The 115,343-nt window shown below is 49.7% G+C and carries 92 protein-coding genes (1 of these 92 running past the window's edge); 51 read left to right on the top strand and 41 right to left on the bottom strand.

The window, feature by feature from the left end; genetic code table 11:
• Positions 1 to 34, bottom strand: the beginning of a protein-coding gene (locus Q1B04_RS15235) for an AtpZ/AtpI family protein (protein ID WP_299760293.1). Its footprint begins 209 nt before the window's first position; 34 of the gene's 243 nt are visible here — the first part of the coding sequence; the start codon lies at positions 32 to 34; its stop codon lies beyond the left edge, outside the window.
• A 307-nt stretch (positions 35 to 341) separates the two neighbouring features.
• On the opposite strand from Q1B04_RS15235, the gene Q1B04_RS15230 reads away from it, so the two are divergent.
• Genes Q1B04_RS15230 through uvrC form a run of 3 tightly spaced genes read left to right on the top strand, consistent with a single transcriptional unit; the run spans position 342 to position 7,328 of the window.
• A complete protein-coding gene (locus Q1B04_RS15230; protein ID WP_299760291.1) occupies positions 342 to 3,185 on the top strand; it encodes a tetratricopeptide repeat protein in 2,844 nt (947 codons plus the stop codon).
• A 4-nt stretch (positions 3,186 to 3,189) separates the two neighbouring features.
• Positions 3,190 to 5,505 (top strand): transglycosylase domain-containing protein, encoded by a 2,316-nt coding sequence (locus tag Q1B04_RS15225; RefSeq protein WP_299760289.1) that lies wholly within the window; start codon positions 3,190 to 3,192, stop codon positions 5,503 to 5,505.
• A gap of 11 nt (positions 5,506 to 5,516) precedes the next feature.
• Complete coding sequence (uvrC, locus tag Q1B04_RS15220; RefSeq protein WP_299760287.1) at positions 5,517 to 7,328, top strand: excinuclease ABC subunit UvrC; 1,812 nt, start codon at positions 5,517 to 5,519, stop codon at positions 7,326 to 7,328.
• Between the two features lie 98 nt (positions 7,329 to 7,426).
• Here the strand turns inward: uvrC and gldN are convergent, their stop codons facing one another.
• From gldN to Q1B04_RS15170, 10 genes are all read right to left on the bottom strand, one after another.
• Entirely contained in the window at positions 7,427 to 8,287 is an 861-nt protein-coding gene (gene gldN, locus Q1B04_RS15215; protein ID WP_299760285.1) for a gliding motility protein GldN, read from the bottom strand.
• 22 nt (positions 8,288 to 8,309) lie between these two features.
• A complete protein-coding gene (gldM, locus tag Q1B04_RS15210) occupies positions 8,310 to 9,908 on the bottom strand; it encodes a gliding motility protein GldM (protein ID WP_299760283.1) in 1,599 nt (532 codons plus the stop codon).
• 51 nt (positions 9,909 to 9,959) lie between these two features.
• Complete coding sequence (gene gldL / locus Q1B04_RS15205) at positions 9,960 to 10,760, bottom strand: gliding motility protein GldL (RefSeq protein WP_299760281.1); 801 nt, start codon at positions 10,758 to 10,760, stop codon at positions 9,960 to 9,962.
• Between the two features lie 78 nt (positions 10,761 to 10,838).
• Positions 10,839 to 11,855, bottom strand: a complete 1,017-nt coding sequence (locus Q1B04_RS15200; RefSeq protein WP_299760279.1) for an SUMF1/EgtB/PvdO family nonheme iron enzyme — start codon at positions 11,853 to 11,855, stop codon at positions 10,839 to 10,841.
• Between the two features lie 230 nt (positions 11,856 to 12,085).
• Positions 12,086 to 13,048 carry a type IX secretion system membrane protein PorP/SprF gene (locus tag Q1B04_RS15195; protein ID WP_299760277.1) on the bottom strand — a complete coding sequence of 321 codons (963 nt, stop codon included), beginning with the start codon at positions 13,046 to 13,048 and terminating at the stop codon, positions 12,086 to 12,088.
• A 162-nt stretch (positions 13,049 to 13,210) separates the two neighbouring features.
• Positions 13,211 to 14,014, bottom strand: coding sequence for a uroporphyrinogen-III synthase (locus Q1B04_RS15190; RefSeq protein WP_299760275.1), 804 nt, complete (start codon positions 14,012 to 14,014; stop codon positions 13,211 to 13,213).
• Positions 14,015 to 14,067: 53 nt separating this feature from the next.
• Positions 14,068 to 15,246, bottom strand: a complete 1,179-nt coding sequence (locus Q1B04_RS15185; RefSeq protein ID WP_299760273.1) for a DUF4271 domain-containing protein — start codon at positions 15,244 to 15,246, stop codon at positions 14,068 to 14,070.
• Between the two features lie 98 nt (positions 15,247 to 15,344).
• Positions 15,345 to 15,752 carry a hypothetical protein gene (locus Q1B04_RS15180; protein ID WP_299760271.1) on the bottom strand — a complete coding sequence of 136 codons (408 nt, stop codon included), beginning with the start codon at positions 15,750 to 15,752 and terminating at the stop codon, positions 15,345 to 15,347.
• Positions 15,736 to 16,470, bottom strand: coding sequence for a lipoyl(octanoyl) transferase LipB (lipB, locus tag Q1B04_RS15175; RefSeq protein ID WP_299760269.1), 735 nt, complete (start codon positions 16,468 to 16,470; stop codon positions 15,736 to 15,738). Before lipB ends, Q1B04_RS15180 begins: the two co-directional genes overlap by 17 nt.
• Position 16,471: 1 nt before the next feature.
• Positions 16,472 to 17,467, bottom strand: coding sequence for a bifunctional phosphoglucose/phosphomannose isomerase (locus tag Q1B04_RS15170; protein WP_299760267.1), 996 nt, complete (start codon positions 17,465 to 17,467; stop codon positions 16,472 to 16,474).
• Positions 17,468 to 17,519: 52 nt separating this feature from the next.
• Between Q1B04_RS15170 and Q1B04_RS15165 the strand changes: the two genes are divergently transcribed.
• A complete protein-coding gene (locus tag Q1B04_RS15165) occupies positions 17,520 to 17,882 on the top strand; it encodes a YraN family protein (protein ID WP_299760265.1) in 363 nt (120 codons plus the stop codon).
• A 423-nt stretch (positions 17,883 to 18,305) separates the two neighbouring features.
• On the opposite strand, the gene Q1B04_RS15160 is transcribed toward Q1B04_RS15165, so the two are convergent.
• From Q1B04_RS15160 to Q1B04_RS15150, 3 genes are all read right to left on the bottom strand, one after another.
• On the bottom strand, positions 18,306 to 19,202 hold the full coding sequence (locus tag Q1B04_RS15160) for a hypothetical protein (RefSeq protein WP_299760263.1): 897 nt from the start codon (positions 19,200 to 19,202) through the stop codon (positions 18,306 to 18,308).
• A gap of 284 nt (positions 19,203 to 19,486) precedes the next feature.
• Complete coding sequence (htpG, locus tag Q1B04_RS15155; RefSeq protein ID WP_299760261.1) at positions 19,487 to 21,307, bottom strand: molecular chaperone HtpG; 1,821 nt, start codon at positions 21,305 to 21,307, stop codon at positions 19,487 to 19,489.
• Between the two features lie 322 nt (positions 21,308 to 21,629).
• Positions 21,630 to 21,758 (bottom strand): hypothetical protein, encoded by a 129-nt coding sequence (locus Q1B04_RS15150; protein ID WP_299760259.1) that lies wholly within the window; start codon positions 21,756 to 21,758, stop codon positions 21,630 to 21,632.
• Here Q1B04_RS15150 and Q1B04_RS15145 point away from each other — a divergent pair.
• The 3 genes from Q1B04_RS15145 (at position 21,750) to Q1B04_RS15135 (ending at position 25,091) form a co-directional block, all read left to right on the top strand.
• A complete protein-coding gene (locus tag Q1B04_RS15145; protein ID WP_299760257.1) occupies positions 21,750 to 21,926 on the top strand; it encodes a hypothetical protein in 177 nt (58 codons plus the stop codon). The two genes, Q1B04_RS15150 and Q1B04_RS15145, sit on opposite strands and share 9 nt — an antisense overlap.
• Positions 21,927 to 22,115: 189 nt before the next feature.
• A complete protein-coding gene (locus Q1B04_RS15140) occupies positions 22,116 to 24,497 on the top strand; it encodes a TonB-dependent receptor (RefSeq protein ID WP_299760255.1) in 2,382 nt (793 codons plus the stop codon).
• A gap of 60 nt (positions 24,498 to 24,557) precedes the next feature.
• Positions 24,558 to 25,091 carry a hypothetical protein gene (locus Q1B04_RS15135; RefSeq protein ID WP_299760253.1) on the top strand — a complete coding sequence of 178 codons (534 nt, stop codon included), beginning with the start codon at positions 24,558 to 24,560 and terminating at the stop codon, positions 25,089 to 25,091.
• Positions 25,092 to 25,177: 86 nt separating this feature from the next.
• On the opposite strand, the gene Q1B04_RS15130 is transcribed toward Q1B04_RS15135, so the two are convergent.
• A complete protein-coding gene (locus tag Q1B04_RS15130; protein WP_299760251.1) occupies positions 25,178 to 25,801 on the bottom strand; it encodes a YdeI/OmpD-associated family protein in 624 nt (207 codons plus the stop codon).
• A 260-nt stretch (positions 25,802 to 26,061) separates the two neighbouring features.
• Here Q1B04_RS15130 and Q1B04_RS15125 point away from each other — a divergent pair, with 260 nt between their 5' ends.
• Both Q1B04_RS15125 and Q1B04_RS15120 read left to right on the top strand, forming a co-directional pair.
• On the top strand, positions 26,062 to 26,628 hold the full coding sequence (locus tag Q1B04_RS15125; protein ID WP_299760249.1) for a hypothetical protein: 567 nt from the start codon (positions 26,062 to 26,064) through the stop codon (positions 26,626 to 26,628).
• Positions 26,629 to 26,729: 101 nt separating this feature from the next.
• The gene (locus Q1B04_RS15120; protein WP_299760247.1) at positions 26,730 to 27,062 is read left to right on the top strand and encodes a DUF4286 family protein; all 333 of its coding nucleotides are present in this window, start codon (positions 26,730 to 26,732) and stop codon (positions 27,060 to 27,062) included.
• A gap of 67 nt (positions 27,063 to 27,129) precedes the next feature.
• Here the strand turns inward: Q1B04_RS15120 and Q1B04_RS15115 are convergent, their stop codons facing one another.
• From Q1B04_RS15115 to Q1B04_RS15090, 6 genes are all read right to left on the bottom strand, one after another.
• Positions 27,130 to 27,597: a GNAT family N-acetyltransferase gene (locus Q1B04_RS15115; protein WP_299760245.1), complete on the bottom strand. Its 468-nt coding sequence runs from the start codon at positions 27,595 to 27,597 to the stop codon at positions 27,130 to 27,132.
• A gap of 145 nt (positions 27,598 to 27,742) precedes the next feature.
• The gene (locus Q1B04_RS15110; RefSeq protein ID WP_299760243.1) at positions 27,743 to 28,498 is read right to left on the bottom strand and encodes an acyl-ACP thioesterase domain-containing protein; all 756 of its coding nucleotides are present in this window, start codon (positions 28,496 to 28,498) and stop codon (positions 27,743 to 27,745) included.
• Positions 28,499 to 28,633: 135 nt separating this feature from the next.
• The gene (locus Q1B04_RS15105) at positions 28,634 to 29,224 is read right to left on the bottom strand and encodes a hypothetical protein (RefSeq protein ID WP_299760241.1); all 591 of its coding nucleotides are present in this window, start codon (positions 29,222 to 29,224) and stop codon (positions 28,634 to 28,636) included.
• An 18-nt stretch (positions 29,225 to 29,242) separates the two neighbouring features.
• Positions 29,243 to 29,719 carry a DUF5362 family protein gene (locus Q1B04_RS15100; RefSeq protein WP_299760239.1) on the bottom strand — a complete coding sequence of 159 codons (477 nt, stop codon included), beginning with the start codon at positions 29,717 to 29,719 and terminating at the stop codon, positions 29,243 to 29,245.
• Between the two features lie 74 nt (positions 29,720 to 29,793).
• Entirely contained in the window at positions 29,794 to 30,243 is a 450-nt protein-coding gene (locus tag Q1B04_RS15095) for a hypothetical protein (RefSeq protein WP_299760237.1), read from the bottom strand.
• A 163-nt stretch (positions 30,244 to 30,406) separates the two neighbouring features.
• The gene (locus tag Q1B04_RS15090; protein WP_299760235.1) at positions 30,407 to 32,596 is read right to left on the bottom strand and encodes a prolyl oligopeptidase family serine peptidase; all 2,190 of its coding nucleotides are present in this window, start codon (positions 32,594 to 32,596) and stop codon (positions 30,407 to 30,409) included.
• Positions 32,597 to 32,829: 233 nt separating this feature from the next.
• Between Q1B04_RS15090 and Q1B04_RS15085 the strand changes: the two genes are divergently transcribed.
• Complete coding sequence (locus tag Q1B04_RS15085; protein ID WP_299760233.1) at positions 32,830 to 33,486, top strand: 2OG-Fe(II) oxygenase; 657 nt, start codon at positions 32,830 to 32,832, stop codon at positions 33,484 to 33,486.
• Positions 33,487 to 33,796: 310 nt separating this feature from the next.
• On the opposite strand, the gene Q1B04_RS15080 is transcribed toward Q1B04_RS15085, so the two are convergent.
• From Q1B04_RS15080 to Q1B04_RS15070, 3 genes are all read right to left on the bottom strand, one after another.
• A complete protein-coding gene (locus Q1B04_RS15080; RefSeq protein WP_299760231.1) occupies positions 33,797 to 35,116 on the bottom strand; it encodes a hypothetical protein in 1,320 nt (439 codons plus the stop codon).
• Positions 35,117 to 35,251: 135 nt separating this feature from the next.
• Positions 35,252 to 36,094: a LytTR family DNA-binding domain-containing protein gene (locus tag Q1B04_RS15075; RefSeq protein WP_299760229.1), complete on the bottom strand. Its 843-nt coding sequence runs from the start codon at positions 36,092 to 36,094 to the stop codon at positions 35,252 to 35,254.
• A 15-nt stretch (positions 36,095 to 36,109) separates the two neighbouring features.
• On the bottom strand, positions 36,110 to 37,111 hold the full coding sequence (locus Q1B04_RS15070) for a sugar phosphate nucleotidyltransferase (protein ID WP_299760227.1): 1,002 nt from the start codon (positions 37,109 to 37,111) through the stop codon (positions 36,110 to 36,112).
• A 220-nt stretch (positions 37,112 to 37,331) separates the two neighbouring features.
• Between Q1B04_RS15070 and Q1B04_RS15065 the strand changes: the two genes are divergently transcribed.
• The 6 genes from Q1B04_RS15065 to Q1B04_RS15040 all read left to right on the top strand — a co-directional run bounded on the left by Q1B04_RS15065 (position 37,332) and on the right by Q1B04_RS15040 (position 44,657).
• On the top strand, positions 37,332 to 37,910 hold the full coding sequence (locus Q1B04_RS15065; RefSeq protein ID WP_299760225.1) for a LemA family protein: 579 nt from the start codon (positions 37,332 to 37,334) through the stop codon (positions 37,908 to 37,910).
• Positions 37,911 to 37,985: 75 nt separating this feature from the next.
• Positions 37,986 to 38,423 (top strand): TPM domain-containing protein, encoded by a 438-nt coding sequence (locus tag Q1B04_RS15060; RefSeq protein WP_299760223.1) that lies wholly within the window; start codon positions 37,986 to 37,988, stop codon positions 38,421 to 38,423.
• Positions 38,424 to 38,431: 8 nt separating this feature from the next.
• Entirely contained in the window at positions 38,432 to 39,208 is a 777-nt protein-coding gene (locus Q1B04_RS15055; RefSeq protein ID WP_299760221.1) for a YgcG family protein, read from the top strand.
• Between the two features lie 730 nt (positions 39,209 to 39,938).
• The gene (locus Q1B04_RS15050; RefSeq protein ID WP_299760219.1) at positions 39,939 to 40,328 is read left to right on the top strand and encodes a BlaI/MecI/CopY family transcriptional regulator; all 390 of its coding nucleotides are present in this window, start codon (positions 39,939 to 39,941) and stop codon (positions 40,326 to 40,328) included.
• Positions 40,325 to 42,313, top strand: a complete 1,989-nt coding sequence (locus Q1B04_RS15045; protein ID WP_299760217.1) for a M56 family metallopeptidase — start codon at positions 40,325 to 40,327, stop codon at positions 42,311 to 42,313. Before Q1B04_RS15050 ends, Q1B04_RS15045 begins: the two co-directional genes overlap by 4 nt.
• Positions 42,314 to 42,527: 214 nt before the next feature.
• Positions 42,528 to 44,657: a T9SS type A sorting domain-containing protein gene (locus Q1B04_RS15040; RefSeq protein ID WP_299760215.1), complete on the top strand. Its 2,130-nt coding sequence runs from the start codon at positions 42,528 to 42,530 to the stop codon at positions 44,655 to 44,657.
• A 64-nt stretch (positions 44,658 to 44,721) separates the two neighbouring features.
• Here the strand turns inward: Q1B04_RS15040 and Q1B04_RS15035 are convergent, their stop codons facing one another.
• Entirely contained in the window at positions 44,722 to 45,192 is a 471-nt protein-coding gene (locus Q1B04_RS15035; RefSeq protein ID WP_299760213.1) for an Hsp20/alpha crystallin family protein, read from the bottom strand.
• A gap of 878 nt (positions 45,193 to 46,070) precedes the next feature.
• Here Q1B04_RS15035 and dgt point away from each other — a divergent pair.
• From dgt to Q1B04_RS15000, 7 genes are all read left to right on the top strand, one after another.
• The gene (gene dgt, locus Q1B04_RS15030; protein WP_299760211.1) at positions 46,071 to 47,459 is read left to right on the top strand and encodes a dGTP triphosphohydrolase; all 1,389 of its coding nucleotides are present in this window, start codon (positions 46,071 to 46,073) and stop codon (positions 47,457 to 47,459) included.
• 4 nt (positions 47,460 to 47,463) lie between these two features.
• On the top strand, positions 47,464 to 48,678 hold the full coding sequence (locus tag Q1B04_RS15025; protein ID WP_299760209.1) for a hypothetical protein: 1,215 nt from the start codon (positions 47,464 to 47,466) through the stop codon (positions 48,676 to 48,678).
• 15 nt (positions 48,679 to 48,693) lie between these two features.
• A complete protein-coding gene (locus Q1B04_RS15020) occupies positions 48,694 to 49,908 on the top strand; it encodes a hypothetical protein (protein ID WP_299760207.1) in 1,215 nt (404 codons plus the stop codon).
• Positions 49,909 to 50,188: 280 nt separating this feature from the next.
• Entirely contained in the window at positions 50,189 to 51,523 is a 1,335-nt protein-coding gene (locus tag Q1B04_RS15015; protein ID WP_299760205.1) for a pitrilysin family protein, read from the top strand.
• 121 nt (positions 51,524 to 51,644) lie between these two features.
• Positions 51,645 to 53,732, top strand: a complete 2,088-nt coding sequence (locus Q1B04_RS15010; RefSeq protein WP_299760203.1) for a pitrilysin family protein — start codon at positions 51,645 to 51,647, stop codon at positions 53,730 to 53,732.
• A gap of 219 nt (positions 53,733 to 53,951) precedes the next feature.
• Positions 53,952 to 54,527: a sigma-70 family RNA polymerase sigma factor gene (locus Q1B04_RS15005; RefSeq protein ID WP_299760201.1), complete on the top strand. Its 576-nt coding sequence runs from the start codon at positions 53,952 to 53,954 to the stop codon at positions 54,525 to 54,527.
• A gap of 2 nt (positions 54,528 to 54,529) precedes the next feature.
• Entirely contained in the window at positions 54,530 to 55,192 is a 663-nt protein-coding gene (locus tag Q1B04_RS15000; RefSeq protein ID WP_299760199.1) for a hypothetical protein, read from the top strand.
• 109 nt (positions 55,193 to 55,301) lie between these two features.
• Here the strand turns inward: Q1B04_RS15000 and Q1B04_RS14995 are convergent, their stop codons facing one another.
• Positions 55,302 to 56,210, bottom strand: coding sequence for a DUF72 domain-containing protein (locus Q1B04_RS14995; protein WP_299760196.1), 909 nt, complete (start codon positions 56,208 to 56,210; stop codon positions 55,302 to 55,304).
• A gap of 371 nt (positions 56,211 to 56,581) precedes the next feature.
• Between Q1B04_RS14995 and Q1B04_RS14990 the strand changes: the two genes are divergently transcribed.
• The 13 genes from Q1B04_RS14990 to Q1B04_RS14930 all read left to right on the top strand — a co-directional run bounded on the left by Q1B04_RS14990 (position 56,582) and on the right by Q1B04_RS14930 (position 71,186).
• Positions 56,582 to 57,046, top strand: coding sequence for a septal ring lytic transglycosylase RlpA family protein (locus Q1B04_RS14990; RefSeq protein WP_299760194.1), 465 nt, complete (start codon positions 56,582 to 56,584; stop codon positions 57,044 to 57,046).
• A 248-nt stretch (positions 57,047 to 57,294) separates the two neighbouring features.
• On the top strand, positions 57,295 to 58,941 hold the full coding sequence (locus tag Q1B04_RS14985; protein WP_299760192.1) for a TldD/PmbA family protein: 1,647 nt from the start codon (positions 57,295 to 57,297) through the stop codon (positions 58,939 to 58,941).
• A 128-nt stretch (positions 58,942 to 59,069) separates the two neighbouring features.
• Entirely contained in the window at positions 59,070 to 60,386 is a 1,317-nt protein-coding gene (locus tag Q1B04_RS14980) for a TldD/PmbA family protein (protein WP_299760190.1), read from the top strand.
• Positions 60,387 to 60,462: 76 nt separating this feature from the next.
• Positions 60,463 to 60,666 (top strand): DUF4926 domain-containing protein, encoded by a 204-nt coding sequence (locus Q1B04_RS14975; protein WP_299760188.1) that lies wholly within the window; start codon positions 60,463 to 60,465, stop codon positions 60,664 to 60,666.
• A 38-nt stretch (positions 60,667 to 60,704) separates the two neighbouring features.
• A complete protein-coding gene (locus Q1B04_RS14970; RefSeq protein ID WP_299760186.1) occupies positions 60,705 to 61,322 on the top strand; it encodes a DUF4159 domain-containing protein in 618 nt (205 codons plus the stop codon).
• Positions 61,323 to 61,695: 373 nt separating this feature from the next.
• Positions 61,696 to 62,691: a MoxR family ATPase gene (locus tag Q1B04_RS14965; protein WP_299760184.1), complete on the top strand. Its 996-nt coding sequence runs from the start codon at positions 61,696 to 61,698 to the stop codon at positions 62,689 to 62,691.
• Between the two features lie 72 nt (positions 62,692 to 62,763).
• Positions 62,764 to 63,369 (top strand): hypothetical protein, encoded by a 606-nt coding sequence (locus Q1B04_RS14960; RefSeq protein ID WP_299760182.1) that lies wholly within the window; start codon positions 62,764 to 62,766, stop codon positions 63,367 to 63,369.
• A gap of 150 nt (positions 63,370 to 63,519) precedes the next feature.
• Positions 63,520 to 63,834 carry a hypothetical protein gene (locus tag Q1B04_RS14955; protein ID WP_299760180.1) on the top strand — a complete coding sequence of 105 codons (315 nt, stop codon included), beginning with the start codon at positions 63,520 to 63,522 and terminating at the stop codon, positions 63,832 to 63,834.
• 18 nt (positions 63,835 to 63,852) lie between these two features.
• Positions 63,853 to 64,743, top strand: a complete 891-nt coding sequence (locus Q1B04_RS14950; RefSeq protein ID WP_299760178.1) for a DUF58 domain-containing protein — start codon at positions 63,853 to 63,855, stop codon at positions 64,741 to 64,743.
• A 286-nt stretch (positions 64,744 to 65,029) separates the two neighbouring features.
• Positions 65,030 to 66,421, top strand: coding sequence for a BatA domain-containing protein (locus Q1B04_RS14945; protein ID WP_299760176.1), 1,392 nt, complete (start codon positions 65,030 to 65,032; stop codon positions 66,419 to 66,421).
• A 2-nt stretch (positions 66,422 to 66,423) separates the two neighbouring features.
• Complete coding sequence (locus Q1B04_RS14940; RefSeq protein WP_299760174.1) at positions 66,424 to 68,601, top strand: DUF4175 family protein; 2,178 nt, start codon at positions 66,424 to 66,426, stop codon at positions 68,599 to 68,601.
• A 278-nt stretch (positions 68,602 to 68,879) separates the two neighbouring features.
• Entirely contained in the window at positions 68,880 to 69,380 is a 501-nt protein-coding gene (locus tag Q1B04_RS14935) for a DUF1905 domain-containing protein (RefSeq protein ID WP_299760172.1), read from the top strand.
• A 12-nt stretch (positions 69,381 to 69,392) separates the two neighbouring features.
• Positions 69,393 to 71,186: a hypothetical protein gene (locus tag Q1B04_RS14930; protein ID WP_299760170.1), complete on the top strand. Its 1,794-nt coding sequence runs from the start codon at positions 69,393 to 69,395 to the stop codon at positions 71,184 to 71,186.
• A gap of 594 nt (positions 71,187 to 71,780) precedes the next feature.
• Here the strand turns inward: Q1B04_RS14930 and Q1B04_RS14925 are convergent.
• The 3 genes from Q1B04_RS14925 to Q1B04_RS14915 form a co-directional block, all read right to left on the bottom strand.
• Entirely contained in the window at positions 71,781 to 72,596 is an 816-nt protein-coding gene (locus tag Q1B04_RS14925; protein WP_299760168.1) for an alpha/beta hydrolase, read from the bottom strand.
• A 117-nt stretch (positions 72,597 to 72,713) separates the two neighbouring features.
• The gene (locus tag Q1B04_RS14920) at positions 72,714 to 73,793 is read right to left on the bottom strand and encodes a site-2 protease family protein (protein ID WP_299760166.1); all 1,080 of its coding nucleotides are present in this window, start codon (positions 73,791 to 73,793) and stop codon (positions 72,714 to 72,716) included.
• Positions 73,794 to 73,920: 127 nt separating this feature from the next.
• The gene (locus Q1B04_RS14915; RefSeq protein ID WP_299760164.1) at positions 73,921 to 74,832 is read right to left on the bottom strand and encodes an alpha/beta hydrolase; all 912 of its coding nucleotides are present in this window, start codon (positions 74,830 to 74,832) and stop codon (positions 73,921 to 73,923) included.
• Between the two features lie 106 nt (positions 74,833 to 74,938).
• Between Q1B04_RS14915 and arfB the strand changes: the two genes are divergently transcribed.
• On the top strand, positions 74,939 to 75,352 hold the full coding sequence (arfB, locus tag Q1B04_RS14910) for an alternative ribosome rescue aminoacyl-tRNA hydrolase ArfB (protein WP_299760162.1): 414 nt from the start codon (positions 74,939 to 74,941) through the stop codon (positions 75,350 to 75,352).
• 85 nt (positions 75,353 to 75,437) lie between these two features.
• The gene (locus Q1B04_RS14905; RefSeq protein WP_299760160.1) at positions 75,438 to 76,016 is read left to right on the top strand and encodes a hypothetical protein; all 579 of its coding nucleotides are present in this window, start codon (positions 75,438 to 75,440) and stop codon (positions 76,014 to 76,016) included.
• 91 nt (positions 76,017 to 76,107) lie between these two features.
• Here Q1B04_RS14905 and Q1B04_RS14900 read toward each other — a convergent pair whose 3' ends face one another.
• From Q1B04_RS14900 to Q1B04_RS14890, 3 genes are read right to left on the bottom strand one after another with little or no spacing between them, the layout of a single operon-like run.
• A complete protein-coding gene (locus Q1B04_RS14900) occupies positions 76,108 to 76,281 on the bottom strand; it encodes a hypothetical protein (protein WP_299760158.1) in 174 nt (57 codons plus the stop codon).
• 30 nt (positions 76,282 to 76,311) lie between these two features.
• Positions 76,312 to 76,476 (bottom strand): hypothetical protein, encoded by a 165-nt coding sequence (locus tag Q1B04_RS14895; protein ID WP_299760157.1) that lies wholly within the window; start codon positions 76,474 to 76,476, stop codon positions 76,312 to 76,314.
• A 57-nt stretch (positions 76,477 to 76,533) separates the two neighbouring features.
• Positions 76,534 to 76,701 carry a hypothetical protein gene (locus tag Q1B04_RS14890; protein WP_299760155.1) on the bottom strand — a complete coding sequence of 56 codons (168 nt, stop codon included), beginning with the start codon at positions 76,699 to 76,701 and terminating at the stop codon, positions 76,534 to 76,536.
• A gap of 554 nt (positions 76,702 to 77,255) precedes the next feature.
• On the opposite strand from Q1B04_RS14890, the gene Q1B04_RS14885 reads away from it, so the two are divergent.
• A complete protein-coding gene (locus tag Q1B04_RS14885) occupies positions 77,256 to 78,077 on the top strand; it encodes a cyanophycinase (protein WP_299760153.1) in 822 nt (273 codons plus the stop codon).
• Positions 78,078 to 78,138: 61 nt separating this feature from the next.
• Here Q1B04_RS14885 and Q1B04_RS14880 read toward each other — a convergent pair whose 3' ends face one another.
• Positions 78,139 to 79,032, bottom strand: a complete 894-nt coding sequence (locus tag Q1B04_RS14880; RefSeq protein WP_299760151.1) for an NAD(P)/FAD-dependent oxidoreductase — start codon at positions 79,030 to 79,032, stop codon at positions 78,139 to 78,141.
• A 337-nt stretch (positions 79,033 to 79,369) separates the two neighbouring features.
• Here Q1B04_RS14880 and Q1B04_RS14875 point away from each other — a divergent pair, with 337 nt between their 5' ends.
• Together Q1B04_RS14875 and Q1B04_RS14870 are read left to right on the top strand one after the other, a co-directional pair.
• A complete protein-coding gene (locus Q1B04_RS14875) occupies positions 79,370 to 80,608 on the top strand; it encodes an OmpP1/FadL family transporter (protein ID WP_299760149.1) in 1,239 nt (412 codons plus the stop codon).
• A gap of 15 nt (positions 80,609 to 80,623) precedes the next feature.
• Positions 80,624 to 82,039 carry an SGNH/GDSL hydrolase family protein gene (locus Q1B04_RS14870; RefSeq protein WP_299760147.1) on the top strand — a complete coding sequence of 472 codons (1,416 nt, stop codon included), beginning with the start codon at positions 80,624 to 80,626 and terminating at the stop codon, positions 82,037 to 82,039.
• A gap of 151 nt (positions 82,040 to 82,190) precedes the next feature.
• Here Q1B04_RS14870 and polA read toward each other — a convergent pair whose 3' ends face one another.
• Positions 82,191 to 85,034 (bottom strand): DNA polymerase I, encoded by a 2,844-nt coding sequence (polA, locus tag Q1B04_RS14865; RefSeq protein WP_299760145.1) that lies wholly within the window; start codon positions 85,032 to 85,034, stop codon positions 82,191 to 82,193.
• 297 nt (positions 85,035 to 85,331) lie between these two features.
• Between polA and Q1B04_RS14860 the strand changes: the two genes are divergently transcribed.
• From Q1B04_RS14860 to Q1B04_RS14850, 3 genes are all read left to right on the top strand, one after another.
• Entirely contained in the window at positions 85,332 to 85,709 is a 378-nt protein-coding gene (locus Q1B04_RS14860; protein WP_299760143.1) for a hypothetical protein, read from the top strand.
• A gap of 48 nt (positions 85,710 to 85,757) precedes the next feature.
• Positions 85,758 to 86,087, top strand: coding sequence for a hypothetical protein (locus Q1B04_RS14855; RefSeq protein WP_299760141.1), 330 nt, complete (start codon positions 85,758 to 85,760; stop codon positions 86,085 to 86,087).
• Positions 86,088 to 86,280: 193 nt separating this feature from the next.
• The gene (locus Q1B04_RS14850) at positions 86,281 to 87,657 is read left to right on the top strand and encodes a sigma-54 dependent transcriptional regulator (RefSeq protein WP_299760139.1); all 1,377 of its coding nucleotides are present in this window, start codon (positions 86,281 to 86,283) and stop codon (positions 87,655 to 87,657) included.
• 13 nt (positions 87,658 to 87,670) lie between these two features.
• On the opposite strand, the gene Q1B04_RS14845 is transcribed toward Q1B04_RS14850, so the two are convergent.
• Both Q1B04_RS14845 and Q1B04_RS14840 read right to left on the bottom strand, forming a co-directional pair.
• On the bottom strand, positions 87,671 to 90,310 hold the full coding sequence (locus Q1B04_RS14845; protein WP_299760137.1) for an ATP-binding protein: 2,640 nt from the start codon (positions 90,308 to 90,310) through the stop codon (positions 87,671 to 87,673).
• A gap of 435 nt (positions 90,311 to 90,745) precedes the next feature.
• On the bottom strand, positions 90,746 to 92,914 hold the full coding sequence (locus Q1B04_RS14840; RefSeq protein WP_299760135.1) for a 7TM diverse intracellular signaling domain-containing protein: 2,169 nt from the start codon (positions 92,912 to 92,914) through the stop codon (positions 90,746 to 90,748).
• A 124-nt stretch (positions 92,915 to 93,038) separates the two neighbouring features.
• Here Q1B04_RS14840 and Q1B04_RS14835 point away from each other — a divergent pair, with 124 nt between their 5' ends.
• From Q1B04_RS14835 to Q1B04_RS14815, 5 genes are all read left to right on the top strand, one after another.
• Complete coding sequence (locus Q1B04_RS14835) at positions 93,039 to 93,800, top strand: response regulator (RefSeq protein ID WP_299760133.1); 762 nt, start codon at positions 93,039 to 93,041, stop codon at positions 93,798 to 93,800.
• Positions 93,801 to 94,534: 734 nt separating this feature from the next.
• The gene (locus Q1B04_RS14830) at positions 94,535 to 96,073 is read left to right on the top strand and encodes a sodium:solute symporter (RefSeq protein ID WP_299760131.1); all 1,539 of its coding nucleotides are present in this window, start codon (positions 94,535 to 94,537) and stop codon (positions 96,071 to 96,073) included.
• Positions 96,063 to 97,046, top strand: a complete 984-nt coding sequence (locus Q1B04_RS14825; RefSeq protein ID WP_299760129.1) for an alpha/beta fold hydrolase — start codon at positions 96,063 to 96,065, stop codon at positions 97,044 to 97,046. The genes Q1B04_RS14830 and Q1B04_RS14825 overlap by 11 nt, the downstream gene beginning before the upstream one ends.
• A gap of 64 nt (positions 97,047 to 97,110) precedes the next feature.
• Positions 97,111 to 99,627 carry a TonB-dependent receptor gene (locus Q1B04_RS14820; protein WP_299760127.1) on the top strand — a complete coding sequence of 839 codons (2,517 nt, stop codon included), beginning with the start codon at positions 97,111 to 97,113 and terminating at the stop codon, positions 99,625 to 99,627.
• A 100-nt stretch (positions 99,628 to 99,727) separates the two neighbouring features.
• On the top strand, positions 99,728 to 100,495 hold the full coding sequence (locus Q1B04_RS14815) for a 3-hydroxybutyrate dehydrogenase (protein ID WP_299760125.1): 768 nt from the start codon (positions 99,728 to 99,730) through the stop codon (positions 100,493 to 100,495).
• 116 nt (positions 100,496 to 100,611) lie between these two features.
• On the opposite strand, the gene Q1B04_RS14810 is transcribed toward Q1B04_RS14815, so the two are convergent.
• The 5 genes from Q1B04_RS14810 to Q1B04_RS14790 form a co-directional block, all read right to left on the bottom strand.
• The gene (locus Q1B04_RS14810) at positions 100,612 to 102,597 is read right to left on the bottom strand and encodes an OmpA family protein (protein WP_299760123.1); all 1,986 of its coding nucleotides are present in this window, start codon (positions 102,595 to 102,597) and stop codon (positions 100,612 to 100,614) included.
• Positions 102,598 to 102,613: 16 nt separating this feature from the next.
• Positions 102,614 to 103,570, bottom strand: coding sequence for a type IX secretion system membrane protein PorP/SprF (locus Q1B04_RS14805; RefSeq protein ID WP_299760121.1), 957 nt, complete (start codon positions 103,568 to 103,570; stop codon positions 102,614 to 102,616).
• Positions 103,571 to 103,586: 16 nt separating this feature from the next.
• Positions 103,587 to 108,557, bottom strand: coding sequence for an ice-binding family protein (locus Q1B04_RS14800; RefSeq protein WP_299760119.1), 4,971 nt, complete (start codon positions 108,555 to 108,557; stop codon positions 103,587 to 103,589).
• 526 nt (positions 108,558 to 109,083) lie between these two features.
• On the bottom strand, positions 109,084 to 110,043 hold the full coding sequence (locus Q1B04_RS14795) for a type IX secretion system membrane protein PorP/SprF (RefSeq protein ID WP_299760117.1): 960 nt from the start codon (positions 110,041 to 110,043) through the stop codon (positions 109,084 to 109,086).
• 3 nt (positions 110,044 to 110,046) lie between these two features.
• Positions 110,047 to 113,703, bottom strand: coding sequence for a gliding motility-associated C-terminal domain-containing protein (locus Q1B04_RS14790; RefSeq protein WP_299760115.1), 3,657 nt, complete (start codon positions 113,701 to 113,703; stop codon positions 110,047 to 110,049).
• A gap of 920 nt (positions 113,704 to 114,623) precedes the next feature.
• Between Q1B04_RS14790 and Q1B04_RS14785 the strand changes: the two genes are divergently transcribed.
• Together Q1B04_RS14785 and Q1B04_RS14780 are read left to right on the top strand one after the other, a co-directional pair.
• The gene (locus Q1B04_RS14785) at positions 114,624 to 114,914 is read left to right on the top strand and encodes a transposase (protein WP_299760113.1); all 291 of its coding nucleotides are present in this window, start codon (positions 114,624 to 114,626) and stop codon (positions 114,912 to 114,914) included.
• Positions 114,911 to 115,343: IS3 family transposase (locus Q1B04_RS14780; RefSeq protein ID WP_299760445.1), on the top strand; the 433-nt coding region annotated here is incomplete at its 3' end. The genes Q1B04_RS14785 and Q1B04_RS14780, both read left to right, overlap by 4 nt.

Here is a 115,343-nt window from a genome sequence, read left to right as displayed (position 1 = left end):
CAGGCTTCTGTTCTTTATCCGGCTTGTTTTTCATGAGCTTCAGAAGTTTGCAAAGATACTTTTTTTTACGAGCTTCTATGCCAAAGCTGTGCTCTGGCGTTAAAGTATGCCACGCCTGAAACCATTTAGTTTTTTGTATAGTTCAATAGCAGGCGCCAAATTAGCTATTTGCTTAATTATCCGATGATTATTGTATTTTTGTAGGTATCGCAGCGCTCTGTACCAATATTAAGCGACCGTGCTGTTCGTTATATCCGGCAAAGCTATACTTTTGGCTCTGAGCCTGACGTTTATACCTTATATATACTAGCACGTAAAAACCCGCTGCACACGCCATCGCCTTGAACAAGAAACTGCTTCACACATACTTTATACTTGCCGGGCTGCTGCTGGCGGCATGCTCTGCCGAACGCAACAACCCGCTCAGCAAGACTTATCATAATACCACTGCCCGCTATAATGGCTATTTCCTGGCGAAGGAGAAAATGCGTTTGCTGGAAGAGCAGCTACAGGAGCAAACCGCTTACGACTACAGCCAGATACTCCCTATCTTCCCGTCTTTAGATTCTGCTACAGCCAATGCCATGGCAGCTGACCTGGAAGACATCAAAAAGAAAGCATCTTTCCCGATACAATACCACCAGAACAGCAAATGGGTAGACAACAGCTATGTACTCATTGGCAAGGCTAACTTTTATGAGTTGAATTTTGAGGAGGCTGTGCGCACGTTTAAGTATGTTAATGCCAACGGCAAGGGCAAAGACGAACGGCACGAGGCACTGGTGTGGCTTATGCGTTCCTTTATCATACTTGGCGAGATGGAGAACGCGCAGCAGGTGTCGGAGTTTCTGCGCAAGGAACGCCTGAACAGAGAAAACGCACGGGAATTATACCTTACCAGAGCCCAATATCACCGCCTGCAGGGCGATACCGCACGGGTGATTGAGAATCTGGCGCTTTCGCTGCCTAACTTTGATGAGAAGGATAGGGAGTCGCGGGTACGTTATACTTTGGGGCAGCTCTACCAGCTAACCGGCCAGAGCAAAGAAGCCAATAAGCAGTACAGTAAGGTGCTGCGCAACAACCCGCCTTATGACCTGGGCTTCTTTAGCCGCTTAAACCTGGGGCAGGTAACTGAACTAGCCGACAATAATGACATTGAGCGGGTTGAAGGCTATTACCGAAAGATGCTCAAAGACGAAAAGAACAAGGAGTACCGCGACAAGATATATTATGAGATGGCGCAGTTTGAGCTCCGTCAGCAGCATCATGACAAAGCATTAGAGTACCTGGAGCAGTCGCTGCGCACGCAAGGTGCTCTGCCTAATCAGAAAGCATATAGCTACGTATCGGCCGCCGAAATTTACTTTGACAAGCTCAGCAAGTATGAACTTGCCGCTGCTTACTATGACAGTGCCGTGCAAGTATACCCGCAGCAAGCCGCCATGTATGAAGCTGTGGCAGAGCGAAGAGATATTCTGGCTGATTTTGCCCAGCAGTACACTATAATACAAACGCAGGACAGCCTGCAGCAGATAGCTAAAATGCCAGAAGCAGATCGGATGAACTTTCTGCAGCAACTGGTACAGAAAGAGGAGGAGGAACGGCTGACCGCCCTAGCGCAACAGCAGCAGCAGGAGCAGCGCCAGGTACAGGAAAGACGCCGCAACCCTGCCCGAAATAACAGCAGCGGAAATTTTGGCACCAGTAACGCAGGCGGCGTTTGGTATTTCGACAACCCATCGGCCATGGCTACAGCGCGCGCTGAGTTTACCCGCCGTTGGGGCGACCGCCCTAATCAGGATTTTTGGCGCACCCGTACCCGTGGCGAAACAGAGAACACGCCAGCAGTAGCGGCTCAAGCTCCCGAGCTCATTGACGAACCGCAAGCCGAGGCTGACCCCGAAGCGCGCATGCAGGCCCAGGTAGATGCTTACCTGCAAAACTTGCCGTTAACCACCGCCGCTCTTCAAAAATCCGAGAGAATGGTAGAGGAGGCGCTATTCCGCCTTGCCGTCATTTATGCCCAGAACCTGCAAGCTCCTCAAGAAGCCATCGCTACTTATGAGCAGTTGCTGCAGCGTTTTCCGCAGACATCGCATGCCGCCGAAACCTACTATAGTTTATACTTGCTGTATGGCCGCGGCGGCAACCAGGAGCAGCAGCAGGCATACTATAATAAAATAAAGCAGCAATTCCCGAATACCACTTATGCCCGCCTGCTCGACGATGAAGGCTTTATGGCCAAAACAGCTGCTGACAATATAAAGGTACACGCGCTTTACGATTCGGCATACGCTCATTATGAGAAACAGGAGTATAAATTAACTTTAGAGAAGCTGAACACTATTACGGCGCAATATCCATTTAACGATATCCAGGATAAAGTGATGTTTTTGGATGCTATGGTAGCCGCCAGAACCGAAAAGCCGGAAGTGCTGCGCGATAAGCTAACCAGATTCAAGAAAGAGCACCAACCCAGCCCTCTGGTAAAGCAGGCGGATAAACTGTTGGCTACTTACAAGGATCTGGAACAGAAGAACCAGCTTAGGGCCGAAGTCCCTGCCCCACCTGCTCCTAAAGAAAAAGCTTCTAACCTAACGCCGGAGCAGAAAGTTAGCACAGAAATTGCTCAGATTACAGCATCGGCCGCTAAGCCAACTCCTGCTTTGCCTCCAGTGCCTGCGCCCCAACTTGTGGAGCCGGCGCAGCAAACGGAGCCTGAGCCTGCTACAGCTGCGGCTGACATACAAACGCAGCAAACAGAAGAGCAGCCGACAACGGCCATAGATACGCTAGCAGACCCGGCAGCAGATCCGCTGGCTTATACTGCGGAGCAAGATTCAGCTTATTACTTTGTGCTTATTTACCCTACCGATGCCAAGGCCTTTGCCGATGTGTTGCAAAAGTATAATAAGTATAACAGCATGTATTATAAAAATGAGCAGCTGGCTCTGGAGCCTTTAGAGTTCGGAAATGGCAAATCGATGCTGGTAACGCGCTCTTTTCAGGATCCGCAATTGGCGCTCTCTTATAACATCAAACAAAAGGCCCCGCAAGCCCCGATAGGTAGAATAAGAGGCGTAGATTTCATTACCTTTGTTATCTCTTCTGCCAATTTTGAAAAACTTATGCAGAAAAAAGATCCTGAAGTATACTTGACCTTCTTCAAAGACAATTATTAATTACATGACTACGCGTCAAAAATCCCTTACTCCGAAAAAATCCTTCTACCCGAAAGTTATATCGGTCCTGTGGCTACTGTTTATCGGCGGCTTTACAGCTTTTGTTCTTTATATCTTCGCGGTTAGCATCAACTTCCTGAACCTGTTTGGCGAGTTGCCTGACCTGCGCACGCTGGAGAACCCTAAAAGCGCCCTATCTTCTGAGTTATACTCTGCTGATAATGTTGTTCTGGGTAAATATTTCAGAGAGAATAGAACACCTGTAGATTATGAGGATCTACCGGAAAACTTTATTCATGCTCTTATTGCAACAGAAGATATCCGCTTTGAGGAACACTCAGGCATTGACCCTGAGGCTATGGCACGTGTAGCCGGAGGTATTTTAATGGGCAGCTCCAAAGGAGGAGGTAGTACGCTTACACAGCAGCTTGCGAAAAATCTGTTTCAAACCAGAAGTGAGGAGCTGAATGATGGTTTACTCAATGATGTTGCTGGTTTAAGAACACTTATTCAGAAAACGAAAGAATGGATTATGGCTGTAAAGCTGGAGCGTTCTTATACTAAGAAAGAAATAATGCTCATGTATCTCAATATCTTTGAGTTCGGCAGCAACGCTTTTGGTATTGAATCAGCCGCCAAGACTTTTTTCAACAAGAAGCCTAAGGATTTACAGGTTTACGAGTCTGCAGTACTTGTAGGCCTTTTCAAAAACCCTAACTACTATAGCCCTAAATTTAAACCTGAAAACTCGAAGCACCGTCGTAATGTCGTAATGGCCCAGATGGTGAAGTATGGCTATATGTCAGAAGAAGAATTTCAGAGCCTCAAAGACAAAGACATTAAGTTAGATTACCGTGTAGAAAATCAGAACGTTGGGCTTGCGCCATACTTTAGAACAGAGGCAAGCAAGTTCCTGCAGCAGTGGTGCCGCGAAAACGGGTATGATTTGTATGCCGATGGCCTTCGAATATTTACCACCATCGACTCTCGTATGCAGAAGTATGCTGAGGAGGCTGTGGCAGAGCACATGAAAGACCGGCAGCAGGCTTTCTTTGAGCACTGGAAAGGCCGCAGCCCTTGGGTAGACGAGAATATGCGCGAAATCAAAAGCTTCCCTGAGCAGGCTATCAAGCGTACAGAACGCTACCGCCGCCTCAAGGCTCGCTTTGAAGACAACACCGACTCCATCAATTATTACCTCAACAAAAAAGTACCGATGACCATCTTTACCTGGAACGGTGAAAAAGAGGTAATGATGAGCCCTATGGATTCCCTGAAACACTACAAGCACTTCCTGCAGACTGGTTTTATGGCTATGGAGCCGCAAACCGGACATATAAAAGCTTGGGTGGGCGGCATCAACTATAAGCACTTTAAGTATGACCACGTGAAGCAGGGCTCCCGCCAGCCTGGCTCTACCTTTAAACCGTTCCTGTACACTACTGCTATCGAAAATGGCTACTACCCTTGCTATGAGGTACTGGACACGGAAACGTGTATCCCGCTGCCGGATGGCAAAATGTGGTGCCCTCAAAATGCCGATAATAAATTTAGCGGCGAGCGGTATACGTTGCGCAAAGCATTGGCCGAGTCTGTCAACTCTATCTCAGCTTTCTTAGTCAATAAATTAGGAGCACCGTCTGTAGCCCAAACCGCCAGACGCATGGGCATCAGCACCAGGCTGGACGAAACGCCGTCTCTCGTACTTGGCACCAGCGATGTGTCTTTATATGATATGGTTGGCGCTTATGGTACATTTGTAAACGGTGGCACTTGGGTTCAGCCAACTTATATCACACGCATAGAGGATAAGCACGGGAATGTGGTGGCTGAGTTTGTCCCTAAAACAGTGGAGGCTCTTAGCGAAGAAACTGCCTACATGATGGTGCATATGCTAAAAGCAGCGGCAGAACCAGGCGGAACGGCTTATTATGGCTTGCGCTTCCGGAATGGCTTGAAGAACGAAATTGGAGCTAAGACAGGTACAACCCAAAACTACTCTGACGCTTGGTTTATGGGTGTAACCCCTAACTTGGTTGCCGGTGCTTGGGTAGGCGGAGAAGATCGTTCTATCCACTTCCGTACCATAGCGCTTGGCCAAGGTGGTAAGTTAGCCATGCCAATTTATGGCGCATTTATGCAGAAAGTTTATAAAGATAAGTCCTTGGATGTATCTAAAGACCATTTCCCTAAACCTTCTATCCCTTTATCTGTAGAATTAGATTGTGAAAAGTATAACCAGGGTGTGCCGATTGATTCAACTCAGCAAGATGAGTTCCTCAATTTGCCAACTGAAATCAACCTGGATGCAGAGATCTAATTCTGATTTATATGCCAGCAAACGAAACGCTGAAGGATAAAATATCGCACCTGCCGCATAAGCCCGGCATCTATAAGTTTTTTGATGAGCAAGGTATAATTTATGTAGGCAAAGCGGTTGATATCAGGAAGCGTGTTAGCTCCTATTTCAACCGCTCTGCCCAGCATAATAAAAAAACGCTAAAGCTTGTCTCCCAGATTAAGGATATCGAGTTTACGATAGTAGACACTGAAGCCGACGCTTTCCTGCTCGAGAACAACCTTATTAAGCAGTACCAGCCTAAGTATAATATCCTGCTGAAGGACGGTAAAACCTATCCTTATATCTGCATCATCAATGAGCGCTTCCCGCGTGTTATCACAACGCGTAACAAGAAAAACGACGGCTCTCGCTACTTCGGCCCTTACCCAAGCGGCACGGCCATGTATGTGGTACTCGACCTGATCAGGACGCTGTATCCGTTGCGTACCTGCACTTATAACCTTACGCCGGAGAATGTAGCTGCCGGCAAGTTTAAAGTTTGCCTCGAATATCATATCGGTAACTGCAAAGGCCCTTGCGAAGCTTTAGTAGACGAGACAGAGTATAACGCTAGCATCGCGCAGATAAAGAGTATTTTGTCTGGCAACCTCACTGTAGCTAAATCATACTTTAAAGAGCATATGGCTGCTGCTGCTGCCGATTTTCAGTATGAACAGGCACATAAGTATAAGCAGAAACTGGACATGCTGGAAGATTTTCAGGCCAAGTCTACAATTGTCAGCAACACGCTTACTAACATTGATGTCTTCACGATCACCAGCAATGAGCAGTGCGCCTTCATCAACTATCTGAAAGTTATGAATGGTTCTATCATTCTGACTCAGTCTTTAGAGCTTGAGAAAAAGCTGGATGAAGAAGATGCCGATATTTTGGCATCGGTAGTGGTGCAGCTACGCCAGGAGTTTGAAAGTACCTCCCGCGAAGTGATTTCAAATATTGAGCTGCAGCTTCCGCTGGATAACATTACTATCACCTATCCGCAAATTGGCGATAAGAAAAAACTGCTGGGCCTGTCGTTGAAGAACGCTTTATACTTACGCAAAGAGCGCGAAGGGCGTCAGGAGAAGAATAAAGAGCTTTCTGATCAGCGGGAGCTGCGTGTGCTGGAGACCTTGAAAAAGGACCTTCGCCTTACAGAGTTGCCGCGCCAGATAGAGTGCTTCGACAACTCCAATTTTCAGGGCGATAACCCTGTTGCTTCTATGGTTTGCTTCAAGAATGGCAAGCCCAGCAAGAAAGATTACAGGCACTACAATATTAAAACCGTTGTCGGCTCCAATGACTTTGAGTCGATGTACGAGGTTGTGACCCGCCGCTACCGGCGTTTACTCAACGAGAACCAGCCGTTGCCGCAACTTATTATTATCGATGGTGGCAAAGGCCAGTTAAGTATGGCTGTGAAGGCTCTTCGAGATTTGGATATTTACGGCAAAATTGCTGTAGTGGGCATTGCTAAACGCCTGGAGGAGATTTTCTACCCAGGGGATACTTTGCCGCTTTACATTGATAAGAAATCTGAGTCTTTAAAACTGATACAGCGCCTGCGTAACGAAGCCCATCGCTTTGCCATTACCTTCCACCGCAGTAAGCGTGATGCAGGCACTCTAAAGACCGAACTTACAGACATCAAAGGTATAGGCCCATCTACTGCCGATGCGCTGCTGCAAAAGTATAGATCCGTTAAAAAGCTGCGTGAACTAACTTTAGCTGAAATAACTTCTGAGATAGGTAAAGCAAAAGCAGCCATACTTTACGATCACCTCCATCCATCCGATGCTTAGGAAGATATGTATTAATAAAGCGCTTAACTGCAATATTGTTAAATAAAAAAGGAGGCTCATGTGAACCTCCTTTTTTATTATTGAAAAGTCTATAGTGCTTAGTAGCTCCACAGACTATATTCATACTCTATTAGTGCTTCCAGTGCATCCTGTGAAGCCAGAAGACCTTTTTTCCCGCCACCATATATTGAAGCCAGGCTCTGATCGCCAGGATTCGATATTTTAGTGATGTATGAGCTGAACAGCCATAGGTCAAAAGCATCAGCTAAGTTTTTATGCTGAGCATCGTTCTGCGCGTTGTACCAGATTGCAGTTTCAGGGTTTGCACGGAATACACGGGCCAGATCGCTCATTTTAAAGCTTGCCACATTTTGCTCAAAGCCTAGTGGGTTAAGCGTAGCCGGCACCTTAATACTGATTGTCTGAATGTCGTGGTACATACGCGAACGCTTCTTATCAAAAACCACGTTCTCCTTTAACTCCAGCAGATACAGCTGCTTTGGAAAAAATTCGTTGCTTACAGGAGCAGCTTCAGTAGTACCAGTGCTCGAGCCCAGGGCAGCGCCCCATGCATCATCTTCCTCTTCCACCTCACCAAAACCAGCAGCAAGTTCTTCTTCACTCAAGCCACCTTGTTCCTGCTTAGGAGTCATGTTTTGGATGAACTCCTCGCGTGTGATAGGCGTGCTTACAGAGTCGCTTCTGTAGGCGGTAAGCTCTCCGCTTTTTACAGCTTCAATGATTACCTTCGTGATTTCCCTGTTTTCTGAAAACAATGGCTTGTTCTGCTTTTCACGCAGGTCAATTTTGCGCCAAACTGTTTTCTTGAAAAGAACATCAGACTCTGGAATAGGCCTCGCCGATGGATTGCTTGCCGTAGTATTAGATACCTGCTGTGCCATGGCACCTACAGATAACATTAAACCGGCTGCTACACCTATTGCTTTAACTAGTTTCATACTCCTTGTAAGCTTCTAAAATTTAATTTAAAGGAACGTTGAAGTTTGGCGTGCCAACATTTACGTCTACCGCATTGCCTTTGTAGTTCAGGCGCTTCACGTCCAGAATCTCGATCACAACACGGTCACCTTTGCTGGCTTTAGCGGCAAAGCTGGTTAAGTTTGCTGACGGGCCGTTAAATTCGCCCTGATCAACCGGCTGGTTTCCACGTACAAGGTACGCTCTCCATTTGGTTACTCTATAACGTGCTTCGTTAGGTAATAATTGCTTAAAGCCTTCGTCTGCTACAGCCTGAATTTCTACCGCTCTGAAAGATTGAGCAGGTACACCACGCTTTACGTCTATTGGTTTGCCGTTAACCAGTGCTACAATTTCTGGCTTAGGTATAGGGCGTACTTTAAACTTCTCAGAACCGATGGCATTACCGCCGCTGCTAACATTGATTGTAACTTCAGTACCGCTAGGGATAATGGTTACTTCACCTTTCTTAGCTCCTTTTACAGCAGTACCGCCTGATGCGCTAAAGCTTGGATCATACACAGCACCTAAAGCAGGTACTTGAATGTTCAGCTCGTTTGCACACTGGAAGTACAGCGCCTGCACAGATGCAGATTGTACTTGAATTACCGGCTTGGCTACAATGTACTCCTCTTCAACAGGGAATACTTTTTCTTCTCCATTCTGATTAATAACCACTTGCCCTTTCCAAGTTTGCTTTGAATTTCCATCAGCATCGTAGTTAGAGGCAGAAGCCACAAACTCTACTTTACCCAGGCCATTTTCAACTTTCACAGGCTTACCATTGAAGCTCATTTTAGGCGTAATGTTATCAGAAGAAGCAGCGATAAACATGTCAGCAGAGTATTTTGTACCTGCGGCTACCGTTTTAGACTCGGCACGCGCCATGGCAAAAATTTTCTCAAACTTGATGATGTCTGCACCAACCTGCTGTGCAAGCTTCTGCAATACATCCGCCTCATACTTTAACACCTCAGCTTCTTTTTGAGAAAGCACTGCCAAAGCAGCTACCATTGGTGTTTCCTCAAAGTTCAGCTGCGCAAAGTCTTTACGCTTTTGCGCCGGGTCCTTCTGTGCTACCGGATCTTCTTTCCCGCTTAGGGCAAGTTTTTGTGGAACCTGATCACTGTACTGGCGCAGGAACTTAGCATATTCATTCAGCTTTTGCTCTAATACATAGCCTTCGCCATTGTTCTTACTCGCAGCGCCAATCATTTTCATGGCTACAATATCATTACCTTCCGGTTGCTTGTATCCAGTGCCCTCTTCATTTTCTCCTCCTGTTTCAGAGATCAGCATCTGGCGCAGACCTTGAATATAGGAAACCATATCAGAAGTTTGTTGGCGTACGTCTTTCGCTGTTTTCAGCACACGCTGGTCATTAGCAGAAGGGGTTTTATTTTCTGCTATCGCAGCCTGTATATTCGATACGACCCCGGCGTTATCTGTCACTGTTTTTTTGTTCACTTCCTGCAATGATGCATCTAGGAACTGAAACTTTAACAGGATCGCCGAGCTCACGTTAAGGGCCAGAAGTGCGGTCAGTACTAAGTACATCATACCGATCATCTTCTGCCTTGGTGTCTCTTTTCCTCCAGCCATTTTATACTATATTAACTGTGTTTGTTTAGATAGAACTTATTTAACCAGGGTTTAGCCTTTCATAGCTGACAGCATGTTACCATACACCGTGTTCAGAGAGTGTAGGTTTTGCGTCAGGCGAGAAACTTCCTGCTTAAACTGTTCTGTATCTTTGCTGGCGTCAGTCAGGTTTTCCATGGCCATGCTCAGGTTGCCATAGAACTTGTTCATAGCCTTCAGGTGGTTGTTAGCATCCTGAAGTTCCATTTCGTAAACTGCGTTCAGGGCACCAAGATTACGGGTCATTCCCTGTACTTGGTTATGATATTCCTTTGCATCAGTTGCAGAAACAGCCATCTGTGAGATAGCGTCTGCTGTAGTTGCATAAGCAGTGTTAATTTTGTCTAACTGGCCGGCAGCAGCTCTTACACGTGTTGTGTATTCTTCTGTAGCGGCAGCTGCATTTGTCATGTCAGCCATGCTAGCAGCAGTTTCGCTCAGACGGTTAAGGCCCAGGCCAAGCTGGTTGATAGTTTCAGGCGTAATGTCAGCGTTACGCATCATTTCGTCCAGTTTACCTGTTACAGATGGTCCACCGGCTGTAGCACCTGCTGGCACAATACCTTGTCCGGTATAGTTCTCATCAAGTTGTGGGTATACTCTTGCCCAGTCTGGCTCGGCATGCTGTGGCTGAAACGCACTCAGGAAGAAGATAACTGCTTCCGTGCTTAGGCCAAGGATCAGCATCAAGTCGGCAAACGGCCAGTGCTGGATCTTGAACAACGCACCCACAATTACGACAGCAGCACCGATACCATAAATTTTTGGCATCAAAACGTCGAACAAGAAACTGCGACCTTTAGCTTTGCTCATTTTGTTTTCTAATTAAGTAGTGAACGATTGATTGAAAGGATTAATGGGGGATTGGTAATCTATTGGTTTATTTAATTATTAAAACTCGTTGCCTGATGAACGGCCCAGGTAAATCATAGCATTTCGGAAACCGATGTATGATCTGGCAGAGTCCTGAAATTCAAAGTTACGCGTTCCTGTCTCCAGGAAGTATGCGATATCTTTCCAAGAACCGCCTCTTACCACCTTGCGTGGTTCTGCGTCATCATTATATACTGGGTTCAAGTCCCAAGTAATTGGAACAGTAGCATCAGAGTAAGCATCTTCGCACCACTCTGAAACGTTACCGGCCATATCATAAAGGCCAAAGTCGTTCGGGAAGAATTGTGCAACAGGAGCTGTGTAAGTAAAGCCATCGCTGTAGTAATCGCCGCGGCCTGGCTTAAAGTTAGCTAACAAGCAGCCTTTTGCATTACGCAGGTATGGGCCACCCCAAGGGTAAACGGCCATATCACGGCCACCACGCGCTGCATACTCCCACTCAGCCTCAGAAGGCAGACGGAACTGCGGCATTGGTGCACGGCCATCTTCGGCGTTAGCCTGATTTTTGTGCTTGGTGCGCCACTCACTAAAATATTTGGCAGCAAACCAATCCACACCCACTACTGGGTAATCATCAAATGCCGGGTGAGAGAAATAGTACTCCATCAGCGGGTCGCCCATGTGGTACGTATAATCCTTAACCCAAACGGTTGTATCCGGATACAGCTGAGTCATCACGTACTCCTCACCCAAAACATCCAGCGAATCTTCTGTCATCACGTTGATGAACTGACGGTATTCGTTGTTGGTGATCTCGGTTTCATCCATATAGAAGCCACCGATTGTCACCTGTTTGTTCAAGTTTGCCATAGATGCTGCTATGTCCTGATCAGCTTGACCCATGTGGAATGTACCGCCTGGGCAGGCCACCATACCGTAAGGCACTTCCTGCGGATTGTACTCTGGTCTGTCTTCAGCGCCAACAAGATCACCTTGAGGCCCGCGTCTCATACCACAGCTTGCAAGCAGTACCACCGCCAATGCGAAGGAAGACAGCTTAAGTAGTTTATTCATGATGACTGTTAAAAAGTAAAATTTTCTGTAATAGATTTTAGCACACTTTTACGAGTGTAGCAAATATATGAGAATTAGGAATAAATAAAAAACAATTCAGTACAACACCTTTTTTAATTTTTTTAACGCGGTAAGGTGCTGATTATTATTGGGATGTATCACTATTTTTTTATGCACTTTTTAAAGAATCGCCCATAAAAGTAAAAAAGTAATTACAATTATGGAGCAAGTTACCTTGTAAAAAAGTAGCGGGGGGTTCTAACAGGAGGTTTAAACCTTATTACCGGCTCTGGCAAGCGGTAGTTGACCATAACCTCGTGCGAGGTGGCGGCCTTAGCTGATTTATTAAAGGTTGTTAAATCAAGTGAGTAGCCTACCCGCAGTGCATTGTCCTGAAAAAGAGACACTCCCACAAGTGCACTAACAGCTTCTTCATGACGATAATTCACTCCGGCCCAATATTTTTCTAAATACGTTACACGGCCACCGGCATCAAAGGAGAATGTTTCGGTATCGTGTTTCAGCAAAACTGTAGGGGTGAGGACAAGGTCTGACGAAAGCGGCAGGTGATATCCGGCTGTAACGTAAATATGATTTTCGCCTAATAGCGTACCGTTACCGGTTCTGGCAGAATCTGCAAACTCATACTCAGCTTTCAGCAGGTTTGTAACGCTGCCGCCGGCATAAAACGTCTCAGACTCGTACCACACGCCTGCACCCAGGTCATACTTGGTATCTTCGCTATTAAACGGCACATTCGGGTCGCCCTCATCAATGGCGCGGTAACGGCCTTTCTTATAGTTGTTAACATTACCTTGCACGCCCAGGCCCAGCTTGCCGGTTTCACCTATATTAATGTGAAAAGAGTAGGATAGAGCCGCTGTAAGTATAGTTGTGTTGGCAATTTTGTCCCGCATCAGGTTTAGGCCCACACCACCGTGCAGCAGCCTGACTGGCGTGTGCGCTGACAGGAATAGTGTCTGAGGCGAACCACCGTCATCAAAAGAGGCATCGTAGCCGAGCCATTGGTAGCGGTAGATAGACATAAACTCTGGCCGGTTGGTTATGCCAGCGTAGGCAGGGCTTAACTGCATGCCATTAAACCCATAATGGGTAAACTGAGGTTGTTGCTGCGCCATCACAAAAGGTGCCGCAAGGAGCACCAGCAACAGTACAGGTAAAAGCTTTTTCATAGGCTGCGGCAAGTAGGCAAGGTTAGGATAAGCTATTTTGCACAGAACGCTTTTCAAATATAGCTATTAAACACTAAAACGCAAATGCTGGTCTGCCTAATGCAGCATCAGCGTTTGCGTTTTAGTTAGTATGCAAAACAAGCTTAAATGTTACGTTGCCGCTTATTTTTTTGCCTCTTGCATTTGGTTCTGTATGTAAACTTCAATGGCTCCTGTCATGGATGGCGCGTTTGGCATTGGCGCCTCTATATCCAGCTCCAGGCCTGCATCGCGCACGGCTTTGGCTGTTGTGGGGCCAAAGGCAGCAATGCGCGTGTTGTTTTGCTTAAACTCAGGGAAGTTGATAAACAGCGAGTGAATGCCTGATGGGCTGAAGAAGGCCAAACAGTCATAAGTCACATCATCCAGGTCAGACAGGTCAGCGGCCACAGTCTTGTATATGATCGCCTCTGTATGCTTTATCTTGTTTGCTGTAAGGAACTCCGGAATATCATCTTTGCGGATGTTAGAGCAAGGGAACAGGAACTTCTCGTTTTTGTGCTTCTTGATTACCTCGAAAAGATCCTTGGCTGTTTTCTCGCCTACAAACAACTTGCGCTTGCGAAGCGTGATGTACTTCTGCAGGTAATAGGCTGTCTGGTCAGAAATACAGAAGTACTTCATATCGGCAGGCATTTCTATCTTGCTCTCCTGGCAGATGCGGAAGAAGTGATCAACGGCGTTGCGGCTCGTAAAAATAACGGCAGTATGGGCAAGTATATCCACTTTATCTTTGCGGAACTCCTTAAAAGGAACCGGCTCCACCTCAATAAACGCCCTAAAATCTACGTTTATGCCATACTTCTCCGCTATAGACAGGTACGGAGAGTTGTCTGTAGTAGGCTGTGGTTGTGTAACCAGAATACTCTTGATCGGAAACTTGTGTCTTTCAGGGTTCGCAGAGCCCTTTGCTTTGCTTTCAGCCATATTAAAAAATGATGCTTATAAGTTCGCCTGCTGCGATACCCGCTGCGCCATACCTAGAAATTGAAAACTATCAGCTCCAGCATAATGGCAAGCGGAATCACTTCTGTGGCGCAAAGGTACGAAAATAAATGCAAATTTATCACTGAGGCTTTCTTATTTACGGTGTAAAACACTCGCAGGATCGTGATAACCAGCACCAACGACACCGCCAGGCTCGATATAAGCAGGATTGCCTCCGGCATCATCATATTTAAAGAGAGGTAGAGCAGCATTACCAGCGGCAGAAACAGCCCCATAAACAGAAGCGACCTGAGAAACTCCCGGTACTGCACCTGCACCAGACTCTCCAGGCTAAACACAAACGACATCACCTTCAGGAAAACATACTTCAGCAACACAATACTGAAGATCAGCAAAGTATAGAAAAGTATTTTGGTGGTAATATCAGCCTCCGATACTGGGAATAAGCGGTTAAACAGCCGCACATGCTGCACATTAGTATGGATAGCGGCGATAAGAAGAGCCAGCGAAAGCGAAAAAGCCAGCACAAACAGCATGTTAGAGGCCGCGCCTATCGGTTTGCCTACCGCGTACATATCTTCCTGCGGGTTGGAACGGAGAAAGCGGTTCAGGTCAAACTGGCTCTTGAAATCGGCTGGGTAGCTCACGCGCAGCAAACCGTAGATCAGCCCTATCAGCAGCATAAACATAATAAAAGCGTTCTGGTTAACGTACTCCCGCACCTGCACCGAAAAAGGCCGCTGGCCTGCTTCCTGCTTTGAGCCGGCCACAAGCGGCACGTTACGAAACGTACTTATGTTTGGCTGCGCCGCCGGGTGCCACACTGTTAACAGGTATTTTCCTTCCACAGGATCGATATCGCTGCTAAATGCGGTTAGGTTTAAAGTATAGTTTGCGGCGGAATCGGCTTTAAATATAAGCTTATTGTTCAGGAAAAGGCATAAATCCTGGGGAGCGGCAAAAGCAATGTTAAAAGGCTGGGCCTGCGTAATCGGCACCCATTGGTGCAAAGCGTTATAGTTTGCGTGCTGGTTGGCCACATAGGGCATCAGTTGCGCTCCATCGCCGCGCTGCACCAGCCAGTTGCCTGTAATGGTGTTTTTCTGCTCCAGCGGCAACACCTGCCCCTGCACAGGCACCTGCCACGCGCCTAGCCATACTATAAAAAGTATAATTAAGGTGATGCTATACTTTGGGAGCGCTCTAAGCACGGCGTAATGATTTCTGAATGAAGCGAGCAGTTGATTGTTTAAAGAAGAAACCCGAAATAACTGATTCTTTATATTTTCTTTCCTTCTGCGGAGTATGATTAGGAGTGAAGCACACCCTCCATTTGCAGCATACTGATCTCGATCAGGTTTTCTTCTATGATAGAGTCGGGTACAAACACAAAGCGTTTGTCGTAGATTTGCCGATCAATGTAGTAGCTAACCCAGTACTCGTTGTTGATGTGGAAAATACCTGGATCTATGGGCTCTACCTGCACAAAGCTCTTCGCCTCCACGCGCTCAAACATGTGGCGCAGCACAGAAGTCTTTACCTCTTCTCCGCCTACCACACCGTAGCCCTTAGAAGCTACCAGCACGTTCTCGACAGGGAAATTATTATAGTTGATCAAGTATACATTCCAGGCGGGTTGTCCGGTGGCAACGTCTGTGTGCTTGGCGACAGCCACAGCAATCCCCTCTACCGTCCCGAAATCAATGTCCTTCTTCATGCGCAGCGGTTGTAATGGTAGCCCCAAATAAGGTGGCTATATGCTTTAATAGTTTATCTTCTACCTCAGCCAGCGGCACCTCATGCCCCAGCTCTTTGGCCAGCGAAGTTACAGCTTTATCAGAAATCCCGCACGGTACAATGTTGTTAAAGTAGTCGATATCTGTGTTAATGTTGAAGGCGAAGCCGTGCATAGTCACCCAGCGACTGCATTTTACACCCATGGCGCAAATTTTACGCGGGTTGCGCTGTTCCACGTGGTCGAGCCAAACGCCGGTAAGTCCCTGTATGCGGCCCGCCTCTACGCCATACTCCGCCAACGTAAGAATGATAGCCTCCTCCAAGAGGCGCAGGTACTTGTGAATATCAGTGAAGTAGTTTTCCAGGTCAAGGATAGGGTAACCCACAATTTGGCCGGGGCCATGGTAAGTAATATCGCCGCCGCGGTTAATTTTATAGTAAGTCGCACCTTTGGCCTCCAAGCCCTCCTTGTTCAGCAGCAGGTGCTCTTCGTGGCCGCTTTTACCGAGCGTGTACACGTGTGGGTGCTGGCAGAAAAGCAGGTAATTGGGCGTTGCCACCTGTGCATCCGGCTCTGCCGCACGGTTCTGCACTTTAATATCCAGCGTGGCAGTAAAAAGCTTGTCCTGGTAATCCCACGCTTCCTTGTAGTCAATCAGCCCCAGGTGCTCAAATTGGATTTTGGTATTTTTTTGCACGTTATACTTTAGAAATTTCCCCTTTCAGGTAGTCAATGTTTTTGTTACTATTCGGATCCATGCCATTAAGCTCGGCCAGGTACATCGATACCCAGTCGAAGAGATGCACCAGGTAGAACACCTGCTCCAAAAACGTAGCTCCCACGGCTTCAATCTCCAGCACCTCCTGCCCTTTGCGCGTAAAAACAGGCTTTGTAAGATCCATGCGCAGCCTCACCCGCTGATTATCGTAGGTGGTCTTGATGCATAAAACCACCAGCTGACCGAATAGTTTCTCCGGGTTTTGCCATCCTTCAATCTCGTTGTGGTTCATCTCCGGAATCTTGTTCACGTGCGCCAGCTGCTTAGCGTTTGCGTTTAACTGCTGCTGAAAGCGCACTGCCACGGCCTCAAAGGTATCACTGGCATAAATAACTGGCAACTTACCCTGAAAAGCGCTTGCCAGCGCACTTGCCTGTACTTTTATGCTTCCAACCTGCTCTTCCAGCAAGGTAATGCTCTGCCTTAGCTCTGTTTTAAAAGTATCATCCAGCAGGCCGGCATAATGCAACAGATATAGCTGCTGCACTAAAGTATAGCCTAGGCCCGCCCTCGGGTGTTTAACTGCGCCGGGCACCGCAATATGGGGTATGTTATTCTTCTGTGCAAGCCGAAGCATTTCGCCGCCAGAAGTAATAAAGCCAATATTTGCATCGGCTTCCATGGCCTCACGCACATTTGTGATCGTCTCCTCGGTGTTACCAGAGAAAGATGTTGCGATAAAAAGTGTGCTGTGGCTTACAAAATAGGGTAAATTGTAGGCTTTATGTACAATTACCGGCACTTCTAACTTATCAGACACGTAAGCCTGAACAATATTGCCAGCTATGCCGGAGCTACCCATTCCAGAAAAAACCACATTGCTGTATCTTGGCCCTGAGAAAGCAACAGTGGCACTTTCTCCGATTTCAACAGCGTGGCGTAACTGCTGGATAAAACCTTCAGTAAGTTCTTTCATAATATGCTAAAGTTGCGCATCAGCCTTAGCTGCTGCAAAGTACAAGTTTTATATGGCTTCTCAAATCAGTAAGCATCTCCATACCGGCCATCTTGGCGAAAACCACGCCGCTACTTATCTGCGGGAGCAGGGCTATACTATCCTGCGGCAAAACTATAGGTATAGACGCGCTGAGATAGACATCATTGCCCAAAAAGAAGATCTGCTCGTGTTTGTAGAAGTGAAAACAAGGTCTACTAATAGGTACGGGTATCCGGAGGAGGCGGTTAACAACAGGAAAGAAGCGATGCTACTAAGTGCCGCCGAGGAGTTTATACTGCAGGAGGAGTGGCAGTATGAGGTTAGGTTTGATATTATTTCGGTTACGTTGGGTTCTCCGCTAGCTATACATCATATTGAGGATGCTTTTCATTGAGGCTTACTTTCTGGTGCGGGTATCAGCTTGCCATTTATACTTTAGCCGCTGCTTCTGGCGATTTGAACCAAGCTATACTTGCTAGCTTCTGTTTATCCTTGGATTTATAACTTGCCCGTTTCATCTCTGGCCTTGGCTCCCTCCAGGCGGGGGTAGGGGCCCTCTTTAAAGGAGGCCTCGTCCTGGGGGAAGGGGCCCTCGATAAGGGCATCGCGCTGTCTACATTTCCTTTGCTCCTGCGTCGCAATTTCGCTGAAGCGAAACCAGAAATCTAGAAGGCGCTCAACCCAAGAACTGGGAATTATTTCAATAGCCGCTGCTGACGGAGCTTAAACAGAATTCCCCACCTTAGACTAGTGAGAACGGGAGTTCGAAACTAGCGAGCGTAGCTCTGAGGGGTTAGGGGTGGTTGGATTCGCCCCCTTACTTACTACTCGCCTGCGAGCGTTTGTCAAATTTGCCGCGCTCGAAGATTGGGGTGGCATGGCGGTCGTATTCCCTGATCAGGTAGGGCTCGTGCGGAGCATCGTAAGCGGTTTTAGGGTACTGGTACTCGTAATGGCGGCGATTGCGGAAGTCATAGTAGTTAATCCAAACGCCTATTTTACGGCCTTTCTCATACTGCCCGCTCCACTCCAACTGGCCGTTCTCATAGAAACGGTAGTAAGTGCCCTGCACCTCTCCGTATTCGTAAGGTATAACTTCTTTGATCTTCTTGGTATCGCCGTAGTAAGTCACCACTGCATCGCGCAGGAAGCCCTTTTCATAGTGCTCCTTATCTACCAAAGTATGGTCTTCGTTGTTGCGGTATTTCTCCCAACGCAGGTGTTTAGTGCCCACGTAAAAGTAGCCTTCTTCCACCACCTCACCGTTCAGGGTTTTCTTGTATGGGCCGTGCAGCACCTTATAGCGGTCTGTGTCTTCTACGTTAGCGCCTGAGCGGGCAAGCTTGCCTTTTTTGGTATCGTAGTAGTATTTGTAGGGAGCGTACTGATCCGGCTCCTGGTGCTCCGGGAGGTACCCGAAAGTTTCGAGCGTTTCTTTGGAGCGGCCGCCGGTTTTGGTGTAGCCGCGCTTAATCTTATAACCCAGAAACTCGCGCTTACTGCGCTTTACTTTACGCTTCTTCTTTTTCTCGGCGATCTCTTCCTCCAGCGGGTTCCTTGTTTCCACGGTAGGCAGTGTGGTGTCGGCAGAGGCCAGAGCATCAGATTTCACTTTGCTGCTTTCCTTCAGGCGCGCCATATCCAGATTATAATCGCTGTTCCACTGAGGCTGTCCGCAGCTGCCCAAGCTTAGCAATACAACGCCTATCAACAAAGTATAAACCGCGTTTCTCAATTTTGAATGAGTGATTTTTGAATGAGTGAATGCTTGGTAAGGACAGCTATACTTGCCCGCCTACACCGATAGCAGTCAACGACTAACAATCAGCAATTAAATAAACGTAAAGATGCACATTATAAGTATATGCACCAACATGCTATTAAGCCCTATAACTACGCCTGCCGCTGGTAAGTTTCATTTATACTTGCAGGGCGCGCGAAAGCAAAAAAGGCAGCACCCGGAGGGCACTGCCTTAAACTGTAAGTATAAAATAGGTATTATTCCTTTGTCATGATGTCGAAGCTGCGCTTCACGAAGTTGGTAAGGGCGGCACCCGACAGCATGTTCTGCGACAGCAGGGCAAGGTCGAAAGCCTGGCGGGCCAGCTTCGTTCTTTCCTCGGCCTTCAGCACACGCTGGTTTAGCGGGTGGTTTGCGTTAACAGTAACGTTGTAGGTATCCGGCATATCGCCCATAAACATCATGCCGCCACCGCCTGCACGGCTCATGTCCTTCATGCGGCGCATAAACTCGGGCAGCGTTATTACCACCGGGGCATCGTCCGGCGATAACGGTGCTACTTCCACCATCATGTTCTTGTTGTCGATGGCCTGCTCGTAAACGCCTTTCAGGTCTTCCTTCTCGGTGTCGTTCAGTACGCTTTCCTTCGCCTCGTCGCGCTCTATCAGCTTGTCCACTGTTTCAGAGTCTACGCGCTTCAGCGTGGTTTTCTCCAGCTTCTGCTCCAGCATACCTATAAAGTGGCTGTCAATTACGGTATCCAGTTTCAGCACATCGTAGCTGCGGTTCTGGGCCGCCTCCACGTAAGCGTGCTGCTTGTCGGCATCGGAAGTATACAGCAGCACCAGCTGCTCGTTTTTGTCCTGCTGGTTGGCCGCAACCTGCGCTTTGTACTCCTCTATAGTATAGTATTTGCCCTCGGTGCTCTGCAGCAGCACAAAGTCCTTCGCTTTTTCATAGAACTTGTCGTCGCTCAGCATACCATACTTCACAAACACGCTGATGTCATCCCAGTTGGTTTCAAAAGCGGTGCGGTCTTTTTTGAAGATCTCGTTCAGCTTATCCGCCACCTTTTTAGTGATATAGGTGTTGATTTTCTTCACGCTGGAATCGGCCTGCAGGAACGAGCGACTTACGTTCAGCGGAATATCCGGCGAGTCGATGATACCGTGCAGCAGCATCAGGAACTCCGGCACCACGTCCTTCACCTCATCAGTAATAAACACCTGGCGCGAGTACAGCTGAATCTTGTTGCGCTGGATCTCGAAATCGTTTTTAAGCTTAGGGAAGTATAAAATACCCGTCAGGTTAAACGGATAGTCCACATTGAGGTGAATCCAGAACAGCGGCGCCTCCGACATCGGGTAGAGCTCTTTGTAAAACGCCTTATAGTCCTCGTCTGTCAGGTCGGCAGGCTGTTTTGTCCAGATCGGGTTCGGGTTGTTGATGATCTCTCCCTCAAACTCCACCGGCACCGGCAAGAACTTGCAGTACTTATCAAGTATGGTTCGAATGCGCATCGGCTCCAGAAACTCCTCCGAATCCTGGGCTACGTTAAGTATAACATTAGTGCCGCGTGTCTCTTTGTGGGCAGGGGCAATGGCAAACTCGGTGCTGCCGTCGCAGGTCCAGTGGGCTGGCTCAGAGCCGTCTTTATGAGACTTTGTAACGATTTCCACGCGCTCCGCCACCATAAAGGCAGAGTAGAAGCCCAAACCGAACTGGCCGATAATCTGATCCTTCTCGCCGCCGGTTTCTTTGTAGCGCTCCACAAACTCAGTGGCACCCGAAAAAGCGATCTGGTTGATGTACTTCTTAATCTCCTCGGCTGTCATACCGATGCCGTTGTCGGAGATGGTGATGGTTCTGGCGTCTTTATCAACGGCCACTGTCACCTTCAGCTCGCCCAAATCGCCTTTATACTCGCCGATAGACGATAGCCGCTTGATCTTCTGTGTTGCGTCCACGGCGTTGCTTACCAGCTCGCGCAGGAAAATCTCGTGGTCTGAATACAGGAATTTCTTGATGATCGGAAAAATATTCTCGGTGTGGATGGAGATATTACCTCTTTCTTCCATTGTCTATACTTTATAGGTTAAGGTTGATCTTTTGCTGATTCTATACTTAGAGCACTTTCAAATCCTGTTCCAGAGGCTCCCACTGTGACAGGTTGTCAGAATGCAGCGAAAAAATCACCTGCTTCGGCAGATTTTTACTGTACCAGATTAAACCTTGGCCCGGCAAACGCATCTATGTAGGCAAGCGTAAGATGCATTTTATACTTGTCCGTGCAATAAAAGCATGAATAGAAGCAGTTTATAAATGCAACATTATGGAATTTAATATATCTTTGTTCTTGTTCCTGACCTAGGAGTGCACCGCCACATTCACTATATCGCCTTAGTTCTGCTTCTGCTGTTCTGCAGAGCGATGGTTCCGGATGCCCTTATCCAGGAGTTGCACCCGCACACGCATACTGTCCATACCGACCACGCCGACACGCATGAGGCGCAGATAGGTATGAAACACAAACACTGCCAGGTAGAGGATGTGTTTAACACGCCTTATCAGGGCACGGCGCTTTCCGTAGAATTTAAACCTGTTACCCATACTACTGTACATGCCGCTGCTTATACTTACAGCTGGCAAAGCAGCAACACTCACTTATACTTCCTCCGAGGCCCTCCCGTGGCCTGATTTTCAGCTAGTCCGCACATCGCCGCTAAATTTCAAAGTATGGCAACGGCCTGTGCACACTATTCCTTTCCACTTATTGATAACCTTTTGGGCACCTGCTGCTTCTGGCAAGGCGGCTGCCATAGTAAGGGTTTATGGCTATAGTATTTGTAGCTGCTATTTTTCTTATTGCTGAAATCCGAAGAAGTGTTGAAGAAAAAACAAATCCATAGAAGTATACTTCTCGCGCTTATGCTGCTAGTGGCACAGCCATCTCGGTTGCTGGCACAGTCGCTGCCGGCGCCGCTCCTGGAGGATGCCGAGCAGGATTGCGGCCTCACCATCTCAGGTAAGGTGCTGGACCACGACACCCGCGAGGCGTTGATTGGGGCTACCGTTTATATACCTGAGCTGGACCGAGCCGCCGTAACCGATGCGTACGGCAATTACCACCTCCACCAGCTGTGCCGCGGCACTTATACTTTACAAGTAACTTATATAGGCTACGAGACAGAGCGTTTTAGCGTAAAGCTCACCTCCTCCGCCACCCGTGACCTGCAGCTGCATTCAGATGCCCGTGTGTTGCGCACAGTGGAGGTAACCGGTGAGCACCTGCGGGAGCAGGCCCAGACGCAACAGACGCTGTCGGGGCGGGAGCTGGAGCAGACGCGCGGGCTTGCACTTGCTGAAACATTAAAAGGCATTGCAGGTGTAACTTCTTTGCAAACCGGCCCCACCATTTCTAAGCCTGTTATTCATGGTTTGCACAGCAACCGTGTACTTATACTTAACAACGGCGTGCGGCAGGAGGGACAGCAATGGGGCGCAGAGCATGCCCCGGAGATCGATCCTTTTGTGGCTTCTGAGGTAAAGGTAATCAAAGGAGCCGCTGGCGTACGCTACGGAGCCGATGCTATTGGAGGCGTAGTGCTGGTAGAGCCAAAACCCCTGCCTAAAACACCCGGCATCAGCGGAGACCTGCACCTGCTGGGCAGCACCAATAACCGGCAGTTGGCTACCTCTGCCACTGTAGAAGGCAACCTGAAACAGATACCACCGCTAAGCTGGCGCCTGCAAGGCACGCTGCGTAAAGCCGGAAATGCCAAAACCCCGGATTATTACTTAGAAAACACTGGGCTAGAGGAGAAGAACTTCTCTGCGGCAATAGGCTACAGCAAAGAGAAGTATGGAGCAGAATTATTTTTTAGCCACTTTGGCACCAAGCTGGGAGTTTTGCGGGAGTCGCATATCGGAAATGTGCAAGACCTGCTGTATGCCATTGAGCGCGGCAGGCCCAGCAATGCTGACAATGCGGAGTTCAGTTACAGCATAAACCGCCCGTACCAGGATGTGCAGCATGACTTGCTGAAAGCGAGAGGTTACTGGCAATTGGGCGAGGCGGGCAAGCTGGAGTTTGTATATGGCTGGCAGCGCAACCTACGCGAGGAGTATGACATGCGCAGGCGCGTAAGCCAACTGCCTACGCTACAGCTCACGCTTAACACGCATACCACAGAAGCTATATTTGAGCACGAGCCACTGGGTAATTTTACAGGCTCTGTGGGTGTAAGCACCATTTACCAGAAAAACACCTACCAGTACAGCGACTTTTTGCCATACTTTACTGGCACCACAGCAGGCATTTTTGCCACCGAAAAATGGCAGAAGGGCCGGCTGCAGCTAGAGGCGGGGCTTCGCTACGACTATAAGTACCTACAGGTAAAAAAACTGGAGAATAACCGCGACCTGATACAGCCGGAGTATGAGTTTAACAATATATCCGGTACATTTGGAGCTATGTATGATGTGGGCTACCATCTTACTTTTGGGCTGAGTGCCACCTCGGCCTGGCGCGCTCCCGGTGCCAACGAACTCTTTAGCGAGGGCGTGCATCATAGCGCCGCTACTTACGAGGAGGGCAACCCGGCGCTGAGGTCGGAGCAGGCGTATAACCTGGAGTTTTCAGTGGATTACTTTAGCAACCCGCGCCTCAACGGTTCGCTTAGCCTCTACCACAACTACATCCGCGATTATATCTACCTGGCTCCGCAGCCAGAACCAGTGCTCACAATACGCGGCGCTTTCCCTGCTTTTGCATATACTCAGGCCAATGCCACCCTTACCGGTGCAGACCTGAGCCTGGATTACAAGATTGCCACAGGGTTGATGCTGGAGTCGAAAACCTCACTGCTTTACGCCCGCAACCACAGCACCGACGACTACTTGATTTACATGCCTTCTAACCGCTTTGACAACAGCCTGCGCTATGAGTTTGGGCAGTCCGGCAACGGAGGCAAGTTTTCGGATGCTTATGTTTCAGTGGGTGGTTTGTATGTAGCAGAGCAGAAGCGGGTGCCTACAAAGTCGGAGCAGGACTTCGCGCCAGCGCCGGAGGGTTATTTCCTTTTACAGGCCGAGGCAGGCACAACTGTTCATTTTGGCAAGCAGCCCGTGGAGATTGGCATCACAGGCAACAACCTGCTAAATACCGTATACCGGGACTACCTCAACAAGCTGCGCTACTATGCAGATGAGCCTGGCCGCCTATTCATGCTCCGCATTCGGGTACCATTCAGTTTTAGTAAAAATTAATTTTTAGTATCATTTATCATAAAACATCGTATTGTTGTACATTCCTTAAACACCTATATCATGAAAAAACTATTTAAACCTTATCTTACAGCATTCTTACTAGGCGCTCTTATGATCTCTACCACTGCTTGCAGCGATGATGATGATCCTGCACCGATTGAAGAAGAGGAGAACATCACCTCGATGACGCTGACACTGGAGCCGGTTTCTACAAACAAAGGTGCTACCACAGCAAACGCTACGTTTACTGCCGGCAGCACTCCAACTTTGCAACTGGCCCCAAATACACAGTATAATGCTACGATCACATTCAATGATAATATTGAAGACGAGATCAGGGATGAGGCTGAAGACCATGAGGTATTTTTTAACACCGCTGAGAACTTGCTGGTGGTGCAGAAAATCATGCCGGATGACTTCGATTCCAATGGTCGCCCGGTAGGTTTGATGACCAGAATGATTACTGGCAACGCCGGTGAGTCTGGCACTCTTACTGTTACGCTGAAGCACCAGCCAGGCCTGAAAGACGCGAATAGCGATATTTCGGTAGGCGAAACTGACGTTGAGGCTACTTTCACTGTTTCGATACAGTAAGTAAAGTATACATAACCGCACATAAAAAAGGAGTCGTGGCTTAGTTGCCACGACTCCTTTTTTATGTGCGGTACTTAAGCTCGATACTATTTCTGAGCGACTTGCTCCACAACTTTGGCAATGCGGCGGGCACGGGTTTCGGGCTTCTTGGCATCCAGCACGGCCACTACATGCTCCTTCCGGTGGGTGAAGGCCATACGCTCAAAGGCCTCCAATGCCTCTGCCTGCGCTAAGGCCGCTTTTAAATCTTCTGGTATCACTACGGTTTTAGTTACTCTGTCTATTCCTGGCATGTCCACGCCAAACATAGAATCCTGTTTGCGCTCTGTTTTGTGCCTGAACCGCAGCGCCGACCATACCTCATCCACGGCTACCTGCCGCACCGCCTCATACTGCAGGTCCGCCATCAGTTGCCAACCCTTATCGCGGGTAAGGTCTGTTTTAATGCCCGATGATTTTTTTGGATAAGCGATCCAAAGTATACTTTCGGGTTGCGGCGGCGCAGTTTGCAGCTGCACCTGCTCTAACGCTGCGGCACTCTGCACAAAAATCAACACTGCCGTATAAGCCCTCAAATCCGCAAGTTTACCTGCTGCTTGTGTACATGCAAAACCTTCTTCTTGCAGCGCCTGCGCTACCTGCTCGGGTGCGTGCAACAGTAATAGGTGTTGTTCCGTTTTAAGCTGTAGTTTCTTTCCCAGTTTTGCCATGGCTTTTATCGTAAGTATGATAGGGCTAAGCTAACATTAAAATTACATTCCTGCACCTGCTACGGCGCTTTTGGCAACAGCACGCGTGTATTTTAGCAGCTCGGTATAGCTCCTGCTACGCAGCTTGCCCCTTTCACATACCCCCTTAGAAGCTCAGAAAGGGCGCTTAACTAATCTTTTCTCTCATAGCAGCAACATTAATCAGGTATGTATAGTATAAATTAATATATATAAAACCATATTCTTTAATATAAATGCGTATGAATAAAATATCTACTCCTGTAATTTCCGTGATAAACCGAATCGCCTTATTGTTACTCCCACTGACTTTTGTGGCGGCCTGTTCTGCGCACGTGGAACGTGAGCCGGAGCAAAAGCAGCCAGATGCTGCAGTGGCTGTGGTAGCTTCTAAAAAGGTACCTACTGTAACAGTAGCCTCTTTCCAGAATCAATCTGACGAGGTTTATTTCGACCTCATCGCCAAAACATCCAACTGCTTGGGCGAAGACCTGTGGTTTGGAGGAAAGCTTGAAAGCCATAGCAAAGCAGTATTGGCAAGTTCAGGAGCCTACTCACATCAAAAAGTGTATAAAGTAACCGAGCTTACTGCCACAGGCCTTAACAGCAACAGCAGCTACAAAGTTGACAACAATGCCAACACGCTGCACGCCGTGGTTGACAAAGACGGCGTGATTTTCCTGCAGCTAAGTCAGGGCCAGCTACAACTGGTGCCGCAGGCAAACGGAGAATCAGTGGTGTTAGCGTATCAGCCAAATGCTAACGAAGGTTACTTTGATGGCTCAATAGGCCGCTGGAGCTGCAAATAAGCTTGTAGCGCAAAGTATAAAAGAAGCGCCTGTGCCGAGAGGGCACAGGCGCTTCTTTTATACTTTCAACCATATTAGCCGGGTTTTTCGTAATTTTGGGTATGATATTGTATAACGAGACTATAAGTATAGATAACGTCGTAGCCGATGAATGGCTACAGTGGATGAAGGAAGTGCATATTCCGGCAGTGATGGGCACTGGTTTTTTTCTTGGCAACCAGATTAGCCGCCTCCTGCACGAGGTAGCCAACGACGGCACTACGTACGCTGTGCAGTATACCTGCCACAGCATGAACGACCTGGAAGAATATCAGCGTGACCATGCACCCAAACTCGACACGCGCCACCACGAGCGCTACCAAGGCAAATATGTAATTTTCCGCTCTATGCTAGAGGTTGTTGCCCGCGATGTGGAGCGCCAATCAGAGAAATAAAGTATAAATACCTAGCAGCACTAAGCCAGCGATTTTCTGTAGTCGCTGGCTTTGCTGCTTTTGCCAATCAGTCTACGTACTTCTGTATCTGCTCTTCGGTCATGTTGCAGTTAATCCACTCTGGGTCCAGGTTGGCCCCGATTTTTTTGTAGAAAGCAATGGCTGGCTCGTTCCACTCCAGCACCTGCCACTTAAAGCGTTTTGCTCCGGTTTCCTTTGCCTCACGCGCTACAGCGTTAAACAATTTTTTGCCAATACCCGTGCGCCGCAGCCGCTCTGTTACCACCAGGTCCTCCAGGAACAGCATTCTGCCTTTCCAGGTGGAGTAAGCAGTATAGTAAAGTGCTATGCCAACCACACCCTCTTCGTTTTCGGCCACAAAGAATTTATAGATTGCATTCTCGCCGAAGCCGTCGCGTTCCATTTCTAGCAATGATGTAGTAACCTCCTGCGGCGCCCGCTCATACTCGGCTAACTCCTTTATCAGGTTATATACCTGCGGCAGGTCGTCTATCGTTCCTTTTCTTATATTCATGATTAATTGTTGATTATTTATTGTTGATTGCTAAATAGGTGGATGGTTAGACTGTTGCTTGCTACGCGGCGTGTTATAACACCCTATTTCTAACTTTCTAACTTTCTAACTTTCTAACTTTCTAACTTTCTAACTTTCTAACTTTCTAACTTTCTAACTTTCTCCACGCTGTTTGGGCCTGCACCAGTTCTTTGCCGGTTGCCTGGCTGGTAAGTTGGTGCAGGTATAAATTCTCTTCCCCCGTGGCAGGTGCAGCGGCTGAAGTTACCGTATCGCCAAGTATACTTTCTGACTTAAAGATAATGTCGATTTGCTGCAGTTGGTTTTGCTCCAGTAACTCTATGGGCAAGGTGTCTAGGGTCCATTGCAGGTAGCGCGTGTTGGTTACGTGGCGGTTCAGGTCGATGTCGTGCCAGCGCACGGGGATCTGCTGCTCTTGCTGTGGTTCTTGCAGTTGCGGTAATTTCTCTTTGGCGAAGGGTAGCGGCTCGCTTTCCGGCACCACTTCCACGGCCATGATAAAATCAGGCACCGACACCAGTTGCCGCTTCACCACATCCATCACCAGCCACACGCTGGTTGCCTGCCCCAGCAGCTCTCGGGCTTCATTGTAAATCCTGAAATCGCGGTGCAGGAAAACGCGTTCCCGGCCCGAAGCCCAGGTTTCCACGGTTATATTATCGTTGTGCGCTGGGTACCGAAATATTTCCACGCGCATGCGCTGCAACACCCAGGTTAAGCCGCGCTCCAGCAAATCATACATGGATATGCCCAGGTTGGCGGTATTTTCCCAGGCGGCTTCCTGCATATAACCAACCAGTGCCGGCATGGTTGCCTGGCCACGGTAATCTATCTCGTTGGAGCGTACGGTAAATTTACTTTCGCCTGCCCTTGATTTCATCGCTTGTATACTTGGTTCTCTGCGAAGGTACGCAAGAATAGCTGCTGCCGCCATACTTTGGTCAGCCTAAAAAAGTACAAGACCTGCCGTTAAAGTGGCAGGTCTTGTACATATATCGAAATGCTTTCCTTTGCTTTAGCGCACTATGGCATTGATTTTCGGTTGCAAGATCCACACTCCGATTGGGTAAAACCAGATCATGAAAAACTCGCCGGCAAAGTCAGAGAAGTTCACTTCCCGCTGCAGCTCTACTGTTTTTATAGTTTTAGCAACGAAGTACAGCGTATAGAAAATACAGAACATAGACAGCAGGTGCAAGGGTACAATTATAGCAGCTATGCCTCCTATGAATCCACCGCTGGGCCCTTCGCTGCTAACAACAAACTGCATAAAGCCGCCAATAAACAGCGCCAGCAACAGCATGTACAGCATCGGGATCAGAAAAAGCACTTTAAACTTTTTCACTTTCATATGCACACTCTCTGGCACATGTTGTTGTAGACCAATAGCCACTGCCCAGAACCACCCAAAGTAAACGGCCATGAAAATAATCATCATTACCGGGAAAAGGCGAAAATAAGAGAACATAAACTGAGGGGCCGGGGAGCCTTCCCGCCCAATGCTTGTGAATACTATTCCCATCATTATCACCTGGAAAATAAGTGGAATCCCGAAGGTCAGCAGAAACAACTGCCAGTGTTTTGCTCTTAGAAATCTGTTAACCATACTCGTTGCTTTTTAGTATTACATCATAGAGCCAATGCCCATGCCTAAGAACACGAACAGCATAGCCGACACGTAAAAGCTCAGCATAATAATAGTGAGCACGCCCATAAACTTGAAAAGCGACTTCAGGTTAGCGAAGGAGGTAACAAGCAGCTCTTCGTTTTGCAGGCGCAGCGCTTCCTGCATTTTACCTGAGAAACGGTACAGGTATAGCACCGGAAAGAAGTATAACAGCGCGAAAAGCAGGTAAAAAAACATAAAGAAACCTCCGCCAATCATGCCGGCTGCGCTACCGCCAGACTCCTCTGGCAGAGACATAGATCCTATGGCAGTTCCGGCAAACAGCGCTATTATCACCATAAGTCCTATACCTATAAAGCCAACGATCGCTAAAAATTTACCCCATTTGGCTATTTCGCGCAGGTAAGCGGCGGAGGGCAGTGTAATGGTAAGCGATTGTGGCTCAGGCGTATTGTCATAAAAGTCTGTTTCCATTTTTAATGTATTAGTTGTTTAATGATATGATCAGAGCTGTTAAAGTATAAAATAATGGCTATACTTCAAAAAACCTATACTTTTGCGCCAGCCAGCAGCAACACAAGCGAGCCCGCAAACAGCACCAGGAAAAGAATCAGCATGATCACCAGGAATTTAAACAGGATTTTAAGCTTGCCGATGGCCTTGCCCACTTTTTGGCGGCTCCGCTCCTCAACTCCTTGCTGCATGCTTGAGGAGAAATTATAGAGGTACAACGACGGGAAAAAATATACCAGCGCCACGAAGGCATACACGACAATGGTGAAGCCGGAGAACCCCACATTAGCTGCGCTCTCTTGCAGAACAGGGCTTTCTACCATCTGCTGCATAAATAACCCGAATACAAGTATAAACCCTGCCAGTATGAACCCGAGCACGGCCAGCACTTTACCCCATTTAGCTGTACCAGAGAGGTTTTGCAGCAGCCTTACATCCAGGTACAGCTCATTTGGACTTTCGTTAGTATGTGTTTCAGATCTCATGCAACAGGTTTATACTTTATAAATTAGAATTACCTTAAATATATTAAAAAGCTTATCCAGAACCGGGTCTTTTATAGTTTCGTTTTGCTGATGAACAAAAAAGCCGCGCCACCTGAAACAGGAAGCGCGGCTAAAGTATAAATGGCAGATTTATACTTGGGTGTTACTGGTTTTGCTGGTACGGGTTTATGCCCATGTTTTTATAGATGAACGCATAGGTATCGGCGTATTCTTGGATTACGAGCGAGGTTGGCTTACCGGCACCGTGGCCTGCGCGCACATCCACTCTAATTAAGTATGGGTTGCCCGGTGCGCCTTTGTCCTGCAGCTCAGAGATGAACTTGAACGAGTGCGCCGGCACTACGCGGTCGTCGTGGTCGGCGGTTTTCACCAGCGTAGCTGGGTATTTTACACCTTCCTTGATGTTGTGCAGCGGCGAGAACGTATAGAGATTTTTAAACTGCGCCTCATCGTCCGAAGAGCCATACTCCGGCACCCAGGCCCAGCCAATAGTGAACTTGTGGAAGCGCAGCATGTCCATCACGCCCACGGCAGGAATGGCTACTTTGGCCAGTTCCGGGCGTTGCGTCATGAAGGCGCCTACCAGCAAACCACCGTTAGAACCACCGGCCACGGCCAGTTTCTCGGAGGAAGTATACTTCTGGTCGATCAGGTACTCGGCTGCCGCGATAAAATCATCGAATACGTTCTGCTTGTTTGGCGTCATGCCGGCTTTGTGCCAGTCTTCGCCGTACTCACCGCCGCCTCGCAGGTTTGGTAGCGCGTATACGCCTCCGTTCTCTAGCCACAGCATGTTGGCAATGCTAAAGCTTGGCGTCAGGGAGATGTTGAAGCCACCGTAGGCATACAGGTAAGTCGGGTTAGTGCCATCCAATTTCAGGCCTTTCTTGTGCACGATGAACATCGGCACTTTAGTGCCGTCCTTGGAAGTATAAAACACCTGCTTCGTTTCGAAGGCATCGGTATTTACGTTTACCTCGGTTTTGCGGAACTGCGTTACTTTGTTGTTCACCACATCGTAGCGGTAAATGGTTGGCGGGTAGGTAAAGGAGGTGAAGGTGAAGAATACCTCTTTGTCCTGCTGCTTGCCGCTAAAACCACTCACGGTGCCCAGCGTTGGCAGCTCCACGGTGTTCAGTTGCTTGCCGCTTTGGTCGTATACTACTACCTGGCTGGCTGCGTCTTTCATGTAGGTTACAACAATGCGCCCGCCCACAGCCGACACGCCCTGAATCACGTTCTGCGACTCCGGCACCACGGTTTTCCAGTTCGCTTCCTGCGGGTTTTTCGGGTCGATCATCACCAGGCGGTAACGCGGCGCGTTCTTGTTCGTCATCACCAGCAGCTTATCGCCGAAGTTATCCACCACGTTGTACTCGCTCTCGAAGTTATCCACCACAGGTTTGATGTTAGCCTTGGCGTCTTTCAGGTCTTTAAAGTATAAGGCATTGGCCCCGCTCGCGCCCTCCGACACGTTCAGGATCAGGAAGCGCTCATCGTCTGTAGTCTGGCCGTAGAAGTTGCGCAGCGCGTTTTTCTTGTCCTCATACACTAGTTGGTCCTGGCTCTGCGGCGTGCCAATCTTATGGTAGTATACTTTGTGGTACTCGTTCTTATTGGCCAACTTATTACCCTCGGTCGGGGCATCGTAGCGGCTGTAGAAGAAGCCGTTGCCGCTCCAGCTCGGGCTCGAGAACTTCACCCAATCCAGCTGGTCATCCAGCTTTTTACCGGTGGCGGTTTCCATTATGTGGTAGGTGTTCCAGTCGGAGCCTCCGCTTGATGTGCCGTAAGCTACATACTTGCCATCTTTAGAAAACTGCAGGGCAGTAAGCGCCACCGTGCCGTCAGAGCTCAGCTTGTTCGGGTCGAAGAACACCTTTGGCTCGGCCTCCAGGCTCTCCTGCACGTACAGTACGCTCTGGTTTTGCAAACCATCGTTCTTAAAGAAATAGTATTTGCCGCCCTCTTTAAAAGGAGCGCCATACTTCGGGTAGTTCCAGATTTCGGTCAAGCGATTTTTTATGTCGTCGCGGAACTCGATGCTGTTCAGGTAGCCCTGCGTTACCTCGTTCTCCTGGGCAATCCACTCGTCCAGCTGCTCGTCGTGGGTTTCCTGCCAGCGGTAAGGGTCAGCCACCTGGGTGCCGAAATAATCGTCTACGTGGTCTACTTTTTTTGTATTCGGGTAATCTAATGCTGTTGCCTCTGCCGAGGCCGTTGTTGTTGTTTCTGTGGTCATGCCAGTGGCAGTTGTATCGTTTTGTGTTGATTTGCAAGCCGACAAGGCCGAGAGGCCGCCAGCCAGCATAAATACGGTTGTCTTTTTCATAATGGCCAAGCCAGTAGTTTGTTTAAAGTTTATACTTGCGCATCTGCTCCAACAAGATACAAAAAATCAGCTAAAGTATGGTTTTGCTGCGCTTGTAGCATTAAAAATCATACTTCCGAAGCCTGAAAAAATTATTTATCCTGCCGGAGCGCCATAAGTATACAAGCGATGTGTTTAGCGGTTACTTTTGCACGCTTTTCTCCTGAACCTGAGCAAAGTATAGCGTTTTACAGATGATTGAAGAAGTTTTAGAGGACAGCCTGCTCCTGAAGTTTGAGCAGATCGCCGACCGCTTGTCCGATAAGGGCTATGCTATTATAGATAATTTCTTGGAGCCGCAAGAGGTGCGCGACCTGCTGGAAGTGCTTACGCACCACAAAGAGCAGGGCACGTTTAAGAAAGCCGGCATTGGCTCCTCGGACCAGTTTACTGTGGACAAGGAGGTGCGCGGCGACTTTATCCGTTGGATTGAGCCCTCGGAGGCGCTGCCACCCACGCAGGTGTTCCTGGACCGCATGCATGAGGTGATGCGCTACATTAACCGCACCTGCTTTTTGGGCCTTAAGGATTTTGAGTTTCACTTTACCGTATACCCTCCGGGCACAGTATACCAGCGCCACATCGACCAGTTCAAGGAAAACGACCACCGCCGCCTGTCCTTTATCTGTTACCTGAACGAGGACTGGCTGCCCGAGCACGGCGGCAACCTGCGTTTATACTTGCCCCAAGAGGACGGCTCTGAGGAAGAAGTAGACATTCTGCCAATAGCTGGCCGCTTGGCCTGTTTCCGCGCCGACCTCATCCCGCACGAGGTGCTGGTAGCCACCCGCAACCGCTACAGCCTCACCGGCTGGATGCTGGACCAGTTGAACGAGCTGACGTTTTTGTAGGACAACCATTGCCGATACAATTTAAAACTCCTGTGTTGCCCCATTTTAGGCAAGCACAGGAGTTTTTTATGCACGTGGATCCGGTATTAAAAGCCTGCAGTAGTACAGTGGTTTTTCCCATATTCTTCCCATCCGGCTTTAAGTTGTGTTTCGTGATAAGCTAAGGAATATTGAAAAGAACTATAGGTGGTGCGTTGTCATGGTATGCCACAAGTTCAGGATAGCCCGGGAGCCAGTTGGTAATAAGCGAAATTTCAACCACGAGGTACCAGTTCAGTAAAGTAGGCTGTATGTTTCAGCAATTTTATATTTACAGCAAGGTTTTGATAGGGGTTAAAGCTTTTGAGTTTCTAATCAGGACAACATACTGGCATGCCTGGGTAATGGTAGGGTTTTCGGCATCGGGTTTAATCCCTTGGTTCGGAATCAAAATAGTGGTCTCAGCTAAACGGGAAGATGTTCGGTAAGGAGAGTTTTCGGCATCTACTTTAAAAATTGTAATGGAGTTTTTCTTCGTCACTGCCTTCAGGTCTTTGATACCATCTACAAAAACAAGGGGGCCATCATTATTTACCCAGGTCGTGTTAACATAAGCATTCCCTTTATTAAGGGCCTCCGGCATCATTCGTGCAGGTATCATGTTCTCGCTGTCATTAGCCAGGATATTTATAGACACCACTTTCCCTTTAAACGGTGACTCGTTATACTTGAGTAAAGCAGCAAAAGGCCTGAAACCATTGTTTACCGAAGTCTGAAGCGTGTGAAATATGCCCCACATGCCATAAAACTGCTCATTTTGCAAGTTGTTTATAGTTGTTAGGCTGGCCATGTTCAGAAACATGACACTGTCTCTTTTTACTTGGTCGTGCCGATAAGCCAGGTTTTGCAAAATATGCTGCACTTCTGTTTGCCCTGATGCCATGTACTCTTTTAAGGGCTTTCCCATATCCGTTTCCTGCATCAGTCTGGATGCGAATGCCGGAAGCATTTCTGTTGTATCCGCATCATTTTGCACTAACTTAGTCAGAGAGTCCAGTACTATCCCTTCCTGCTTGTTTTGCAGTAATTCACCCAGGTGACGTTTTGTAACCGCTATGTCCTGTATCTTATCTACACCAAATATTCTGATCTTTCTATCGTCAGGTAGCGACTTATTCAGATCATATATTTTCTGCAGCTTCTGATAGAAATTCTGATTGCCCCATTGCGCGTTCTGTTCGACCCAGGTTTGGAATACATACCTTAGCAATGCTTCGTCTCCCGTGCGCAGGTACTCGTTCAAAAAGTGCGCCTGACTGTAGTCTACTTCTGCCAGGTAGTACTTAAGTCCTAGTGTTTGGTTCAGGTGCTTTAACAGCTCGAAGTCCAACTCCTGCGGCATTGCATATCCGTGCACTTCGCCTAGCAGGAAAACCTTATTCGCATAAAATGTTTCATCAAATATCCCAAAACGATTATCTGCCCCTAACCTTACTTCCTGCATGTTCTTTTTAAGGTAAGCCTGATGCTCTGCGCTTTCTCCGCCAACTGCATACAGGGCAAACGCTAAGTAACCTATTGTTGCAAGCAGCAACAACGCAAAAGGGAGGATCAAGATAAACAGCCCGATTTTTTTCAGTGTCTTTTTCATAACAGGTGTGTTTTAGATTTCCCGAAAGGTATAAACCCGTAAGACACCCGGTTACAGAAAGGGCTGACTAGCAAACATAAGGGACGTTTATCAAGCACCAGGGGCGAATGATAAGCTTTTGGGGCGAATGGCTTTTTAAGAAAGCTGGTTTAGAACAGAGGAATAGGAACGGGAAACCGGAACGGGCTCATTCAGCGCATCAAAATGCAGCTTATACCCTTGTGCATTGCCCGTTACTTTGCCTACCTGGTTCAGGTTGACAATATAAGAGCGGTGGCACCGGACGATTTCAGTTGCATTCAACTGACCTTCCAACCGACTTAGACTACTGCGCAGCAAAGTCTTCTGCAGCTCCTCATTTTCATGGTAAAATACAGTACAGTAGTTATCGCTGGCGGCAATGTAGAGCAAGCTACCGGCAGGTATTGTTAAGGTGTCTTTCTCGTTTTCTGCTACCAGCCTAAGTATAGCTTCATCAGCAACAACTATAGCTTGCGGTTTTGCCGGCTGAATGGGTGCGCCATACTTATGCAAAAGGTAAGCATAGTTCAGAAGTATAAGTATAACCGCCGGAAACGCACCAACCATAAAACATACCGCTACCATATAAGTGATCTGCATCAGCGAAAATGGCATGAGCCCGGCAAAGTATCCATACACCACACAGAAAAATCCGGCCAGTACAAAACCTGCCATATTGCGTAAAATTTCCTTCCAAATCGTCCAGCTGCGTTCGGTAAAGTATGTTTTATAAAGCCTTTGGGTAATTGCAAAATCAATCAAATTAACTGCTACAGCTACCACCCCATAACCTGCCAATATTACGTTTTTGTAAGGGTGGTGCCAATTGTAGCTGCCAAACGGCTGAAACACGATAAGGATAAACGAGATGAGGAAGCCTGAGAGCAATGCTTGTAAAAAAGCCCTGGAAAAACGCGGGTCGCGGGAAGGGTAAGGCTGGCTAAGTAACGAAAACATAAACGCTGCTAAAGTCTACTGCCCAAAATTGATCTCGGTGCTATCGCCAATATTCAGGCTGTGGCTGAAGCCTTTGAAGGAGGCATCGCTGCCGATGATGGAATCGTGCATGACGGCAAACCGCAGCTCCGAGTAAGAACCGATAATAGAGTTGCTCAGCACGCAGTTGGTTATGTTCGTATTATCGCCAATAGCCACGTTAGGCCCGATGATAGAATTTGTAATGATGCAGCCCTCGCCTATACTTACCGGCGGAATGATGATGCAACCCGGGCAGAGCCTGCTGTAGTCACGTTCCCGGAATTTAGGGCGGCTTAGCAAAGTAGCATTGGCTTCCAGCAGGGTTTCCTTACGGCCGCAGTCAAACCAATGGTCTACGCTCCAGGGCACCATTTTCTCGCCGTTCTTAATCATGTGCATCAGCGCATCGGTCAGGTGGTATTCGCCTTGCGTGCGGATATCCTCAGTAATGATGTGCTGCAGCGAGGCGATAAGCTTTTGCGGCTGCATAATTTTGTAAAGCCCCACCAGCGCAAAGTTAGACTTCGGAATTTTTGGCTTTTCCACCACCTTGGTCACAAATTCGTCGTTGCCCATTTCGGTCACGCCGAACAGCGAAGGTTTCGCCACCTTCTTTACACCCAGCACCGAATAAGGAGCCTCGATGATGGCTTTCAAATCCACATCCACAATCGCATCGCCCAATATAATCAGTATGCTTTCTTCCTGCTCAAACGTGTGGCGGGCTACCCAAAGGGCGTGCCCAAGACCTTCGCGCGGCTCCTGCACCACAAATTCGGTTCTTGCCTGCGGGTACTTTTGCCGCACGTAGCGCTCCACCTTCTCACCCAGGTACCCGATAATGAAAACAAAATCAATGACACCCGCATCCAAAAGCTTATCTATGATGTGGCCAAGTATAGTATTATCGGCCACAGGCACCAGCGATTTAGGCTGCGTGTGCGTGTGCGGCCGAAGTTTAGAACCAACGCCTGCTACAGGTATAATTGCTTTCATAAACTATACTTTTCCTGCAATATATTGATTTTACACTGTAAATTAAAGATTAATCAGTCTAAAAAGGATGTGGCTGCCGGCTCTATTACAGGTATCAAAGGATAGTGTTACATTAATTTTTAAACAATTACCGCCTTCTTCTAACATGAGTTTGCTAAATTCGTACTGATATGGCCTCAAAGGCCGAGTAAAGCGTATAGCAAATCATATACTTAAAACCATGAAAAGACTGTTTTTTTACCTTATTGGATTTGTAATTTTAGCTTCCCAATCATCTTGCGGCTACAACACGATGGTTGAGAAAGACGAAACTGTGGAATCGCAGTGGGCCAATGTGCAGAATGCCTACCAGCGCCGCGCCGACCTGGTGCCAAACCTGGTGAATACCGTAAAAGGAGCTGCCAACTTTGAGCGCGAAACCCTTACAGATGTGATTGAGGCCCGCGCCAAGGCTACCAGTGTCAACATCACCCCGGATAACCTTACCCCAGAGAACATACAGCGCTTTCAGCAGGCGCAGGGCGAGCTGAGTGGAGCTTTAAGCCGCTTGCTTGTTTCCGTAGAAAGATACCCGGAGCTAAAAGCCAACCAGAACTTCCTGGAGTTGCAGGCACAGCTGGAGGGCACCGAGAACCGCATTTCAGTAGAGCGCCGCAAGTTTAACGAGACGGTGCAGGACTATAATTCCTATATCCGTTCCTTCCCGCGCAACCTCATCGCCGGCATGTTCGATTTTGAGAAGAAAGGCTATTTCGAGGCAGATGCCGCAGCCCAACAGGCCCCAACGGTAGAGTTTTAAATTGCTGATTATTAATTGTTGATTGCTTTACGAGTATTTCAACAATTAATAATTACCTATCAACAATCAAGCTTTATGCCTAGAGACACAATCACCCCGGCCGATGAGCAGCATATAATTGCAGCCATAAAGGATGCCGAACAGAAAACCTCCGGTGAAATACGGGTGCACATAGAAAGCAACTGCGAAGGCGATGTACTGGACCGCGCCACAGAGGTTTTTGCCGAACTGCACATGCACCAGACGGAGCTCCGCAACGGTGTACTGTTTTATGTAGCCCTGGAAGACCATCAGTTTGCCGTACTTGGCGATGCGGGCATCAATGCCATTGTGCCAGATCATTTCTGGGAGGATATTACCGCAGAGGTGATAAAGCACTTCAAACAGAAAAAGTACGCCGATGGGCTGGCACGCGGCGTACGCATGGCCGGAGAGCAGCTGCAGGCGCATTTCCCTTATGACCGTCACGGCGACACAAACGAACTGAGCGACGATATCTCCTTTGGAGAATAAGCATACTTATGAAGCACCTATTCCTTTTCCTACACTTCTGTTTTCTGAGCCTTATAGCCTTTGCGCAAAGCAGTGATTTTCCGCCTAAGCCCAACCGCCTGGTAAATGACTATGCGGACATGCTTACCCCGCAGGAGGAGCAGGCGCTGGAGCAGAAGCTTGTCAACTATTCCGATACTACTTCCACACAAATTACGGTGGCCTTGCTAACCTCTATCGGTGGTTATGACCCTAACCAGTATGCCGCAGAGCTAGGCGAACTTTGGGGCGTAGGATCCGGAAAGTATGACAACGGCATAATGATACTTGTAGCGAAGGAGGAGCGAACAGTTACTATACAAACCGGCTACGGGCTGGAAGAGTACATTCCCGATGCCATTGCCAAACGCATTACAGAGCGTACCCTGAAACCAGCTTTCTCGCAGGGGCAGTTTTACCAAGGCATCGACCAAGCCACTACTCTGATTATCGAACTCGCCAGTGGGGCTTACCAAGCTGATCCTTCAGAGGTAGGAGAGCGAGGCGAAGGAGGCCCATCACTGATTTTCATCATCGTCATTGTTATACTGGTGGTATTTATACTTTCCAGAATGGGTGGCGGAGGCGGCGGTGGCCGTGGCGGCAGACGCTATGCCCGCACTTTCGGCGGACCTGTTATTGTGCCTGGCGGCTTCGGCACCTTCCGCTCTGGCGGCGGCATGTTTGGCGGTGGCGGTGGCGGAGGAGGCTTCGGCGGTTTTGGCGGAGGAGGCTTCGGCGGTGGCGGCGCCAGCAGCAGTTGGTAGTATGAAATCTAAAAGTGTGCTGGTGGCAGGAGTAAAGTATAAGCTTTGCTGCTGCCACTTTACTATTTGCCAAGTCTAACAACGCTTTCTTAGCTAAGGAAGTGAATTTGTATTTGCTTAGGCCAAGTACAAGTTTTGTAGTGGCTAGCAATAGCAGCAGATGCAAACCCACCCCTAGCCCCTCCCGAGAGGGGAATCTGGAAACGATTGTCATCCCCCTGCGCCTTCGAAAGGGGACTTTGGAAAGCTCCGTCAGCTTGTATCATCCAACCATCCCTAACCCCTCCTTGGCTAAGGCGGGGAACTCTGCTGAAGCTCCGTCAGCGGTGACTATCGAAAACTGATCCCAGCCTTTGGGTTGAGCGCCTTCTATATTTACTGTTTCGATTCAGCGAAATTGCGACGCAGGAGCAAAGGAAATGTAGGCAGCGCGACGCCCTTATCAAGGGCCCCTACCCCCAGAACGAGGCCTCCCGGCCCAGAGGGAGCCAAAGTATAAAATGAAACAAGCCGCTTGTAAAGCCGTGGATAAACAGCAGCTACAAAGTACACCTTGTTTCTAGTTGTATAAAGCAGCAGCGCAGAATGCCCATTAAAAATAATTCCCCAACTAAAACCTCTCTCTATCACCAGTAACTACGAAAAAAATCGTAAATACATTTCTTATTACGAAACTATTCGTATATACTTGCAGTACAACCTTGGAACAAAGCATAACTACATCAACCTTATGGCCTTACCGCAAATTCCGAAACCTACCGAATCAGAGCTGGAGATACTACAGGTGCTTTGGCAGCACGGCCCAAGCACAGTACGTTTCGTGCACGAGGAGTTGAGCAAATCCAAAGATGCCGGCTACACCACTACCCTCAAAATTATGCAGCTGATGACGGAGAAAGGCATGCTGGCGGCTGATAAATCGAGCCGATCACACATTTTTAAGCCACTGCTGCAGGAGGAGCATACACAGCAGCAGCTGTTAAACCGCTTCTTAGATACAGCCTTCCGGGGTTCGGCCAGCAAACTGGTCATGCAGGCGCTCGGCAACAGCCGCACATCCAAAGAAGAACTTGACGAAATCAGAAACTTGTTAGATAAACTGGAAGGAGGTACCAAATGAATTTAATTGAAAACCTGATGCCAGAGGCACTGGTAAGCGCGCTTGGCTGGACCTTACTGCACGCCCTGTGGCAAGGAGCTTTTGTGGCACTGCTCCTGAGCCTGTTGCTGGTGCTGATGCACCGCCAACCGGCCCGCGTGCGCTATGCTGTGGCCAGCTCGGCTATGCTGGTGCAACTGCTGCTCTCTATAGGTACTTTTGCCTACTATTTTAGCAAACCAGCGGCTGTTGCTGCGCCGCAACAAAGTATGGCTATAGCAGCTGTAGTGCCAGCTGGTATTATAAATGCATCATTTTGGGCTGATCCGTTGGGCATAGCGCAAGTATACTTTGAGCAGCACCTGCCGCTGCTGGTAACCGTGTGGCTGCTGGGCCTGTTGCTGATGGCCTTACGCTTTACAGGTGGCTTGGCTTATACACAGCGCCTGCGCCATTACAAAACCTCAGCCTTGAGTGAGCAGTGGCAACAAAAGCTGCACATGCTGCAAAGGCGTATGGGTATGCGGCAGGCAGTACGGCTGGCGGAGTCTGCGCTGGTGCAGGTGCCCATGGCCATAGGCGTTGCCAAGCCTGTGATTTTGCTGCCAGTCGGAGCGGTTACCGGCCTTACACAGGCACAAGTGGAGGCCATACTTGCCCATGAACTGGCGCATATCCTACGTAAAGATTACCTGCTAAACCTGCTGCAGTTGGTGGTTGATATGCTGTACTTTTATCATCCGGCTATGTGGTGGGTGTCTGGGGTGGTGCGTGCCGAGCGAGAGCACTGCTGCGATGACGTGGCCGTGGCCCTCTGCGGCGACTCCATCACCTATGCCCGTGCCCTTGCCGAATTGGAGGCGATGCGTATGCCAGCCGCACCAAGTATGGTCGTTGCTTTTTCGGGGCAGCGCGGCTCCTTGATGAATCGCATCAAACGCCTGGTGGGGCAGCCGCTGAAGCCAACCTTTACCGAAGGCTTTGCCGCTGGTCTGGTGCTGGTGGTAGGCTTGCTGGCCGTGTCAGTTGGGGCAATGGCGGAGCGTAAGCCTCTGGAGGCTCAGAAAAAAAACACACCTATAATAGAGGCAGCAGCTGATGCCGAGGCGATGGATGAAACCGCCACAGCAATAAGTTTTGTAGCGCAGGATACTACAGGCAATAGCCGCAATGTCGTGATTATCACCAACAAGAAAGGCAAAGTAAAGCAGCTGTACGTAGACGGTAAGCGCATTCCTAAAAAAGACATAGACAAGTATAAGACGCTGGTAGACCAGCGCCTGCAAATAGCGGATAATGCACCTAAAGCAAATCGTGAGGAGGTGGAAATGCTGCTGCAACAGGAGCGGGAGGCCCTAGCCCAAGCTAGGGAAAATGTAAGAGAAGAGCGGATCATTATAGAGCGTCATGCTGGAGATGGCGTTCCGCCGCTGCCACCTGCACCGGGTATGCCTCCACTGCCACCTTTGCCGCCTCAGCCTGCTGTACCAGCGCCGGGACTTGCCCCTCCTCCTCCGCCAGCCCCGCCTGCACCGCCGGTTGGCGCGAGCAAGAAAGAGCAGAAAGCATATGAGCGGGAAATGGAGCAGTACAAAGAGGAAATGGAGCGCTACGAGCAGGAGGAAGAGCAGGCCATGAACAGGTTTGAACGGGAAGTAATTGTTAAGCGTATAGCCCAAGACAGCCTGAGACACAAAGAGCATATGATCAGAAACCACCAAAGAGCCGCTGAAATGAAAGCCCGCCAAGAGGCGCGGCAGCAAGAAATGCAGGCCCGCAGAACCGAGATGGAAGTACGGAGAGCAGAAATGCAGGAGCGACGCCAGCAACATGCCGAAAACATGCGCCAGATGAAGGAGGAGCTCGTGAAAGACGGGATAATAGAGAGCGACAGCAGCAACCTGAACATCCAGATCAATAACGGGGAACTGTCCATCAACGGTAAAAAGCAGCCGAAGGAGGTGTATGAGAAGTATAAAAAGTGGATGGAGCCTAACAGGAGGTAATTAGCCCTGCAGTATCTTATATATGCATAATGCGTAATAAAGCCTACCTTTAAAGTTGATAAAGGTAGGCTTTATACTTTTAACTGCCTGTCGGGTTATACTTTATATATTATATTCACATCCCTGCATAGGTTAAATTGCGTAAATAAACGTGCCTGCTGCAAGGCTATCCTAAAAGATTATTTTGAAACCATCATCACCCATACATTTCTTTATGGCTAAAATGCTACCTCCACCCCAGCCATGGCTGCGTACTGCGCATACACTGCTGCTCCTCTTCCTGTTTTCTTCCCTCGCTTTTGCCTCTGATACCCAGCATATGTTGCCGCTAACGCTGCAGGAACGTGTGCAGCAGTCTGAGATGGTGATAGAAGGCGAAGTGGTGCGGCAGGAGTCTTTCTGGGACACTCGAAAAGAAAATATCTATACTTCCAGCATTATTAAAGTATACAAATCTTTTAAAGGCGAGGTACAGGCCGAGCAGATTGAAGTAATAACCGAAGGAGGCACCGTAGGCCTTAAGAAACATGTGTTCTCTACGGCGCTTAAACTAAAACCCGGGCAGCAGGGCATATTCTTCCTGAAACGCCAGCAGATGCTGCAGCGAACTCCCGGCAACACAGCCTTTAGCACCCGCGCCTACGGCAGCGAGCAGGGTTTTGTGCGGTACGATGTGGAAAACCGCACAGCCAATGGCGTTTTTGAAAACTACAGTAGCGTAAAGGAACTATACGATGCCGTAAGCAGCAAAACGGGCCAGCAGTTCCGGACTATCTCCGAAAATCAAAAGCTTAAGGCCGCATCTGTGCAGGATGCGCAAAAGCAGGAGCAAAGCACTATGGCACCGATTGTCACCACCTTCTCACCGACTGTGGCCAGTGCAGGCACAGGCACCATACTTACTATCAACGGGACTGGCTTTGGCAATAGCCGCGGCAACGGTTTTGTGGAGTTCAAAAACGCCGACGATGGCGGACAGACGTTCGTGAGACCGCTTCCTTCAGAGTATATTTCTTGGAGCAACACCCGCATCAGAATGTACATCCCGTCGGTAATGCAGGATGACGGAACAGCGGGCTCCGGCCCAATCCGGGTAACTACAAACGATGGAAGTTCTTTTACCTCTGCCATACCTATCAGGCTGGAGTTTGCCTACTCTAACATTGATTTCGACAACAAGTCTTTCCAACCCATACTTACCGACCAGAACGGTGCCGGCGGTTATACTATATTGTTTTCAGAAAGTATGGATAGCAGGCTGGCTGCCAAAGAGGGCTTTCGCCGGGCGGTGAATACGTGGGTATGCGTATCGGAGGTAAACTGGACGCTGGGCGGGCTTACTTCTATCAACTCAGCCTCTGACGATGGCTCTTCTGTGGTACGGTTTGCGTCGCAGTCTACAGTAGGTGAGTCGGTGCTGGCGCGTACCATTAGCCGTTACGAAGGCTGCCGCAGCCTCATAACCGACGACACGCTGTTTTGGGTATCAGAGTTTGATATGGAAATCAACAGCGAAATTAACTGGCAGTACGGTCCAGGAGGGCCAGGCGGGCAGCAATTCGACTTTGAGACTGTTATGCTACACGAGCTAGGGCACGCGCACCAACTGGGCCACGTGATTATACCGCAGGCTGTGATGTACTATGCTATCGAGTTTGCCCGTTTGGAGCGCGACCTGAGCCAGCTTGACATAAACGGTGCGGAATTGGTAATGGCCACGAGCACCGGCGAAAATGTTTGTGAGGTGCCGCCCATACAGCCTAACACGAACGGAGAGTGTAACCTGGCACCCGAAATCCTGACCGTAGAAGCAGATTTTACTACGTCTAATGCCGTGCAGGTAGAGTGGACTACCCGTGAGGAGCAGGATGTGGACCGCTTTATTGTACAGCGCAGCCCTGACGGCGTATCGTGGGTGGATGTGGGCACTGTAGACGCAGACGGGCCAAGCAACACAGACCTGTTTTATACTTTTACGGACCCAGACCCGCTGCGCGAGCAGTCATACTACCGGTTGGAGGTGGTATACACTAACAGGGAGAGCAGTTTCTCTCCGCGCGTGGTGGTGGTAAACCCCGCCGATATTCGTGTGCTGCGTTATTTCCCGAACCCAGTAGCCGGCGAAAACAGCCAGCTCACGCTACGGTACCTGGTAAGCAGCAGCGTAAAAATGGAAGTGCAATTGTACAGCGCCAAAGGGCAGGAGGTAAAAAACTACTTGCTTACCTTTAGCTCCGGCACCAACTCCTACACCATTGATCTGGATGGGCTGGCAGCTGGTATTTATTTCCTGCGGTGGCAGGAAGGCAGCAGAAGCGGCACAGAAAGGATTCTGAAACAGTAAAGCATAAAAAAGGCAGGGCCGGGAATTTACTTCCCGGCCCTGCCTTTTTTAACCTGTTGCTCTGTTACTCAATATTGATTTTGCGGCGAGGGCGCTCCTGCTCCTTGCCTTTTGGCACTGATACGTGCAGCACGCCATCCTTATAGCTTGCTTTTATATCCTCTTCTTTCACTGACTCAGGCAAGCGGAAAGAGCGGCTAAACGAGCTGTAGTTATACTCCCGGCGGGTATAGTTGTCCTGCTCATCTTCCTTTTCCTCCTCCTTCTCAGAGCTGATGGTCAACATCCCTTCGTTCACGTCTATGTTGAAGTGGTCTTTTTTCATACCAGGAGCAGCGACCTCAATATCATAGCCTTGCTCAGTTTCGCGGATATTGGTGGCCGGCACGTTAGACATCATTTGCTGGCCCATGCGCGAAGGCATACCCCAGAGGTTATTGTCGAAAAAACGATCTACATCGCTGAAGAAGTCAGAGAAAACAGAACGTGCCGGAGCCATACTTCCTCTGTTTCTTCTGGTTGTTAAGTTTGCCATGGTTATTCCTCCTTCTAATCTAAAATCATACAACAAAATGCCTTTAAGTGATAAGTTATTGGCTTTTATAATTTTTTACGCACCCAAATGGCATACGTTGTAGATTACGCAAACTGTTGACACATAGAATTTTGATACTCACTTAAAAAAACAGAAGCTTGATAATAGCAGGTGTTAGAGATGCTTAGCTCCGGCTGCACATCAATTACGCAGTGGGTTTTTAAAATAAAAAAGGCAGGCAACATGCAGTTGGGGGACTGTCTGTTGCTTGCCTTTGGGGGGGAAATGGCATTTGCAATACCGCAATGTACACATGGAAGATGTTATCTCAGTATGCTTGCCACAGTATAAGTTGTTTAGAGCGAAGGGTTTTCTAGCTTGGAAGACGTGTACGATGATGCAAAAATGCGCTGCCTATCTCTGTAACACAAGGTATTTATTGTTCGTTTTGTGACATGGTAAAATATATGCTTTGCTCAGGTCACTCATCTAAAACCGCTTTTCGTAGCTATAAAGCGGGTTTTATGCATTATGAAACCAGGCAGTTTGTTACATTCGACTTAGAAAAAAAATATGTTACGCCATTATTTTTTTGAGTACAGCTAGAGTTATGGAAACCTGTAGTGGGATTATCATAGGTATAAACTTATATTTGAAGTGGTTGATAAGCCTGTTTGCCAAAGTATAGTCTTGGATCAGAAGGCAAAACTTTCAATTGGTAGTTGCCACGAGGGTTATAATTATTTGGCTATCTGCAGGCTTATCCAAAAAATGCTGTTTAAGTTAATACCCGTTTTATACATTTATACTATCGCTTGGGCTTTGCTTTCTTCAGAAACGTGGTGGTGAGCCTTTAACCGAGCTGATTCATACTTCCTATGCCACATACCCTCCCCTCCTGGGATAAACTTATCTCCAAAAAAAGATTTGAGTCAATTGGTTCAAAGTATACTTCTGATGAATCGGTGCGGGGTGAGTTTCAGCGCGACTACGACCGCATTGTGTTTTCATCGGCTTTCAGGCGGCTTCAGAATAAAACGCAGGTAATGCCCATGCCCGAAAGTGATTTTGTGCACACCCGCCTCACGCACAGTTTGGAGGCATCGGTAGTGGGCAGGTCGTTGGGGCGCATTGTGGGCAAGAGCATTCTGGAGCGCCACCCTGAGCTGGCCGAGGACAAGAACATACAGGAAGCGGATTTTGGGGATGTTGTGGCGGCTGCCTGCCTGGCGCATGATATCGGCAATCCGCCTTTCGGCCACTCCGGCGAGGATGCCATTTCCTCATACTTCCTGAGCGAGGAAGCGCAGCCATACTTGCAAAACCTAACGGAAGCCGAAAAAGCCGATCTGCAACGCTACGAAGGCAATGCTGCGGGCTTCCGGGTGCTTACGTATACTTACCCTGCCCACTGCAAACTGCCTGACGACGTGAGTCACAGCGGTCTCAGCCTAACCTTTACTACGCTGGCCACCTTTACCAAATATCCCAAAGAGTCGCTGCCGGTGGTGGAGAACACCAAAAATACCAGCGAGAAGAAGTATGGGTTTTTCCAGACAGAGAAAGCCTGGTTTAACACCATCGCCAGCGAGCTCGGCTTGCTGCAAAAAGGAACTGCCGGAGAGGTGTTTTACCATCGCCACCCGCTGGCTTTTTTGGTAGAGGCCGCAGACGACATCTGCTACCGCATCATCGATTTTGAAGATGGCCTGAAACTGGGCCTTGTGCCGCAGGAGCAAGGTATAAGCCTGCTGCGCCAAATCCTGAACGATAATCCGGGGCGCAAATCAAGTCTGACGTTTTACGACTGGCGCGAGGAAATCGGGTACTTGCGGGCGCGCATCATTGGCAAACTGATCGAAGAAACCTCCGCGCTCTTTCTGCAGCACGAAGACGAAATCCTGGCCGGAATCTATGATAAGCCGCTAATTAACGAATTGGCCTGCAAGCCTATACTTGATCAGATAAAAGATCTCTCTATTAAGCTGATTTACCAGAACAGGCCGGTGCTCGAGATCGAGGCCGCAGGGTTTGAAGTGTTGGGTGGCTTGCTGGATGCGGGCATCAAAGCCGTATTTAAGCCAGAATCTAAGCACCACCGGAAGCTTGCGGCGCTTATCCCGCCACACTACCTGCAGCTCCCCCAAACTGCCACCGATTACGAGCGCATCATCCACATCACCGACTTCGTAACCAGCCTCACCGACCAGGCCGCACTGGGGCTTTACCGCAAAATTAAAGGCATTGAACTGCCTCGGATGTATTAAGGCGATGCTGAAAAATAAACTGATAAGAGCGGATTTATATCTGCTGGTGCTGTTTATTGCCTATTGCGTGGCTGTGGTCTTACGTGTAAGCATCGAAGGGACAGGCTATACCTCCCCCGATTCTGAATACTACATGGAAGCTGCCCGAAGTTTAAAGAGTGGAGAGGAGTTTATTATTCGGGATTTATACGGGCTGCATACGGGGCAAAAAAATGCTCGCGTTCTGTTTACCGCATGGCCAATAGGTTATCCAACTCTAATTGCAATTATAACGTGGGTGAGCGGCCTTAACTTGTTTTGGGCTTCCAAAGTTTTAAACCTAATTTTTGCAGGATTGGGCTTTCTGCTGCTGCGCCATATAAACCGAAGGTACTCTTTTGTACTTGCTTCTATCTACGGTGCATTTACAATTATAGAGATGTACTCCTACACATGGTCGGAGTGCGTTTTTATGTATGGATGCCTGCTTTTTACCTTCTTGATTTACAAAGTATATGTCAGCGGTAAACCTTCCCTGATTTATGCTTTATTGGCTGTAGCGGCTTTTATGTTTTTGGTCCGCTATATCGGGTTTTTCGCGGGTGGTGTAACTTTGCTTCTTGCTATAATAACCTGGTTTGAGCAACGAAGGCGCGTAAGCCGACATTTGTTCATCGTCTTTGTGCTGAATGTGATTTTCGTATGCGGCTATGTCATGCACAATCACTATGCAGCGGGATATAATACTGATGCGCAAAGACTGACGGAAGATATGGGAAGCCCGCTTAAAGTTCTTTGGATGGCTATAAAAGGGCTGATGATTGAGCTGTTCATCATCCGGAACTATTATTTGCGGGGCATCCCCGGAGGTCTTACCATTGCCACTGCCTTGCTTCAAGTCACAGTAATCGGTTATATCAGATCAATTTTGCGGCAGCAACGTGAGGCTGTAGCCGTAGCCGTAAAGGGAAATATACTTTCGCATACGGCTGTAGTAGTCGCTCTGGCGTATTTGGTAGTTCTTGTGTTTTTGAGAAGCATATCACAGTTTGACCCACCTAACTACAGGCTGCTTTCTCCTTTTACTATATTGATGCTTTTTGCATTGGTAAACTACATTGTCGCGCTTCCAGACCAAATAAAAGGTGCGGTTCGTGCCAAGTATGTTATTGCGGGCTTCTTTATTTTATCGCTGTTACTTAATTTGCCGAAGAAATTCCTGCTCTCACAGCTCCTGTAAGATCTCCTGCCACTTATGCCATACTTAGAAATCAAGAAGAGCTTTAAGCCTGATATTCTTTTGCTCCTGCTGTATATCACTATGGCAGCAATCATCATCTTCAGAGTAAACGTGCACGGCTCTGGCTACCTCAGCCCTGACTCAGAAGCTTACCTTGGTTTGGCCCAAAATTTAAAAGAGGGGCACGGGCTTTATACGATGAGCGCAGACGGAATAGGGAGATACTATTTTTCAACCTGGCCGGTAGGCTATCCTGTGCTCATTTACCTGTTCTCAGAAATAAGCACGTTGGATGTCTACTGGTCGTCAAAAGTGCTGAACCTTATTTTCCTGGGTTGTGGCTTTTTGATGCTACGGCACTTAAATAGGCCTTATGCATTTATACTTGCCTCCGTGTACGGGGCCTATACTTACATGGAAGTATACAGCTTTACCTGGTCAGAAGCACCCTTTCTGCTGGGTATACTTATACTTGCCTACCTCGCTAACCAGGTGTGGCTAAACGTAAAAGTGAACCGAAATATATTGCTTATCTGCCTTACATGTATATGCCTGTTTCTGATCCGTTATATAGGAGCTTTTTCTTTTGGCGTGCCGGCACTGCTGGGGCTGTATCTTGCATTCAAACACAAGTATAAACTTAGTATAAAACTCTTTCTGGCGGCTATTGTGCCCGCCCTGTTTGCTGGCGCATATCTGTATAATAACTATCTGCAAAGTGGCTTTAGCACCGGCTTCGACAGGCTGGATGGCGAAACAGAAAGTGCTGGCGTTTTTGTAGTGATGCTGCTGAAAGGCCTGCTAAACGAGTTCCTCATCATCCGCGAGTTCCGATTGCAGAACCAGCCAGATTACCTGTTTTACTTTACAACAGTAGTACAGCTGCTGCTGCTGGCTTTTATTACTATGAAACTTAAGAGGCATTACGCGTTCTGGCAAGACCTTAAGAAAAATAGCTTCCCGCTTATTTGCGTTGGTATTGGTATTTTATACTTTCTTGCTGTACTGGTGCTGCGCTCCGTCTCGCACTTCGATGACTTGGATTACCGACTGCTCTCCCCGCTGAGTTTTCCAGTTTTTATAGGTATAATCTATACTATAGTTACACTGCCGGATAACCATAAAGATGTAGTGCAGGCGAAGTATGCTGTTTTAGCTCTGTTCTTGATTTCCTTACTTCTAACGGTGCCTAAAAACTTTGTCGTTAGTCAGGTGCAGCAGCTGTTTTAATCACACTTTGTATGGCAGCTTAATCTAATGCGTAATCACTTTTTGGCGATACTGCAGTTATACTACTCAGCGTTGCCACACGCATATTTTCTGCTATTCTGTTCGTCTACAAAATCAATAGGTTTGTCCGGCACAGGGCTTGTTTGGCCGAAACATAAAGTATGCATGGCGCTAAAACTGGCAAATCCTCCAGATTAGAACTAAATTTATACTTTGTAGCATATCATCTGCAAACCGGCTATTGGCCATTTTATATTCTTATTTAAACAACTTAAAAAGCATGAATCGCAAGTTATTAATTTGCCTCTTGTGGTGTGCCGCCAGTCTTTCGGCGATGGCACAAAGCAAGGGAAACAAGATCGAGTTCACGGAGTACACGCTCCCGAACGGCCTGCACGTGATCCTGCACCAAGACAAGTCTACGCCCAACGTGGCAGTTTCGGTGCTGTACCATGTAGGTTCTAAAAACGAAGTACAAGGGCGCTCAGGCTTCGCACACTTTTTTGAGCACCTGATGTTTGAAGGCACCGAGAACATTGGCCGCGGCGAGTACAGCTCGCTGGTACAGAAAGCTGGTGGCGCACTTAATGCCAATACTTCCTTCGACCGCACCTATTATTATGAGCTGTTGCCATCTAACCAGGTGGCTTTGGGCCTGTGGCTGGAAGCGGAGCGTATGAAGCACGCTAAAGTAGATGAGGTTGGCGTGGAAACCCAGCGTAAAGTAGTGCAGGAGGAGAAGCGCGAGCGCATCGACAACCAGCCGTACGGCTCTATGGGAGAAAATGTGTTTGCCCTTGCCTATGAGAAACATCCATATAAAACCATGCCCATTGGCTCTTTTGAGGATCTGAATGCCGCGAGCATTGAGGAGTTCCGTGACTTCTACAAAACGTTTTACGTGCCGAACAACGCCACGCTTTCCGTAGCCGGCGACATTGATATCGAGGAAACCAAGAAAACCATTGAGAAGTATTTCGCGGGTATCCCGAAAGGAACAAAAGCTATTCCGCGCCCGGATGTGGTAGAGCCGAAGCAGACAGAGGAGCGCCGCAAAACAGTGTATGACAACATTCAGCTGCCAGCTGTTATTCAGGCATATCATATTCCGGCACAGGGCACGGATGATTACTACGCCCTTTCTTTGCTGACAACGCTGCTTTCTGGTGGCGAGAGTGCCCGCTTGCCAAAAGCACTGGTAGATAAGCAGCAGAAAGCCGTGGCAGCCGCCTCTATCCCCTTTCCTACCGAAGATCCAGGCCTTTTCATGACCTTTGCCATTGCCAACATGGGTGTGGAAGTAGACGACCTGGAGCAAGCCATGAACGCAGAGATTGAGCGCGTAAAAACAGAGCCGCTGACAGACCGTGAGTTTCAGAAGCTGCGCAACCAGGTAGAAAGCAGCTTTGTGCAGCAGAACAGCACAGTGGCCGGCCGCGCCGAGAGCCTCGCCAACTATGCCGTATACTTCGGCGATGCCAACCTGATCAACACGGAGTTGCAGCGCTACCTGAACGTGAAAAAAGAAGACATCCAGCGTGTGGCCAAGGAGTACCTCACCAAAAACAACCGTGTGGTGCTGCACTACCTGCCAAAGTCTGCTCAGCCAAAATAGATGTTAGATTATAGACACAAGATATTAGACGCTGGACTTACGCTTATGATGTAATAAACAGATTACATTACCTGAAGAATCTTATGTCTTGCTACTTGTGTCTTTTTAAAATAGAACAATCATGATAAAGAAAATATATAGTGCCGCATTTCTGGCCCTGGCCCTGATGTGTGTAATGCCAGCTCAGGCGCAGCAGTCTACACCGCCGCCGCCCGGCCCGGCCCCGAAAATAGAACTCGGCGATTACGAGCATTTTACCCTGAAAAACGGGCTGAAAGTATACGTGGTAGAGAACCACAAACAGCCGGTAGTGTCGATGTCTTTGGTGTTGGATAGAGATCCGATTTTGGAAGCCGATAAGGCCGGTTATGTGCAGGCCGCCGGACAGATGATGCGCACGGGCACCACCAACCGCACCAAAGACCAGTTCGATGAGCAGGTAGACTTTATCGGTGCGGACCTTGGTTTTTCTTCCACGGGCTTTAACGCCTCTGCCCTGAAGAAGCACCTGCCAACCCTGCTAGACCTGACCACCGATGCGCTGCTGAATCCGAAATTTACGCAGGAGGAGCTGGATAAGATTAAAAAGCAGATGAAGGCCAGCCTGGCCCAGTCTAAAGATAACCCGGACGCTATTGCCAGCCGCACCCGTAACCTCGTGCTCTACGGCAAAGACCACCCTTACGGAGAGCTGATGACCGAGGAAACAGTGGATAACATCACGCTGCAGGATATCCAGAACTACTATAGCACATACTTTAAGCCGAACATCGGTTACCTGGCCGTAGTAGGCGACGTAACGCCGAAGGAGATGAAAAAGCTGCTAAAGAAGCAGTTTAAAAACTGGGAGAAAGGCGATGTAAAAGAAGTAAACTATACGCTGCCAACCAAGCCAGAGCAAACGCAGGTGGTGATCGTGGATCGCCCGAGCGCGGTGCAAAGCTCATTGGTGCTAACCAACCCTGCCGACCTGAAGCCAGGCGCTGAGGATGCAGTGGCCGCCCAACTGATGAATAACATACTTGGCGGCGGCATGGATGCGCGCCTGTTCCAGAACCTGCGCGAAACCCACGGCTATACCTATGGCGCTTACTCCGCTATCAACAACGATGAGATTCTAGGCCGCTTTAATGCCACTGCCAACGTGCGCAATGCCGTTACCGATAGTGCCGTGGTCGAGTTTATGAATGAGTTGTCGAAAATCCGTGACCAGCGCGTTACCGAAGATGAACTTCGCGATGCGAAAGCCTATGTGATGGGCAGCTTTGGCCGCGGCCTGGAAAACCCGGCTACCGTGGCAGTTTACGCTATCAACACGGCCCGCTACGGCTTGCCAGAGGACTATTACCCGAACTACCTGAAAAAGGTGGAAGCGGTAACTGCCGATGACGTGCAGCGCGCGGCGCAAAAGTATATCAACCCGGACAAAATGTACGTGCTGGCCGTGGGCAATGCCTCCGAAATAGCCGATAAGCTAAAGAAGTTTGATAAAGACGACAGCCAGATAATGTACTACAACACTGCCGGCGAGAAAGTAGACCGCAAGGCAATGGGTGTTCCGGCGGGCTTAACGGCAGAAAAAGTTATTGCTGACTATGTTAAAGCTATCGGCGGCAAGGCGAACATCGAGAAGCTGAAGGACATCAGTATTACCAGTAACGCCACTATTCAGGGCATGACGCTGGTGTTTAAGCAGCAGCAAAAAGGCAACGATAAGTTTGCCGTGCAGGTGCTAATGAACAATAACCCGATGCAGCGTGTGATCATCAACGGCGGCAAAGGGAAAATGGAAGCGCCCATGCAGGGCGTTAACAAAGAGATGACTGCCGAAGAGTTGAAGACGCAAAAGCTGGAGGCAAACCTGTTCCCGGCGCTGCAGTACGATAAACTCGGCATCAAAACCAAGCTGACTGGTGTAGAGGATGTGGATGGCGCCGAGGCGTATGCCGTAGAGGTTACGCAGCCAAACGGCCAGAAAGCCACGCATTACTTTGCTAAAGACAGCGGCCTGCGCCTGAAAGAGGTGAACAGCCTGGAAACGCCGCAGGGCGTTATCACACAGACTAAAACCTACGGCAACTACAAAGAAGTAAGCGGCGTGAAATTCCCATACATGGTGGAAACCGTGGTTGGCCCGCAAACAATCAAAGCCGAGGTACAGACCATTGAAGTAAACAAAGGCCTCAGCGACGATACGTTTAAGCTGTAGTTTTCTTGAGGTAAAAGACGCAGGGTATAGCGTACAAAACTCATACTTGCTAATATAGAAGCGGCTGGCTCTTTTGGGTCAGCCGCTTTTTGTTTTATGGCTTATGGCAAGTATAAAGTATAGCACAGCAGCTCGTTTGGATTGTTTTTCTTCACACCGATAAAGTATTTACCGTTGGCTGTGAGATTATCAGCTTGCTTGCGAATAATAAGTTGAAGAATGATGCGGCCAGCGCGGGTGCTAGCAAAGTATAACTATAGCCTGGATCAGACATGCGTTTTTACGATGGTACAGAAAAGAAATAAGATAGCATTCGAAATGGTGATTGAGGAGAACCAGGGTATTATTTATAAAGTGGTAAATACCTACTGCCCCCGCCCCGACGAGCGCGAAGACCTGGCCCAGGAAATTATGCTGCAGCTCTGGAAAGCGTTTGATAAGTATGACACGAAGTACAAAATCTCGACGTGGATGTACCGTGTGGCGCTAAACGTGGCGATCTCTTTTTACCGCAAAAACCAGGCACGGCAACACCTGCGCATACCGATACAGGAAACCGTGACGCACCCTTCCGAAGAAAACCCGGAAAGCCACGAGCAGCAACTCGCCCTGCTGGACCAGTTTATACTAGAGCTGAAGGAGCTGGACAAAGCACTGATGCTGCTTTACCTGGAGCAAAAAGGGCAGCAAGAGATAGCGGATATTCTGGGTATTTCTGTATCCAACGTGTCTACCAAAATTGCCCGCATCAAAGACAAACTAAAGCAAAGATTTTTAACCCATAACGATTCATAAGTATGAAAAAGGACGAGTTACTGGAATTACTGAGCAGCTACGATCACAAGATCAGCCAGGCAAACGCTATCTCTCTGCAAGCAGTTGAAGGGCTGCAGGTTCATAAATCAAAATCAGTTTTAACAGGGCTTCTGTACCAAAGTGTGGCAGAATTGTTAATCGGGGTGGCTGTAACTGTTTTTCTGGCGCTGTTTATCTACTATAATCTAAGCAGCATGAGCCTTGTGGTTGCCGCTGCTATTATTATGGTTTTTATAGTCATAGCTATCTCAGGCTGTATCCGGCAAATCATACGTATCAACCAGTTCGACTATTCGCGGAGCGTTTCGGAAAACCAGCAAATGCTGGCCAGTTTGCAAGCCCATATCATCACGTATCTGCGTTTATCCGTGCTACAGCTGCCTTTATACTTTGCCTACATAATGATTGGGTTTAAAGTGATTTTTGGAGTGAATATCTGGCAGGTTGGAGATACTAGCTGGCTTATTAGCCAGGCGATTTTAAGTATACTTTTTGCGCCGCTTGCCTGGTGGCTGTACCGCAAAATCTCTTACAAGAACCTGCACATCAGTTGGGTTAAACGTGTGGTAGCTGCATCCGGCGGAAAACATGTAACCCAAGCGATGGCTTTTTTGCAGGAGATAGATAGTTTCCGGAAAGGCTAAACGGGCTTGAATGCACCGTTTAATGTGAAAGTGCATGATCGGAGCACCTATCCACCGAATCCATACTTGTTTTCCACATTTCTGTGGAAAACAAGTATGGATAAGTATGTTAAAACAGCTCCCCCTGCACAGGCTGTACAAACTTCATTGGCGGCTTCAGGTCAAAGCCGCATACTTTGTTCAGGCGCTCCACTAAGTATGTTTCCAGTTCCGGGGCCAGTGTATTGTCGGGCTCGTGCACAAAAAAGTATAGCTGGCGCAAACCGTTATCAAACCACTCTTTCAGGCGCTCTACCCAGGCATCTATTCTGGTATAATCGGTTGGGTGCAGGCCGTTGCCCACAAACCGGATCATGGCCGAGGGCGTGGTCAGTCGCATGTGCAGTACATCGCGGCGCCCGGCCACATCGGTTAGCACAGTGCCTGCCTTATACTTCTCCAGCACCGCAAAAAGCTCCTGGCTGGCATCCGCATCGGCAAACCAACCCTCGTGGCGTAGCTCAACGGTTATCGGTATACTTTCAGGGATAAATTGCAGAAACGCTTCCAGGTCGGGCAGTTGGCTTGGCGCAAAGTATGGCGGCAGCTGCAGAAAGGCTTCGCCCAGCTTATCCTCTAGCCCGGCAATGGCTTCGCAAAAGGCTGCGGTTACATCCTGGGTGCTGCGCAAAGCCGCCTCGTGGCTGATGAGCTGCGGAAACTTGGGGCAGAACTTAAAGCCGTGCGGCACGGTGTTTCGCCAGCGGTCGATGGTGTCGGGGCTGGGGATGTGGTAATGCGTGCTGTTGAGCTCAATGGTGCTGAACTGCTTGCCGTACCACAGCAGCGACTCCCGCTCCGGCATGCGGGCCGGGTAGTATTTGCCAACCCAGGCTTTGTTCACCCAAACCGGCAGGCCAATGTATACCTGCGGCTTCCCATCTGTTTTAAACTGCTGCAACAGCGGCAGTGTATCGGGGTGGTTTGGGGGCAGCGTAAAGTCTACGCGGCTGATGTCAGGTAGCTTTCCAAAATCCATACTTTATACTTTAAATTTACTGTACGTACATCGCACGGGCAGCGGCGCGCCTGCACGTGTCTTCGGCTCCGTCTTCTTCCAAATTAGATGAAATCAGGGCGAAAACCGCTTGGCCAGGAAATTTTTTTTAATTATTTTTTATAGGCTATAATCTATATCTGCCATGCATGAAAACATAGCCATACGTGCTTTAATAAGCCATTTCTGCATTACCTGACTTAAGGCAAGTCAAGGCGTTCTACCCATATCCCCCTACACGCTAGGCGCAATAATGGCGCAAATGGCTCCGTTTAAAAACAAATTCCGTAATTTTGCGGCTTCACCAACTATTAAATGATATGAGTCATAATAGAAAGTGCTTTATTTTTTCATTGATCATTTTTCTATTTGTAGGCGTTAGCCAACCAATTTTTGCACAGAACAACTCCGGCCAAACCAAAGTATTAAAAGGCGAGGCATCGTGGTACGGCAGCCGTTACCACGGCAGAAAAACCAGCAGCGGCGAGCGTTATAATAAAAACGACATGACTGCCGCCCACAAAACCCTTCCTTTCGGCACAAAAGTAAAAGTAACCAACCTCGACAACAACGAGTGGGTTATTGTGCGCATCAACGACAGAGGCCCGTTTGTAGGAGACCGTATTATTGATGTTTCGGAAGCGGCGGCACGTAAGCTTGAGTTTCATGGCCAGGGAATCGGCAACGTGAAAGTGGAGGTGCTGGAGTCGAAAGCCGATCTTGCTTCGGCAGTAGGGTTTTCGTTCAATGTGCCATCCTTTGCCAGCAACGAGCTTAGCGCTGACATAGATACCAGAGTTCTGCTGAGCAGAAACTAAGGAGCGGAGGCTGTTGCGGCCATCAAAATTTCTCGAAGTAATTTATCTTTTTAAAAGCGCGGTGCCTGTAGAGGCGCTGCGCTTTTTTGCTTTATAGCCCCTGCTTTGGTAGAAGTATAGTCTTGCTTCATCTATAAAATACTGTTTTTAAGCTGATAAGCCACACCTGTACTTTGAGATGAAAAATAGAATTGCTATACTTAAGATACCAAAACAAAACTCATTACACTTATCTAACCTTTCTGAACTTGAAAAGACGAAACTTCCTTGAACTATCGGCGCTGGGCTTTGGGGGCTTAATGTTGCCATCCATCCCCGTGTTCGGAGATATCATCTCTCCGGAGCGCGCGCTGGAGCAGGTCGATCCGGCACTGAAAAAGCGGCTGGCCGACGTAGCCCTGAACTCCGCTAAATCCAAAGGTGCCTCTTATGCCGATGTGCGCATTGGCCGCTATCTGCAGCAATACATCTTTACCCGCGAGAAGCAGGTGCAGAACATCGTGAACGCGGAGTCTTACGGCGTAGGCGTGCGTGTGCTGGCCAATGGCACCTGGGGCTTTGCTGCCACTTCTGATGTATCGGATAAAGGTATAGCCAAAGCCGCTGAGCAAGCTGTGGCTATTGCAAAGGCTAACGCGAAGCTGCAGAAAGAGCCGGTGCAGCTGGCTCCTGTGCAAGGTTATGGAGAGGTAAGCTGGCGCACTCCAATCGAGAAAAACGCTTTTGAAGTGCCCGTAGGCGAAAAAGCGGACCTGCTGTTAGCTGCCAACGCCGCCGCTATGGATAACGGCGCCAACTTCGTGAACTCAGCCTTGTTCCAGGTAAACGAGCAGAAATACTTTGCCTCTACCGAAGGCTCATATATAGACCAGGACATTCACCGCATCTGGCCAAACTTTACCGTTACGGCCGTAGATAAAGCCAGCGGCAAGTTCAGAACCCGCGAAGCACTGAGCGCTCCGATGGGCATGGGTTACGAGTACATGAACCCGAAGGCATCAGAAAAAATAAAAGGCCCGGAAGGCACTGGCCTGATGGGCTACCGCTACGCCTACGATATGCTGGAGGATGCAACCCTGGCAGCCAAGCAAGCCAGGGAGAAGCTTTCGGCTAAATCAGTAATGGCTGGCAAGTATGATCTTGTACTTGACCCGAACCACCTCGGCCTTACGATACACGAGTCTGTTGGCCACCCACTGGAGCTGGACCGCGTGCTGGGTTACGAGGCAAACTATGCAGGCACTTCTTTCGCCACGCTGGATAAGTGGAAAACCAAGAACTTTAAGTATGGCTCTGATAAGGTGAACATCTTTGCAGATAAAACACAACCGGGATCGCTGGGCTATGTAGGCTGGGACGACGAGGGTGTGAAGACAAAGAAATGGGACCTGATCAAAGACGGTACACTTGTAAATTACCAGGCCATCCGTGACCAGGCGCACATCATTAATGAGCCGGAATCGCATGGCTGCTGCTACGCCGACAGCTGGAGCTCGGTGCAGTTCCAGCGCATGCCAAACGTATCGCTGGCGCCGGGCAAGGAGAAGAAGAATGTGGATCAGTTGATAAGTGGTGTGGATAAAGGCATCTATATTGCGGGCCGCGGCTCCTACTCCATCGACCAGCAGCGCTACAACTTCCAGTTCGGGGGCACCACCTTCCACGAGATCAAGAACGGTAAAATTGTTGGTCCGCTTGAGGATGTGGCCTACCAGAGCAATACCCAGGAATTCTGGAACTCCTGCTCCGACATGTGCGACGAAAGCGACTACCGCCTGTTCGGTTCGTTCTTCGATGGCAAAGGCCAGCCTAGCCAGGTAAGCGCTGTATCGCATGGCTCTGCCCATACGCGCTTTAACGGTGTGAACGTGATAAACACAGCGCGTAAAATCTAGATTAGTTTAGAGTTAATAGTTAAAAGTGGATTAGCCAGAGAGCAGTCAAGCTTACAGCGACTGACTTTCTAACTTTTTAACCTTCTAACTTCCTTAACTCATAACTCTCAACTCTTAACTAAAAGAAGATGGCAATATTATCAAAAGAAGAAGCTCAGGCGATACTGAAGAAAGCGCTGGGTTTTTCGAAGGCTGACGAGTGCGAGATTACGCTCAGCGGCAACAACGGCGGCAACATCCGCTACGCCAGAAACGAGGTATCCACGAGCGGTGCAGAGGAGAACGTATCCATGGCCGTGGAATCTAGGTTTGGCAAGCGCTCCGGAGTGGCCACTATAAATGAGTTCGACGATAAATCGTTAGAGAAAGTAATTCGCCGCTCAGAGGAGATTGCGCGCCTGGCACCGGAAAGCCCGGAGTATGTGGAGTTGCTTGGGCCGCAAAAGTATATCACTACCAAAGAGCATTTCGACTCTACGGCTAAAATAGACCCGGCTTACAGAGCCGATGCAGCCGCTAAAAGTATAAAAGCAGCCGCCGATAAAGGACTTACAGCCGCGGGTTTTCTGGAGCACTACACCCGCTTCACGGCTAAAATGAATAACAAAGGCCTGTTTGCTTATCATCCGTCTACCGTAGTAGATTTTTCGGTAACCATGCGTACGGAAGACGGCACCGGCTCCGGCTACGTAACCCAGGATTTCTCGGACGTAAGTAAGCTGGACACGGGCAAAGCCTCGCAGATAGCCGCTGAAAAAGCCGCTAACTCCCGCAGTGCCAAAGCCCTGGAGCCAGGCAAGTATACAGTTATATTAGAACCAGCTGCTTCCATTGACCTGCTGCAAAACATGTTCTATAACATGGATCAGCGCAATGCCGAAGAAGGCCGCAGCTTTATGAGCAAGCCGGGCGGCAAAACCAAAGTAGGCGAAAAGCTGGTGGATGAGCGCATCACGGTGTACTCAGACCCAACCAATGCCGAGGTGCCTTCCGCTCCATTTTCTGGTGACGGCCGCCCGCAGCAGAAAGTTGTATGGGTAGATAAAGGTGTGGTGAAAAACCTGTACAATAGCCGATTCTGGGCTTCGAACAAAGGAGCCGTGTCAGTTCCGCCTCCAAGCAACATTATTATGGAAGGCGGCAACCAGTCGCTGGAAGATATGATCAAGAGCACTAAGCGCGGCATACTAGTTACGCGCCTCTGGTACATCCGCTCTGTAGATCCGCAGACGTTGCTGTACACCGGCCTCACCCGCGACGGTACTTTCTACATCGAGAATGGCAAGATCATGTACCCGGTGAAGAACTTCCGTTTCAACGAGAGCCCTATCATCATGCTCAACAACCTGGAAGCCCTGGGTAAGCCGCAACGCATCAGCGGCAGTCTTATTCCGCCAATGAAGATCCGTGACTTTACCTTCACGAGCCTTTCGGATGCAGTATAGAAACTGCTGATTTATACTTTGGATGCCGTATGCAGCAGTGCTGTGTGCGGCATTCATTTTCATACTATGAAACTTTATGCTTGCCCAATATCAAGTTATAATATTGTTAAAAGATATAAATCCTGGACTTAAAACTGGAATGGCAGGAGTTATATTTGAGGTTTGGGATAAAGAAACATTTGAAGTGGAGTTTCTAGATCAAGATGGTTTTAACTATACCTATAGTGGCCAAATAACTTTTACGTTGAAACAGAGTGATATCAAACCATTAGAAGTATAAAACTCAAGACTCAGAACTCTTAACTCAGAACTCCCATCGTGCAACCCTTCACCTTCGTGCGCCTGCAATACCGCTCCGGCAACTGGGATACCGACCCGCGTATGCCGAGCAACCTGCTGCACTCGCTTATCCAGTACACCACGGTGCCGGTAAACGAGCAGGAGAAGGTGGTGTCGCTAGAAAGCTCGGAGTTGTTTAAGTACCCTTTCAGCTACCTGAGCGGGCACAAGCTGGTGCAGTTTAACCAGAAGGAGCGGCAAAACTTTAAGACCTATGTGCAAAACGGCGGTTTCGTGTTTGTGGATGATTGCAACCACGACGTAGACGGGCTTTTTGCCAAGTCGTTTGAGGAGCAGATGCGGCAGCTGTTCGGAGCAAGTGCGCTCAAGAAAATCCCGAACAACCATAAGCTGTACCAATCTTTTTTCACCTTCGAGGAAGGCCCACCCACTACCAGCTTCGAGCTTAACGGCTGGGGCGATGACCTGGTGCACGATTACCTGAAAGCGATAGAGATAAACGGGCGCATTGCCGTGCTCTACAGCAACAAAGATTATGGTTGCGAATGGGACTATGACTTCCGGAACAAGCGCTGGCTGGCAGAGGATAATACCAAGTTCGGAGTGAATATAATAATGTATGCGCTGACGAGTTAATTTGTCAGAATCAGGATTTACAGGATTTTAGGATCAACAGGATTCTTATAGATGATGATTACATCTATGCATTTCTTAAGAGGGGGAATTTCCAGTTTTTAGATTCTTAAAGAATAAGTTCTGTAGTGAAATGCTGCTGAAAAGTATAGTAGATTCTTTTAGAAACGTAGCTATGCAAGTATAGCCTGAGCCCGGTGCACCAACAACAATTTTTTGTTTGAGCGTTTAGCGAGTTCAAAATTGTCTTGACTCTTTTGCTTACTTTTCTCATCAAGGAGAAAAGTAAGGCCCCGCCGGCAAGGCGAGCTATGAAACAAATAAAGTTGAGCATGAGAAAGCTTCAGCTATAACAAAATACTAGTCAAAGTATAACATGACTGAACCAGACATAACCCGCCTGCTGGCAAAGCTCCCACAGCTAAAGCAGGAGATACAGAAAGTAATCGTGGGCCAGGAGGAGGTGCTCGACGAGGTGCTGATTACCATGATGGCCGGTGGACACGGTTTGTTGGAAGGCGTACCAGGACTCGCCAAAACGTTGCTCGTGCGCACGCTCAGCAACGCTATGGATTTAGGCTTTAGAAGGATTCAATTTACTCCGGACCTGATGCCAACCGACATCCTCGGCACCGAAGTACTGGAAGAAGACCATGCCACCGGCAAGCGCTTTTTCAAGTTCAACGAGGGGCCGATCTTCTCGAACATCGTGCTGGCCGATGAGATAAACCGTACGCCACCCAAAACGCAGGCCGCCTTGCTGGAGGCCATGCAAGAGCACGAGGTAACCTACGCCGGAACAACATACTTCCTGCCCAAGCCCTTCTTCTTGCTGGCCACCCAAAACCCCATAGAGCAGGCCGGAACCTACCCGCTTCCCGAAGCGCAGCTAGACCGCTTCCTGCTTTTCATCAAAATAAAATACCCCACCGAGCAGGAGGAGCTAAACATACTGTCCAGCACCACCGGCACACGGAAGGCGCAGGTGCAACCCATACTTAGCGGGGAAGAGGTGATGCTGCTGCGCCAGCTGGTCCGCGAGGTAAGTATAAGCGACGAGCTTCTGGGCTTTGTAAACCAGATTGTACGCGCCACCCGCCCCGACAGCACAAGTATAGACTTTATAAAACAGTATTGCCGCTGGGGAGCCGGGCCACGCGCCGGGCAGGCACTTATACTTACTGCCAAAGCCAGAGCCTTGTTAAATGGCCGTTTCGCTGTAACCGTGGAGGATATTAAAACAATGGCCTACCCTGTGCTTCGCCACCGCGTGCTGGTCAACTTCGCTGCCGAAGCCGAGCGCGTAACGCCAGACAAGGTGGTAGATGAACTGCTGCAAAGTATAAAACTTCCGAAGGCGGTGCTGGTATAAAGTATCCAACCACCCCCAGCCCCTCCTTGTCTAAGGAGGGGAGTTAAAATGCCTGGCGCGGGTTTGCAACCCGTGACGTGGAATAAGTGCGAGTCTCCAGACTCGCTTATACTATTTGCAAAACAAAAGCAGAAACAGATGCACGAGACAGACATAGTAAAGCTGACGGAAACAGGAACTGACCTCCTGCGGAAAATGCTGGGCGCGCGCATCTGCTACTTCATCACGGATAGTATAAAAATTGAGGCCAGCGGCAGTAAGGTGCGGTATTGGGCGCTGGAGTTCGCGGTAGGCCTTACCACCAACAAGCGCGACCAGAGTTTCATCAACATCAGCGCCGATTACAAGCTCTCCTCCAGATCCTCGACCACCTACTACGGCTTCGAGATAGAGGAAAGCAAGGTGCCGTTGCGCAAAGAGAAGCTGCTGCAGTCTGGGCAATACTCGGAGATAAAGGTGCTGTCGGGGCAGGTGTTGATGATAGAAGTATACCAGGACTGGAACCAGGAGTTCGACGAGACCATCCATTACGACGCCGCCATCGTGCTTTACACCGACTCCCAAAAGTATATGCTAAAGGTCCGCGAAGAGCTAGTTGGTGGGGTGGATGTTATTTTGGATGAAGCCGCTATTGAGGCGGAGCTGGTGGATTTAAAGTTAAGGCAGAGTTTGGTGTAGGTAGATTATACTTATTGTCTAAAGATGATACCTGATTATATTAAGCTAAGTCGAGGTGGAATTAAATTTTTTCAACTGTTTATTCTACTGTTCTCTTCTCTACTGGCATTATTTAATGTGCTATTTGTATGGTCTGAACCTACAAAAAATATGATAGTAGTTACACTTATTAGTACTGCAGGACTTGTTACTTTAAATTTACTTTATGCAAAAATTTATGATGTAAAAATCGAGAATCATGAAATCATCATTGAGAACTTGTATGCTAAGGTTGAGTTCTGTGGAGAGGATCTTACAGCAATAAAAGGCGTGCATCCTATTCCATTCTTATATAAGGTGGTTATAGGCAAAAGAAACTATTTTTTCTTTGGGAACTTGGCACTCGCTCTTAAAGAATTTACAGCAAGTACAGCTGAAGCTCTAGAAGCTATTACGATTCAATTTAAAAAGCGTAAGCGTAAATAACATTCGAGACACTAGTCCTTGAGCACCCACAAATTCATCGACCCGAAGGTACTGGCTACCATAAAAGACCTGCCGCTGTTGGCTAAAACGGTGGTGGAGGGCTTTTTGGCGGGGCAGAACCAGAGTTTGCGGCGCGGCGCGGGGCTGGAGTTTAGCCAGTACCGCAGCTACCAGCCCGGCGACGACCTACGCCAACTCGACTGGAAGATGTTTGCCCGCTCCGACCGCTATTACATCCGCGAAGCCGAGGTAGACACCAATATCACGGTGCGGTTTATACTGGACGGCAGCGCCTCGATGGCACACGAAGATGAAAACGGCATCAGCAAGATGGATTATGCGCGGTTCTTGGTGGCCTCGCTGGCATACCTGGCCACCACGCAGGGCGATGCCGTGGGCCTTTATGTGCTGCACGAGAACCAGCTCATCAACCTAACGCCCCGCTCCGATAACATGCATTTGCAACGCTTCTGGCATCAACTGGCAGAAATTAAGCCGCAAGGTAAATTTCCGGGTATGGAGGTGGCCGCCAACCTGTTTGCCGACAGGCGGCAGAAGGAGCTTACCGTTTTTCTGTCGGATTTGTACGAGCATGAAAGCGAGATAAAAGATTTGCTGTTTAAGCTGGGCGCACAAGGCCACGAGCTACTACTGATGCACCTAATGAGCCGCAACGAACTGGACTTCAGCTATACCGGCACCCTCACCTTCGAGGACCTGGAAACCGGGCAAACCCTGCAGGTAAGCAGCGCCTCGCAACGGCAAGCATACTTGGCCAGGCAGCAGGAGTGGCTACAGGAAACCGAAAAGGCGCTGCGCAACCACCAGATCGCCTACAACCGCTTCGTAACCGACGAGCCGCTGGATAAGGCGCTGCGTACATTCCTGCAAAAGCGACTGCTTTATTGATTGTTGGTTGTTAAATGGTTGATTGTTGTTTTGAGTATTTAAAAGATATTTATGGCGCGAGAGTACTTGCGTGTAGCAGGCTATAGTTTGAGCCTCTGGCTCAGTTGAGTTACGAACTCAACATTATATTTAAGCACGGGTTGCAAACCCGCGCCAGTAAGAGAGTCATCAGTTTAAATAACTACAAGTATAAAATTAAAGAAATAGAAAAGTCCTCCTTTGAAGGGGGCGGGGGAATGAAATCGTTCCCAAAACGAATTCCTAATTCTTAACTCTAAATTCCTAATTGATACTAACAGCACCATACTGGCTACTTGCAGCATCGGCTATACTTATCCCGATCGCCATTCATCTGTGGAACAAGCGGCAGGGGAAGACGGTGAAAGTGGGTAGTTTGCGCTGGCTGGAGGCCTCGGCGAGTAACCGCTGGAGCAGTATAAAGCTGAACAATTTCTGGCTGCTGGTGCTGCGTAGCCTTATACTTATACTCTTGGCTGTGGCGCTCGCGCAGCCAGTTTGGGTACATGATGCTCAAAAAACCGAAGGCGCAAAAGCAGTTGTAGTTAGCGAGGAGCTGCTGTATACTTCGGCACTCAAGCCTATCAAACCAACCATCGATTCGCTGCTGCAGCGCGGCTATACCTTGCATGCTTATACTTCTGATTTTACGCAAATACCGCAGGAGACATGGCAGCAAATCACAAGCCGCACCCACAATAGTATAACAGCGAGCAGGTATAACTATTGGGGCCTTTCGCAGGCTTTGGCAGCAAGGTATAAAAACCCGCAGGATAGTGTGTGGCTCTTCACCTCCGATCAGCAACAGCATTTTGCCGGTGCACGCCCCGAAGCTTTGCCGCAGCACATCCGTTGGGTTCCGGTGGCTACGGAGGCGCGTGTAAATTGGCTGCAAGCAGCCATTCAAACCTCTCCCGATAGCCTCTTGCTTATACTTGGCCAAAGCTCCCGCGAGGGCACCAGTTACAGCAAACACAGCATTACGGCATCAACCCCAAGTATAAACCTCCCCAATAAACAGCAAGTGCAGCTTATACGGCAACAAGATTCGCTGCAAGCCACCATCTCCGGCAACAGCAGCAAAGTACTTGTGCAAACAAAGCCGCTGCAGGTAGCCATACTTTCCGGTGAGGCGCAGCAAGCGGAGGCGCGGTACATCAAAGCGGCCTTGCAATCCATCAGCAGCTATACGGGTTTGCCCATAGAGGTTAAGGCTGATACGGCAGAAGTGGATTGGCTTTTCTGGTTTCGAAGCGAGGACGTGCCCGCTAGCATAAACCAGCAGGTAAGGCAAGGCTTGCAAGTATGGGTGCAACGGCAGACGGATGATCAGGTGGAGCAGGTAAATTTTACAACAGCCGCGGCACCGCTGAAAGTGCGGCAGGTAGGCAAAGGTAGCATCTACCAGTATACTGGCACATTGGCACTAGACATGCAACTGCCCGAGCAGCTGTTGCCGCTACTTTTGCCAACTAACAAGGCCACCTATGACTACCGCGCCCTTGATGAGCAACAACTGCTGCCTGCAAACCGGGCACAGGCAGCAGCCGAAACTACCCCAAAATCAGCGCAGGCTAATTTACTGAAATGGATTGTTTTAGCGGCCTTTGTTTTATTTTTAATAGAGCGGGTAATCGCCGGCAGGCGCAGCAAAGTATAACTATGGCCTCAGCAGAAAGCATCTATATCCTCCAACATATCCGCAGGCAATACGTGCAGGCGAAACTGTGGCTGTATGCGCTGCAAACGCTGGCAGTTATACTTTTGGGCGTGGCCATACTTTGGCGCTGGAAAATGGAGGCTCCAATTTTAGCCGCAACAGCCATTGCCATACTTGCCAGCGCTATAGTATACTTTATACTTCGTTGGAGATCGGTTTCTAAAACGAGCCTGCACCAAGTGGCCCGCCACCTGAACCGCCAATACCCGCAACTGCAGGACAGTACCGAACTGCTGCTGCACGCGCCCGACAACTTGCTTCAAAAGCTACAGCAACAGCGCTTAACCATTACGCTAAACGAGCTGCACCCGGAGCAGCAGAAAACCTTTAGCCTACGCGGCACGGCTACCTATACCTTTCTGGGGCTGGCGCTGCTGCTTTCGGTAGGGATTTTATACTTGCCGGCGGCTCCGCTTGGCTCAGTTGCGCCTAAAAGTATAGAGTTAGAGTTTCCAGACGCACTTGTCGCCGCCGCCGATACAGCCGCCAAGATTGAAAAGATCGAGATCACCATTACACCGCCCGGCTATACCGGTAAAGCTACTTACCGCGCCGAAAGCCCTAATTTACGTGTAGAGGAGGGCGCTACCGTTACCTGGCAGATCAGAACAAATAAACCGGCGCAATTGCAATTTGGCCTGAACGAGCAGCAGCCTGCCAGCTTTAAGACGCAAAATGGCAACTATACTTTCTCCCGCCGCTTCAGCGAGTCAGGCTTGTACACCATCAACCTCAACGGGCAAAAATCGGCTTTTTATACTTTGGAAATTATCCCCGACGAGGCACCGGTCATCCAGATCAGCAAACCCAACGAGTACACCGAAATACGGCTAGGCGAGCCGCAGCGCGTAAGGCTGCAGGCGCAACTCACCGACGATTACGGCATCCGGGAGGCCAGCATGATCGCCACGGTGGCAAAAGGCTCTGGCGAGGCCGTAAAGTTTCGGGAAGAAAAAATTAAACTGAACCTGAGCGGCAGCAGCCGCAACTACACCATCAACCAAACCTTGAACCTGCAAAAGCTGGGCATGGGCTACGGCGACGAGCTATATTTTTACCTGCAGGCCTGGGACCGCCACCGCGGCTACACCCGCTCCGAAACATACTTTGTCCAGATCGAGGACACCGTAATTGTAGAGGCCAGCTTCGACATGACAGCCGGCGTAAACCCGGTGCCGGAGTATTTCCGGAGCCAGCGCCAAATTATCATCGACACCGAAAAGCTGATAAAAGAGCAGAAAAACATTAGCCGGGCAGTATTTGAGGAGCGCTCCAACAACATCGGGGTAGACCAAAAGCTGCTGCGCCTGCGCTACGGCAAGTTTCTGGGCGAGGAGTTTGAGAGCGGCATCGGGCCGGGCGGCGGCATACCCGAGGGCGCAGAGGGCCACGAAGAGGCGGAGCATTTTGAAGGCGATGGGCACGACCACCCTGAGTTTGCCGACCAGAACAGCCCCGAGGCCCTGCTCGACCCTTACCTGCACAAGCACGACCAGGAGGGCGAAGCCACGCTTTTTGAACCAGCTGTGAAAGCCAAACTGAAAGGCGCGCTGGCGCAGATGTGGGAAGCTGAACTGCGTTTGCGCACGCACAAACCCAAAGAGGCATTGCCTTACGAGTACAAAGCGCTTCGGATGTTGAAGGATGTGCAGCAATCGCAGCGGGCATACGTGGCAAAAACCGGATTTGAGGCGCCGCCCCTAAAAGAACCGGAACTGCGCCTGTCGGGTGAGTTGGATAAGATAACGCCCCTGAATGAGCAAAAAAATATAGATGAGAAGCAGGAGCTGCCACATACACGCGCCGCGCTAAACTGGCTGGCCAAGTATAAACAAACTCACAAGTATAAACCTGCTGATGCACAGGTACTGGAGCAGGCGGGGCAGGAACTGGCGGAGCACGCGCTGAGTAACTCGGGCAAAAACCTAAAAGCGCTGCAAGATGTGCAGCAGCTGATAACAGAAGTAAAAGCCGGCAAAGAGTTGTGCGCCTCCTGTCTGGCGGGTGCAGAGCAGGCCTGGACGGAGCTGCTGCCCTCGGTAAAACAAACACCGCAGCCAAAGCAGGCTGTAAGAAGCAAGCTGGCGCAGGAGTATATGGAGCGGTTGCGGGAGAGGTGAAAAAGTTAGAGGGTTAGAGAGTTTGGGAGTTAGAGAGTTGTACCCCGGCCCTCCCCTAAAAACAGGGGAGGGAGTCTGACTCAAGCTCCGTTAGCAGCGGCTATCGAACTGATCCCAATCCTTGGGTTGAGCCCTCCCGGGCTGGAGGGAGCCAAAGTAAGAAATGAAACGAGCAGGTAGTGGGGCCGTGGATGAACAAAAGCTAGACAGTATAGCTTGGCTCCAGTTACAGACAATAAACAGCAGCCAATGAGTATAGCAGAAACAAAAACTAAACTATGATCCAATTCAACACCCACATCGCCTTACTCCAGCACCTGCCCGGCATGCACTACCTGGAAGTGCCGCAGGAAGTGGTGCAGCAACTGGGCACGCTCAAAATACGCCTGCACTGCACGGTTAACCAAGCGCTGACTTTCCAGTGTGGGCTAATGGCCTTGGGCGAGGGCAAAGCCTATATCAGCATCAGTAACAAGCGCATGCAGCAGCTGGGGGTAAGGTTGCATGATACGGTGGCGGTAACTTTGGAGAAAGACAATAGCGCATACGGCACTGAAATGCCTGCCGAAATGGAAGAGTTGCTGGTGCAGGACGAGGAAGGCAACCGTCGTTTCCTGCTTCTAAAACCAGGCATACAGCGCTATATGCTCAATCATGTGTCGGCGGTAAAAAGCCCGCAGCTGCGCGTGGACCGTGCTATTACTTTAATCGAGAACCTGAAAACACTGCCGGAAGGCAAGGAGAATTTCCGGGCCATGCTGGGGCTGCCTCCGCGATAAGAAAAGATATCTATGATGTATTATACCTGGCTGATAGCAATACCGATCATACTTGTGCTGTTGTGGCTGGCCTGGCGTCGGCCAAACCGGCAGCGGCTGGGCTGGCGTTTGGCGGCAAGTATGGTGGCGGGCATTAGCTTGGTGCTACTGGTTTTTCCGCCGGTTACGCAGCAAGACATTAACCCCAGCGCTGCCATTCTGTTAACCGAAGGCTACAACCCCGACACCCTGGAAGCACTGCTGCAGCAGGAAGAGGCGAAGCCGCAAATCTATACTTACCACACCTCCAAAATAGCCGGCGGCACCTTACTTAATACCTTGCTACAACTGAGGCAGCATCAGCCCGGGCTGCAGACACTGCACCTGCTAGGCTATGGCTTGCCAACGCAAGAACTAGAGCAACTGGAAGGCCTGTACCTGCAGCCGCACCTTTCGGAGCCACCGGCTGGCATACAAACGCTTGATTGGCCGCAACGCGTAAAGCTAGGGCAGGCAGTGGAGGTAAACGGCAAGTATAACGGCGGGGCAAGCGATGCTATGCTATACATGCACGCAGCCGGCCAACTGCAGGATTCAGTTGCGTTGCCGCCCGATAGCACCCATTCAATCCGGATGCGTTATATCCCGAAAGTAAAAGGACGCGCAGTGTATACTTTGCTGCAGAAAACCGGAACGCAAACCGATACCTTGGGCCAACTGCCTGTGCACATAGAGGAGCCGCAACCGCTCGGCGTGCTGCTTTTGGCCGCCACACCCAACTTTGAGTTCAAATTCCTGAAAAACCATCTGGGCGAGCTGCAGCACCGGGTGGCCTATCGGTCCAACATCAGCAAAAACCTGAACCAAAGCGAGTGGCTGAACATGCCTAAAACAGATTTAGCCCGGATTACGCCACGGTTGCTACAGAATTTTGATGTGGTGGTAACGGAGCCGGAAGCCCTGCAAAACCTAAGCCCCGGCGAACGCACTGCTTTGCAACAGGCTGTTTCTTCGGATGGCTTAGGTGTACTGAGTATTGCCGCTGCGCCTGTTAAAAACCGCAGTATAGCTTTTTTTACCGCCTTTGATGCCCGGCGTGTTGCCCAGCAGGAGAGCCGTAGCGTGCGTGCCTCTTGGGCTGGTACTGATGCCGCTACGGCCACAGCCGCACCTTATACGTTGGTAAATGCGCCTGCAATTTCAGCTCTAATTTCAGAAACGGGAAACAATATGCTGGCTGGTGCCCGAAAGGCGGGTTGGGGTAACGTAGCGATGAGTTTGGTGCCGCAAACATTCCCGTGGCAGCTCGAGGGCAAGGAGGAAGTATACGCCAGCTATTGGGCCACACTGTTATCGGCGGTGGCAAAAGAGCAGGTGCAGGAGCAGTTCTGGCAGGTGGCGCAGCCGCAGTTCCCGCAGCCAAACCAACCGGTGCAGCTCACGTTCACGGATTATGCTTCCAGCAGCACGCCAGCTTCCGCCACAGTAACGCGCTTAGCCGACTCCACAAGTATAAACCTGCCGCTGGCGCAGCACATGCATCAGCCTGAAGAATTTAGCGGCGACTTCTGGCCGCGCCATAGTGGCTGGTACCAGGTGCAGGCAACAGGGGCACTGCCATACTTTTTCTTTGTGCAGGACTCCACAGGTTTTAGCTTTGAAGGTATAGCCTACCGCCACGCCGCCACAAAGGCTTTTGCCGCGCAGCAAAGTATAAATCTTGCCGAGGGAGCTATAGCTTATAATGAGGAGCCGGTGCCGTTGGTATGGTTCTTTGTGCTGTTTGTGCTGAGTAGCTCTTTTCTGTGGCTGGAGGAGAAGTTTTAAAGCTATCTGGCTTGTTTCCCTATACTCTGATTTCGGAATACCAATGTGTCACTAAATAAGCTGCGAGATGTAAAGGAAAGCAGGGTGTAATCTTGATTGTAAACGTACCTTTGTGGGAGTAACTTACTTCCTTTCCTGCTGTACACTTCTGTAACATACACCCTCTCATTTGGGAATATGTTTACGTACCGATCTAAATGCGTCATCATAAGGAATGACGTTGTAGACATCTCTTTGTATGTATCAAATACATAGCTTGTGTCTCTCATTGTTGACAGCATCAGTAAGTCAATTGAGTCTCTCACACCTGTTTTTTCATTCGTGAAGAACACCCGTTCGTATAGCTTCCCATTTAGCTTCGGGAAAAACTTGGAAAATTTCAGTGAACTATCACGTAACAGATAGCTTCTCATCACTATCATGCTGCTGTCGTCTGTTACCTCGATAAAGATATCATTGGGTCGCTCCACATCTAATTTTAGAAGGTACCGGTTTTTGCCTTCAGCAGGTGTTTCCTGCTGCTCATTGCAGCTATTCAGGCCGAACAAGGGTAAGAACAATAAGATTAGTGCATACTTCATCTTGCTTGAAGGTTTACACCCCCACCCTCAGCTTCGCGGCAAAAGTATCCAGTAGTTGGATCAGGTCAGGGATGCTCTCCAGGTTTAACGTATGGCCAACGTTTGGCAGCACCTCCAGTTCTGCGTTTGGCAGCGCCTGGTACATGGCCTGGCCCATCTCCACGGTACACAGCGGGTCCTCCTCACCCTGCACCACCAGTACAGGCACCTGTACCTTCTTCAGTTCCTCCAGGTAATTGCCGCTTTCCTTGGTGGCTTGTGTCAGTTTTAGGATATTCTCCGGCGCAGGGCTTTGATTTGATTTGGCATTTTTCAGGTTCTCAATGCTGATGATCGGGTTCAGGAAATAGCTTCGGCCGAGCACCGTCGGCAGCATCACGTCCAGCATCAGCGGGTAACCTCCGGCTTTCAGGGCCACCTCCCAACTGGTGCCGATAGCATCAAAATAAGCATCCTTGTACGGGAAGGTAGACAGCAGCGCCCCCGCCTGCGCCAGCTCCGGGTGGTTCACCAGAAAACGTTGCGCCACGGCTCCGCCATACGAGATGCCCACTACCATCGTATTGGGCAGGTTCAGCGTTTTCAGCAGGTCAGCCAGGTCGGCGGCGTGACCCTCGAAGCTGCGGTGCTCCGGAGCCGCATCGCTCTGCCCCTGAAACAGCAGGTCCACCAGTACCAGCCTGTACTTTTTGCCCAAGGCATGCACCAGCCCCGCCCAGGCTGCTGTAGACTGCGACAGTCCGTTCAGGAAAACCATGGCCTGCGCAGCTTCAGGGTTGCCGTGCAGTTCGTAGTACAGCTGTAGTCTGTCGGGTAAAGTATGCTTCATGTGCTTTTCTTTTTTGATGATATCCTTATTAACGAATATAGCGAAATATGTGGAAAAGCGAAAGGTGCAGGCGCAACTGCAAACCTGCAGATTAACATTACCAACAATAAATAACCATTAATGCATCAGGGCGGATTTCACCATGATAAACTCGTTGATGTTATCAGTGTTAATAACGCCGGCCAGGCGGCCATTTTCGAGCACAGGGTAAAGCGGAACGCGCGTCTTCTGAAGCTCGGTGTAAGCGTCGGAGAGCTTGTCCTGCACGTTAAAAGTCTTCACTTCAGCCGACATCACTTTGGCTACTGTCGTCTCCATTTGTTCCTCTTTCACCGCCTGTATGAGCTGCGAGCGGGTAAGCGTGCCTACCACCGTACCTTCCTCCTCCACAATAAACTCATGCTCTGAGCCTGTGAGCAGCTTGTTGAGTGCATCGCGCACGGTATTAGTGGGAGCAAGGGAGACAAAGCTCGTCATCATACCCTCGCGTACGCTGTGGCCGCGCAGAAAGTCGAGGTGCTGGACTACCAGGTTCTCAGAATAAGCCCCAAAGAAAACGAAAGCACCGATCAGGATCAGGAACGGGTTATAGAAGAATCCGATGAAAATGAAGAAAATGGCCAGCAGCTGACCCAGGTTGGCGGCTATTTGCGTGGCACGCACACGGCCCAATTTAAAGGCCAGCAGCGCCCGCAGCACGCGCCCGCCATCCATCGGGAAGGCAGGTATGGCATTAAACAGCACCAGCACCACATTTACAAAAAGCAGCAGGTAAAGAAAGTTAGAGGGCGTAATGCGTACAAAAAACTCTTCGGCAGGCATGTTTTGAAGCGAGGGGAGTATCAGCCAAAGTATAAGCGCAATTACTACGTTTACGGCTGGCCCGGCCAAAGCTACCAACAGTTCCTGTTTCGGCTTCTCCGGCATCTTCTCCAGGCTGGCCACCCCGCCAATGGGCAGCAGCGTGATCATTTTGGTGTTGATGCCATAATGTTTTGCCGTTAGAGCGTGCCCCAGCTCATGCAGCACCACACATAAGAAAACAGTAAGTATAAATCCTATGGCCAGCAAAATAGTGGGTAAGTTGCTGCCGCGTTGCGCTTCGGTAAAAGCCACCCATCCCAACAGGAGCACGAATGTCCAGTGCACCAGTATTTTTATACCTGCCACTCTGCCTAAGTTCAGCGACCATTTCATCGGCTTTCTCCGTTAGTGTTCAGTAAATTAACGCATTGGTCAAGGCTAATGTTTACAGTGCCTTAAAATGCGCAGGGCCGGCTACTTTTAAGGTAACCGGCCCCGCCAGATGTTTCGTCTTTCTTGCCTAATCAAGCTTGGCCACAAAAGCCTTTACGTGCTTCCGGAACTGCTCCGGCTGCTCCTGGTACGGGCAGTGGCCGGTGTCCATCACGCGGTAAGTAGCTTTAGGGAATTTGAATGTCTTGTAATGCTCCGGGCCAATGGAGTAGTCATACTTGCCTGCGAACACCAGCACCGGCATTTTCATACTTGCTGTCTTGGTGGTGAAGTCCTGGCCGTACTCCTCGTAGCCCCATACCTTGGAGCCGAACTGCCAGTTCAGGGTCGTGTCCATCACGGCGTTCATGGCATCGAACATGGCTTTGTCGCGGTACATCATTTTATACATAAGCCCCTTCTCGTTGAGTTTTTGCACCACGCCGCCCAGCGCCTGCCCCACCGGCTCGCCCGGCTTGCGCAGCTCCGACACCGGCACCTGCAGGAAACGCGCTCCTTCGTTCACGTAGCTCTCCAAAGAGTTGTTGATGTTAAGCGTGCTGTTGACGTAGATGAGCCCCTGCACCTGCTGCGGATGCTGGTAGGCATACTCTGTGGCCATGGTGCCCCCGAAAGAGTGTGGCATCAGTAGCCATTTATTATAGCCCAGGTACTGGCGCAGCTCCTCAAAATCCTGCACCACGCGGGTCAGGGAGTAATCGTTTTTATCAGAACCGCCGGAACGGCCGCATCCGCGCTGGTCCACGTAGATCATCTGCAGGTCCTGCTCCACCACATCGCCGCCAAGGGCATAGAAGTACTTGGGCCAGGAGCCGGGGCCCCCGTGTATAAACAGGCAGGGCTTGCCTTCGCCGGCTATGCGCACGTACAGCTGCACACTGTCGGAGGTGGTAAAGAAGAATTGCTTTTGCTGCGCCTGGCTAAGATGGGGCAGCGTACTGGCAAGTATAAACAGCAGTACAAGGAATGTTTTTTTCATAATTTTAGAGTAGTTAATTAGCTTTAGCCGCTGCCGCCCGTAAATGCCGCACAGGGCTTGTGTTGCAGGCGCTAATTTACACTTTTAGAAGGATACTTAGGAGGATATGGCAAAATTAAAAGAGAGGGGTATGGAGCGGGAGATGCAGTTTCAGGCGTCGCGGAGCGGCGGGGCCGGCGGGCAGAACGTGAACAAGGTAAACACAAAGGTAGAGCTGCGGTTCCATGTGGAAAACTCAGAGCTGCTGACGGAGGAGGAGAAGGCGCTGGTGCAGGAGAAACTGGGCAACCGCATTACCAACGATGGCTATTTGCAGGTAGTGTGCCAAACGGAGCGCAGCCAGCTGCAGAACAAGGAGCTGTGCGTGCAGCGGTTTTATGAGCTGCTGCGGCAGGCGCTAACTATGCAAAAGAAACGCAGCGCTACCAAACCTACCCGCTCCAGCGTGCGCCGCCGCCTGGAGAGCAAGAAGAAACAGGCCGAGAAAAAAGCCAGCCGCGGCTTCCGGAAAGATTATTAAGCTATAAATTGCACACACTACAGCCATACCCGCTGCGTTAGGTAAGGTATTTGCAGCTGCAGCATCAGAATTTTCACCCTTGTTTATGATTAAGAGATTAGTCTTGTTGGTAGTATTGATAGGCGGACTAAGTATGGCTGCCGAGGCACAAAAGTATAGAACAGCAGCCGGTGTGCGTATAGAAAGCGACCGCTTCGGCGTAACAGTACAGCAGAAGCTGCATGAGCAAGGCACCCTGGAGGGCATTGTGCAGGTCGGGTCGCGCGAGTACAGCGGCACAGTGCTGTACGAGTGGCACCGGCCCATACTAGGCAAGCGCTTTAACTATTACTTGGGTGCGGGCGGCCACTTGGGTAACCTGAAAGATAGCGGCGTATTCACCGGTGTAGATGGTATACTGGGAGTAGAGTATAAAGTAAACGGTCTGCCTTTTCTGCTGTCTGCAGACGTAAAGCCGGCCGTGCATATAAACCACGATGATTGGGTGCACCTCTCTTCCGGGATATCTATACGCTATGTTATAGTGAAGGAAAAGAAGGAGAAAAAGCGCTTATGGCCTTTTGGAAAACAGGCCGATGACAAGGGCAAAAACAAGAAGAACAGTAAGCAAGACGAGCAGCAGCCCGGCATTTTCGATATCTTCAAGAAAAAGGAAAACCTGTAACCTGAAGCCATACTTTAGCGCCAGTCCATACTTTCAGATTTAGGGCAGTTGGCTTTCATTTATACTTTTGAAGCAGAATTTACCAGCTACCTCAGCCTATGATACAAGTATAGGCTGAGGCTGGTACAGGGGCAGTGGCAAGCAGTTGCTGGCGGGCAGCCACCTGGGCAGGGTAATCCGCGATAGGCAGCGCCTCACGCAGAATATCTTTGCCGGCAAGGTATAAGCCTATCAGTATAGCGACGATCAGAAATAAGATTTTCATAGTTTTACTTTTGTGCTGATGCGTTAAACCTTAGGCGCGAGTGGCCACAATTTCTACCACAGGCAGCAAGTTGGGCTGCGACTTATACTTGTTCAGCTCCAGGCGCTCACTGATTTGTTTTGTTTCGCTGGCCGATTTTTTAATGGTGGCACCAACAGCCAGCATAATTGCGAAGATTAGGATTACGATTTTCATAGTTTTAGGCAGTTTAATGGTTGTACTAATTCATAAGTTTTAGGGAGAGCAAGTGCCTTACTCAACAGCTGGGGCCACAATCTCAACCTCTGGCAGCAGGTTAGGATAGCTTTTGTACTCGTTCAGCTCCAGGCGCTTCTTTACTTGCTCCATCTCTTTTGCTGATTGCTTAATAGAGGCTCCCATGCCAGTCATCATTGCGAGAATTAAAATCACGATTTTCATAGTAGTAGGTATTTATTGGTTCTAAAATCCCTTTCAGTTTCTGTCTTAATAGATAGCGGCTCTTTGTAAATGGTTGCTTGGGCGCTATAATTTTTTTTATTTCTGATTGGGATATTACACTTCACATGCCAAACTAATTAAAATGCTGATTACCAGTTTATTGCGGTAATTTTTAACTTGTTGGCTCGAAAAAAAACTGTCCGGTGCCGAACACTTTGCTGTACGGCACCGGACAGTCTTTTTGCCTCTCCTGCAGCGGCTCAGGTTCCTGCTAACAAATCGGTGAATTAAAGTATAAAAGGCGCCTCAGCAGAAGAGAAACATACTTGCAGACTAAAGTATAAAGTATGGTTTGGTAGGAAGAACCAAAGCTACAGGAATCAATAAGCTGTCAAACTCTCACGCATCCTGAAGTATAAATAACCTGCATGCGTAAACAGGTTTCCGCTGTTAATCAGTGCTATAGATGCACCATTATTTAAGCGCGGCCAGAACAAATCAACCTCAACCCGATTTACATAGTATAATAAAATTATTTAAGTGTAAATGTACTTATGGAACAAGTTAAAGGAACTTTGATAGCACTAGGTGGCGGCGATGACGAAGGGTTGATCAGGCTTATCCGGTCCGAAATCTGTGCAATAACCTCTCACATAGAAGTTATTGCTACAGCCACCAAAACACCAGAAGAGTCTGGTAACGCCTACAAGGAAGCTTTTGAGGAGTTGGGCTGCCATAACGTACGTTTTATGCACATAGATGAGCACAACCCCGCCGATAAACCGGAGTATCTGGAGCGCATGGCCAAGGCCGATGTGGTTTTTTTTACTGGCGGCGACCAGGTGCGGCTGGCAAGCTTCCTGAACGACACGGAGCTGATGCGTTTGATGCTTCATCGTTACCGTACCGAGAACATCATCATATCCGGTACCAGCGCCGGAGCCGCTATTATGTCAGATAGTATGATTTATGACGGGTATGGCCATTATTCTCTTATAAAAGGAGAAATGAAAACCACCAGAGGCTGCTCTTTTATTAAACATGTATACATTGATACACACTTTGCAGAGCGGGGGCGCTTTGGCCGTTTAGCGCATGCCGTCGCCCACGATCCGGAGTATGTAGGCATCGGCCTGAGTGAAGAAACCGGCATCATTATTAAGCAGGGAGATCAGGTGGAGGTGTTTGGGCCAGGCGTAGTTACCGTGATAGATGCCAGCGAGATACGCTTCTCCAATGCTCGTGAGCTAGGCGAAAACGAACCAGTGGCGGTGGAAAACCTTAAAATGCACCTGCTCGTGAACGGTTACCGCTATTGCCTGCGTGAGCATCTTTTTCAGCCGGTGCCACAGAAGCGCGATAAAGCCATGGTGTAATCTAAAGCTGTAGTGTAATAACCTCCCCTGCCTGTAAAAAAGCAAGGGAGGCTATAATATTTTACTTTCTATCCTCCTGCTGCAGCTCCATATTTATAGCCACACCGGCTTTAGCTCCTTCGGCGGCAGCCACTATTACCATTTGCATATCACGGGCGGCGTCGCCGGCTACAAAGAGGCCCGGAATGTTGGAGTGCTGCAGCTTTTTAGTTCTGATTACGCCTTTGCTCGTAAACTCACAACCCAGTTGCTCTCCCAGGTCTGACTGCTGCTGAGTGCCCAGCGAGAAAAACATGGCCTGCTGCGGGCGCTTCTCCCCACTGTAAAGCACGATGTGCTGCAGCATACCGCCTTCACCTTCCAGGCGTGTAATTTTCTCTTTCTGTACCTTTACGCCATTGCGCTCCAGTAGCTCCAGATCTTCATGGCGCAGGCTGTCGGTGCCGTCGGTGTAAAGCGTTACATCGTCGCTCCAGTTTTTCATGGCAAGCGCCTGGCCAATGCCTCCGCGTTCCGGCCCGTAAACGGCAATAGCTTTATCGCGGCTCTCCCATCCATCGCAGTAGGGGCAGTGGTGTATGCTTTTGCCGTACAGTTCTTCAAGTCCGTCCAGCTCCGGCAGGTTATCTTTCAGGCCGGTGGCCAGCAGCAGTTTTCGGGAGCGGTATACTTTGCCAGCTTCATCGTTAACAACAAACTCGCCTTTAGTATAAGTGGCTGTTTTTATCACCATGTTGTTAAGCTCTACGCCATACTTATCTAACTCGGCGCGGCCTTTCTGTATAAACTCGCGTGGATTCATGCCATCGCTGGTCAGGAAGCCATTCATATTGTTAGCCCAACGGTTTCTTGGTTTGCCGCTGTCAAACACTATTACTTTTCGGCGGGAACGGCCTAATAGCATGGCTGCATTTAAACCGGCCGGTCCCCCGCCTATTATTATTACATCGTACATGTTGTTAACTTCAGTTTCAGGAGTTTTATAACGCAAGCCAGGCGAATAAGATAGCCCCTCAGATAGGATAAAGTTATACTTTACCGTTGCCTCATTAGTTCTGAAATGATATATGCGCGGGCGCAGTTGTACACCTTCTTCTAAAAACCGATGACTCAACCGCACACTAAAATCTGACTAAAACAGAGCCTCAAAAGCCTTGAAGCTAAAACAGATCAGCTTTATACTTGTTTTTCGACTCATTTTGAAAAATATTTGAAAAAACATTGTGAGGCGGTGGAATAAGCATATATTTGTTTAGAGCAATTATCACCCTACATTAAATAAATTAGACTTTATGAAAAGCAGAATTCTAGCCTTACTAGGTGGCACGCTCCTTTCAGCGTCGGCTATGGCCGGAGGTTACCAGGTAAACCTGGCCAGCCAGCGGCAGATAGGTATGGGCCATACAGGTACTGGTATCCAAACAGGTACTTCCAGCATCTTCTTTAACCCGGGTGCCATGAGCTTCCTTCGTGAAAACGGAGTGACTATTGGCGCCAGTGCAATCAGCTCTCATATTGCTTACCGCGCACCAGAGCCTACAAACACAACTGCTGAGGCGGATAATGATTTTGGTACTCCGTTCCAGGTGTATGGCGTGTACGGCATTAATGAGAAGCTTAAAGTAGGCTTGGGAGTTTATACGCCGTTTGGTAGCGGAGTTAGATGGGGTGATAATTGGAGAGGAAAGTATGGCCTAAGCGAAATTGACCTGCAGGCTATCTATTTCCAACCTACAGTGAGTTACCAGATTACAGATAAAATTGGTGTAGGTGTTGGTTTTGTGGTGGCTACAGGTGGTGTAAACCTGCAGCGCGTACTGCCAGTACAGAAGCAGGGGTCGCCGGAAGGTAGAATTGAACTTGATGGCGGTGCCAACACTGCTTTTGGCTTTAATGCGGGCGTATTCTTTCAGCCAACTGAACAACTTTCTATCGGTGTAAACTACCGCTCAAAAGTAGACCTGAAAGTGGAAGACGGAGACGTTACATTCGAGAACATTCCTGATGCAGCCAGAGGAAACTTCCCCGAGGGTACTACCTTTACAGCAGAACTGCCAATGCCATCTACCCTGAGCCTGGGTATCGGCTTTAAGCCAAGCGAGCAGCTTACCTTAGCAGTGGACGTGAGCCGTGTGCAGTGGAGCGCTTACGAGAGCCTGCGCTTCGATTTCAGCCAGCCAGTTGGTGGTAGCACTGTGTCAGAGAGTGGCAGAAACTACGATGATGCCATGATTTACCGCATCGGTGGTGAGTATATGGTTAACGATGCGCTTGCTCTCCGTGCAGGTGCCTATTATGACCAATCTCCTGTGTCGGATGGGTATCTTACTCCTGAAACACCGGACGCTGACTCGCGCGGTTTGTCTGTTGGCCTTGGCTATTCCTTCTCCGACATGATCAGCGTGGATGCCTCTTTCCTGTATATCAACAAAAAAGAAAGAACCGACACTGCTGATAAGTCTAACGGTGTACCGGGTACTTTTAAAGCAACAGCTTACATACCTGGTTTAGGTGTCAATTTCAAATTTTAATTTGCCGAAATAGTCATGAAAAAGTTTCTTTATAAATCCAGCCTGCTAGCGCTTTCTGCTGGTTTGCTTCTTACCAGCTGCGACCCTGAAATTGACGCACCCAGCGCTAATTCGGGCGAGGCAGATTTCTCATCTTACATTGCCGTAGGTAACTCGCTAAGCGCAGGTTACGCCGACGGTGGCTTATACCGTGAAGGGCAGTTAAGCTCTGTTCCTGCTTTGCTGGCACAACAGTTTCAGGAAGTAGGTGGCGGTGAGTTTACACAACCGCTGTTTACTGAAGCTCAGAGAAACGGCTCCGGCTATCTAAGATTAACTGGCTTTACAGCACAGGGCTCCCCTGTTACTGCCAACGTAACAAGCGAACTGGCTATCCGCAGCCAGAACCCAACGCTGTACACCAAGTATACAGAGAACATAAATAACCTGGCTATACCAGGTATCAAGACAGCTGATGTACAAACTGCTGGTTACGGAAGTACGCAGGGGAATCCGTTTTTTGAGCGCTTGACAGACAATCCAGGTCAAACATACCTACAATATGTACAGGCCCAGGCCCAGGCGGCAGATCATACTTTCTTCAGCATCTGGATGGCTGAGAACGACGTGCTTGGCTATGCTACTTCCGGCGGTGCTTTCCTAGACAGAGTTATAACTCCGGTTGATAAGTTTGATCAGAATTTCTCAGCATTGGTAAGTGCTCTGGATGGTGAAGGGAAAGAAGGTGTTTTGGTTACTGTACCGGATGTTACTGCTATTCCGTTTTTCACTACAGTAGGACCATCTGTTAAGCAGGCGTTAACAGCTGCGGGTGCACCGGGCTTTGTTGCTCTTACAGGCGCCGGCAATACGCGTGTACAGTTAGGAACCGCTCAGATTAACGCAGCGCAGGGTGGCGTATACTTCCCTTTAACTGCTGCTGCTTATGCCCCACTGCTTGGCCAGCCTACAGGCAAGTACTGGAGAGATCTGGCACGCCAGGCAAGCGCAAGCCAAGATCCGATTGTTGTTAGACTTACTTTGGCAGGCCTTTTGGCAAATTACGGCATTGACACAACAAGTGCTTTCGGAGTTTCAGTTGGCAACCCGATCCCAAGCGCCTTGTTACTGGATGTAACAGAAGTGAACAATGTTAAATCTGCAACAACTGCGTTTAACAACATTATTAAAGCGCAGGCTCAAGCTAGAGGCCTTGCCCTGTGGGATGCGAACGCATACTTTAACAGCATCTTAGGCGGGTTCTCACAAGCCGGAGTTTCTTATTCTCCTGCCTTCATCACTGGTAACCTGTTCTCTTTGGATGGTGTGCACCTTACGCCTAGAGGCTATGCAATAGCAACAAACGAGATAATAAAAGCGATTAACGCGAAGTATAACTCTAATGTGCCTTTAGTAGACGAAACGCAGTACAGAGCTGTGCTGCTGCCGTAATACTTAAGTATAAATAACAACAAAAAAGCACCTCCCACAAGAGGTGCTTTTTTGTTTACCTATATCAGGATTTACAGGATGTAAATAGCTACACTTTAGTAAGTATGCTTCTCTATACTTTTATACTTTCAGAATCCTGTAAATACTGATCTTAGTGCGCTTCCAGCCAGTTGTCTCCTACGCCAAGGCCAATTTCCATAGGTACGCTGAGTGGTAGGGCGTTGGTCATCAGTTCTACAATTTTCGGCGTCACAATCTCTATTTCTTCTTTCGGGACATCAAACAGAAGTTCGTCATGCACCTGCAGAATCATGCGGGTTTTGAGCTTCTCCTGGCGCAGGTAATCATGGATGTTGATCATCGCGATCTTAATGATATCTGCGGCTGTGCCCTGTATAGGCGCGTTGATGGCGTTGCGCTCGGCAAAGGCACGGATGGTTTGGTTGCGTGAGTTTATGTCGCGCAGGTAACGGCGGCGGTGCAGCAGCGTTTCGGCATACTCCAGGTCACGCGCTTTCTCTATAGTGCTGTCCATGTACTCCTTTACGGCCGGAAACTGCTCAAAATATGCTTCAATAATTTCCGCAGCCTCACGGCGCGGTATGCCCAGGCGTTCGGCCAAACCGAAAGCAGAAATGCCGTAGATGATACCGAAGTTTACCGTTTTTGCCTTGCGGCGCATTTCGCTGTCTACCTGCTCCAGTGGCACGTGGAACACCTTGCTGGCGGTAGAGGCGTGAATATCCAACCCGTTTTTAAAAGCTTCTTTCATGGTAGGGTCGCCGCTGAAATCAGCCATAATGCGCAGCTCAATCTGCGAGTAGTCGGCAGAGATGATCTGGTGCTTGCTGTCGCGGGCCACAAAAGCCTTGCGTATTTCGCGCCCGCGCTCCGTCCGGATCGGGATGTTCTGCAGGTTAGGGTTGGTGGAGCTAAGGCGGCCGGTAGCGGTTACAGCCTGGTTGAAGGAAGTATGCACACGGCCATCCAGCTCGCATACCAGTTGCGGCAGCGCATCTACGTAAGTAGATTTAAGCTTGGTGAGCTGGCGGTGGTCCAGAATCAGGCGCACAATCTCATGGTCTGGAGCCAGTTTAATCAGGATTTCCTCGCCAGTGGCATACTGCCCGGTCTTTGTCTTTTTTATCTTTGATTTGCCATGCAGCTCCAACTTGTCAAACAAAATTTCACCAAGCTGCTTAGGCGAGCCAATGTTAAACTGCTCTCCGGCAATTTCAAAAATGCGCTTCTCCATCGTTGTTATCTCTGCCTCAAGTTGCAGCGAAATATCGGCGAGTGCATCAGAATCTATACTTATACCTTCGTTTTCAACATCAGCCAATACCTGAACCAGCGGGTTCTCAATGTCCCGGAACAGTTTTGTGAGACCTTGCTCCTGCAGCAGCGGTTCAAAGTATAATTTCAGGCGCAGCGTGATGTCGGCATCCTCGCAGGCATAATCTTTCACCTGTTCCGGCTCCAGGTCGGCCATGGTTTTCTGGTTTTTGCCCTTCGGGCCGATCAGGTCGGTAATAGGCACCGGGCTGTAGTTGAGGTAGGTTTCGGCCAGTACATCCATGTTATGGCGCATTTCCGGCTCCAGCAGGTAGTGTGCCAGCATGGTGTCGAAAATCGGCCCCTTTACCTCTACTTTATACTTCTTCAGCACAAGTATATCATACTTTATGTTCTGCCCAATCTTAGCGATGTTGGCATTCTCCAGCACAGGCCTGAATTCATCAAGAATACTTTGGGTCTCTTCCAAGTTATCATGCGGCACCGGCACATAGTAGGCCTCGCCAGCGCGGTAACAAAACGACATGCCGACCAGGCGGGCGGTAATAGCATCTATACTTGTCGTTTCTGTATCAAAAGAAATCTCGTCCTGCTTCAGCAGGTACTGGATCAGGTTTTGGCGCAGCTCGGGCGTGTTGATGAGGTGGTAATCCTGCAGCGTAGTTTTTATGTGTTGCATGGTAGCCGGTGCGCTCTCTTCTGCCTCCTCAGCCTCTGCCGCGGCAGCAGGTGCCCCGAAGAGTGAAGTCTGGTTGCTATCGGCGGCTTTGCCCCGTCTGCCACCTTTGGCGGCAACAGGTGCAGCGGCTTCTCCCAAGCTTTTGCCCAGCACACGCTGCGCCAGCTGCCGAAACTCCAGTTCTGCAAATAGTTCGGTTATTTGCTCCTCGTTGGGGCCATCGTAATGCAGACCTTCTTCGCTAAAAGTTACCGGAACACTACAATGGATAGTGGCGAGCTCTTTTGACATCATGCCCTGCTCCGCAAAATTCTCCACGTTCTCTTTTTGCTTGCCTTTAAGCTGGTCGGAGTTAGCAATCAGGTTCTCTACAGAGCCGAAACGCTTTATCAGGCTTTTAGCTGTTTTCTCGCCGATGCCCGGTATGCCCGGTATGTTGTCCACGGCATCGCCCTGCAGGCCAAGTATATCAATTACCTGCTCCACACGCTCAATCTCCCACTTTTCCAGCACCTTCTGCACGTCCCATACATCAATGGCGTTGCCCATAAAAGCGGGTTTGTACAGGAAGATATGATCCGTTACCAATTGGCAATAGTCTTTGTCCGGGGTCATCATGTACACGTCAAAGCCTGCCTTTTCAGCTTTCTGAGCCATGGTCCCGATAATATCGTCGGCTTCGTAGCCATCCATAATCAGCACCGGGATGTTGAAGGCCTCTACAATCTTTTTGCAGTAAGGTATGGCAATGGAGATATCTTCGGGCTGTGCCTGGCGGTTGGCTTTGTAGTCGGCAAAGTTGTCGTGACGGAACGTTTTGGCAGCCGAGTCGAAGGCTACGCCAATGTGCGTAGGCTTTTCCTTTTGCAGTACCTCCACCAGCGTATTGGTAAAGCCAAGGGCGGCGCCGGTATTCATACCTTTGGAGTTGATGCGCGGGTTTTTGCTGAAGGCAAAGTGCGCGCGGTATATCAGTGCTAGGGCGTCTAGCAGAAACAGTTTCTTACGTGGTTCACTCATGGGGCTAATTTAGTCAATTTCGGGCTAATGCCAGACAAAGCTCCTGCATCTGCTTCTCGATTTATACTTTGAGCGCAAGTGGCAGTTTAAGTAATACTGCTGCTGCCCTTGTTATGATACAGCCTGCAGGTGCTACTCTACATACTGTAGAACTTATCAGCAAACATAAAATTTGTGGCTCAAGTATTTAATTGCCGATAACTCACTTATAATCAGTTATTTATATTGATGTTTAGGTTTTGGCACAGTTATCTCATAAGGGATTGGCAGAACAGATTATCTAAAACTGAACTAACCATGAAAAAAGTAACTGTATTAGCGTTTGCCTTCGCGGCATTCGGATTCATATCAACTGAAGCAACAGCACAAACACAAAATAACCCATCTACCCAGCAGCCGCAAACAGAGGAAATGCAGGATGCCAACAAGCAGCAAATCACACAAGAGGAGCTTCCGGAAGGTGTGAAGCAGGCTTTGCAAAATGAGGCTCTGAAAGATTGGCAAGTTAGCGAGGTGTACAAAGTAGCTCCAGAAGCTGCGGCCGGCGCTGAAGCTAAAGCAACCTACGAAATTTACTTTACGAACGCAGAGCAGAAGCAGGCAGTAGCTCGTTTCGACGAAACAGGCAAGCCTGTGGCGCAAGCAGCAGCAGCTGCAAGTGAAGCTAAAGAGTAATCTTAGCCACCGTTCTTAAATCAATCTCAAAAACTGAATTAATTTACGATGAAAAAGATAAGTGTATTAGCAATAGCTTTTGCGATAGCAGGCTTTACAGCCCAAGCACAAGAAACAACTCCTCAAAACACTCAGCAACCTGTACAGCAGGAGCAGGCGCAAGGCAAGCAGAAAGTAACCCCGGAAGAACTGCCGGATGCTGTAAAGCAGGCCATTGTAACCAGCGAAGAATATCAGGGCTGGACTCTTGGCGAGGTGCACAAAGTGCAGTCAGCTGAAGACGGTGCTCCCGTTGCCTATGAGGTGCAATTTATTAACGGCGAAGAGCAGCCGGTGGTGGTACGCTTCGACGAGACTGGAAAAAAAATAGAAAGCTAGTAAAAACCACACCCACCTAATATATAATCTACAGAAGAGCCTCCGTTGTAAGACGGAGGCTCTTCTGTTTTATGTACTCAGAAAAGGAGTTATATTGGCAGAAACGGAGCCAGATAGAACATAACGCTGGTAAAAATCGTTACTTAATAGCTTCCTGCACTCACCCGGCAGCTAGTAACACGTAGAATCCATTATGCCAAAGATACTTCTGATTGATGACGATCCGGCTTTTTGCCTGATGCTGAGGGGCTTTTTACAGCGCCAACAGTATGAGGTTGCCACTGCTTACACTGCAAACGACGGGCTGCGCCTGCTCAAGGGGCAGGATTTCGACCTCATTCTAACAGATTTCCGCTTACCCGATAAAGATGGCTTAGAACTGCTGACTCAGATACGGGTGCTAACACAGGAGGTGCCTGTTATATTAATGACAACTTATGCTGACATTCGCACAGCTGTAAGAGCTATAAAAATGGGCGCTTTCGAATATATCACCAAGCCCATCAACCCTGATGAGACACTGTTAGTCATACAGAACGCACTGGCCAAAAAAGCCGAGCCTAAACCCGATACAGCTGCTGCTGCCCAGGCAGGCAATATTGAGTTTGTACGGGGGCAAAGTCCGCAAGCCGAAAAAATAGAAGAGTTCATCAGCCTGGTGGCTCCGACAAATTTGTCTGTTATAGTGGAAGGCGAAAGCGGCACAGGCAAAGAGTATGTGGCACGTATGATTCACCATCAGAGCAAGCGCCATAACAAGCCATTTATAGCCATAGACTGCGGCGCCTTGTCTAAAGAGTTGGCAGGAAGCGAGTTGTTCGGCTATGTAAAAGGTGCCTTTACAGGAGCTCTGAAAGATAAAGAAGGGCAGTTTGAGGCTGCCGAAGGAGGTACGCTTTTCTTGGATGAGATTGGCAATCTGCCTTACGAAGTGCAGGTAAAATTACTGCGTGCCCTTCAGGAACGCAAAGTGCGCAAACTGGGCAGCACCGCTGATCAGGATGTAGACGTACGGGTTCTGGCCGCGACCAATGAAGACCTGGTGCAGGCTGTTGCCAACGGGCAGTTTCGTGAAGACCTCTACCACCGCCTCAACGAGTTTAAAATAAATATTCCGGCATTGCGCGAGCGTGATGGAGATGTGCTGCTGTTCGCGAATCACTTCCTGCAGCAGGCAAACCATGAGCTAGAGAAGCAGGTGGAGGAATTTGACATGGAAGCAGAAGAAGCGCTGCTTAAGTATACTTGGCCCGGTAATCTGCGTGAACTCAAAAATGTGGTGAAACGTGCCGTGCTGTTGTCGAAGTCAGATTACGTGACACTGCAGGAACTGCCGGGAGAGATTGCCCATTACTCACCTGCGCCGCTTCAGCAAGCGTCCGTGTCTTATGCTGCCGCCTCCAACCCTATGGAAACAGATCTCAAAAGTATAAATGAGCGGAATGAGCGGGAGATGATTATGGCGATGCTGGAGCGTGTAAAGTATAATAAGTCCAAAGCGGCGCGCCTGCTTAACATAGACCGCAAAACGCTTTACAACAAACTGAAACTCTATAACATAGAAATCTGATTGGCAGGAGGCTTTAACCTGCCTCCGCCATCGCATTTATACTTTCTATTTCTTTTTGCAGTGCGTGTAGCACCTGCTTTACCTGCGGCTGCACGGCCTCAACGGCTTGTTGCAGCGCGGTACCTTCTTGCTGGCCTGTATGCAGCACCTGCTCCAACTGCAGCAAATGGGGCGTAACAGAATGGGCCTTTAAGTGTTTGAAGGCAGTGAGCATCTTATGCGCCATGTTGCCGGCCGCCTCCCAGTTTTGTGCTTGGGCGGCTTGCTTTAGCTGCTCCAGGTTTTGCTCCTGGTCCTGCACCAGCACCTCCAGTACAGCGGCTAATGCCTGGTGATCATCCCCGGTAAAGAGGCGCATTTCGCTTAACTCGTACAGATTTTCTTCTTTGGATGCGGGTGTTTCCGGAGCATCGCTTGGCGTAGCTGTAGTAACAGCGTTTTGCTGCTGTGCCTGCGGTGTAAGCTGTTCTACAGGCAGTGCCTCTGCTAACTTCTGATGAAGTTCCTGCTCTGTGAATGGTTTTAAAACATGGCCCGTAATGGCTGAGTTTTTAAAGAAGCCCGCATCGTTGCTTAATATATTGGCTGTAAGTGCGATGATCGGTACCTGCTTGTCAAGCTTGCGAATGTTACGGGCCACGGTTTTGCCGCTCATGCCAGGCAACTGAATGTCTGTTAGCACAATATCGAACGAATGCTCGCGCACAAGCGCCAGCGCCTCCTGGCCATCGTTGGCTAAGTATACCTGCATGCCCCAGCGGCTAAGGATCAGATCACAGAGAGTGCGGCTGTAGGCATCATCATCCACCACCAAGGCTTTAAAGCCTGTGAAGGCAGCGGGCACAGGAACAGCTTCGGCTGGAAGCGCAGGTACTTCTTCTTGAGATACCTGCATCGGAAGCACAATCATAAATGTCGTGCCCACGTTATACTCGCTGCTTACAGTAAGCGTGCCTCCCTGCATATCCACCAGCTTTTTGCTAATTGGCAAGCCCAAACCGGTTCCGCCATACTTGCGCAGGATAGAATCATCAGCCTGGTTGAACTCTCCGAACACATGCTGCAGGCGCTCTTGCGGAATACCTATGCCTGTATCAGACACAACTATACTTAACGCCACGCGGCTACGGCGGCGGCTGCGCAGTTTAACATCTACCTTTACCTGCCCCTGATGGGTGAACTTTATCGCATTATCCACCAGGTTAAACAACACCTGCTTCAGGCGCAGGGCGTCGGCGCAGAGATTGCCCGGTATGTCAGGGGAAGTGCAGAAGTTAAGGTTTATACTTTTGCTGGATGCCTTCAGCGCAAAAGCTTGCTCCACCTGCATGAGTAGCTGGCGCAGGCTAAAGGTGGTAGGGTTAATCTGCAGTTTGCCCGCCTCCATCTTAGACAGGTCCAGTACATCGTTTACAATGTGGAGCAGGTGCTGCCCGGCTCCGTCTATGGCTTGCAGATGCTCAGCCTGCTGTGCCTGAAGCGGCGTATGGCGCAATTGCTGCGTAAACCCAAGCACTACATTAAGCGGAGTGCGCATTTCGTGGCTCATATTGGCTACAAAGGCCTCTTTGGCACGGGCTAATTTTACAGCCTCTTTCTGAGCTTGTATCAGCCTTGATTTATAGTTGTTGCTGCGTGTTAGGTCACGGAGAATAATAAGTATAAAAGCAACGCCACTGCCGAGGCCCAGCACCCCTATGGCAAGCATAATACCCGAGGTTTCCTTGGCTACTTCGCGGGCCTGGTTAGAGTTTAGCACAGCCTTTTCCTGCTCATGCCGCTCCAGTTCATACATCATAGCCCGGATCTGGTCCATGATCTGCTTGTCCTGCTGCAGCAGCGCTAGTTCTTTGGCCTGAAGCTTTTGCGCCTGCTCATCGGCTTCGCGCTGTACGTTGTGCAGAATGCGGCGCACCTGGTTAAGCGGGGCAACTGGCACATTGGCTATACTGGTGTCTATCTGTACTTCCTGCTTTACCTGTAGCTGTGGCATAATTACCTTTGGCGGCGGCGGAAGCTCATGGGCTGGCTTCTCCTTTTTAGAAAAGAGCTTACCGAAAAACCCCCTTCTGTCCTCTTTCTCCTCCACTTGCGGCGGCTCCTGTGTGGGGTCTTCGTCAGTGCCATTTAAATTTAAGCGATCTGATATGGTGGTGGTGGTGCTTTTGCGGATAGTGGTGGAAAGGGGCTTTTGCTTGGCTGTAGAAGCGATCTGACGCATGGCCTTGCTGGAGTAGGTGCTCTCTTTCTGCTGTTTCTTGAGTGCTACATACAGGTTCAGGCTCTCCTGCTTTTTCTGCAAAAGTGCCGAAACAGAGTCTACCTGCGCCTGCTCACGGGGGCTCCCCTGCATGAGGTGCTCAAGCGAGTCTATCTGACTTTGAATGGTATCGAGGTGGTTAAGGTAAGCCCTGAAATGCTCCTCATTTGTAGTAAGCGTATAAGCGCGGATAGCACTCTCGGCAGTGGCAATGCTGGAGAGTGTTTGCTGCAATTCTATCAACTTTTCGTTTGGCTGCGAAAGTACTTCAACCGAGTCGAGCAGCTTGGTAAAGCTGGTGTAGGTGAGGTAAGTGGCCGCCGCCACAATACTAAATGCCAGCGTAAAGCCCACCACGACTTTGGTTTTAATGCTATCCCCGAATATCTTCATGTAACTAAAATACAGTTTTTGTGCAGCGCCAGCTAACGGCTCAGCTCCTTATAACGCCATTACAACAGAAATGATTACAGAAGGGTGCCCGTCTGGGGGATTTAAGCAGATTTTCTGTTCTTCTAAGGATTAGCTATACTTCCACTCTTGTTGCTATTCGTAAATTAATATCAGCTATACTTTATTGTTAAGATTATACTTTAGCCGCTGCTTTCAGCGATTTGGAAAAAGCTATACTTTGTAGCCGCCGCTGATCCACGGCTTTACAAGCGGCTTGTTTCAGCTCTGGCTTTGGCTCCCTCCAAGCGGGGATAGGGGCCCTCGATAAAAGGAGAGGGTTGGGGTGAGGTAAAAACTCCTCCCTTACAAGGAGAAGCAGGAGTAACTTCATTTAACACTTCACAAACTCAACGGCCACATTATCTTGCCCAGCAGCTATAAAATCTCTTCTTCCAGCTTCCGTTCCGGGTTAGGGATTGTTTTGGTGGGTGCCAGCGGTAGGGTAAACCAGAAGCGGCTACCGTTGCCCGTCTCGCTCTGCACATGTATACTTCCGCCGCAGCGCTCCACAAACTGCCGGCAGAGCAGCAGCCCAAGGCCGGTGCCTTTCTCGTTGGAGGTGCCTTTGTTGGTTATAGCGGGATGCTCAGAATGAAAAAGCGAGTGGAGTACGTCCTTGGTCATCCCCACGCCTTCATCCCGCACCGACACCTCTGCCATGCCTCCGGCCACTGTTGCCTGCAAGTATACCTTGCCGCCTGCGCCAGAAAATTTTATAGCGTTGTGCAGCAGGTTCCGGATGATAAAATCGAGCATGTTGGCATCGGCATATACGCGCAGCTTCTCGGGTAGCTGCACCTGCCAGCTTACCTGCTTGGCAGCTGCTGTGTCTTGCAGCAGCTCTAGGTTGCGCTGCACCGATGTTTGCAGCTGCAGCACCTCTGGCTCAAAACGCATACTTTGGTCGGAAGCGGTTTGGGAAGCGGCCCACTGCAGCAGATTCTCCAGCAGCGATTGCAGGTTGTGCACCGAAAGCTGCGTATGGTTGGCCAGTTTCTGCATCTGCTCCGGCTTCATGCGGTCAGAGAAATTGATAAGGATGTTCAGAAACGAGTCTAGCGTTGCCAGCGGAGTGCGCAAATCGTGGGAGATGATGGAGAAAAAACGATCTTTAAGCTGGTTAAGGCGTAGCAGCTTGTGCTCTGATTCTTTTAGCTGATGCACTGTCTCGTTGAGCTCCTGCGTTTTGTGGCGTAAGGCTGCAGTGCGGTTGGCTACCATTACCTCCAGCTCTTTTTTCTGCTGCTCTACCAACCGTTTCCGCTCTACCTCCTTCTCGCGCTCCAGCCGCTCATTCTCCAGCACCTCTTCAGCCAGCTCGTTTGTTACGGTGTTTAGCCTGTAAGCCAGACCAAGTGAGAATAGCACCACCTGCGCCACCATGCCCACCTGCACCGAGTACACCGTTAGCAGCGTGTTCGGCAGCACATGCGTTTCCTTAAGTATGAACAGAAGCGCCCCAACCACAAAAAACACGTTCGCGATCAGGAAGTATAAAGCCGGACGGTATCCTTGCCGCAGCGCCGCCACCCCCACCAGCAGCATCACCACCAGCACAGCACCGCCTATCACACCGATCAGGTCCACGCAAACCTGCAGCAGGTCTAATGGGGTGAGGTAGGAGAGCAGCCCCATGGCTACAGGCAATGCGTAGAGCAGCGAGAGCAGCGTCAGGAGCTTGTCCCAGCGCGGCATGGTGTGGCGGGTATTCAGGTAGCTTTTGGTGAACAGCAGCCGGAACAGCCCGTTGCAGGTCACGATAAAGGCGAAGCTGTGGGCATTCCAGTAAGGCGCATTCGGCCATAGCAGCTCCAACGCAAACCCGTGGTAAAACATAAAGTATAAGCCAGTGCCGAGCAGCGCCAGCACATAGTATAAGTAGCTGCGGTCTCGCACAGAGAAGAAAAGCACCAGGTTGTACAGCGTCATCACGACAATAATCCCGATAAAAATGCCTTGCACAAAAAGCCGGCGGTTGTTTGCATGCACGATCTGTTGCGGCGTGTGCAGCTGCAGGCTCAGGCGTTGCGGTTTATAGAGGTTAATATCGCCCTGCAGGCGCAGGTAGAGCAACGTTTGGCTTTGCGGCGGCACCTGCACCCGCACCAAGGGTTTGCTTTGGGACACATCGCGGTCAGCCACAGGAAGCAGCTGCCCAGTCTGGCGCTCCTTAAAAGTACCGTTAACTTCCGAAGTATAAAGTTGCAGCTTGCTCCAGTCGCCGGCGTAGAGATAGCGCGTTAGTTCGTGGTCAGTGTTATTCTGCAGCACCACCCGCACCCAATGCACTGTTTTGCCGGCCTGCAGGGTGGCCGTGGTATCAAGAGTGGAGAAACGTTTTTGCTGCACTTCCTGCAGTTTCAGCTTACCGCTTTGGTCGTGGTATACCTGTAGAGGTGCCAGCACTTCCTGCCCTTCCTCCGGCTGCAGCTGCACAGTATCAGGCGCTTGCGCATAGGCCGCAGCGGCTCCCGCTAGCAGCAGGAGCAGGCAAAGCAGCTTAATTCTGATAAGGACGAATATCCGGAGAGGTGGCAAATGCATTTATCAATTTACAAATTCTTCTCTATAAAACCATACACACCCCTCTGGCAGCTTTCTTATCTATACTATATTTAATATATTGATGAGCTTTAAATGCCCAGGCATAAAGTATAAACCCGGAAAAATGGCAAAAGTAAAACTGCTTATTGCAGAGGATGATGTGGTAATTGCACAGAACCTGGCTTTTTCGCTGGAGGAGCTGGGCTACGAAGTTTGCGCTATGGTTAGCTCTGGCGAGGAACTGCTGCTGGAGGTGCACAAGCATCTGCCTGACCTGGCTATACTTGATATTACCCTCGAAGGCAAACTTGATGGCATTGACACGGCCGCTATACTTGCCAAATCCAGCCAAATCCCTTTTATCTTCATGACCGCCTTGTCTGACAAAGAGACCATTGACCGGGCAAAAAAGACAAACCCGCATGCTTACCTGGTAAAGCCGTTCGATATCCGCACCCTGCAAAGCAGCGTTGAAGTGGCCATACACAACGCCAGCACCCGGCAACTGCAGCCGGCAAGTATAAGTAGCGCACCAACAGAGGCTACTACAGCAGAAAACGACAATTACCTGCTGCACAATGCACTGTTTGTTAAAGTGCGCAACCGCCTGGAGAAGGTAACCCTAGAGGATATTGTGTGGGCCGAGGCGCAGGACATCTACTGCAACATCAAAACACCGCAGCATATCTACCTCGTGAGCCAAAGCCTGAAGAACCTGGAGCAGCGCCTGCCAGGCAAAGATTTTATGCGCGTGCACCGTTCCTACATCGTGCGCCTCACGGCCATCGAGGCCATCGAAGACAACAACATCCTGATCGGCGGCAAGCAAATACCGATTGGCAACACGCACAAAGAGGCGCTGCTGAAGCGGCTGCAGATCTTATGAGTTTAGGAGTTTGGTAATTTAGGGGTTAGAGAGTTTAAAAGTTAGAAGGTTGTACTGTCTAGCAGCACCGATTCCAATTACCCCTAGCCCCTCAGAGTTATGCTCGCTAGTTTCGAACTCCCGTTCTCACTAGCCTAAGGAGGGAAGTTTTACCCCGCCCCAGCCCTCCCCTTTATCGAGGCCCCTACCCCCAAAACAGGGGAGGGAGTTCGATTCAAGCTCCGTCAGCGGTGGCTATAGAAAACTGATCCCAGTCCTTGGGTTGAGCGCCTTCTAGATTTTCGGTTTCGCTTCAGCGAAATTGCGACGCAGGAGCAAAGGAAATGTAGACAGCGCGATGCCCGAGGACGAGCCCTCCCGGGCCAGAGAGAGCCAAAGCCAGAAATGAAACAATAGGTTTGTAAGGCTGAGGGGCAGCAGAGGCTAGAGAGTATAACTTATAAGCAGTTGAGGGAAGCAGCGGCTATGCAAGTATAGCCAAAACAAACAAAAAGTATAAAAAAGCAGAAGCTGCAAGCCGCACCAGCGATGAGAGCAACGGCAGCAGAAGCAACATTCTGTGCAACCTTGTCAATCCATATAAAAGCAATCACTCACTCATCCCTCAAAAAACCTCACCTGACGAACTTCCTATTTCACCTCAAAATTGACCGAGTTGGCAAGTATAAGCAGGACGCTATGTAGATAATTGCTTAAATTATTTGAACAAAGCTACACTTATAACACCAACTCTCATGAACGACTTAGCCCCTTCTGAACTTACAACGGCTGGTTGGATACTGGTTATCGCTTACGCTGCGCTTATACTTTTCTTTGTGGTGCGGGGGGCTTTACGCATCCGCTCCATCTCTGATTACGCCTTAGGCAGCGTGGCTTTCTCGCCAGTGGCGGTGGGGCTGGCTCTGGCTGCCTCCATGACGAGCGCGGCTACTTTTATTATCAACCCCGGCTTTGTGGCGCTGTATGGCGTGAGCGGCTTCATTTCGATGGCCATTGCTTTGCCGGCGGCCGCACTCCTGTCGCTGGTTATACTTACCAAGGGCTTCCGGAGCATGGGCACAGCCGTAAAGGCGCAAACCATGGCGCAATGGATGGGCTCCGTGTACAAAAGCCGTGGTTATGCTATCTTCTTTGCCTTTCTGTCGCTGCTGCTGATTACATTTATAGTGCTTATCTGTGTGGGGCTTACCAAGGTGCTGGCCAGTGTGCTGAATGTCAACGAGCTGTATGTATGCGTGAGCATTGTGGTATTTGTGTTTGGCTATATGATGTTTGGCGGCGCTAACTCCATGGTGTACACCAACATGATTCAGGCGGTGCTGATGGTAATAGTGGCTTTCATACTGCTGGGCTCTGGCTACGAGCATTTCAGCAACGGCGTGCATGGCTTTCTAGATAAACTGGCGGCTATAGACCCGCTGCTGGTAGAGTCAATCAATCCGCAAAGCTTCCTCTTCCGCGATTATTTTGAGATTATCTTCTGCCAGATTATCATCGGGGTGGCCATTGTGTGCCAACCGCACATCATCACCAAATCACTGCTGCTCAAAAACGAGAAAGACGTAAATTTATACCTGCTGGTAGGCGTTGTTACCGAGGCGCTTTTCTTTCTGGTAGTAATCGTTGGCCTTTACGCCCGCATTACGTTCCCTGATTTAAGCATCAACGGCGAGGCTATTCCGCTGGATGGTATTATGTCGGCTTACGTGGTGAGCGAGTTCCCGGTATACATTGGGCTGCTGGTGGTGCTGGGGCTGATATCGGCAGGTCTTTCTACGCTGGAGGGGCTTATCCAGTCGCTTTCCATCACCATTACTTCAGATATTTTAACGCCTTTGCTTGGCCCGAGGGTGGAGGCACGCAGTGTGGCAGTTAACCGCCTCGTGATAGTGGCACTGGCTGTGGTAACCATACTACTAACCTTCGACCAACTGCTGTACCCGAACCTGAGTGTGGGGATTTTTGCGCAGAATGGCGTGTATGCTTACTTCTCGGCTGCTTTTGTGCCGGTGCTGTTTGGCATGTTCCTGAAGCGCGTGCCGTTGGTGGCGCCGGTGGCTGCCTCGCTTACTTCGGTGGCGGTGCACTTTGCAGTATACTATGGCGGCCTTACCTCTTATATGGATGCCCCGGTGCGCAACCCCGGCATTGCCGCTGCGCTGGCTATACTTGCCTCCGTTATTGTCGGATTCTCTTTATACTATACTTTCAGGAAACCTGCCGTGGCAGAGGTTCCTGCCGAACCTGTAAAGCAACCTGTTTATGAGAACTAAGTCTAAACTATACTTAACGCTCCTGCTAGGAGGCCTGCTAAGCCTGAGCGCACAGTGCCAGCAACCGGCTGCCAAACCAGAAACGGCAACTACGGCTGCTACTGACCCAGTTTTTGAGGGCTTGAAGTATAAATTCCCGGTGCAGAAAGTAACGCTGCCGGACGGCCAAACCATCGCTTACGTGGACCAGGGGCAGGGGCAGCAAACACTCGTTTTTATTCACGGCCTCGGCAGCTATTTGCCCGCCTGGAACAAGAACATCGAAACACTAAGCCAAAACTACCGCACCATCGCCCTGGACCTGCCCGGCTACGGAAAATCATCTAAAGTAAACACGCAAGTAAGCATGAAAGCTTATGCCGGTGCAGTGCTGGCCCTAATGGATAAGTTAAAAGTTAAGCAAGCGGTATTAGTAGGCCACTCGATGGGCGGGCAGATAGCCATAACGGCTGCGCTGCAGGCACCGGAGCGGGTGCAGCAACTGATACTAGCCGCCCCTGCCGGCCTGGAGACATTTACAGACCAGCAGAAGCAGCTGTTCAAAGCTACGGTAACCCCGGAAGGCATCGCCAAAACTACTCCTGAGCAAATTGCCGCCAACATAAGCCTCAACTTTTACCAGATGCCTGCCGATGCGCAGTTTATGGTTGAAGAGCGTGTGGAGATGATGGGCGCAGCGCAGTTTCCGGACTATAGCAAAGCTGTGGCGCAGGGCGTGGCCGCGATGGTAGATGAGCCGGTGCACGACAAACTGCCGCAGCTGCAGATGCCTACGCTTATACTTTTCGGGGAGAACGACAGCCTGATTCCGAACCGCTACCTTAACCCGAACCTTACCACGCAGGCTGTGGCCGAAATCGGTAAGGAGAGGATACCAAACAGCCAGGTAGTGATGCTGCCGCAAGCAGGGCATATGCTGCAGTTTGAGCAGCCGGAGGCCTTTAACAGGGCAATACAGACTTTCTTAAAGTGATTTATACTTCAGCTTATACTAATCAATATTTATAAAAACAATATTTCATCTAACCTCAATAACCATGAAAAAGATTTACATACTCCTGCTGTCGGTGCTCTGTGTGGCACAGGCAGCTATGGCCCAAAGCGGCGCCGTAAAGGGTAGAGTAGTGGGTGGAGACACTCAGGAGGCGCTGATAGGCGCAACTATTCTGCTCAAAGGTACCAGCAAAGGCGCCGCCACCGACACCAATGGCGATTTTATCATCCAAAACGTGCCGGCCGGAAATTATAGCCTGCGTATTTCTTTTATAGGCTACTCGTACCCGGATATGCCGGTAACAGTTAGCCCCGATGGCACAGCTGACATTGGTACCGTCACGATGGAGGCATCCACCATGATCGGCGAGGAAGTGGTGGTATCGGCATCGCGCCGCCCGGAAAAACTGACGGAGGCTCCGGCCGCTATCAGCGTCATCTCCTCCCGCGACCTGGAGACGCTGCCATCGTTTAACGTAGGCGAGCTGCTGAACAAGGTGCAGGGCGTTGAGGTGGTGCGCTCTGGTGTGATAGGCGTGGGCATAAACGCCCGTGGCTTTAACAATGCCTTTAACGTGAAGATGTACCAGATGACGGACGGCCGCAACTCTATGCTGCCGGGCGGCACTGGTTTGCCAGCGGGTTTTTACAATACGGTTATCAAAGAAGATATTGAGCGGGTAGAGGTTATACTTGGCCCATCGTCGGCGTTGTATGGCCCCAACGCCCACAATGGCATCATCAACACCATTACTAAAGACCCGCGCCGCTTCCCAGGCACTACCATAACGATAGGTGCCGGCAACCAGGATGTGCTGAGCGCCCGCGCCCGCCATGCAGCTGTCATCAACGATAAGTTTGCTTATAAAATCACCGGCGAGTACACCGAAGGACAGGATTTTAAATTTGTTGACACAGTGTACAATGCCGCTCTAGGCGCTTTGCCGGAGTATGATGTGGACTTTGGCTTTAAGTCGAAGCGCTTTGGCTCTGCTTTATACTTCAGCCCGACGAGCACCACCGATATTATTTTGGATTACGGCTTTGGCCAGGGCGATAATATTGGCGTAACCAGCAACGGCCGCAACCAAATCAACGGCTGGACCTTTCAGTACCTGCAGGGCCGTTATGTGTCACCGCACGTGTTTGCCCAGGTTTACAGCACCTGGAACGATGCTGGTGATACCTACCAGATAAATGCCCGCACCACGAATTACTATACTCTGCGCGCCCTCGGTTACTCAGAAGACCAGGCGGCACAGTACTCTAAAACAGGAGCCAAGCCAGGCGAAATTACCGAAGGTTCTCCAAACATTGCCTTCCCTGGTTTTATTGACAAAAGCCACCGCCTTAACGGAGAGGTGCAGTACAACAACAGCTTCGGCAAGCTTGACCTCATTACCGGCCTTAGCTACCAGCGCGATGTGGCCTACAGCCGCCAGACTTACCTGGATGATGCGAACGGTGACATCACACTGAACCAGTACGGCGTGGTGGCGCAGCTGGAGTATGCCCTTACAGACAACCTTAAAGCATTGGGAGCAATCCGTTACGACAACCATGAAAACTACGGCTCCCAAATCAGCCCGAAAGCCGCTCTTACTTACAACGCCCTGAAAGGCACATTCCGTGCTACCTGGGGCCGCGCATACGCCGCACCTTCTATCCAGTTCCAGGAGTTTTTCCTGAATAACGGAGCGTTGGCTATACTTGGCAACGGCGCCGGCCTTACCATCCGCGATACTAATACGGGTGCTGAGCGCACCATCGACAAGCTGGAGCCGGAGCAGGTACAGACTTTTGAGTTCGGTTACAAAGGCACGCCTACCGATAAGCTGTTCGTAGATTTGAGCACCTGGTACTCTAAATCAAAGGATTTTATCTCGCCATTAACAGCTGTTACACCTCTAATGGGCACTGAGCGAGTAATTTTTAAAGGGGATAAGGATGTATCGGAGGTAGCAGCAAACGCCCTGAATTACTACCTGACTTACCTCAACTACGGCAACGTGAACTCCTGGGGAACAGACCTGGGCATTAACTTCTATATCAACGATTTCTTTAGCGTAGGCGCCAAATACTCTTACTTCAACTCCGACATTACGGATGAAGACAACCTGGACAACGACGCGAACGGCGATGGTGTGGTTTCGGTATCGGAGAGCAGCCTGAACTCTGCCCAGCACCGCTACAACTTCAATTTCACCGCCCGCGATTTGTTCGACAAGAAGTTCTTCGGCTCTGTGAACCTGCGCATTCTGCCAGAGTATGATTTCTACTCTGGTGTGCAGGTGGCGGCTAAAGAGAACGCCGGCATGCGCACCGCTCCTTACAACTACAACTATGGCCCGCTGGGCGGCTTTACTTCTGTAGACCTGAGCGCAGGTTATAAACTGAAGGAGTGGATGACACTGGGCGCCAGCGTGAGCAACCTTTTCGACACGGCACAACGCGAGTATGTAGGCTCCCCGGAAATAGGGCGTTTATACTCTGTGGAGATTCGCTTTGACCTGACGGAGAAAGTGTTCCCGAACCTTGGGGTGCTTAACGGCAAATATTAATATGAAGGTGATAGGTTAGATATATTGTGTTTACCGCCAAAGCGCTCTTACGGGGCGCTTTGGCATTTTTATACATCCCTGAACATCAACAAAGCATAACATGAAAAACGCACTTATAACAGGTGGCACCAGCGGCATTGGGCTTGGTTTGGCCAGTGCTTTTGCCACCAAAGGCTACAACCTGCTGGTAAACGGTTTAGAGAAAAACGGAATGGAGATAGCGCAGCAGCTGGCGCAGGAGTATGAGGTAGAAGTATACTTTTCGCCGGCCAACCTGCAGCACCCGGAGCAGATACGGCAGATGGTGCGGCAGGCGGAAAGGGAGTTGGGCCAGGTGGATGTGCTTATAAATAACGCTGGTATACAGCATGTGGCGCCGGTGGCAGAGTTTCCGGAGGAGAAGTGGGATGCCATACTTGCCGTAAACCTTTCCTCGTCCTTCCATACTTCTAAAGCCGTTTGGAAAGGCATGCAGGAGCGCGGCTTTGGGCGCATCATTAACATTGCCTCGGCACACGCGTTGCGGGCCTCTGAATTTAAAGCTGCTTATGTGGCGGCAAAGCATGGCATTGCCGGACTTACAAAGGTGCTGGCGCTGGAGGGCGCTCCGCACAACATTACTTGCAACGCGATTTGCCCAGGCTATGTAAAAACGCCGCTCGTGGAAGCGCAGATCGCTGACCAGGCACGGGCCCACAGCATGTCTGAGGATGAGGTGGTGGCGAAGGTGATGCTGAAGAAGCAGGCTGTAAAGCAGTTTGTGGATGTGCAGTCTATCGCGCAGCTGGCACTGTTTCTGGCCTCAGAGGCTGCCGCGCAAATGACTGGCGCCAGCTTACCGATAGATGGCGGCTGGACGGCACAGTAAAGTATAAACCCTAAGCGGCAAGTATAAAATCAGCAGTTTAAAGTATAGATTTCCCCCAAACGAAAAATGGCCGCAGGTATAGTTCCTGCAGCCATTTTTTATACTTGCTCTTCCTGCTATTTCAGGATTCTAAATTCTGTTCGGCGGTTTTCCTGGTGCTGCTCCTCTGGGCACGAAACCCCGTCTTTACATTTGTTAATGAGTTTTGTCTCACCGTAGCCTCTTGCCACCAGCCTGTTGCGGTCAACTCCTTTCGACACCAGGTAATCTACGGCAGACTGCGCGCGCAACTGCGACAGCATCTGGTTATACTCGTGGGTCTGGCGGCTATCGGTGTGGGAGCTAAGCTCGATACGGATTTGCGGGTTAGCCTGCAGCATTTGCACCAGCTTGTCCAGCTCCAACGCAGCGGCTGGCTTAATGTCAAACTTGTCCAGGTCGTAGTAAATGTTTTCGACTACAACAGGCTTGTTTGGTGTGTTCGGGATAAACACCAGCTCTACCTGCACCGTGTCAGTTTTGTAAAGACACTCTGGCGTAAATGTCACCACCTGGTCTAGGTAGCCTGCCTTGCTGCCTTTTATCAGATACTTGGTGCCTGCCAGGATAGGGAAGGAGAACTTGCCGTCTTTACCGGAGTAAGCTTCTATAAACTCATCGCTTCCATTAACATAAAGCTGCAGTTTGGCCGCTGCCACCGGAGACACCAGTGTTTTTACCGTGCCAGCCTGCGCCAGTTTTTCTATCGCTTTGCCAACCAGTATGCATGGCACCGTGTATTCCTCAAAAGTAAGAATATCATCAAATCCGCTTTCAGAGAAACGGCTGGAGGATAGCATGCCTTTCTTACCTGTGCTGTCCACCTGAATACCGAAGTCATCCTGCGATGTGTTGAACGGGTACTGCAGGTTCTCTACTTTCGTCCACGCTTTGTGCGTTCCTACTGCCTTAAACAAATCAAGGCCTCCCATACCGATGTGTCCGTCAGATGAGAAGTATAGATTCCCGTCATCACCCAGGTTTACAAAGCTCTCGCGGCCGCTAGTGTTGATGACTGTTCCTGCGTTTACCGGTTGCCCCCACAAGCCATCGCCCTGACGTTCGCTGTAATAAATATCTGTTTCGCCGTGGCCTCCCGGCATATCCGACACAAAGTATAAAACCTTGCCGTCTGGTGTAATGGCCGGGTGGCCGATTGAGAATTCTTCGGTGTTGTTATACTTAAAGGCTGATACCTTCTCCCACTTCTTGCCATTGAATTTAGACATGTAAATACCGTGGCGGTTTGTGTGCGTACCGTTGTCGCTGCCTTTAAACCAACTGGTAGGGTCAGCGGCAACGCCGTTTGTTGCCCTCTTCTTTACAACGTGCGTTCGGGTAAAGTACAGCGTCTGTTCCTTCTCCAGGTAATCGGCGGGTCCGTTGTGGTAATCGGTGTTGATAGACGAGGGAAGCGGCATCGGGCTCGCCCAGGTGCTATCCGTCAGTTTCGGGGCAAAATACATCTGAATAAAGCCGTTGCCCGTCCAGTTATTGCGTTCTGTCTGGCGCTTGTTGTTTATCTCTAATCTGTCAGAAGAAAACAGCAGGCCGTCTTTTGTGCGTATAGGGCCAAAATCAGCACCCTCAGAGTTCATTGCCTCCAACTGTGCAATGTCATACGGCTTCGGATACTTCATCCATTTCATGGCTGTATCGCAGGAGGCAGCCATGCGCATAGCAACCTCACGTTGGGCAGGCACCTTTTCGCTGTACTCTAAAAAAAGCTGTTTGGCTTTGCTGTAGTTGGCATTACGCTTCGCGGATTCCGCATACAGGAAAAGGTTGGCTGGGTCTGCATTAGGAAACGCAATTGCCTGCGCATACCAGAACTCGGCTTCTTTACTGTTGTTCAGGATTCGGTAACTGTCGGCGATGCGCTGCACCACCTTCAGGTCCGGCTCTCCTTTCTCCAGCACCTTTTTGTAAGACTCCAGCGCCAGGCTAAACTCAAAGTTGTTAAAGTACTTGTCAGCTTGCTTCATATCCTGTGCCAGCACAGGCAATATCCTGCTGAATGCCACTAAAATCAGCACCAGGGCAAGGGTAAAAAAACGCTTCATATAAGGGTGGTATAAACTATAGGTTTCTAGGTGTCAGAATGCGTCCGTACTTCTTCTTCAGGAAATAATAACCTACTGATACTTCGTGGCTGGAGTAGCTTCTGAGTTCGTTGAGGCTAATATCGTAAGAATATCCGATACGCAGTTTTTTAGTGGCATAAACTTGTGCAATCAGGGCCACTGCATTTCGCTTGTCAAGCTGCTTCATCTGCTGGTTGGTGAACAATGGCACCGCCGTGCGGTAAGATGCCCCCAGCCACAAGCGGTTGTACAGCAACACGAAAGCATTCAGGTCTACGGCCGTCGGGCTTCTGAAATCCTCTTTGATAAGTATACTTGGTTTCAGGCGCACGTCCTTGTTAAGGTCAAACACGTAGCCGCTGGAAAGGAAGAAGTGGCGGCGCGGTGTGGCAATTTCGGTTTTGCTATCTTTAAACGGGATCAGGTTGGCTGCTGAGAAACCGGCATAAAAACGCTCTGTGTTATAAAACGCTCCGATTTTCAGGTCCGGCAGCACCTGCGACACCCGCCCCTCCGGAATGGCCTGGTCCGGCATTTCGCTTCCCGGGTTCAGGCGCGTACCGTCCAGCACGTACTGCGACGCGCCTACGGCCACACCCAACGCCAGGTCTGAATAGCGGTCCAGCCTGATGCGTGTGGAAAGAGCGCCATAAGCCGCCGTCTGGCTCTGCGCCCCGATCTCGTCGTTTACCAGGTGCACTCCCCAACCCAGGCCTTTGCGGTCTGTTGGCCCGTCCACGCTCAGCGTTTGTGAAGTCGGTGCGCCCTGCAGCCCCGTCCACTGGGTACGGTAGGTGCCGTTAATGCTCAGAATCTCTTTGCTGCCGGCATAAGCAGGGTTTATTACCAGTTCGTTAAAAATGTACTGGCTGTACTGCGGCGCCTGTTGGGCAAAAGCTGCCGGAGCCAGTACAATGCCCAGCAGCACAAATAGTTTTTGTAATACCTTCACGTTCGTTACCATCTCCTTACCTAACTATCATCACGTAACCTTTAAACATTTTATCCTGTCCGTCGCAGAGCTTCACGCGCACCACATAGAAGTAAGTGCCTTCGCTTAGGTTATCGCCAGTCCAGTTGTTTTTATAAGACTTACTGTGATACACCTGGTTGCCCCAGCGGTTTATAATTGTTACTTCGTTGTCAGAATAGTTCTCCAGGTTTTTGATCTCCCAAAGGTCGTGTGTGCCGTCGCTGTTAGGAGAGAACACATTCGGGAAGTTCAAGTCGCTGTTTGCCAGCGCCGGGTTTGGTGTGTAGTACACTGGCTCGTCGGTGCAGCCGCCATTGCTGGCCACCACTGCTATATCGCCGCTCCCGAAACCTGCCGTTACTGTAATCTTTGTTGTGCCCTGGCCTGAGATAATCGACCATCCTGCCGGAACAGTCCATGTGTAGTTCGTGGCGCCTACTACTGGCTCTACCTCATAGCTTAGCCCTACGCACGGGGTACTGGTGTCTTTTATACTTGAGATTCCTTCGGCTGGCATGGCCGCTACCTGTAGCGAGGCAGGGTCTGTTGTGCCGCAGCCATTTGCTCCTGTTACAGAGATAATGCCTGCTCCCGGACCCGCTGTTACTGTAAGGTTAGCCGTTCCTTGGCCAGATACGATGTTCCATCCTTCCGGAACAACCCATGTATAGGCCACTCCTTTGCCTGGGTTCTCCACCGCATAAGTTACGGTAGTGCCAGCGCATACTTCCGGAGTTCCTGTTATAGCGCTCGGGGTTGCCGGTACTGCTGGCGATGGCACCACATCCAGCACTGCTGTGCCGCTGGTCTGGCAGCTGTTTTTTGCGGTTACTTTTATTTTCCCTGCTGTGCCGTTGGCTATTACCTCCAGGGTGCTTGTGTTTTGCCCAGATACGATCTTCCAGCCAGTTGGCACCTCCCAGATGTAAGCATCTATATTGCCGGCAGTGCTGGCTGTCACGCTGTAGGTGGTGGTTACATTCTGGCAAGGGTTTATCGGCCCCAGTGAGATTTCAGGTGTCAGCGGCGTTGTTTGCGACACAACCGTTTTGCGCGACGAGCCTCCGTTGCCGCAGGCATTTACCGCCGTTATAACAACTTCTCCTGCTGTAGCTCCCGCTGTTACGGTAATGCTGGTAGTACCCTGACCCGCAGTAATAGCCCAGCCATTTGGCACAACCCAGTTATAAGAAGTAGCTCCGTTTACCGGGCTGATGCTGTAGGCCAACCCTCCGGTGCCTTCGCAGAATGTTACTGATGGTCCTGTGATGGAACCCGGCGCAACCGGTGTATCATCTGCCACGGTAACTGTCAGTTTGGTGGTTCCGCTTCCGCCACAGCTGTTTCCGGCAGCTACGGTTATATCACCGGCAGTTGCACCTACGCGCACTTCTATACTTGCAGAGCCTTGGCCACTTATAATTTCCCAGCCTGCCGGAACACCCCAAGTATAAGTAGTTGCGTTGGCGATAGGAGTTACGCTATAAATAGCCGTGCTGCTGGTACAAGCCTGCGGAGATCCGTTGATTCTGCTTGGTGCAGCAGGAGCCGCTGTGTTCAGAATTAAGTTTCTTGAGATAGTGCCGCTGCCGCCGCAGTCGTTTATGCTGGTTACGCTAATGGCTCCGGCGGTTATGCCCACCATCACGTTTATACTTGCCGTACCCTGTCCGGATACAATTCTCCATCCAGTAGGCACTTGCCAAGTATAACCTGAGGCGCCGCTTACTTCTTTCACAGAGAACGTGGCTTCGTTGCCGGCACAAACATCTATGTTGCCAAGTATGGCTTCTGGTGTGGCCGGGGCAGAGTTAGTTGGTGTTACCTGCAGTGTTTGTGCAGCGCCCGGTCCGCAGCCGTTTTCAGCTGTTACGCTTACTGTGCCGCCGGTGCCGTTTGTCACTACACTAATAGAAGTGCCGTTGTTCTCTATAATTTCCCAGCCTGCTGGCACAGCCCAGTTATACTTGTAGGCATCCTGAACGGCAGCTATACTGAAAGTATACGTGCCGCCAATGCATGTCACAGTATTTCCTGTAATTGGGCCTGGCACCTGCGGCACTTCTTCCGTCATGATAGTGGTCAGTTGCGTTTCGCCGGTAATACCGCATGCATTCTCAGCTTTCACAGAAACAACCGTTGGCGCCGCGCCTGCATTTACCACAATGCTGGTAGTACCTTGCCCGGAGATAATTTCCCATCCGTTACCATTGCCAACTGACCAGATATAGTTTGTTGCGAAAGCTACAGGCTCAATAGAGTATATTACTCTTTGCTGCCCCACGCAAACAGAAGGCGGCCCGCTGATATCACCTGGCTGATCTGGCGGCGATGGCACTACAGTAACGTTCATGACACCCGCTCTGCCTGCTCCGCAATCGTTTTCACCATTTACAGTTACTTCCCCTGCCATTTCACCAACTGCCACCGTTATTTTAAAAGTGCCCTGCCCGTCTGTAATCGTCCAGTCAGCAGGCACTGTCCATATATAGGTGTTTACACCGGCAATTGGAGTAACGCTATATTCGTAACCGGCCTGCCCTTCGCATACTTCTGCAGGGCCATTTATAGGGGCTGGAGGAAGAGGTGGCTCGGTCTGCGGCACAACATCCAGCGTACTTTCCGCGCCGTTGCCGCAACCGTTTATAGCTACTACTGTAATGGTGCCACTGTTAGATCCGGTTTGCACCTCAATAGCTGCAGTACCCTGGCCTGAAATGATTGCCCAGCCGTTTGGCACCGTCCAGTTGTAGGAGTTAGTACCAGGCACTTCGGTTATGCTGTATGTGGTAATATTGCCCACGCAGCCATACTGCATACCATTTATTGGCCCTGGCTGCAGCGGCACGTCGTTGGCAGGCACTACGGTCAATTTACTTTCGTCACTCGGTCCGCAGTCGTTCCAGGCTACTACCGTAATATCGCCTCCCTCACCCTCAGTACTTGCGTCTACAATAATATTAGTTGTGCCCTGGCCGGATACAATCTTCCAGCCGGCAGGCACTGTCCACTCGTAAGAGGTGGCCGTAGGCACAGGCTCCACTGAGTATTCTAAACCGGTTTGGCTCACGCAGGTATTTACATCTCCCTTTATCTGACCTGGCGATGGGCTTGGGGCAGAAACCGGCTCCACCGGCTTGCTGAACGGATCGCTCACGCCGCAGCCATTGCTTACCTGCACCGTTACGTTACCGCTGCTGCTACCTACTCTTACCAGAATTTTGCGTGATCCCTGGCCATTTACAATTTCCCAGCCATCAGGCACCGTCCAGTTATAAGTTGTCGCCGTCGGGATTTCGGCTACTTCGTAAGGCACAGTATTGCCTATGCAGCCTTGCACTGTGCCTATAATTTCGGAAGGAGACTCTGGTTTTGCATCGTCTACCTGTACATACTTTGTCTGCGGCAGACTAGGGCCGCATGAGTTAGAGGCAACCACTACAATATCCCCGCTATTGTCCCCAGGGTTCACAACTATTTCTGTGGTACCCTGCCCAGACACAAGCTCCCATCCGTTCGGCAGCGTCCATTCATAAGAGGCTGCGTTTTCTACTGGTGCAATGCTGTAAGTTACGCCCGTGGCGCCTTGGCAAATAGCGGCTGGCCCTGCTATTGGGCCGGGCTGCGGCGGCACATCTGACTGTATTCTGATATTCAGGGTTCTGGCCGGTCCTTCGCCGCATGTGTTGCTTGCAGTTACTTTAACAAAGCCGGTGTTATCTGCAATTTTCTCTAACCCTACTTTTACTATGATGGATGTTGACACCCCAGCCGTACCGACAGGAACAAAGCTCCAGCCGTTTGGCACGCTCCAGGCATAGCTGGTGGCGCCTTCCACAGGCTCTATATTATACAAAAACTCATCGCCCAAGCATACTTCCTCAGGGCCAGATATGACACCTGTTTCTGATAAAAGCACACAGAAGTTAAGAAGGCTTGAGTTGTTGCTTCGGATTTCGTCTACCCCTGAGCCTGCCACGGAAGCCACACTTGAAAGAAAGCCTGCTTTGTCCGTTTGTGCGACAACAGTGATAAGCACCTCCTCCTTAAAGTCGAGCGAGCCAACTATCCAGTTCAAACCGTCAAAGGTTATTCTTGGGGCGGAGGCGGTGAAGCTCTGCACTACACCAGCAAGGTTACGGCCCGATACCACTACATTCTCTGCATTGGTAGGGCCATTGTTGCGTACCCTGATGTAGTAGGTAATCTTCTCTCCGAAAGCGTATGTATCTTCGCCCTTGGAGCCTGGCTCTTTTGTCAGGGTAATGCTGAGGTCTGACGGGTAGTTTAGCGCGTTGTTGTTAAGTTGAATTGTTCCGCTCGGGTTAGGCGCGACAACGCGGCCCTGTAACTGAGCTCCGTCATTCATCGTTATGTTGCCCTTAGAGAAAATATTGCCGCGGGCAGCAGCTCCGCTACGCACCAGCACATTTCCATCTACCAGCCAAAAAAGGTTGATACTTGTCGCGTTACCGAGCAATTCATACTTCTCGATCCTGCCTATCTCAAAGTCACCTTTCACTTTAATGATAAAGACAGGGTTATTTTTGTTCTCGCCATCCAGCACCAGCACGCCTCCGTTCAGCACGGCGGCTCCGTTAATAACATGCACCCCTGGTTTAATGGTAGTGCCGCTGATGTTTCCGTTGGTGATGGTGCTGGTGTTAGGCTGGTTTTCTAAAAACGTTATGGCAGCTCGGGCATCAGTTACAGCCTGCTTGGCCAAGTCATCATTTCTGTGGACTCCCTGCAGGGCTTCTCCTGCCGGAAAACCAGATAAATTACCATTGGCCACTCCTACTTTTGCGTGAACCACTGTGTTGCCTGTATTGGAGATACCAGACGAGGCTACGGCTCCAAATTCGTACAGAGCGCCAAGCGCAGGCGCCTGCTGCGCAATAGCACCAGCAGTGACCATACAAAAGCATACTACCAAAAGTATGACTTTTTCTAACCAGCTTCTCATTCAGTTATTCGTAAAATTGTCTTATATATTCTTTATCTAAGGTGAAACATTGAGTTTTAAGCTGGCATCCAACATTGTACTAAATCAACAGCTTACGACAGGCTTAACTCACTGAGTCAGTTTTTCAGGTGCAATAATAGACTATAAAAATTACATAGAAAAATTATTAAAACTGCGCTATCTAATTATCCTTTACAGCATACCTAAAATTTCACAATTTTTGGTACAATACAAGTTTTGCTAAAAAGTTTAAACTTTTTCACCCACAATGTATATACCAATATATATGCAATGCGATATATATCACTAGTATAGGCTTAATTTTTCCTGTAAATTTTCTACTTGCGATGTGCTGTTTTTTGGACTTATACCTTAATGCTCTCAAGCGGCAGGCACAGTAACATCCCATACATGAATCACTGATATTTATTAAGCGGCTATATTGGAAAAAAACAAACCGCCCTGGCAGCTGCGACAGCAACAGCCAGGGCGGTTCTACAAAATGGAGGAAAGGACTACCTTATACTTACCACACCCACTGCGGGCAAATAATGCGGTTGTCGTTCAGCAGCTTAAAGCCTAACACTATCTCATGGGTGCCGGCACTTACTTTATTTAGGTCAGAAGTGGTAAAGTCGTAAGAGTAGGAGAGGTCGAGCAGGGGGTTGATGTAAACGCCCACCATGGCCGTTAAAGCATCGTTGTGACGGTAGGCGCCTCCCAGCCAGAAACGCTCAGCATACATAACGCGCAGGCTGGCGTCAATAGAAACCGGACTCGGGTCGGCCAGCTTCACCATAACCGACGGAATGATATCTATACTTTCTGTGGGCTCCAGCCGATAGCTACCTGTTATGAAATAATGCCGCTGCAAAGGCAGCACCGCTTCCCCGCTTCTGTCTGCCGAAAAACTACCGGCATCCTCCAGCAGCTGGGCACCCGCTACACCAACCGAAAAGTTGCGCGAGTAAAGCCACAGGCCAAGATTCAGATCCAGCACGGTATTGTTGATGTTGCCGCCAGCCAACAGCGGATCGTTATCGTTTGAAAATTCCAGGTCGTTGGAGTTGATGGAATTGCGGATAAGCCCAGTAGACACACCTCCCGACAGGTTTATACTTGTGGTAAGAGGCAAATGATAGGCGTAAGACACACTGAGGCCTGTGCGACGCAGCGGACCAGTTTTGTCGGTGTGCAGAATGGCACCTACGCCATGGTGCGCCAGCGCCCGATGATACTTGTTGCTGGCAGCGCCCTTGTTCAGTGGCGTGTGGGCCGACAGGTAATATGTGCTGGGTGCGCCATCTATCCCCACCCACTGCCGCCGATGGCTCAGCCTTATATCAGCATAATCTTCTATGCCGGAGATAGCCGGGTTAAGCAGGTAGTTGTTCAGCATGTACTGGCTGTACTGCGGCCTTTGCTGCCCAAAAGCCTGCATAGCCACAGCAAAAAGCGAAAGTATAAGTATAAGCGGCTTGGTCATGTTTTATCGGATAATAGTCACGTTGCCGGAAAGCGGCGCCTCGTTGGTACTGCGGAGGTAAATCAGGTAGTAGTAAGTGGCCACAGGCAACTCTTTGCCATTGTAGGTACCATCCCACGGCACGCCATAGCCTTTGGAGCTGAATATCTTGTTGCCCCAGCGGTTAAACACCTCCACGCGCATGTCCGGGTAATTCTCGTAGTTCTTGATCTCCCATACCTCGTTCACGTTATCGCCGTTCGGGGTAAAGGCATTAGGCACTTCAATAGCCGGAATCACCTCTACGGTTACACTGGCTGTGTCTGTACAGCCCTCGGCTGTGGTCACTGTCAGTGTATAGGTGATAGTTTCTTCTGGCCTGGCCACCGGATTCTGGAGAGTCGGGTCGTTAAGACCAGTGGCTGGCTCCCACAAGTAAGTCGCGCCGCCGGAGCCCCTCAGCTCAACCGGCTGGCCTTGTATAATGGTCACATCCTCACCGGCGCTGGCCTCCGCTGTTACCACCGTAACGGTAGCCGGAGCCCGGACCGCGCTGGCGCATTCTTGGCTACTCACAGCCTCTACATAATAAGTTGCCGATTGCGTTACATTATCTACTGGAAACTCAGCCCCAATAAAAATTGGGTTACCGCCTGTGGACGAAGTATACCACCTATACTCTAAGCCATTGGCGTTAGCCACCGCCAGCGTCACAGACTCTCCGAAGCAAGCAGTGGCGTTACTTATTACCACAGAAGGGGCAGCAGGCAAAGGCAGCACATTTATACTTGCCACATTAGACGTATCAGAGCAGCCGCCTGAGAAAACAATTCTGCGGAACCAGGTTTCACGGGCAATAGGGGCCGGTTGGTAATTTTGGCCAGTATTAGTTCCTGCAGCCTCCACAAAGCCACCGTTCGGGCCGGTAGTGCTGCTCTCCCACAGGTAAGTATAGCCCCCGGCTCCGTCTGTAGGCGTGCTTCCGGTAATCTGCGCCGGCTCCTGGCTTTGGCATGCTTCTGCCTGGGTGGCAGTGATGGTGTTATTGCGCAATGCAGGGGCAACACGTATCTCCAGCGCGGCAGAAGTATCTGCACTACAGGCAGCTGAGCTTACCACACGTCGGAACCAAGTAGTGCTTGCAAGCCTTCCCGCCGAATAATTTTGCCCTGTGTTAGTACCCTGCGCTTGCCTGAAGCCTGTAGTTGGCCCTGTTGTACTGCTTAGCCACAGGTAAGTATAAGTTCCGCTGCCGCCTGTTGGTTCTGTGCCGTTCAGGATGGAAGGAGAGGCACCTGTGCATACTTGCGGCTCATCGGTGCTTATCTCGTTGTTTTCCAGGCTTGGGTAAATTGTAATTTTGATCGCATCAGAATAAGAGGTACAGCCACCAGAGGCAACCGCCCGGCGGAACCAGGTTTCCTGTTGGCCCAGCCCTGCTGCAGGTATAGTATAGTTCACGTCATCGTTTGTACCGGGCGCTGCCGCAAAACCTTCGTCTGGACCGCTGGTGCTTACTTCCCATAAGAAAGTATAAGGCCTGCCGCCACCGCCCGTTGGCTCCGATCCGATAAGCGGAGACGGGGTATCGCCTTCGCAGATTTCAGTTGATTCGGTGGTGATTGTGTTAGCGCTCGCCGGCACAGGATCCACGGCAACAATCGCTACCACGTTACTTATACTTTCAGCGCAGCTACCGGAAAAAACCACGCGCCTAAACCAGGTGTTGCCGGAGACTGGCTCTGCAGGAGTATAGTTTTGCGTATTGTTTGTTCCGGGCGCTGCCGCAAAGCCGGCAGTAGGGCTGGTTGTGCTAATCTCCCAACGGTAGCGAGGCGGAGAATTGGGGTCGCCGCCAGAAGGCATGGAGCCCGTAAGCACAGGCGGCACATCTCCTTTGCACAGGTTTTGCACCTGCACTCCCTCCACATCTATGGTATTATCGGTAACGGCCGGCACAACAGTTATCGGAACAGCAGTAAGCGGGCTGATACAAATTACGCTGTTAGCCGTATCTATCGCCGCCACATAAAATGTCACATCGTTTGTCAGGGATGGCGTAGTGAAAGAGGGCCCCGTAGCCACAGGCGCTGCGTTGGGATCGTTAGTATCGAACCAGGCGAAAATCGGACCCGGCCCTGAAGGCGTGAGCCGGACAGTATCACCCAGGCAGGCCACGCCCGGAGCCTGCACGATAGGCGCTGCTGGTTGCTGAAGTATAATTACTTCCTGCACCGGCGCCGGCTGCCCTTGGTAGATGGCATTGGAGCTGCCGCACTCATTTATTGCCTCCACAGATACGGTATACTTGCCGGGAGTGGCGAAATTATACCTGAACTGGAAGGTGTCGGAGTTGAAAGTCTGCGTGGTGCTGGTTGGGCCTGTAATGGATATCCTGACTGTGATGTTTTCGCCCAGGTTTTTATCTACAAACAAGCCTCCGGCTCCGGGTGCGCCGCCTGCACCGCTGCTGCTGTAGTCGATCTCCGTAGGCCCGCACACGGTAACGCTCGGCGGCAGCTGCACCTGTGGCCAGCCAACCACAATCCCTTGCGAAGTAGTATCTGAGTCGCAGCCATTGGTTACGATCTGCTCAATAGTATAAACCCCGGATTCTGTGAACTGTATCCGGGGTTCAGCTGATGCCGAATCTCCTGTTTCAAAAAACCAGCCTTGCTCAGGCGTTACCGTCCATTTATAGGAAAGTCCACCACCAGTGGCACTATCGGCCAAGGTAACAATAACAGGCACACAAGGCGGTATCTGATCTTCTTCAACCCGTTCTTTCTGCGCGATAGAGAAATTGGCTTTGGGCTCTTTGTTCACATTAAAATCCTGGGTAAAGGTTACCTCGCAGCCATTGCCTGCTATAGCTCTTACTGTAATTGGGAAAGTGCCGATGGTGTCGTACGCTGTGGGGTTTGAAACTGGAAAGTCAGCGGGGCTGTACTGCTGCTCAGGGTCGTCATTTCCCCAATTCACAAAGTATGTTCTGATATCAGCCAGGTATGGCTCTATGGTTTCGTTATTGAGGACGGCGAATACCTCAATCTCGCTATCTTCTATTGTGTCGGGCAGGCATACCTGAAACTCCTCTGCCTCTGAAAAATCAATTTCCGGTAGACTGTTGATAACGATATCTCTGGGCGCAGAACTTACCTCGCAACCGGCTGCGCTGGTGGCAACAACTGCTACAGGAAAAGTCTCGTCGCCCACGCCAATGGAAGTATAAGTATGATTTACTTCTGCCCCTCTTGCCGTACTACCATCCCCGAAAGACCACGTATAAGTTACTCCTTCCTCTGGCTCAAAATTCAGAGAAAACGTAAGCACATCGCCTGAGCAAACAGGGCTGCTTGGGGCCGGGGTCGGGGAAATAGTATAAGTAGGGACAGCAGGCAGCGGGTTTACCGTAACTATTCGCCCACTGGAGGTATTTGTATCGCAAGCGCCGCCTGATACCCGCACCTGGTATTCACCTGTTTGCGTAACCTGTAGTGTGCGCCCGACCTCGCCATTAAGCTCTGCCCCGTCTTTTATCCATTGGTAAGTATACCCTTCAGGCGCGACTAACTCAGTCTCTTCTCCCTCACATAGTACAGTTTGCCCGTTTACAGTAACAGTAGTAGGGCAGGTCTGCGCCATGCCCGTATGGCTAAGCAGCAGAAGCAGAGGGAGCAAAGTAAGAAAAAAATACCTTTGTAAAAGAAGGTGCATCTAGATAGGAGTTAAGGGTGATCTATAGGCTCAAAGTTTTGGATTACGAAAACAATATATATTAAGATACACAACAGCTTAGCTTTGTACCGGCCAGGCAATCAAATAAAAATACCTGGTTGAGGGGAAATGGCAGCTATACTACCCGCAGAGGCAGCAACTGGCGTTACACCACCTTTACCTCTATTGCCAAAACCTGTAAAAGGTTACATGCCATCTTTGATTTTTAGCATCAATAAATTTATAACGATTTGATTGACTGAAAATTGCATAAAAGCACAGCATCTGCACATGATGTTTTTACAAACCACATACTATATTAAAAGGGCTAGGGAGCAAAAATTAATTCTGATGCAGGTCTTCTGGAGCTAACCATACTTTATGATGGCAAACCGGTTTAACTGCCTCTGAAGCAAAGACACAAAATACAGCAAGCGGCTTTTCTTTCAGGTAGAATGGGCACTGAGCTGCTTTGCCGCACGCTGCAGGGACAGCAGATAAATCCATACTCGTATATTTCCTGCTGATACTTTGCGGAAGAGGGGCAGCTAATATTTAATGATAAATTAACTGCAAATTTTGATTGATGCACGTAAGACAGGTTACGGGCCACTTTCACTTTAAATGATTAACACCAAGATTGTCTGGCTGAGCTTAATTGCCAGCTATAAAGCCCTACTTAAAGAATGCACCATGGAAGACAGAAATAACAATAAAAGAGGGATCAAGATGGGGGTTATTCTTCTGGTAGGCGCTATTGTTATCATAGCGGCAATCATTATAATTGACACATTAAAATAAGCGAAACGGGAAACTGGAGTTGCTACCTTTGACTGGAGATCTTTTTTAAGGCAGATTTAACTAAATGCTTAAATTTGACTGTCATGGAAAGACGTGTGTTTGATGCCTCCTTCAAGCGGATGGCCATTGACCTCTCCTATGCGAGGGGATCGGTAAAAGAGGTGGCTGATGAACTGGGCATAGATCCCGGCCGGCTGAGCAAGTGGCGACAGAAGGACAGTTCACCAGTAAGATCTACTGAAGGGTTGAGTGACGATCAGAAAGAGATCAAGCGGCTACAAAAAGAGTTGAAGGAGGCGCAGTTGGAGCGCGATATCTTAAAAAAGGCGGTGAGCATCTTCTCCAGGGGAGACGGGCGGTATACGGATTCATAAAGGAGCACCGTAACCAGTTTCCCGTCGAGAAGATGTGCAGAGTGCTTCAGGTCAGTGCCAGTGGCTACTACTACTGGCTCCAGAACCCTGTCAGCCTGCGGGAGCAGAAAGAGCAGGAACTCGTGGAGCAGATCACGGAGGTGTACCGGCAGAGCAAGTGCCGCTATGGCAGCCCCAGGATCAGTTTTGAACTTAGGGAGCAGGGTATTCGCGTTTCGCGTCCAAGAGTAGCCCGGCTCATGCAGAAGTACCAGATCAGGGCAAAGACGGCAAGGCGGTTCCGGGCCACCACCGACTCGAGACACGGTTTTGCCGTGAGCGGGAACCTGCTGAACCGAAACTTCTCGGCTGTGGCCACTGGCCAGGCATGGGTGTCGGATGTCACCTACATCAGAACCGGGGAGGGCTGGCTCTACCTGACGGCGGTGC

Source organism: uncultured Pontibacter sp. (assembly GCF_947495565.1).
Taxonomy (GTDB): Bacteria; Bacteroidota; Bacteroidia; order Cytophagales; family Hymenobacteraceae; genus Pontibacter.
This window is presented reverse-complemented; position numbering and strand designations above follow the sequence as displayed.

Coding starts and splice junctions, on each gene's coding strand:
- Q1B04_RS15225 (WP_299760289.1), top strand. CDS start 3,190: ATGACTACGCGTCAAAAATCCCTTACTCCGAAAAAATCCTTCTACCCG.
- uvrC (WP_299760287.1), top strand. CDS start 5,517: ATGCCAGCAAACGAAACGCTGAAGGATAAAATATCGCACCTGCCGCAT.
- gldN (WP_299760285.1), bottom strand. CDS start 8,287: ATGAAACTAGTTAAAGCAATAGGTGTAGCAGCCGGTTTAATGTTATCT.
- gldM (WP_299760283.1), bottom strand. CDS start 9,908: ATGGCTGGAGGAAAAGAGACACCAAGGCAGAAGATGATCGGTATGATG.
- gldL (WP_299760281.1), bottom strand. CDS start 10,760: ATGAGCAAAGCTAAAGGTCGCAGTTTCTTGTTCGACGTTTTGATGCCA.
- Q1B04_RS15200 (WP_299760279.1), bottom strand. CDS start 11,855: ATGAATAAACTACTTAAGCTGTCTTCCTTCGCATTGGCGGTGGTACTG.
- Q1B04_RS15195 (WP_299760277.1), bottom strand. CDS start 13,048: ATGAAAAAGCTTTTACCTGTACTGTTGCTGGTGCTCCTTGCGGCACCT.
- Q1B04_RS15190 (WP_299760275.1), bottom strand. CDS start 14,014: ATGGCTGAAAGCAAAGCAAAGGGCTCTGCGAACCCTGAAAGACACAAG.
- Q1B04_RS15180 (WP_299760271.1), bottom strand. CDS start 15,752: ATGAAGAAGGACATTGATTTCGGGACGGTAGAGGGGATTGCTGTGGCT.
- Q1B04_RS15170 (WP_299760267.1), bottom strand. CDS start 17,467: ATGAAAGAACTTACTGAAGGTTTTATCCAGCAGTTACGCCACGCTGTT.
- Q1B04_RS15165 (WP_299760265.1), top strand. CDS start 17,520: ATGGCTTCTCAAATCAGTAAGCATCTCCATACCGGCCATCTTGGCGAA.
- htpG (WP_299760261.1), bottom strand. CDS start 21,307: ATGGAAGAAAGAGGTAATATCTCCATCCACACCGAGAATATTTTTCCG.
- Q1B04_RS15145 (WP_299760257.1), top strand. CDS start 21,750: ATGAAACACAAACACTGCCAGGTAGAGGATGTGTTTAACACGCCTTAT.
- Q1B04_RS15135 (WP_299760253.1), top strand. CDS start 24,558: ATGAAAAAACTATTTAAACCTTATCTTACAGCATTCTTACTAGGCGCT.
- Q1B04_RS15130 (WP_299760251.1), bottom strand. CDS start 25,801: ATGGCAAAACTGGGAAAGAAACTACAGCTTAAAACGGAACAACACCTA.
- Q1B04_RS15125 (WP_299760249.1), top strand. CDS start 26,062: ATGAATAAAATATCTACTCCTGTAATTTCCGTGATAAACCGAATCGCC.
- Q1B04_RS15120 (WP_299760247.1), top strand. CDS start 26,730: ATGATATTGTATAACGAGACTATAAGTATAGATAACGTCGTAGCCGAT.
- Q1B04_RS15115 (WP_299760245.1), bottom strand. CDS start 27,597: ATGAATATAAGAAAAGGAACGATAGACGACCTGCCGCAGGTATATAAC.
- Q1B04_RS15110 (WP_299760243.1), bottom strand. CDS start 28,498: ATGAAATCAAGGGCAGGCGAAAGTAAATTTACCGTACGCTCCAACGAG.
- Q1B04_RS15105 (WP_299760241.1), bottom strand. CDS start 29,224: ATGGTTAACAGATTTCTAAGAGCAAAACACTGGCAGTTGTTTCTGCTG.
- Q1B04_RS15100 (WP_299760239.1), bottom strand. CDS start 29,719: ATGGAAACAGACTTTTATGACAATACGCCTGAGCCACAATCGCTTACC.
- Q1B04_RS15095 (WP_299760237.1), bottom strand. CDS start 30,243: ATGAGATCTGAAACACATACTAACGAAAGTCCAAATGAGCTGTACCTG.
- Q1B04_RS15090 (WP_299760235.1), bottom strand. CDS start 32,596: ATGAAAAAGACAACCGTATTTATGCTGGCTGGCGGCCTCTCGGCCTTG.
- Q1B04_RS15085 (WP_299760233.1), top strand. CDS start 32,830: ATGATTGAAGAAGTTTTAGAGGACAGCCTGCTCCTGAAGTTTGAGCAG.
- Q1B04_RS15080 (WP_299760231.1), bottom strand. CDS start 35,116: ATGAAAAAGACACTGAAAAAAATCGGGCTGTTTATCTTGATCCTCCCT.
- Q1B04_RS15075 (WP_299760229.1), bottom strand. CDS start 36,094: ATGTTTTCGTTACTTAGCCAGCCTTACCCTTCCCGCGACCCGCGTTTT.
- Q1B04_RS15070 (WP_299760227.1), bottom strand. CDS start 37,111: ATGAAAGCAATTATACCTGTAGCAGGCGTTGGTTCTAAACTTCGGCCG.
- Q1B04_RS15065 (WP_299760225.1), top strand. CDS start 37,332: ATGAAAAGACTGTTTTTTTACCTTATTGGATTTGTAATTTTAGCTTCC.
- Q1B04_RS15060 (WP_299760223.1), top strand. CDS start 37,986: ATGCCTAGAGACACAATCACCCCGGCCGATGAGCAGCATATAATTGCA.
- Q1B04_RS15055 (WP_299760221.1), top strand. CDS start 38,432: ATGAAGCACCTATTCCTTTTCCTACACTTCTGTTTTCTGAGCCTTATA.
- Q1B04_RS15050 (WP_299760219.1), top strand. CDS start 39,939: ATGGCCTTACCGCAAATTCCGAAACCTACCGAATCAGAGCTGGAGATA.
- Q1B04_RS15045 (WP_299760217.1), top strand. CDS start 40,325: ATGAATTTAATTGAAAACCTGATGCCAGAGGCACTGGTAAGCGCGCTT.
- Q1B04_RS15040 (WP_299760215.1), top strand. CDS start 42,528: ATGGCTAAAATGCTACCTCCACCCCAGCCATGGCTGCGTACTGCGCAT.
- Q1B04_RS15035 (WP_299760213.1), bottom strand. CDS start 45,192: ATGGCAAACTTAACAACCAGAAGAAACAGAGGAAGTATGGCTCCGGCA.
- dgt (WP_299760211.1), top strand. CDS start 46,071: ATGCCACATACCCTCCCCTCCTGGGATAAACTTATCTCCAAAAAAAGA.
- Q1B04_RS15025 (WP_299760209.1), top strand. CDS start 47,464: ATGCTGAAAAATAAACTGATAAGAGCGGATTTATATCTGCTGGTGCTG.
- Q1B04_RS15020 (WP_299760207.1), top strand. CDS start 48,694: ATGCCATACTTAGAAATCAAGAAGAGCTTTAAGCCTGATATTCTTTTG.
- Q1B04_RS15015 (WP_299760205.1), top strand. CDS start 50,189: ATGAATCGCAAGTTATTAATTTGCCTCTTGTGGTGTGCCGCCAGTCTT.
- Q1B04_RS15010 (WP_299760203.1), top strand. CDS start 51,645: ATGATAAAGAAAATATATAGTGCCGCATTTCTGGCCCTGGCCCTGATG.
- Q1B04_RS15005 (WP_299760201.1), top strand. CDS start 53,952: ATGATGCGGCCAGCGCGGGTGCTAGCAAAGTATAACTATAGCCTGGAT.
- Q1B04_RS15000 (WP_299760199.1), top strand. CDS start 54,530: ATGAAAAAGGACGAGTTACTGGAATTACTGAGCAGCTACGATCACAAG.
- Q1B04_RS14995 (WP_299760196.1), bottom strand. CDS start 56,210: ATGGATTTTGGAAAGCTACCTGACATCAGCCGCGTAGACTTTACGCTG.
- Q1B04_RS14980 (WP_299760190.1), top strand. CDS start 59,070: ATGGCAATATTATCAAAAGAAGAAGCTCAGGCGATACTGAAGAAAGCG.
- Q1B04_RS14975 (WP_299760188.1), top strand. CDS start 60,463: ATGCTTGCCCAATATCAAGTTATAATATTGTTAAAAGATATAAATCCT.
- Q1B04_RS14965 (WP_299760184.1), top strand. CDS start 61,696: ATGACTGAACCAGACATAACCCGCCTGCTGGCAAAGCTCCCACAGCTA.
- Q1B04_RS14955 (WP_299760180.1), top strand. CDS start 63,520: ATGATAGTAGTTACACTTATTAGTACTGCAGGACTTGTTACTTTAAAT.
- Q1B04_RS14940 (WP_299760174.1), top strand. CDS start 66,424: ATGGCCTCAGCAGAAAGCATCTATATCCTCCAACATATCCGCAGGCAA.
- Q1B04_RS14935 (WP_299760172.1), top strand. CDS start 68,880: ATGATCCAATTCAACACCCACATCGCCTTACTCCAGCACCTGCCCGGC.
- Q1B04_RS14930 (WP_299760170.1), top strand. CDS start 69,393: ATGATGTATTATACCTGGCTGATAGCAATACCGATCATACTTGTGCTG.
- Q1B04_RS14925 (WP_299760168.1), bottom strand. CDS start 72,596: ATGAAGCATACTTTACCCGACAGACTACAGCTGTACTACGAACTGCAC.
- Q1B04_RS14920 (WP_299760166.1), bottom strand. CDS start 73,793: ATGAAATGGTCGCTGAACTTAGGCAGAGTGGCAGGTATAAAAATACTG.
- Q1B04_RS14915 (WP_299760164.1), bottom strand. CDS start 74,832: ATGAAAAAAACATTCCTTGTACTGCTGTTTATACTTGCCAGTACGCTG.
- arfB (WP_299760162.1), top strand. CDS start 74,939: ATGGCAAAATTAAAAGAGAGGGGTATGGAGCGGGAGATGCAGTTTCAG.
- Q1B04_RS14905 (WP_299760160.1), top strand. CDS start 75,438: ATGATTAAGAGATTAGTCTTGTTGGTAGTATTGATAGGCGGACTAAGT.
- Q1B04_RS14900 (WP_299760158.1), bottom strand. CDS start 76,281: ATGAAAATCTTATTTCTGATCGTCGCTATACTGATAGGCTTATACCTT.
- Q1B04_RS14895 (WP_299760157.1), bottom strand. CDS start 76,476: ATGAAAATCGTAATCCTAATCTTCGCAATTATGCTGGCTGTTGGTGCC.
- Q1B04_RS14890 (WP_299760155.1), bottom strand. CDS start 76,701: ATGAAAATCGTGATTTTAATTCTCGCAATGATGACTGGCATGGGAGCC.
- Q1B04_RS14885 (WP_299760153.1), top strand. CDS start 77,256: ATGGAACAAGTTAAAGGAACTTTGATAGCACTAGGTGGCGGCGATGAC.
- Q1B04_RS14880 (WP_299760151.1), bottom strand. CDS start 79,032: ATGTACGATGTAATAATAATAGGCGGGGGACCGGCCGGTTTAAATGCA.
- Q1B04_RS14875 (WP_299760149.1), top strand. CDS start 79,370: ATGAAAAGCAGAATTCTAGCCTTACTAGGTGGCACGCTCCTTTCAGCG.
- Q1B04_RS14870 (WP_299760147.1), top strand. CDS start 80,624: ATGAAAAAGTTTCTTTATAAATCCAGCCTGCTAGCGCTTTCTGCTGGT.
- polA (WP_299760145.1), bottom strand. CDS start 85,034: ATGAGTGAACCACGTAAGAAACTGTTTCTGCTAGACGCCCTAGCACTG.
- Q1B04_RS14860 (WP_299760143.1), top strand. CDS start 85,332: ATGAAAAAAGTAACTGTATTAGCGTTTGCCTTCGCGGCATTCGGATTC.
- Q1B04_RS14855 (WP_299760141.1), top strand. CDS start 85,758: ATGAAAAAGATAAGTGTATTAGCAATAGCTTTTGCGATAGCAGGCTTT.
- Q1B04_RS14850 (WP_299760139.1), top strand. CDS start 86,281: ATGCCAAAGATACTTCTGATTGATGACGATCCGGCTTTTTGCCTGATG.
- Q1B04_RS14845 (WP_299760137.1), bottom strand. CDS start 90,310: ATGAAGATATTCGGGGATAGCATTAAAACCAAAGTCGTGGTGGGCTTT.
- Q1B04_RS14840 (WP_299760135.1), bottom strand. CDS start 92,914: ATGCATTTGCCACCTCTCCGGATATTCGTCCTTATCAGAATTAAGCTG.
- Q1B04_RS14835 (WP_299760133.1), top strand. CDS start 93,039: ATGGCAAAAGTAAAACTGCTTATTGCAGAGGATGATGTGGTAATTGCA.
- Q1B04_RS14830 (WP_299760131.1), top strand. CDS start 94,535: ATGAACGACTTAGCCCCTTCTGAACTTACAACGGCTGGTTGGATACTG.
- Q1B04_RS14825 (WP_299760129.1), top strand. CDS start 96,063: ATGAGAACTAAGTCTAAACTATACTTAACGCTCCTGCTAGGAGGCCTG.
- Q1B04_RS14820 (WP_299760127.1), top strand. CDS start 97,111: ATGAAAAAGATTTACATACTCCTGCTGTCGGTGCTCTGTGTGGCACAG.
- Q1B04_RS14815 (WP_299760125.1), top strand. CDS start 99,728: ATGAAAAACGCACTTATAACAGGTGGCACCAGCGGCATTGGGCTTGGT.
- Q1B04_RS14810 (WP_299760123.1), bottom strand. CDS start 102,597: ATGAAGCGTTTTTTTACCCTTGCCCTGGTGCTGATTTTAGTGGCATTC.
- Q1B04_RS14800 (WP_299760119.1), bottom strand. CDS start 108,557: ATGAGAAGCTGGTTAGAAAAAGTCATACTTTTGGTAGTATGCTTTTGT.
- Q1B04_RS14795 (WP_299760117.1), bottom strand. CDS start 110,043: ATGACCAAGCCGCTTATACTTATACTTTCGCTTTTTGCTGTGGCTATG.
- Q1B04_RS14785 (WP_299760113.1), top strand. CDS start 114,624: ATGGAAAGACGTGTGTTTGATGCCTCCTTCAAGCGGATGGCCATTGAC.